The following is a 112,777-nucleotide window of genomic DNA, read 5'->3' as shown; positions in this document are numbered from 1 at the left end:
GCCACCACCACCTCGCCGGCGGGGCCACCCACCGCCACGCACTGCCCGGGTTCCTCCGCGCAGATGCTGTAGCCCGGGTCATCGGCCCAGTCGTCGACCGGAACGCCCGGCGTGCCGTTGTACATATTGCCGTCCGCCCACACCCACGAGACGCGTACGCACTGTCCGGGCTCCTCGCCGCAGATGCTGTAGGTCGGGTCATCGGCCCAATCGGGGGCGGGAGTGCCCGGTTCGCCGCTATACATGTTGCCGGGCGCCCAGTACCAGGCGCCACCGCGCCGCAACTCGGTCTGCTTGAACACGGTGTAGTGCGTGTCGGCAAGCAGGATGCTGCCCGCGTCGAGCCGCGTCAGACGGTTGTCCGCCGCCTGCAGGTCGGCGCCCGCGACGAGGCGCAGGCTCCATGACTGCGAACCTTCCGGCAGCATCTGCGCCAGCGCCCAGTTCCGGGCCTGGTGCCCGGTCGAATCCGCGGGACGCAGATTGACCGACAACGCGCCGTCGGGCAGCGCCACGTTGGTGCCCGAAGCGATCAATGCGCCCACCGGCAGGAGCAGGCTGCCCGATTGCGTCATCGCGACCGGCAGCTTCGCGCCCTTGGGCCAGGTCAGGCGCGCCAGCGTCACGGCCACCGGCAGGCGTGCGCCGGCCAGCAGTTGCGCGCCCGCCGGCAGTGCCAACCCGCCGGTGCCCACCATCCGGCCCGCGGGCAGCAGCACGCTGCCGTCGGCCGCGCGCACATCGGCCGCGAGCACCGTGCCGAAGGGCAGCATCAGTTCGCGGTCCAGCGTGATCGCGCCCGGCAGCACGGTGCCCGCGGGCAGCGTGACGTCCTTCACCGTGATCGCGTAGTTCAGCGTCTTGCCCGCGGGGTAGACCGTGCCCTCGGCCAGGGTCACGCCCGGCACCGGCACCACCACGTCGCCGCCGAAGGCCTGCACGCCCGGCGTCAGGATCCAGCCGCCGTCGTCCGGCGTCTCGGGCGGCGGCGCGAAGCCGTCGTTGATGCTGCCGTAGATCGACAGGTTGCCGCCGGCGCGCAGGGTCAGCATGCCGACCTCGCCCGAGCCGTAGCTGCCGGTGCGCTGCGTGTTCGGATTCAGGCTCGCATAGCGCAAGCCCGACAGGTCCAGGTCGCCCTGCACGACCAGGTCGCCGTCGGGTGTCGCGCTCGCGATCTCGATGGCGGGCCGCAGATGGAAGGCGTCGCGGTAGCTTGCGTTGTTGAGGCCGGCCAGCTTCGTGTTCAGCAGGTTGCCGTTGCCGAGCGCGCCGTCGACGAACTGCGTGGCCTCGCCATGCTTGGCGTTCAGGTAGGCCTGGTCGATCACCTGGTAGGGCCGGCCGCTCGCGGCCGCGTCGGTGCCGAAAGGCGCGTCGCTGTAGCGCTGCTTGCCGTACACGGCGATCGAGCGCGCGCCCTGGATGTTCAGGTTGCCGCGCGCATCGATGGCGATGTCGCCGAAGGTGGCCGCGTCGGCGTCCGTCGTGCCGCCTGCGCTGCCGATGCGCGGTGCGTACAGGTCCAGCGTGCCGCGGTTCCTGCCGTCGCCGCCGCTCGAGCCGGTGCCATGGCGCAGGTCGATGCGCGCGCCCTCGCCCAGCACCAGCGTGCCGCTGCCGGCATCGAGTTCCACCATCGCGCGGTTGGGGCTGTCGATGATCTTGCCGTGGCTGTCCACGCGCAGCACCGTGCCGTGCGCGTCGAGCACGGCGCTGCCTGCCAGCGCGAGGCCCTTGGCGGCCGCGAGGCGGATGCTACCGACCTGCTCGCCGCTCGCATCGATGGTGCCGACCACGTCGAGCCGGCCGTTGTCCACCGACACGTTGATCTGGCGGGCCTTGAGTTCGTTGCCGATGCGCAGGTCGCCCTGCTTGAGCTGGAAGCTGCGCTGGCCGAAGAAGCCGCCGTCGTTGAGCCGTGTGTTGAGGGCCGCGAACTCGTCGCTGAGCGCGCCGCCGCCGCCCAGCTGCTGGGCGCGGATGTCCACGCCGCCCGCGCGGTAGGGCACCAGGGCGCCGCCCGCGTCGTAGTGGCCGCTCGCGCCGGCGCGCAGCGTGCCGCGCAGGTCGACGCGGCCCGCATCTTCGTCGAGCGCGATGGCACTCAGCAGGCCCGCGTTGTTGTTCCGCGCCGAGAGGTCGATGGTCGACCCCGCCGCCTGCGTGATGTTGCCCGCGCTGCTGCGCAGCGTCAGGTCGCCGCCCCACGAGTAGCGGCGCACGTCGAACAGCGCGATCTCGCGCCCGGCCAGGTCGAGCCAGGCGGAGTCACCCAGCACGATGTCGCCCTCGGCCACGATGCCGAGCTTGCCGCTGGGCAGCGCCACCGTGGTGTCGACACGGACCGTGGCGCCCTGGAGCTTCAGTTCCGCGCCGGTCTGCACGCCGGCTTCGAGGCTCGTGGCCGACGCATCGGCGCGGCCGCTCGCGGGTGCCAGCACCTGCAGCGAGCCGCCCGCGGCGATGCGGTTGACCGAGCCTCCGGCACCCGTGATGAGCGGGGCCGTGAGGGTCAGGTTGCCGCCTTCGTAGCGCGGCCCATCGGTGCCTGTCGCCTGCGACTGGTACACCGAGAGCGCGCCCTTCTGGTTGGCGGTGATGCGCTGCGTCGCGTTCAGCTGCACGTCGGCGAAGCCCAGGATGGTGCGGCCGAAGTCGTCGACGCCATTGGGTTGCGATGTCGGGTCATAGCCGAACTCGATCGTGTCGGCGTTGATCGCGAGCCTGCCGCTGCCCGTGCCCCGGCCACCGGTGACCGGCGCCGGGGCAGCGCCCGCGAGACCGGCCCAGGTGAGCTTGGCGGTGGTGATGCGGGCCATGTCGCCGGCGCCGCCCTGGCCGTAGATGGCCGGCGTGGAGAGCACCAGGTTGCTCAGGGACGACCTGCCGGTCGCGGCGTTGGTGGTGTCGAGGCTCACGCTGCCGAAGAAGTTCACCGACTCGGCGGCGGTCAGCACCAGGCGCTCGAGCGCGGGCGCGCCGTAGGCCGTGTCGCCGCGCAGCAGTCGATCGAGCAGGTCCTGGTTCAGGCTGAGCCCGGCGGTCAGCGCGCCGCGCGCCGCGGCGGCCGCGAGGTCTTCGCTGCTGCCGGCATTGACCGTGCCGACCGCCAGCACCAGGTTGCGCGTGCCGTAGCGCACGCGGTCGCTCATGTCGAAGCTCGATCGCGTGGCGGCCAGCAGCGTACCCTCGGAGTACAGCTCGGTCGTGCCCTGGCAGAGCACGGCGGTGCCGCACGCGCCGATGGCGATCGGGCCCGCGCCCATCGGGAGCGTGGGATCGTCCTGCTGCAGCGGCGCCAGCATGTTGAGCCATCCGTTGGATGCCGCCACCACGGACACCGCGCCAGGGCGGTAGACATAGCCGTTGGTCGAGTCGTAGGGCGCCTTGCCCATGCCGATGGTGTTGATCCCCGCACCGGCCTCGATGCTGATGCCGCCGGTGGTGCTGGCCGCGACCAGGAACACCTCGGGGGCCTTGAGGATCGCGCCCTCGCGCAGCACGATGCGGCCGGTCTCCCCGCCGACGTCGACATAGTTGCTGAGGTTGGCCCCGCCCGTCGGCGTGCCGTAGGTCGACTGCAGGTTGCCGCCCACCGTCAGGCGTGCCGCGCCGATGGCATTGAGATCGCGGGCATGGAGCGACAGGCCGTCGAAATCGGGCGTGGCGCGCGCGCCGTCGGCCAGGATCTCGAGGGCGCCGTCCCCGACGTTCGCGCCGGTCGCGACGAGGTTGGCCGTACCGCGGTAGCCGTTCTTGCCGGCATCGAAGTTCGCCTTCGCATTGAAGCTGAAGCGGCTGTCCGGCGACGAGGGCAGCCGGAACTCCAGGTTCCTGGCATCCGATGGCAACGCGGCGCGCGCGGTGTTCGCCAATGCCGCCTGCTGCAGCACGAAGTCGGCGTAGCTGGTCTCGTTGTACTGCGAGTAGCTGCGCAGCACGTCGGCCGAGGTCACGACGAGCTGGCTCGACAGGCTGTCCGCCAGACCGGTGTTGGCGGTGCCCACGATGGCGGCCGTGGTGTAGGAGCCGTTGCGCATCGGCGTGGCGCGGCTGGGCGTGCGTCCCGTGGCGGGGCCGTTGATCTCGACGCGGAAGGCACCGGGCAGCAGCGCATAGTTCGACGGCAGCAGGGTGTAGGTGCCCGCCGGCAGGCCGAGGATGTCGTTGGCCCCGATCGTGACCTGCTGGCCGATGCGTGGATCGACCGCGCCACCGCGATCGGCCGGCGCGTAGGCCGAGGCATAGCCGGGCACGATCGCATAGACCGGGTTGCTGTCGAGGCCGGGCAGCACGAAGCCGTTGCGGCCCACCTGCATCAGCGGATTCATCCGCGCGTCGGTGGAACCGCCGCGCCCCGAGACGAAGCCCGCGCCGCGCAAGTCGCCGCCACCCGACAGGTCGAGCACCGCGCCCTCCTCCGCCGCGATGCTCTGGCCCGACACCAGAATGGAGCCGGCGCTGCCCACACCGGACAACTTCACATGGCTGCCGAGGCGGTCGTAGTTCACCCCGTCGGACGTGCCGCCATAGGGCATCACGAGGCCCGCCGCGGAAATCGACGTGAGACTGCCCGGCGCGAAGCGCACCGAGGCGGTCGACCCGGGCGTGCTCGCGCCGTTCGTGCCCAGCGTGATCGAGCCCAAGGGGGCGCGCAGGACGCCGCCTTGTTCGATGCGGGCAGCGCTGAGCAGCATGGAGCCGAAGACCGAAGAGGGCAGCTGCGGGTCGGCCGCGCTGGTGTCGTAACGCTCGATGACCAGGCGGCGGTCCGGCTTGAACGCCGTGGCGCTGGCCCGGCCCGCTAGCACGCGCGCCGAGATACCGGTGGCGGGGTAGACCTGCGCCGCGCGCAGCGTGAGGTCGCCGGTGGTGTTGAGCTCGGCGCCGTACGACCCATCGCTCAGCATGCGCGTGCCTTCGACGAAGCGCAGATCGCCCTCGCTGATCAGGTTCACGCGGTCGAAACCCGCGCGATCGACCGAGGTGGCGCCCACCGCATCGTTCGCACCGAAGGTCACGACACCCTTGATATCGACCAGCTTGCCCTGGGCGCTCAGCACGGCCGAGGAACTCAGCGTGCTCACGCCGCCCTGGTAGGACGGACGCAGGTAGCCCTCGCCGGATGCGCCGTTGTCGGTGATGCCCGCCAGCAGGACGTAGGGCGCCGACAGCGACACGCTGTGGATCGGATCCATGCCGGCCGCGACCGTCAGCGCGCCCGCGTAGATGCGCAGTTCCTTGTCCATGGCGAGGTTCAGGTCCCCGCCGAAGCTGACGAGGCCGTTGCTGTAGAGGCTCAGCGACGAGAAGCCGCCGTCCTGCACCTGATTCACGGCCAGCGCCGCGTGACCATGCGTCAGGCCCTGCGCATCCGAGGCGCCCGCCGGGCGGTTCTGGACCAGGGTCAGGTCGCGCACCGCCAGCAGCGCGGCGTCCGGAACCACCTCATTGGCGTTCCGGTAGTTGGGCGCTTCCAGGGCCACCACGAGACTGCCGCCGGCGGCACCGGCACCGCCGGCATGCGCGCGCAGGCTTCCGTCCAGATACAGGCCGCTGCTCGAGGCGATCTGGATACGCCCCCCGTCGCTCACGACGGTCTTCACGCCCGCGCCATTCACGTTCAATGGTGCCTGTGCACCGGAGGCATCGATCACCGCGCCTTCGCGAATCACCACGAAGGCATCCGATGCCGTGGCGCGGCTCGTCGATTCCAGCAACTCGCCACCGATGACGATGCTGCCACCGCGGGGCACGAGGCCGAAGGGTTGCCCCTGGATGTCGTACCCCGTGTGGACTTCGGCCGATGCATCGAGGGTGGCCTGTTCGCCCACGAGGATGCGGCGCGCGCTGGCCCTGCCGTCGGCGGCGATGCCGCCATTCGCGATCTTCGATCCCGCGAGCTCGGTCACCGGCCCGAGCAGACTGATGCTTCCTCCCCGTGCCTGCAACAGGCCCTCGACGGTCAGGTCGCCTCGGCTCGACAAGGCGATCGACTGCCCCGGGTCCACGCGCACCGCGGCATCCTTGCCCACGTACAGGTTGCCGGGATCGCCGACTTGCGCTTGCACGCTGCCAAGATCTCCACCGATCCGCCCTCCCTCGACACCGGCGGACAGCGAGATGCTCGCGCCGCGGCGCTGCTGTACTTCCCGCGCTGTGGGGTCGTCCTGGTACAGCGCGGGCTGCCAGAGCTGGAGCAGGCCACCCAGGCCTTCGCTCGCGGGGCGCACGGGTCCGCTCGCACGCAGCACCGGCATCTCGACGTCCAGCGTGACGCCGTCCGGCACGACCAGTCCGTTGTAGGCGCGCACGTCGTAGCGGGAAAAGCCGCCGCGGAACAGATCGGTGGAAAGCGTTGTCGTGCCCGCCACGGCGGTGTCCGCGGGCAGCACCGTCCCGGCCGCCAGGCGCGAACCGGGCGGCAGCTTCACCGTGAGGTCGAAGGGCGCGCGATCGCCGCTCTCAAGCTGCACCGTGCGATCGGCAATCGGCACGCCGTTCGGGAACACATTGGCCGGAACGACATAGTTCGCAAAAGTGTCCGCCAGACCATAGCTGGAAGGGAAACTGACGACCGTGCCGGCGGGAATGTGGTCCAGGATCAGGGGGGGCAATCCGAATCCTTGGCTTATCTCGATTCCTTCTGGGGTTCTGAACGCACCCACACCGTTCAGCACGATGGAGTAACGCATTTTTTGTGGCGACGCGGGCGGAACCCAGTCCGCTGCAAGCGTGATGGAGACGTTCAACTTGATCCCCGTTGGCCCGACCACCTCTCCAGGCTTGGCAACGGACGTGATGTAGCTGTAGCGCCCTGGCAGCACGCCACCCGCCGCCACATTGATCTCGAGTTCGTTCAGCAGGACCAGATCTGCGAGCGCTGCTTCTCCAGCCCGCAGCACCCCATCGATCGGCACCACCTTGCCTCCGATCGCAATCGCGCTCGCCGATTCGATCTGCAGCGTGCCTCCTCCTTGGACGCCATACCCCCGGATGTCTCCGTCGAGCGTCAGCACCGCCGCCCGATTGCCCGCGCCGGTGCTCGCGAGCCCGGAGCCCAACTGCACCGAGCCACCCTTGCCGCCCTGGATGCGTCCGTCCGGCTGCACCACGCCCCCCGAGGACACGTCGATCAGCGAGCCCTTCTCCAGCGTCACGCTCTCGGTCGAGCGGATGCTGACCAGGCCCCCGTCGATGTGCGCAAGGTCCGCCGGCGCGCCGCTGCCCGATCGCAGATCGCCCAGCACACCCGTCGCATCGAGCGTGACGCCCTCGCGCACCCACACGCCGGCTTGCGCGCCCTGCGGCACCTCGATGCCGATATCGAGCGGCGTCGCAGCGTCGCGCACCTGCTTCAGCACGTTGCCGATGCGTATCGCTCCGCCGTGGGCCGTGAGGTTCGCGGCCACGTCCACCGAGGGCGCATACAACACGATCTCTCCGCCATCGCTGACCTGCAACAAGCTTGCAACGGCGATGTTCTTCTTCGCCGCGATCCGCACCGCGCCGAGCGAGGCCGCGGTCAAGGAATCGGCATCGAGCAGCACCATGCCCTGGCGCTCGGCGGTCACGGCATCGGACAACCCTAGCGCGTCGGCGATGCCCGGCACCGGTTCGCCCAGCTCGACGCTGTCGACCACCGGCACGAGTCCACGACGGATCACGCCGCTGGCGGCATCGAAGATCGGGCGGTACTGGCCGACGACCAGTTCGCCGCGCCGCGCCACCGCATTCTGCGACTGGTTGTAGCCATCCAGGTCCGCCTGTGCGGCCTGGGTCTGCTGCGGGCCCTGGTAGGTCTCTCCGACGATCGAGCCCTCGAGCACGGCGCTGTGGGTGGCCGCCACCAGCCGGCCCGCATCGCGCCCGACCGTGTAGCCGTTCTCGAGGCGACGCTGCGGCCCGATCAGCGGGTTGTAGAAGTAGTCGGTGGTGTTCTTGCCCCAGCGCGCGTGCTCGGCCTCGAAGCCGCGGTACAGGCCCTTGTAGAGCAGGTCCCCGGGCGCGCTCGAGACCTCGTACAGCCGCCCGTCGCTGCCCTTGAGCCAGCTCTGGTTGATGAAGCCGCTCGCCACATCCAGGGTGCCGCCCGAGAGATTGACGCTGGAGCCCGCGCGCGTCACCAGGTCGCCGCCCGCCACCGTCACGGTACCGCCCTGCGCCATCCATTCGCCCACCGAGTGGCCGCCGGTCGCGAGGTAGCCGCTGACCTCGAGCAGGCCGCCCTCGGTGTACCAGCGGTCCGTGGGGTAGCCGTTCGTGCCGGCCGGCACGAACACCAGCTTGCGCCGATCCACCCACAGGTTCAGGTTGTTGAGGTTCTTGCTGTCGCGGTTGATCGGCGCATCGCGCTGCTCGTTGCCCTGCGCGTTGATCAGGATGTTGTTGCTCTCCATCGAGACCTTGACGCCCACCGCACCCGAGACATCGAGCTGGGCGCCCTGGCCCACCAGCGTGCGCTTCGGGGCCGCCACCACGATCTCGCCACCGGTCGCGAGGCTCAGCGACGAGCCCTGGAACTCCACCGTGCTGCCGCTCACGATCTCGATGCGCGAGAGATCGCGGCGATCGGCGATCGTGCTCAGGTTGTCGAACACGCCCGTGGCGTTGTTGACCGGCTGGCCGTCGACGAGCCTCAGTGCCGCATCGCGCTGGCTGTCCAGTGCCGTCGCGCTGTTCGTGTCGAGCAGGATGGCGGTGGTGCTGCCCTCCGCCACCGTGACCGTGCCCGTCTCGTCGCTCGCGCGGGTCGACAGGTGGATGGTGCCGCGCTTGGCCACCGTCGTGGTGGCGATCAGCACGCCCGCCTGCGTCACCGTGTGGCCGGTCAAGGTGATGTCGCCGGCGGGCGCGGTGATCAGGCCGGTGTTGACGACCGTTCCCGCGGTGCTGTCCGCATTGCGCGAGGCCGACACCTCATTGCCGGCCGTGGTCGAGCGCAGGTTGCCGTCGGTGCCCACGCCCTTGCGGATGGTGAAGCTGTCGCCCGCGGCGAGCACGGTCTGGCCCGAGGGCGTGTGGATCTGCCCGGCGTTGCGCACCTCGCTGCCCAGCAGCAGCACATAGCCGCCGCCCTGCGTGGCCGATGGCGGCGCCTGCGTGGCGATCTGCGCGCCGGCCTGCACCTCGACCTTGCCGGCCGCGCCCGTGAACGTGGGTGCCGTTCCATTGGCATCCACGTAGATGCCCTTCGTGCGGAACTGGTCGTCGGTGATGGTAGCCGCTGCCGCCACCAGGTTGCGTGTATCGGTCTGGCTGCTGCCGCTGAACACGATACCGTTGCGGTTCGCGATCAGCACCGTGCCGTCGGCCTTGATCCGGCCCTGGATCTGCGAGGGGCGCGCCTGCGGGTCGTTGACCTTGTTGAGCACCGCCCAGCTCGGGTCCTGCTTGAAGTCGACCGTGGTGTTGCGCCCGACGTTGAAGGTCTCCCAATTGAGGATCGCCTTGTCGCCGGTCTGCTGGATCGCGACGTTGGTGCGACCATCGACCTGCGATTGCACCGGCGCATTGGCGTTGAGCCAGCCGGCGGTGAGGCTGTTGGTGTCGACCTTGAGGCCGCCATCGGCCAGGCCATCGGGCACCGAGGGATCGTTGCCCGCGGCCAGCCGTGCGACCGCCTGTGCCGCCTGCTGCGCGGCGATGCCGCGTGCCGCGAGATTGAGGTTGTCGATCGAGCGGCTCAGTTGTTCGTTGGCGCGCTGCTGCTGGACCTGCGGACTGGTGAGCGTGGACGCAGGCAGGCCGTTGGGCAGACGGCCCGTCTGCATCGCATTGCCCTGGTTGAGGTTCTTCTGCGCCATCCAGCCCGTGCTGAAGGCACGCTGCGCCTGCGCGCCGCCGATGACGCTGCCCGCGGCCAGCACCAGCGCGATCGCCCGCGCCACCGGCACCAGCGCGAAGCCCTGGCTTCCTTCTCCCGTCGAATGTCGATTCCTGCTTGCGCGCCCGTGCGTGTTCATGTGGGTTCTGGTCCAAAAGATCGAGATCGACTGGCCGCGCGACTCCGATTCCTCTCGCGCGGCCGTCCGTGAACGTTGCGGCACAGGCGCTTCACGCGAGGCGGAGAGCGCCGGCCGATTCTTCTAGACGAGTGCCGATTCGCGAACCCGCAGCGAATCGATGTAAATCTTCTTCTGACGCCGAAGCTCCGCGCGCGCGGCCATGACCCGCGCTCGCTGTCTCAACTCAACAGCAGGAGCCCCGCGGGCAGCGACCTCGCGCTGAGGTCGAAGCTGCGCTGGATCTGCAGCAGCGCGGTCTCGATGTCCACGATCCGGATGCGGGCCGTGACGGTCTTGTCGCGCACCGCATCGCCGACCAGCACCACGCGCCCCGGCCTGTAGCGATTGATCTCGTCGAGCACGGCGGGCAGCGGCGCCTGCGTGAACACCATCTCGCCGCGCCGCCAGGCCAGCGCGCCGTCGACATCGGCGGCGGCGATCTCGCTGATGCTGCGGCTGTCGTACACCGCGAGCTGGCGGCGCTGGAGCTGGCGCTGGCCCGCGGGGTGTTCGATGAGCACCTGTCCCTGCAGGCAGGTGATGCGCGTGCGTCCGTCGAGGTATCGCACCTCGAACTCGGCCGCCTGCGCGCTCACGCGCCCCACCCCGGCGGTCATGCGGAAGAACTGCTGCGCGCTGGAGACGTCGACCTGTGCCTCCCCTTCCAGCAACTCCAGCCCCGCCGTTTGCGGCGAATCGCCGGTGCGGCGCAGGCTCGTGCGCGTGTTCATCGCGACGGCCACGCGCTCGTCGATCCGGACCTCGCGCTGCTCGCCCACCGCCGTGCGGTAGTCGGCATCCCATTGCGGAGCCGCCGGCCACAGGCCGAACGGCGAGTAGGCCGCGATCCCCGCGGCGGTGGCGCCGCCGATCGCCGTGCCAAGGAATGCGCGCCGGCCGACGCGCGGCCGATGCAGCGCCTTGCGGTGGTATTGGGCCACCGCGGGATTGCTGTGGAGGACGCCGCCGACGGCCGATTCCAGCAGGCGCCATTGGTGCGCCGCTTCCTGGAACGCCGACTGGTGCAGCGGATCGGCATCGCGCCAGCGCCTGAACGCCTCGGCCTCCCATTCGCTGACGCGCCCGGACGTAAGCTTGCGCACCCAGGCCTGCGCGTCCTTGAGCACATCGGGCAGCTTGCTGCAATCGTCGGAGGTGGTCATTGTTTCGTTCTCGCGGCCTTTTCGAGGCACCGGGACGGTCGAACGCGGCATCGATGTTCGCTCCCAACCTATAGACGATTGGCGAGGACCAAACCCGCGAAAAAATCTCGCATCCCTGTCAAGAAACTCTGTTATGGGTCGCGCCGAAGGCGCTCGGCGCAGTGCTCCTGGGCGGCCTTGAGCTCGCTTTCGACGGTCCGCAGCGAGATGCCGAGACGTTGGGCCACCTCGCGCTGCGGCCAATGTTCCCAGCGCACCAGGATCAGAATCTCGCGCCGGCGCGCGGGCATTTCGTCCACCGCGGCCTTCAGCCGCTCCAGCTCGGAGCGTCCTTCCGCGATGCGCGCCGGACCCGGCGCCGGGTCCGGAATCGCGAGCATGAGTTCCTGCACGTCCTCGGCCGACAGCATGCGGCTCTGGCTGCGCCGGATATCGATCGCGAGGTTGACGCCCATGCGCACCAGGTAGGCCTGCGGATTGGCGATCGGCCCCGCGATCTCGCTGTCGCGGTGCAGCCGCAGCCACACCTCGTGCAGCGTGTCGCCCGCCAGCTCCGGACTGCCCAGGTGGATCGAGAGGCTGTTCTTGATCTGGTTGTAGCACTGCACCAGCGCGCCACGAAGCATCGGAAGCACGCTGTCAGTCACGCGCGCCCTCCGTTTCGCAGGGCATGCCCGCCACGCGGTCCCGGGGCAGGATCACCAGCACCAGCGGCTGGCGAAGATCCGCGGGCGGCGCGTGCTCCATGCGCAGTCCGCCCAGCGCGCCGAGCAAGGCAGCGTCGCGCACGACATTGCCGGTCGAACGGACCAGATGCGGAAACAGCTGGCCCTCGCGATCGAGTTGCAGCCGCAACAGGGCGCGGTAGTCGCCGGGAATGGTGCGCGGATCGGCGCACAGCGCCTCGAAGACCCGCGCCTGGACCAGACCGTCGTAGCGGCGATCCAGCGCCGGGGCCTTCGGCGCGTCTTCGACCGGGCTCGCCGGAATCCGGCGCAGCACGAAAGCGCCGTTGAGCTGAGGATCTGAATCGTCGGCGGCCAGCCCGGTGCCGGCCAGCAGGGCTTCGAGCGCCACGCGCGCCGGAAGGCGGCCCCTGATGGCCGCCGATGCACGGCCCGAGACCAGGGCATCGCTGAACAGCACGGTCTGGTCCGCCGTCACGGCATAGCGCTGCAACGCCGTGGCAAGCGGCTGGGCGGCAATGTCGAATTCAAGCAGACGCGACCGAGTCCTCTGGTCTTTATCGCCGGTAGCAGAAGCCAAAGCCGGTACCGAGGACATCCAAGCAGCGAGGGCGCAAATTGCGGCGCCATAGATCAGTGCCCGGACGATGTGGTGCATAACCGCCCACGCGTAACCAACCACTGGCCGGGGGGACTTTGCCAGCCAACTCCAAGACGCAGATCTGGGAGCAAGGAAACATTGGACTGGGTCAGCACGGTAACGAACACCCCATGAAACTGGGTGATCATCTCTTCTCGAAATGGCATTCTTGTGACAACAAGTGCTCAGCCCGCCAGCCGAGACCCGTGATCCAAAGGGGAGGAGCGCGACGAACACGCAAGCGAATTCGCGCGACGCACGTCTCGCCTCAGCTCTACGAGCACAGCCCGCGCGTACTACGACGGATGCAGGGAGGTTCCGCCCACTGCTGATGCCGCAGAGTCAGGGCCGCCCAGGGATGCCGTTGCAATCAGCGGGGTTGCCGAAAGCCAAACCGTTGCCATCTGAGCCTTCGAGGAAGGCCTCCTTAATGGCCGTCCTCCATGGAGTGAACATCAAGACGAAGTTATGGTCGAAGATGGTGCGGCTATATGCTCCAACCACCATCAATTTGGTTAGAAAGTCTTTGATTGCCGCTCCCTTGGTTCCAGGACCGAAACCGCCGGCGTAGCACTGACTGAAGAGCAAATTGGTTGTGCCCCAGATCGGGTAGTAGTTGATGGGTATCGAGTACGCGGGGACCCAGTTAAATGGGCTCTGACGAGCCGCGCCCGAGGGCGGTGAAGGCAGAGACAACCACGTTCCGACGATGGTTGGAAGCAGCCCATCGATCCTGGCGACATGATTATTAGTGACTCCCGTGTACAAGGGGTCGGGACTAATGTATCCCAACCGGTGCATTTGGTTTCCAGCGACCGCCCCCGACATGCCAGCATCGCCGTTGACGCCAACCCAGGCATCCGGAAACCCGTCAAAGTTCTGGTCCTCCTGTGCCGGCAGGGTGGTTGGCAATGCAGTGGCAACCATCGTCTTGAAGACATTAGATACGGTAAAAAACTTGCCAGCTGGCAGGAATGGCCCGCAAGCCGCATTCAGAAAGCGCGACAACAGGTAGGTTGCACCGCTGCCTGTGGGCTCACTGCGATACACGATTTGAATCCTGTTGGTGGAACCCACGCCACCGTCATCCGCAGCGGTCGTGATTTGGTTCCAAGTGCGCGAAGCCGGTGAGAATGAGAAGATACGGCAGACCTCTGCCGTGGTCAAATTCAAGGTCGTTATGCCAACTTCCTTATACGGTAGAACGACCGAGGTTGCTATCGCTGGGACCTGAATTAAGGGCCCCCAGGTTCCAGATTGCGAATACGTTGCCAGATCCGCGCTAGTTAGAGCTGTCTCACTACCAGAGAAACTTACCGTACTGCCAGTCAGAAAGGCAGCATGCTCCGAGCCACCGAGCGCTGGACCGTAACTCCAGCTGCCAACGATTGGATCGTTTGTAATCATATCTTGATACAGCAGCAACGGAAATGTTGATCCGGTTCCGTTCACCGTCTGCGCCAGCGCGGTGCTTGCGCTGCCGAAGAGCAAGGGCAACACCAGAAACGATAGCGCTTTGCATTTCTTAAATATCTTCTTCATTTATATTCTCCATCTTTTAGTGATAGGCAAGATCACAAAGTCATCCACCATGAGATCGACTCATCCATTTTTTAACAGATTGAAACTACTGAAAAAATTGAATTGGCCACGCCTAGTCCTGTCAAATAAGGAAAAAAGGCGAAATACGAAAACAGTTGGTCATGGCTCACGCCAATGAACTTACGGCCGACCTGCAATGCCGCTGCAATCAGCAGCGTTGCCGAGAGCCAGGCCGTTCCCATCGCTGCCGGTCAGAAAGGCATCGGTGATCGCCGTCTTCCACGTGGACGGCAACGGGACAAGGTTGTGGGCCGCGAGGGCAAGGTCGAACCCACCGCTGCTGAAGCCCGACAGATAGCTCTTGAACGACGCTCCCCTCGTTCCGGCGCCGAAACCGCCGAGGTAGCACTGACCGAGCAGCAGGTTGGTGGTACCCCAGATGGGATAGGCGCCGGCGGGTATCACGTAGCCGGGAACCCAGTTCAGCGGATTCAGGCGGTTCGAGCCCGAAGGAGGCGCCGGCAGCATCGCCTGGATCGCCGGGGCCGTCGGCATGAACCCGTTGACCCTGGCAACGTGGTCGTTGGTCGCGCTCGTGTAGGCCGGATCGGGGCTGATGTAACCCAGCCGGTGAAGCTGGCTGCTCGCGAGCGACATGCCCGCATCGCCCTGCACGCCGACCCAGGCATCGGGCAACCCATCGCCGTTGGCATCCTGGGTCGGGGTCAACGTGGGCAGCGCGGTCGCCACCATCGCCTGGAACCCGCTCGATACGGTGAAGAACTTGTTGACGGGCAGGTACGGGCCGCAGGCCGCGTTCAGGAAACGCGACAGCAGGTAAGTCGTGCCGCTGCCTGCAACTTCGTTGCGGTAGACCACCTGGATCGCGCTCGCGGGCCCGGCCGCGCCATCGTCGGCGGCGGTCGCGATCTGGTTCCAGTTGCGAGCCGCCGGGCTGAACGAGAAGATGCGGCAGAGCTCGGCGGTGGTGAGGTTGAGGGTCGTGACGCCGTTTTCCTTGTACGGCAGCAGCACCGCGCCTGCCGCCACGGGCACCTGGATCACGGAGCCCCAGATGGGAGCGTTCGTGTACGTCGCGAGAATCGATGAAGTCAATGGAGACTCACCGGCCGCGAGGCTCACGGAGGCATCCGTCAGGAACGCGGCATTTTCCGACGTGCCGACGGCCGGACTGTAGGTCCAGCCTGCCGGCATGAGGTCCATGTGCAGTGGCGCCGGAAACGTGGAGCCGCGCACGGTTGCCGCTTGCGCCGAGGCGCTGCCCATGGCCCCCAGAAACACGGACATGACCAGGGAAAGCATTGCGCTTTTCACGAGAAGATTCGTCATGGGATTTCCAGTCTTTTTCATCGAGGAACCGGAACTCGGCGTCGTCTCCCGACGCATCGGTTCACCCAGGCCCGAAAAGCAGGAGATCAAAAGCAGGAGGGCGAGACGAGTGCGTTTCAGCCCCCGTCTCGCCCCACTCCGTCACGGTGGATGAGTCACCGGCCATGCAAGGGCCAATGGCTCATCCAGGTCGTTGGCTCAAACCAACTTACGGGCGGCCAGCGATGCCGGCGCAGTCGGCGGCGTTGCCGAAGGCCAGGCCGTTGCCGTCCGAACCGGTCAGGAATGCCTCGGCGATGGCCGTGTTCCACGCGGCGGGCAGCTTCACGAAGCTGTGGCCGGTAGGGCTGGTGGGACGAGGACCGGAGATGTAGCTGTCGTAGGTGCCGTCGTTGAAGTTCTGCAGGAAGTTCTTGACCGCAGCGCCGCGGGTGCCTGCGGCGAAGCCGCCGGCGTAGCACTGAGCCAGCAGCAGTTGGGTGGTGCCGTAGATCGGATAGGCACCGGTCGGAACCGCGTAGGCGGGAACCCAGTTCAGGGGGTTGGTACGAGCCGCGCCCGACGGGGGAGCCGGCAGAGCCGCTTGGATGGAAGCGGCGGTCGGCAGCAGGCTGTTGATGCGCGACACCACGGCGTTGCTGTTGCCCGTGTACGTCGGATCGGGGCTCAGGTAGCCGAGACGGTGGTTGACGGCCACGGCGGACGACATGCCCGCGCTGTTCGTCACGGGAACCCACACGTCGGGGATGCCATCGCCGTTGGCGTCTTGCGCGGCGGTCGGCGTCGTGATGGCGCTGGCCACCACAGTGCGGAACTTGTTCGACACGGTGAAGGACTTGCCGGCGGGCAGGAACGGGCCGCAGGCCGCGTTCAGGAAACGCGACAGCAGTTCGGTCGTGCCGCTGCCAGCAGCTTCGTCGCGGAACACCACCTGGATCGCATTGGTGGTGCCTGCAACGCCTTCATCGGCGACGGTGGCGACCTGATTCCAGGTGCGTGCGGCGGGGCTGAACGAGAAGATGCGGCAGATATCGGCAGTGGTCAGGTTCAGGGTCGAGACCGTCGTGGCGGCCGTGCCGTTGTTTTCCTTGTAGGGCAGCAGCACGGGGGTGGCCACGGCCGGAACCTGGATGATCGGGCCCCAGGTCGCACCGTTCGTGTACGTGGCGATGTCAGCGCTGGTGAGAGCGGAGTCGCTGCCGGCGTAGTTGAAAGTGCTGCCGGTCAGGAAGTTCGTCTTGCCCGTACCGCTGCTGCTCGAGGTGTAGGTCCAGCTACCGAGGATCGGGCCATGGCCGGCGGCCGGATCCATGATGTCCTGGTACATCACCGCCGGCAGCGAAGCGCCACCACCGGTCACGGTCTGTGCCGAAGCGGCACCGGCCGCCATTGCCACTGCGGCCACCGCAGTCAGCGCCACAAGTTTGAAGTTCACGGATTTCATGTCGTTGCTCCTAAGCAAACAGAAAAATTGAAAAACCAAATCGAACGAATAAAACTTCTCGCGTCATTCGCCAACGACCAGGGCAACCGATCTAAGGGATCCGCGCATTGGTCTCTTGGCGACAAATGAATTCTGAAAAGAGACGGTGACGCGGCATTGAAGAAAGTCCGGAACACGGGCGAGAAAGCACCCCGGTGTTCCGATGGCCGGGTCGGACACGGATCGCGAAAGATCGGTGCGCCGACGCTCGAAGCGAGCGCCCGGGACACGCGCAAGCCGTTGATTTCGCGCGCGATTCCCGGCCTGAACGACACCTTCGTAACTGCATGGCACCTGGCTTGCGATAGGCCTGCTGCCCTCGCCGGGAGCGCGGTGTTCCCGAACATTCGCGAAGCGCACCCGAGTTCGGTCCGATGCGGTGCGATATCGGCGATCGCTCCTGCGCGAATTGGAGGGGACGGAAGCAATTCCGACATTGCAATGCAGCGCCCATCGACTCGAAGGAATCCTCGAATCGACGCTCACTGCACCATCTGATTGATCTCCATGATCGGCAGCAACACCGCCAGCACGATCAGCATCACCACGCCGCCCATGCCGAGGATCATCAGGGGCTCGAGCAAGGCGGTCAGGCGCGTGGCGCGACGCTCGAGGTCGCGCGAAAGATTGGCCGCGGCGCGATCGAGCATCGGCGCCAGCGCGCCGGTCTTCTCGCCGCTGGCGACCAGGTGGATCAGGTTCGAAGGGAAGACCTTCTGCACCTTGAGCGCGGCGGCGAGCGGCGCCCCTTCCCTCACGCGCGCGGTGGTGTCGGCCGCGCAGGCCTTGAGCCGCTCGTTGCCCATGGTCTGCCGCGCGGCATCGAGCGAACGCAGCAAGGGCACGCCCGCATCCATCAGGATGGCCAAGGTGGAAGCGAAGCGCGCCGTGTTGACGCCCAGTACGTACTTGCCGAGCATGGGGGTGCGCAGCAGCACGTCATGCCAGCGCAGCCGGAACGCATCGTCGCGCAGGCGCCAGCGAAAGAATCCGACCGCGCCCCCCACCGCGAGGCCGGTGAGCACACCCCATTCGCGCACGAAGGCGCTGGCGCCCAGCATCACCTGCGTGAGCATCGGCAGTTCCTGCCGCGCCTGCGAGAAGGCGCTGACCACCTGCGGCACCACGTAGCCGAGCAGGAAGATCACGATGCACACCGAGACGAAGGCCACGACCGCCGGATAGATGAAGGCCGTGAGCATCTTGCTCTGCAGGTTGTCGCGGCTCTCGAGGTAGTCCGCGAGCCGTTCCATCACGCGCGCCAGGTCGCCCGAGTCCTCGCCGGCGCTCACCAGCGCGCGGTAGATCGCGGGAAAGTCGCGCGGCCGCTCGCCCAGCGCATCGGCCAGCCGCATGCCGCCGCGCACGTGGTTGCAGACGACGGTCAGCGACTCGGCCACCACCTTGTGTTCCGCCTGCTCGATGGTGGCCATCAAGGCCGATTCCAGCGGCAGGCGCGCGCTCAGCAGGCTCGCGAGTTCGCGCGTGGCCCAGCAGAGATCGGCCGCGCCGAGTTTCGGGCTGAACCAGGATTGGCCGCTGCCAGACCTCGTCTCCCGGACCTCGAGCGCGGTCAGGCCACGGTCGCGCAACTGGAGCCGGACCGCGCGCACGGACTCAGCATCCATCGCGCCGGATTGAACCTGGCCGGCCTGGTTGGCAGCCTCGAACTGGAAGCGCGGCATCGCCCTGCCCTAACCGTCCTCGCGCGTGACGCGCAGGATCTCGTCGGCGGTGCTGACGCCCGCCGCCACCCAGCGCTGGCCGTCCTCGCGCATGGTGCGCATGCCACTGCGGCGAGCGAGCTCGCGCATCGCATGCTCGTTGCCGCCGTCGTGGATGATCCGGCGCACCTCGTCGTCGATGACGAACAGCTCGTGGATGCCCGTGCGTCCCTTGAAGCCCGATTGATTGCAGTGGGCGCAGCCCACGGGCACCCAGCGCACGCTGCCGTCGGGCTGCGCCTCGGCGCGCTTGCACTGCGGGCACAGGCAGCGGATGAGCCGCTGCGCCAGCACGCCCAGCAGCGACGAGGACAGCAGGAAGGGCTCGATGCCCATGTCGGTCAGGCGCGTGACGGCCGAGATCGCATCGTTGGTATGCAGCGAGGCCAGCACGCCGTGCCCGGTGAGGGAGGACTGCACCGCGATCTGCGCGGTCTCGAGGTCGCGGATCTCGCCGATCATGATGTTGTCGGGGTCCTGGCGCAGCGCGGCGCGCAAGGCTGCCCCGAAGGTCATGCCGATCTTGCTGTGCACCGGAATCTGGTTGACGCCCGGCAGGTCGTACTCGACCGGGTCCTCCACCGAGAGGATGTTGCTCACGCTCTTGTCGAGCTGGCCCAGTGCCGCGTAGAGCGTGGTGGTCTTGCCGCTGCCGGTGGGGCCGGTCACGAGCACGATGCCGTGCGGCTGGCGGATCAGCTTCGTCAGCGTCTCGAGCGTGTCCGGAGCGAGGCCCAGCCGCTGCAATTGCAGGCGGCCCGCATCCTTCTCCAGCAGCCGCAGGACCGCGCGCTCGCCGTGCACGGTCGGCACGGTGGAGACCCGCACGTCGATCGGCCGGCCACCGACACGCAGGGTGATGCGGCCGTCCTGCGGGATACGCTTCTCCGCGATGTCGAGCTGCGACATGATCTTGATGCGAGAGATCAGCGCGACATGCAGCTCCTTGCGCGGCGAGACCACGTCGCGCAAGGTGCCGTCGACGCGGTAGCGCACCACGGAGTGCGTCTCGAAGGCCTCGAAATGCACGTCGCTCGCGCCGTCGCGCGCCGCCTGCGCCAGCAGCGCGTTGATCATCCGGATCACCGGCGCGTCGTCCTGCGCATCGAGCAGGTCGGTGACGGCGGGCATGGACTGCATGAGCCGCTCGAGATCGACTTCCGACTCGGCCGCGCCCACCACGGCCGCGGCACTGCCCGTCTCGGCATAGCCCGCGGACAGCAGCGCGTCGATCTCCTCGTCCGGGACCTCGCGCCGCGCCTCGATGGCCGTCTGCCGCTGCGCCTCGGCCAGCGCCCAGCCCGGCGTGCGAACGCTGAAGACGATCTCCGCCACGTCGCCCTGGCGGCACGCGACGATGCGCTGGGCCCGGGCCCAGGTGTGCGGCAGCAGCGGCGTGGGTTGCGGCACGGCGCTCATCGGCATGTCCTCATGGCGCCACCACGATCTCCGGCCGGTAGCCGAGTTCGCGCAGCACGCCGGTGGCGGTATCGACCGAGCGCGCGTCGCGCGGCAGGTCCACGCGCACCGCGTAGCCGATGCCGCCTGGGCCGACGACGATGTACGCCGGCAGGCCGCTGATGCGCACCCGCCGCGCGACCTGCACGGCATCGTCCTGCCTCGGCACGTCGGCGATCTGCAGCACGCTCTTGTTGCTCTCGGAGCTGGCGTAGAGCACGGACGGGTCGCTGGTCACGCCGACGTTCGACGGGAGCTGGGAGCGCATCTCGGGCTCGTTCGACTCGCCTTGCGCGGGGCGCTGACGGACTTCGCTGCTGCTCTGCGTGGCGGGCGCGGGCAGCTCGCGGGTCTTGTCCCATTGCTCGGGGCGAAGGTCCAGCTTGGGCGACCGCCCGGCCACCGGCAGGTCGCTCGGCGGCAGGATCGAGGCCGCCATGTCGGGCAGCACCAGGTGCTTGCCGGGCTGCACCCGGCTCTGCTGGGTGCGCATGAAGTTGTAGCGGTCCTGGGTGAGGCCGCGCCCGGCGTTGGCGTCGCGGATGACATAGGGCCGCAGGAAGATCATCAGGTTGGTCTTCGCGCGCTGCCGCTTGTCGTAGCGGAACAGGTTGCCGAGGACCGGAATGCCCCCGATGCCCGGCACCGATTCGACCGTGGTGTTGACGCTGTCTTCCAGCAGGCCGCCGAGCACCATGATCTGGCCGTCGTCGAGCAGCACGCTGGTGTCCAGCGCCCGCTTGTTGGTGACCACGCCCGCGATGCCGGAGTTCTGGTCGTCGATGCTCGAGACCTCCTGGTAGATGTCGAGCTTGACCGTGCCGCCCTCGGAGATCTGCGGCCGGATCTTGAGCTGCAGCCCGATGTCCTCGCGCGTCACGGTCTGGAACGGGTTGTCCGAGCCGCCGCCGCCGGGCGTGATGTACTGGCCGCTGACGAAGGGCACGGTCTTGCCCACGATGATCGAGGCCGCCTCGTTGTCGAGCGTCATGATGTTCGGCGTCGAGAGGATGTTGGCGCCGCCCTTGGTCTGCAGCGCGCGCGCCAGCAACTGGAGGTTCAGGATCTCGGCCCCGCCAGGCAGCTTCACGGTGCCGTCGACGATGCCCAGGCTGATGCCCTGCGGCAGCCGGTCGATGGTGTTGGTCGCGCTGTTGTTGAGCGCCGCGCCGCCGCCCAGGTTGGTGCCGCCGAGGAAGCGGCCGTTGTTGCGCATCCACTGGATGCCGAGTTGCGCCGCATCCTGTTCGGTCACCTCCACGATCAGGCTCTCGACCAGCACCTGCGCGCGCCGCTGGTCCAGCGAGTCGATGACGCGCCGGATGCTGCGGTACATGGGCTCGGGCGCGGCAATGATGAGTGCGTTGGTGGTGGCATCGGCCTGCACGGTCACGCCGTTGGCCGAGAACGCGGTGCCGGTGGTGCCGGCGCCCGCGTTGCCCTGCTGCGATCCACCGGCGGCGCCACCGCCGGCCGCGCCGAAGCGGGTGCTGCCGCCGCTGCGGCTCCCACTGCCGCCGGCGCCGGTGCCGCCATTGGTGCCGGAACCGCCGGCGCCCGTGCGGTTCGCCGCGTCCGTGCCGGTCCCGGCACCGCCCACCATGCCGCCCGCGCCGAGCGTGGCGCGCACGTTGTCGCCGCCGCTGCCCAGTGCCGTGCCGCCCGAGTCGCCGGTGAGCAGCCCGCGCAGCACGCCCGAGAGATAGCTCGCGCGCGCATTGCGCAGATACACCACGTGAAGGTTGCCCGGATCGTCCTGCGCGTTGTCGAGCTTGGCGACCAGGTCGCGCGCGAGCGAGGTACGCGCGGGGCTGCTCGAACGGATGATCACGCTGTTGGAGCGCGGGTCGGCCAGCACCACGATGTCGCGCTTTCCCTCGCCGCTGCCGCCCTGCAGCAGCTCGTTGGCCAGCGCCGCGATGTCCACGGCCACGCCGTTGCGGACCTTGACCACGTCGGTGTCGAGCGAGGTCGGCGTGTCGATGCTCTCGACGATGCGCGCGATGCGCTCCAGGTTGTCGACGTAGTCGGTGATGACCAGCGTGTTGTTCGCCGGATAGGCGGTGATGCTGTTCTCGGGCGCGATCATCGGCTTGAGCACGGGGATCAGCGCCTCGGCGTTCTCGTAGGCCAGCCTGAAGGTGCGGGTCGCGATGCCGCCGCCCGGCGCGCTCGCGTTGACGGCGCCGCCCTGCAGCTTGGCGTCGGCGACCGGCACCACGCGGCTCACCTTGCCCACGTCCACGATGGTGAAGCCCCGCATGCGCAGGGCCGAGTTCAGCATGTCGTAGGCGGTGGCGGCCGGAATCTCGCCGTCGGACACCAGGGTGATCTGGCCCTTGACGCGCGGGTCCATGAGGAAATTCCGGCCCAGGAACTTCGACAGGGCCGAGATCACGGACTGGATGTCCGCGTCGACGAAGTTCATCGTCGCCCTGTCGTCGCTGCCGCGCGCGGGCATGACCGGCACCGGTGCGCGCCGCTCGGGGCCGGTCGAACGCGCGGCGCGCCCGGTGTTGGCGGAGGGGGCCGGCGCAACAGGCCTGGCCGATACCGGCGGCGGCGCGGGCGATACCGGTACCGCGCTCGCGGCGGCGGTGCTTGCCGCGCTCGGAACATAGGTGCCCTCGCGGAACAACGATTCGTCGGGCGCGGTCGTCGCGCATCCAGCCGCCGCCAGGCAGCACACCAGCGTGCAGCGCCTCCCGATCCGCCACGCGTGGGCATGCATCATGATCCCTTCCCCGATTGCTGTTGGGGGATCAGCGTCGCCTCGACGCCGAACCCGTTTCCATCGTCCGCCGGCCCCTTGCCGTCGGATCGCTGCAGCGTGACCTGCTGCACCTTCAGTCCCAGCGGCGCCGGCGCACCGAGCAGCCAGTCGGTCGCGCGCGACGAATCGCCGCCCGTGAATACCAGCCGCAGGGTCGCATCGACTTCCCGCAATTCGTAGGCTCCGGCCAGGCCGGCGGCCTCCAGGCTGGCGCGCACGCGCTCGGCCGGTCCCAGCGACGAGTCGCCAGGCACCGCGCTCGCGTTCGTGTCGGCCAGCACCTCCTTCAACGCCGCGGCCTGCGAGCGCAGCTTGGGCAATGCCTCGTCCCAGTGCGCGAGCGTGTCGAGCGCGGGCTTCGTGAACGCCAGCCAGACGAGCGCCGCCAGCACGACGGCCACCATCGCCGCGACCTGCAGGCGTTCGCGCGGCGAGAACCCCTGCCAGAGGCCTTGGGCACGCGCCACGAGCGGCAGCAGCAGGGCCCGGGGTCTTGCGAGCCAGGGGCGCCATGCCGTCCGCACCGCGGTCCAACGCGCGTTCATCTCGATGCCCCCGCCGCGCTGGCGGCGCGCGGCTCGACCGCGCCCGCCTGGATGCGCAGGCCGCCCGGCTCGGCCGCCAGCGCAAGGCCATGTTGCAGCGCCCTGTCCTGCAGCGACTTCATCTCGTCCGCGCTCGGCGCGGCGCCGTCACGCCATCGGACCTCGAGCCGGTCGTCGCGGAATTCCAGGCGCTGCACCTGGCCCTTCGCCTGTGTCAGCAGGCCGGTGGAAGCCGGCATCAGCGCGGCGAAGCTTCCCGCCTCGGGGCTGCCCGCGGCCGCTCCGGCGCGTCGCGCATCGCGCAACTGGCGTGCCTGCTGCAGCGGGTTGAGGATGACCGGCACTTCGGGATAGGCCGCCTTGACCTGGGCCGCCATCTGCCGCGTCAGCGTCTGGCCCTGCGCGGCGATCCGCGCGGCGTAGAGGTTGAGGCCCACGAGCCAGACCGCGAGGGCCGCCGCGGTCCAGCCGGCGAGCGGAAGCAGCCAGGGGCGTCGAGTGCCGGCCTGCGCCGCATGGCCCACGGGCAATGACCAGCGCCATCCGCTGCCGCCCATCGACTGCCCATCTTCCGCGGGCGTATCGGCCGCCAGCAGACGCAGCGGCCGCGCTTCGGGAAGATGCGGCGTCACTCTGGCCTCGATCTGCGCAGCGTCGACGCGGCCCTGCGGAAGCGGACGGGCGATGCCCTCTTCCACGCCCGTGCGCGCGATCACCCAATCGTCGACGATCGTTGCGGCGACCGCGTCGTCGAGCCCGTCCTCGGGGGCTGGCAGGAACGCGGGAGGAGGCAGTACCGCATTCACGACCACGCCATGGTCCTTCAGCGCCTGCACGAGCCGCGCGAGGACATGGGCGCCCATCCAGGCCACCGGCACCCGCCCCTCGGCATTGCGCGCCCCGAAGCCCACCGCGAGATCGCTCGCCGGGCCCAGCGCCAGCAACTCGATGGCCCCGAGCACCGCGATGCGCTGGCGCCTGGGCGCGAGCGGCGGTAGCTCGACCTGCGCCATCGAGACATCGGCCGGATGCAGGCAGGCCTCGACATGCCTGGGCTGGAAGCGGCGGGCCACCGCCGGCAGGCCGTCGAGCAGCTCGGCCTGCCAGGCACCCTCGCCCGATCGCCAGGCGCATCGCAAGGGCGAGGACTCGAGGTCCCGTGCGCGCGGCAGCATCAGCCGAAGGGTATCGACGCGCCTCATCTCATGCCCCTTCCCTCAGCCACACCACGCGCGGGAGGCTCTCCTTGTCGTCGTGCACGAGCGCCTGCATCAGCAACGTGGTGCGCGGCACCCGCAGCGCGCTCGACACGCGGAACCAATAGCTGGAGATGCCCACGCGCAGGCGGCGGCCGGCGAACTCCGGCATCTGCAGCCTGTTCGCGAAGTCCGCGCGGTTGATGAACCACTGGCCCTCGTCGCGCGTGCGCACCAGGGCCCGGGCACGATCGAGCGACAGGCCGGGAACCCAGGCCGCCAGCACCTCGGCCGTGGCCGTGTTGATGTTGATCCAGGTGCGTTGCGGCAGCACCGTGACGTAGGGCTTCAGGCGCGCGACGGTGTCAGCGCTCAGGCCCGGCGTGCCGAGCAGGTCCTCGAGCACGCGCAGGCGCGGCGCCTGTTCCCGCAGGGGCAGGTTCTCGATCCCGAGCCGTTGCGCGAGGCTCTGCGCCGCGGCAGCGTCCTCGGGTGCGTGGTTCGTGGGCGGCTGTGCTTCGACCAGGCTGAAGATCACGCGCCGGGCGACGCGGCCCGCCTGCTCCGGCGACACGCCGGCCAGCGCGCACAACCGCAGGAAAGCCGTGCTCTCGGCGATGTCGATCCGGCCGGCGTCCATGAGATTGCGCAGGTTGAACTTGGCCTGCTCGTCGGCGATCTCGGTGAACACCAGCGCCGGCGCGCCTTCGAGTTCGCCGAGGTCCTCCCCGTTCACCGGCCGGCTCCAGAGGCCGTCGGGCCGCGTGGCGGGATCGCGCTGGGCCTCCATGCGCAGCACGCGTTGCGCGCGGGAGATTTCGCTGCGCAGCAGCCATGACGCCTGCGCGCGGGTCTGCTCCGTCTGCGCGGCCCGGATGACCGCGCTCTGCCTGCCGAGCAGCGCCGCGGCAAGCACCGCGATCACGGCCACCACCAGCAGCACGCTGACGACGGCCATCCCCTTCGCGGGATGGCGCGGTTCGGCGCGGCAAGGTCTCTTCGCGCCCGAAGGGCGCATCGCGGGAGCACGCATGGCCGCGCCTAGAGCTGCCAGGAGCCGATGTCCGCGTTGGCCTTCTCTCCGCCGGGCTCGCCGTCCGCTCCGAGCGAGAACACGTCGATCTCGCCGTTGGTGCCGGGGTTGAGGTACTGGTACGGCTTGCCCCAGGGGTCGTTCGGAAGCCGCTCGAGGTAGTTGCGCCAGTTCGAGGGGATCTTGCCGGCGGTGGGCTTCTTCACCAGCGCGCGCAGCCCCTGGCTGGCGGACGGATATTCGCCGTTGTCGAGCCGGTAGAGCTTGAGCGCCTGCATGATCGAGCCGACGTCCTGCCGGGCCGCCGTGGCCCGCGCCTGGTCCGGGCGCGCCATCAGGTTGGGCACGATCAGCGCGGCCAGCACGCCCATGATGACCAGCACCACCATCAGCTCGATCAGCGTGAACGCCTGCTGCTGCCACGGCCTCGGGTGCTTCTGTGCGAGGTTCCCTGAAGCCATGTTGCTCTCTCCAAAATCAGTGCCGGGTAAGGCTGGAAATGATCGCAAGCCTGCGTGTCAGCTTGATGGTGCAAGTTCGGGAGGATTCGCGTCGGCGCTGGCCGGTGCGCGGCGTTCCGGCGCGCTGCATGCGGAATCCACCCGAGCATCGATCACGAATCTGTCATCTGCCGAAGGCCGTCTCGATCGCCCGCGCGATCCGCTTCAGCCGCTCAGCGTGCGTTCGTCGCGCTCGCGCGGCGCACGCTCCCGCAGGCTGGCCGGCGGCAGCCGCGGCGCGTCGTCGCGGTGCGCCATCAGCGCGTGCAGCAGGCCCCGGTTGATCTTGAATTCCTCCGTGTCCGTGCTCAGCAGGGCATCGCTGGTCAGGCAGCGGTGCACGATGTCGATCACGCGCGGATGCGCGCTTGCGATGTTGATGTCGTGGGCAAAGGCCTGAAGCTCGGGCAGCGGCTCCGAGCGCAGCATGTAGCCCACGAACCAGCGCCACAGCATGTTGTAGCGCAGCCCCTCGCACACGCCCTTCGGATCGGCCAGCGAGTAGGCGATCTGCAGCAGCCATGCGCGCGTGATCATGCGCGCGTCCATGCCGCTTCGGCACTGCAGCGTGATCTCGTTCATCAGCACGCCTTCGTAGGCCAGGATGCTGTCGACCACTTCCTTCAGCGCCACGAGCGGATGGTTCTCGGGAACGAAGGACTTCAGGTAGTCGACCTCCATCCACAGCGGATGCGACACGATCCAGACCCAGGGCACGCCATAGCGGTCGATGGGAACCGGATTCCTCCTGGCGATCTCCACGTGCCTGGAAAGCTCCTTGTCCAGTGTCTGCATCGAGACGCTCTTGACCGAATCAAGCGCGTCGTTGGATCTGGGTTTGTCTTTCTTCATTCATGTCCTCCATCCGCCTCGCACGTGGACGCGCCACGCGCCGCGCGCGCTCCGGCCACGGCACAGGCCACAACCTTCTAGACGAGTTTCGGCCCGCAAACCCGCAGCCGAAGTCTCGAATGCCTTTCGTTCCGTGACGCTCGTGTTCCGTCGAGGCGTGACATGCGCCACAACGCTGCCGCGTCCTCGCGCGAAAGCATCGCGATGCAATGCGAAAGTTCGTGCATCGTCGATGTGCGTGTCTGGCGCGAACGCCGTCCGCGCGCGCTCAAGGCTTTCGAACGATGCCCGGTGGTCCGCGCTCGGGCAGCGTCGGCGCGGCGAAGCGGGACAGCACACCGTCGTGGCTGATCGTGACCGCATCGGATGCGATCGACGCGAGGATCACGTTGCGCAGCAGCGTCTCGCCCGCGACGAAAGCCCGGGGCGGCGCGCCGTTGATCGCGAGCACGGCCACCGCGCGCTCACGCCGGTACATGAGGCCGATCACGTTGACATCGACGCGCACCTGGCCCGGGCCGAGCCAGGCCGCCACGACCTGCGTGGCGGGGTCCGTCGGAAGCACCGTGGCCGCTTTCTCGACCGGTGCGGCGGCGGGACGCAGTTGCTGCAGCCTGTAGCCCCAGAAGCCGGCGGCCGCGACGACCGCGGCCAGTCCTGCCGCGTGCATCGCGCTCGCCGGCGGTACGGGGATCGACCATTTCCATCGTGCGTGCATCCCGCGGCTCCCTTGCGAATTCGTGTGCCGGAAGACCGCGTGCCGCGCGCTCCCGGAAAGAGAGCCAGTGATAACAGAGGCATGTTGGAGATTCATGTCAACGCCACATTCGATGCCTAGGATGGCGCGCTCACCGCAGAGGAGTTGCCGTCTTCCATGCCACGACGGATCGCCCCATGAGTACTTCCTTCCGCCAGCGCGGCCTCTCCCTGATCGAGGTGATGATCGTGATGGTCATCATCGGCATCGCGACGGCCGCGATCTCGCTCAGCGCGGCGCCCGATCCGGCCGAACCGCTGAAGCTCGACGCGCGCGAACTCGCGCTGCGCCTGAGCACGGCGCAGCACGAGGTGCGCGCCGATGGGCGGGTGGTGGCCTGGGAGGCACGCGGCGATGGCTACCAGTTCGTGCGCGGCACCTGGACGAACGCGCCCGGCAGCGTCGTTCCCATGGTCTCGACCGCGGGCGAGCTCGATCGCTTCGCGCGCGACGAGGCACTGCGTCCCCGCCGATGGCGCGCGGGCATGGTCGAGGTGACGCCCGCATCGCCGTTGCTGCTGACCTCCGAATGGGTCGGCGCCCCGCTCTCGCTCAAGCTGCGCAGCGGTGCCTACACGGCGACCATCGTGCGCGACGCCACCGGCGCGTTCCGGGTGCAATGAGGCGCGGCCATGCATCGCGATGACTCCGGTTTCACGCTGATCGAGGTGCTGGTCGCGCTCGCCATCATCAGCATCGCGCTCGCGGCCTTCGTGCGGCTCACGAGCCAGACCGCCACCAACCTCGGCGAGGTCGAGCGGCGCTCGCTCGCGATGCTCTCGGCGCAGAACAGCCTGGCCGAGCTGCAGATCAGCTCGCTCCCTTCGGCCGGGCTGCGGCAGGTGGCCTGCCCGCAAGCCGGCAAGCCCTTCGTCTGCCGCGTGCGGATCGGGCCGCCGCTCGGCGATGGCACGCGTGCCGTCTCGGTCGACGTCTATCCCGGCATCGACAGCGACCGGCGGCTGGCCAGCCTGCAGTCCAGCCTGCCGGAGCGGCGGCGATGAGAAGCAGCAAACGCTCCGCACCGCGGGATGCCGTCGCGGGCTTCACCCTGATCGAGGTCATGATCGCGATCGTGATCATGGCGGTGCTCAGCCTGATCGCCTGGCGAGGCCTCGACAGCATGAGCCGCGCCAACGTGCAACTGCAGGAGCGCAGCGAGGACACGGCGCAGCTGATGCGCACGCTGCAGCAGCTTCAGCGCGACCTCGCGTGGCGCACCACGATCGAGTTGCCGGCTTCCGGCATGGAGGCGCAGGCCCGGGACGGCGCGCCGTCGACGGCGGACGGCAGGCCGCAGGCCGTGGTCCGGCTGCTGCCGCCGGGCATGGAGGCGCGCCGCCCGGACCAGGGATCGCTGCTGATCGAGTTCGTGCGCGCGGCTCCGGCGGCGCCCGGGCGCTGGCAGCGCGTGCAGTGGTGGCTGCAGTCGGGCACGCTGTACCGCGCCGTGGGCGCGGCCGCCGCGGCGTACCCGCTCCCCGGGCCCGAGGCCGCGGACCGCGTCGCGGTGCTCCAGGGCCTGGTCTCGTTCGAGCTGCGGGCCTGGGAGCCCGGGCAGGGATGGCGAGCCCTGCCCGCGGCGGTGCAGGCACGTTCGCCGGCTTCCGGCCTCGAGATCGTGCTGGGCGCGCGGCGCAATGGCGGCCCGGTGCTGCATTACCGGCAGGTGGTCGCGCTCGATTGAGCCCCGCTTCGAGGCCGCGGACCTGGCGCTTCGCCGCCCAGCCGCGGCACCTTCGACAGCGCCGGCACCGCCGCCCGCTGGCTACGATAGCGCGATGGACCTCAGGCAACTCCGCTATTTCGTCGCGCTCGCGACCCAGCAGCACTACGGCAAGGCGGCGGGCATCCTGCACGTGACGCAGCCGGCGCTGAGCCGGCAGATCCGGCTGCTCGAGGAGGAACTGGGCGTCCAGCTGTTCGAGCGCCACGCGCGCGGCGCGGCGCCGACCGACGAGGCACGGCTGCTGCTCGAGAGGGCGCTGTTCCTGCTGCGCTACGTCGACCAGATCAAGTCCGACCTGCTGGCCCGGCAGCGGGAGCCTCGCGGGCCGGTCGCCATCGGACTCTCGCCCGGTCTCGCGCAGCAGCTCACGGTGCTGCTGACCAAGGCGGTGCTCCAGTACCTTCCCGAGGTGAGGCTGCGCTTCATCGAGGGCTTCGCGCCTTCGCTGCAGACCATGCTGGCGCAGGGCGAGGTCGACATCGCGCTGCTGATCGAGCCCGTCGAGCGATCGAACCTCAGCAGCATGCCGCTGCTCAAGGAACAGATCTGCCTGATCGGCCTGCCCGACGACCAGCGCCTGCGCAAGCCGAAAGTCAAGATGCGCGATCTGGCCGGCGTGCCGCTGATCATGACCGGGCTCGTCAAGTCGGGTGTGCGGCTCGAACTCGAGGCAGCCGCCGCGCGCGCCAAGCTCGAACTTCATCGCGTGGTCGAGGTCGAGACCGCCGAGGTGGCGCGCCGCCTCGTGCTCGACGGCGTCGGGCTCACGGCCCACTTCGCGGCGGCGGTCCAGGAGGACCTGGCGGCATCGCGGCTGCGCGCCGTTCCCATCGAGGGCCTGTTCCTGCATCGCGTGCTGGCGCGCGCCGCGGACCGGCCCGCGTCGCGCGCCACCGAAGGCGTGATGGGCGTGCTGCGCATGGTGATCGAGCGGCACGTGCGCGAAGGCAAGTGGCCGCACGCGCAGCTGTCCTGAGGCGGGGCCGACCGATGCCGCTTCGTTATGAGGGCGGTCAGAAAATTCACTTGGACCCGCGCCGCGCGCGTCCCTAATCTTGCGCCGTCCGCTGCCGCCACCGCCCACCGGGTGGCGCGCCGGACTTCACAAGAACGGAGACAAGCAGATGGCATGTGATCGAAGAACATTCCTCGGGGCCGCCGCGGCCGCCACTTTCGCGCCGGCGCTGGTGCGGGCGCAGGAGCAGCCGCTTCGCATCGTGGTTCCCTTCTCGGCGGGCAGCGGCACGGACGTGACCGCGCGTGCGCTGGGCGATGCGATCGTCAAGAGCAGCGGGCGCACCGTCATCGTCGACAACAAACCCGGCGCCGGCACGGTGCTCGGCTCGGTCGACGTGGCGCGCTCGCGCCCCGACGGCAACACCGTGCTCTACACCACGGGCGGCTACACCACCAGCGCGGTGCTGATCAAGAAGCTGCCCTTCGATCCGGTCGCGGACCTGCTGCCCATCACGCGGCTGGCGCTGTCCTCGGGCTTCGCGCTGCTGGTCGGCGAGAAGTCGCCGTACCGCTCGCTCGCGGAGTTCGTGGCGGCCGCCAAGGCCAGGCCGGGCCAGCTGAGCTTCGGCTCCTCGGGCGTGGGCAACACCACGCACGTGATGGGCGTGTTCTTCGGCAAGGGCGTGGGCGTGGACCTGCTGCACGTGCCGTTCAAGGGCTCGCCGACCAACGACCTGCTGGCGGGCACGGTCGACTGCGCCTTCCTCGCGCCGTCGACCGCGGGCTCGCAGATCCGCGCGGGCCGCCTGCGCGCGCTCGGGATCTCGGGCGGCCGGCGCTCGGCGCTGCTGCCCGAGGTCGCGACCTTCGCCGAACAGGGCTTCACGGTCGAGGACATCCCGGCCTGGTCGGGCCTGCTCGGTCCCGGAAAGATGGCGCCCGACGCGGTGCATGCGCTGCACGACACCATCGTCAAGGCGGCACGCACGCCCGCGCTGATCGCCTACATGCGCGACAACGGCGACGAGCCCGACCTGATGCCGCCCGAACCGTTCAGAGCCTATGTCACGGCCGAGATCGGGCGCTACCGCCGGCTGCTGCCGCCACTCGACATCCAGATCGGCTAGGAGCTGCCATGCCCGAATTCGTCGACCTCGGCGACGTCCGCACCGCCTTCGAGGTGGCGGGGGAAGGACCGCCGCTGCTGATGCTGCATGGCGCCGAAGGCAGCCGCCGGCAGTTCGCGCGCATCCTGCCGGCGCTGAGCGACCGCTACACCGTGATCCGCTACGACCAGCGCGACTGCGGCGACACGTCCGGCCCCGAGCGGGCACCGACGCTGATCGATCTCGCCGACGATGCGATGCAACTGCTCGAGGCCCTCGGGCACGCGAGCGCCTTCGTGTTCGGCACCTCGTTCGGCGGCAGGGTCGCGCAGGCCTTCGCGGTGCGCCATGCAAAGGCCGTGCGCCGGCTCGTGCTGGCGAGCACCTGGCCCCTGCCCGTCTCGCTCGCGCAGGCCAACGCCGAGGTGGCGCGCGAGATCGGCGTGCTGCGCGCGCAGTTGCCCGCGAGCGCCGAGCAGCTCGCGGCGCTGTTCTTTCCCGCGCCCTTCCTGGCCGAGCATCCTGTCTTCAGGGCGCATTTCGCTTCGGCACCCGCGCGCTCCGCACGCTCCGATCGCCGCGCCGCCGTGGTCGGCGATCAGCCCGCGCTCGCGCTGTCGCAGATCGATCGGCCCACGCTGCTCGTCGCGGGCGAACTCGATCGCGTGGTGCCGGCCGCGCTCACGCTATCGCTGGCGCAGCACATCCGCGACACGCGCTCGGTGCTGCTGCCCGGCGTGGGCCACCTGGGCACGGCCCAGGCCCCCGAGGCGCTCGCATTGCATCTGCGCGAGTTCCTGGCGTGAACCACGTTTTCTTTTCCATTCCCCTGTTCCGCGCCCCAGGGCGCATGGAGTCTTCGTTCGATGATTGATGTACCGGTCCTCGTCGTCGGTGGCGGTCCCGTGGGCCTCACCGCATCCCTGTATCTGTCGCTGTTCGGCATCGAGTCGCTGCTGGTCGAGCGTCATCCGGGCACCGCGATCCTTCCCAAGGCGCGGGCCCTCAATGCCCGCACCATGGAGATGTATCGCCAGATCGACCTGGAGGACGCCATCCGCGCCGTCGCCATGCCCGATCGCTTCGGCGGCACCATCCTCTGGTCCGAGAGCCTGGCCGGCCGCGAGATCAAGCGGCTGCATCCAGGCCGCGGATCGGCGGCCAACCAGGCCTTGTCGATCGCCGGCAACTGCGGCTGCTCGCAGGACATCCTCGAGCCGGTGCTGCGCCAGCGGGCCGAGGCGGCCGGTCCCGGCAGGCTTCGCTTCGGCACCGCGCTGCGCGAACTGAATTGCGACGCCGACGGCGTGACCGCCACCATCGAGGATGCCGAGGGCCGCGGCGAACAGGTGCGCGCGCGCTACCTGATCGCCGCCGACGGCTCGCAGAGCCGCATCCGGCAGCAGCTCGGGATCGGGCGCCGCGGCGAAGCCGATGTCTACGACAGCATCAACATCCACCTGCGTGCCGACCTCACGCCGTGGATCGCGGAGCGCCCGGCGGCGCTGTACCTGATCGAGCAGCCGGAATTGCGCGGCACCTTCCTGACGATCAACGGCAGCGATCGCTGGGGCTTCCTGGTCACCTCGCTGTCGCACTACGGCTTCACGCCCGAGCAGTTCACGCCCGCGTTCAGCACCGAGATCGTGCGCCGCGCGGTGGATGTAGCCGACCTCGCCGTCGAGGTCCTCGGCGTCAGCGCCTGGAAGGCTTCCGCGATGGTGGCCGAGCGCTACCGCGCGGGGCCGGTGTTCCTGGCCGGCGATGCCGCGCACGAGATGCCGCCGACCGGTGGCTTCGGCCTCAACACCGGCGTGCAGGATGCGCAGAACCTCGCATGGAAGCTGGCTGCGGTGCTGCGCGGCGAGGCCGGCGACGCGCTGCTCGACAGCTACGATGCCGAGCGCCGCCCGGTCGGCGAGGCCGTCACCCACACCAGCCTGCTCAACGCGCTGTCGATGGGGCGCACGGCGCGGCAGACCGAGGCCGTGCTGCCGCGCAAGGAGTTCCTCAACGAGATCGGCCTGGTGTTCGGCGCGCGCTACGCATCGCGCGCGGTCGTGTCGCAGGAAGAGCCCGCGCCGGTCGCGGATGCGATCGAGGCCTATGTGCCGAGCGCCACGCCCGGCTGCCGCGCGCCGCATGTCGCGCTGCGCAAGGCTTCGCGGAAGCTCTCGACCACCGACCTGCTGGGCCGGGGCTTCGTGCTGCTCACCGCGCCCGCGGGCTCGGCCTGGCGGGGCGCCGCGGACCGGCTCGAAGGGCCCCGTGTCGCCAATGCCGTCATCGGCGACGAGATCCGCGAGGAGGATGGTGGCGACTGGCTCGCGGCCTATGGCCTGCGCGAGGACGGCGCGGTCCTCGTGCGGCCCGACGGCCATGTGGCCTGGCGCTCGCCATCGGGCGCCGACGACCCGAAGGCCGCGCTGCAGGAGGTCATGAACGCCATCCTGTGCCGCGGCGCGGCGGCGCCCGGGAGCGCCGCATGAGCATGGAAGTCAGCGCCATCCATCACTTCACGGTCGGCTGCGCGGTCGAAGACCTGCCCGCGCTGCGCGACTTCTACGTGGGCACGCTGGGGCTGAAGGAGGGGCACCGCCCCGCGCTGCGTCATCCGGGCTACTGGCTGTATGCCGACGGGCACGCGATCGTGCATCTCAACGCGCTGCGGACGGTGTCGCCGCCGCGGGAGTGCGGCCCCTTCGATCACGTGGCCCTGAAGGCGCGCGGCCTCGAAGCCACGCGGCAGGCGCTGCGCGCGGCGAAGGTGCCCTTCAGCGAAACGCCGCTGACCGGGACTTCGCTGCACCAGGTCTTCCTCAGCGATCCGCTCGGGCTCAAGGTCGAGTTGAATTTCGATCTGGATCTCGAGGCCGGGTAGCCCGCTCCCGGCCATCGGCCTCCTGCCTGCGGGCGCCGCAGGCAGGGTTCGAACATGGGCTCAGCCCGGCGGCAACTCCAGGTCATGCACGATCTGCCCCGCCCCCATCGTGTTCACCGCCTCCGCCGGCACTTCCATCAGCACACGGCTGCGCTCGCCCGTGAAATGGATGGTGATGTGCTGCACCGGCCGCTTGCGCCGGTCGTGCAGCAGCCGCACCAGGCGCACCAGCGGCGCGCCGAGGTCCACGCGCAGGAGGCCGGCGAGCACGGGGTCGGCCGCGACGGCGGTCACCTCCTGGATCACGCGACCGAACTTGATGCCCTCGGCCATCAGGATCTCGAACAGGGCGCGCTTCTGCAACTCGGTGGCGGTCACGTTGCGCCCCACCTCCTGTGGCACCCAGGCATCGGTGACCATCATCGGCGTACCGTGCGCCGAACGCAGCCGCACCGCATGAACCGCGACGGCACCCGCCTCCAGCTGCAACTGCTGCGCCACCGTCGCCGGCGCCGGCGCGGTCTCGACCTTGAGCACGGTCACTTCGGTCTCGCGCGCCTGCCGGCCCAGCGATTCGATCAGGCCGAACGAGGGCTGCGGGCGCTGCGCGCGCGGCACGGCGCGCACGAAGGTGCCGCGGCCCGGCCGCTTCTCGACCAGCCCCAGGTGCTCCAGGTCCGACACGGCGCGCCGCACGGTGATGCGCGAGACGTCGAACTGGGCGCACAGCGCGTCCTCGGCCGGGATGAGTTCGCCCACGCCGTAGGCGCCCCGGGCGATCTGGTCGCGCAGCACCATGAAGAGCTGCCGGTGCAGCGCGGTGCCGGGTTCGCGGCGCAGTTGGGAAGGATTCGGTGTGTCCATGGAGAGCAGTGCTTCGGCCGCGCGGGCCGCCCGCGCGTTCGGCCGATTGTGCCCGCCCATTCAGGCATACCCTAACAACGTCGAAAGGTTATAGCATTATGATGTCATCACTAAATCACTTCGACGCCCTGTTCCATGACCACCGCCCACGACCTGCGCCAGCTGCTCTCCCGTCCCGAACTCGTCGTCGCCCCCGGCGCCTATGACGGCATGACCGCGAAGATGGTCGAGGCGGCCGGCTTCGCCTGCGTCTACATGACCGGCGCCGGCGCCTCGGCCGCGCGCGGCTTTCCAGACTACGGCCTGCTGTCGATGAACGAGATGGCCGAGGCCGCGGGCGTGCTGGCGCGCTCGGTCGGCGTGCCGGTCATCGCCGATGCCGACACCGGCTACGGCAACGAGCTCAACGTGACGCGCACCGTGCGCGAGTACGAGATGCGCGGGGTGGCCGGGCTGCACATCGAGGACCAGGTCGCGCCCAAGCGCTGCGGCCACCTCGACGGTAAGGAGGTGATTCCGCGCGACCAGTTCGTCGCCAAGATCCGCGCCGCCCTCGCCGCCCGGCACGACCCGGCCTTCCTGGTGATCGCGCGCACCGATGCGCGCGCGATGCTCGGGCTCGACGAGGCGGTGGAACGCGCGCGCGAGGCGCTGGCCGCCGGCGCCGACATGGTGTTCGTCGAGGCCGCGCAGTCGATGGAGGAACTGGCCGCGATCCCGCGGCGGGTCGAGGGCCCGTGCCTGCTCAACATCGTGCGCGGTGGCAAGACGCCCGACCTCGACCTCGCGACGGCGCAGCAGATGGGCTATCGCCTCGCGATCCTGCCGAGCCTGCTGATCGGCGCCGCGGCCTCGGCCTGCGAACAGGCGCTGTCGGCCCTGCGCAGCACGGGCCAGCCGCCGAGCTCGGCGCATGCGCCCGGCGTGGCCGAACGCTTCCGGCGCCTGGGCGCCGCGGAGTGGGATGCGCTGCGCACGCGCTTCCAGGCGGCGGAATGACGGCCATGACGACACCCTCCGCCACCGCGCCGCGCACGCTGTTCGACAAGGTCTGGGACGCGCACGTGGTCCAGCCCCTGCCCGACGGCTGGGACCTGCTGCACATCGACCGCCACCTGCTGCACGACCTCTCGGGCACCGCCGGCCTGCGCGAGCTGGCCGAGCGCGGCCTGCCGGTGCGCAATCCCGAGCTGGCCTTCGCCACGCCCGACCATGCCGTCTCGAGCGCGCCGGGCCGCACCGGCCAGAGCTTCGCGGGCGGCGTGCATCTGTACCAGGGCCTCAAGCTGCTGACGCGCGGCGCCGGCATCCGCCTGTTCGACCTGGGCCAGCCCGGCCAGGGCATCGTGCATGTGATGGGACCGGAACTCGGCATCGTGCAGCCCGGCATGACGCTGATCTGCGGCGACAGCCACACCTGCACCAACGGCGCCCTCGGTGCGATCGCCTTCGGCGTGGGTTCTTCGGAGGTCACGCATGCGCTCGCGAGCCAGACGCTGGTGCTGCGCCGGCCGCGCACCCTGCGCGTGCACTTCGACGGACTGCCGGGTGCCGGCGTGGGCGCCAAGGACCTCGCGCTCGCGATGATCGCCCGGCTCGGCGCCAGCGCGGGCACGGGCTTCGCGGTGGAGTACGCCGGCGAGGCGGTGCGTGCGATGGAGATCGAGCAGCGCATGACGCTGTGCAATCTCTCGATCGAACTGGGCGCGCGCATCGGCATGGTGGCGCCCGACGCGAAGACCGAGGCCTATCTGCGCGGACGCGACTTCGCGCCGCCCGAGGCGCGCTTCGCCGAAGCGGCTGCGTATTGGCGCGGCCTTCCGAGCGACCCCGGTGCGGTCTACGCGCGCGAAGCGCGGGTCGACGCGAGCGCCGTGGCGCCCACGCTGACCTGGGGCACGAGCCCGGAGCATGCGATCGCCATCGACGCGCGCATCCCCGATCCCGCCGATGCCACCGACGCCTCGCAGCGCCAGGCCTGGCAGGGCGCGCTCGACTACATGGGGCTCGCGGCCGGCGCGCCGCTGCAGGGCCAGCGCGTGGACCGCGTGTTCATCGGCTCGTGCACCAACTCCCGGCTGTCGGACCTGCGCGAGGCCGCGGCGCTGCTGCGCGGCCGTCGCGTGGCCTCGCATGTGCGGGCCTGGGTGGTGCCGGGTTCGGAGAACGTCAAGCGCGCGGCCGAGCGCGAAGGCCTGGACCGGCTGTTCCGCGAAGCCGGCTTCGAATGGCGCGAGCCGGGCTGCAGCATGTGCGTGGCCGCCAATGGCGAGCAGGCCGCACCGGGCGAGCGCGTGGTCTCGACCTCGAACCGCAACTTCGTCGGCCGCCAGGGCCCGGGTGCGCGCACCCACCTCGCCAGCCCGGCCAGCGCCGTCGCGGCCGCGCTGGCCGGTGCCATCGCCGATCCACGGAGCCTCTGAACATGCAGCCCTTCACCCTCCTGCGCGGCGCCGCGGCGCCGCTTTCCATCGACAACGTCGACACCGACCTGATCGTGCGCATCGAGCGCCTCACCAGCCTCGCGCGCGGCGAGCTCGGCCCGTGGGCCTTCGAGGCCCTGCGCTTTCGCGCCGACGGCGGCGAAGACCCGGACTTCGTGCTCAACCAGCCGCGCTGGCGCGAGGCACCGATCCTGGTGGCCGGCCGCAACTTCGGCTGCGGATCGTCGCGCGAGGGCGCCGTGTGGGCGCTGCTGGCGCGCGGCATCCGCTGCGTGATCGCCGAGAGCTTCGGCGACATCTTCCACGCCAACTGCTTCCAGAACGGCGTGCTGCCGATCCGCCTCGCGCCCTCCGAACTCGCGCGCGCCCATGCGGCCTGCAGCGCCGAAGGGCCGTGGCAGGTCGACCTGCGCACGCAATGCATCACGCTGCCCGACGGCGCCGAACTGCCCTTCGAGGTCGATCCGCTGCGCCGCGAAGCCCTGCTCGAAGGGCTGGACGACATCGGCCGCACGCTCAAGCTGCGCGGCGCCGTCGATGCCTGGCAGGCGCGCGACCGCGCGGCCCGCCCCTGGGCCTGGCCGGCGGCTGCCGTGCCGCAATCCTGACCACCGGAGACCGCCTCTCATGTTCGACACATCCCTTCGCTCGCTGTCGCGCCGCTGGCTGCCCGCGCTCTGCGCGGCCTGCGGCCTCGGCGCCGCCTCGGCCCAGGCCCAGACCGCCTGGGCGCCGCAACGCCCGGTCACGCTGGTCGTGCCCTACAACCCCGGCGGCGGCACCGACGCCACCGCGCGCGCCGTCGCGAGCCGGCTGTCGGTGCTGTGGAAGCAGCCGGTGCTGGTCGAGAACCTCGGCGGCGCCGACGGCCTGATCGGCACCCGGCGCGTGATCGAGGCCGCGCCCGACGGCTACACGCTGCTGTTCCAGGTGCCCTCGCTGCTGCTGATGAAGTACCAGCGCAGCCTCAAGGCGATCGATCCCGTGACCCGGCTCACGCCCGTGACCGCGGTGGCGACCTCGCCGACCGCGCTGGTGATGACGGCCACCCTGCCCTTCAAGACCCTGCCCGAGCTCATCGCCCATTGCCGCACCAGGCCCTGCAACGCGGGCAGCGGAGAGAACAGCTCCAAGGTGCGGGCACAGAAGTTCGCGGCCGATTACCAGCTGCGCGACCTCGCGGTCGTCAACTACAAGGGCACCTCGCCGATCGTGGGCGACCTGGTCTCGGGCAATCTCACGATGGCCTTCACCGGCATCACGGCCGCGATGCCGCTGCACAAGGCCGGGCGCGTGCGCATCCTCGTGACCAACGGCGAACGGCGCGCGCAGGCGCTGCCCGAGGTGCCGACCAGCCTCGAGGCCGGCTGGCCCGACTCCTATTCGGTGACCTGGTACGGCGTGTTCGCGCCCAAGGGAACGCCGAGCGCGATCGCGCGCGCCATCGCCGATGCCACGCGCGAAGCCGGCAAGGACGCCCATGTGCGCGAGGCGCTGGCGGTCGCGGGGGCGGAGCCGGCCTTCACGAGCCCGGCCGACTTCGAGACCATGATCCGCGAGGACGATGCGCGCCTCGCTGCGCTGGTCAAGCGCTTCCCGCTCGAGGACTGAGGCGATGCAAGTCATGGGCGAACAGGTCGGCGTGGCGTGCACCGTGCTGCGCGGCGGCACCAGCAAGGGCCTCTACTTCAACGCCGCCGACCTGCCGCCCGCGGGCGCGCGGCGCGACCGCCTGCTGATGGCGCTGCTCGGCGCGCACGACCTGCTGCAGATCGACGGCCTCGGCGGCTCGCGGCTGGTCACGGCCAAGCTCGCGATCGTCGGGCCACCCACGCATCCCGAGGCCGACGTGGACTACACCTACGGCATCGTGCCGCCGGGCGAGGGCCGCGTGGTCTTCACGAGCAACTGCGGCAACATCTCGGCGGGCGTGGGGCCGTTCGCGATCGATGCGGGGCTGGTGCCCGCCGAAGGCCCGGTGGCGCGCGTGCGCATCCACAACACGAACACCGGCAAGCTGCTGGTGGCGCATGTGCCCGTGGCCGACGGCCATGCGCGCGTGCACGGCGACTTCGCGATTCCCGGCGTGCCCGGCACCGGCGCACGGATCTTCATGGACTACCGCGCCACCATCGGCGCCAAGACCGGCCGCGGCATGCCCACGGGCCGCGCGCGCGACGAGATCGCGCTCGACGATGGGCGGCGCTTCGAGGTCAGCCTCTGCGACGTCGGCAATCCCTGCGTCTTCGTCGCGGCCGATGCCCTGGGTCTCTCGGGCACCGAGCTGCCGAACGCGATCGATGCCGATGCCGCGCTGCTGTCGACCTTGAAGGCCCTGCGTGCGCGCGCGGCCGCCCTGCTCGGCCTGTGCGACCACTGGCGCGAGGCCGACAGCGTGTCGCCCGCGCTGCCGCTGGTCGTGATCGTCGCGCCGCCCACCGCCTATGCCGATGCGCAGGGCCGCGCCGTGACGGCCGCGCAGGTCGACCTGTGCGCGCGGCTGGTGTTCTACGGCCGCTGCCACGAGAGCATGGCGGGCACCGGCGCGATCTGCACCGCGGCCTGCGCGAGCGTCGAGGGCTCGGTGGTGCATGCGGCGGCACGCTGCGCCAGCGAACGCGTCGTGCCCGACAGCCTGCACATCGGCCATCCGCTCGGCGCGATGCGTGTCGACGTGCAGGGGCGCTGCGAGGCTTCGCGGCCATTGGCCTTCGAGGCGCTGGGCTTCGCACGCACGGCGCGCCGCCTGATGGACGGCACGGCCTGGGTGCCGCGGTCGGTGCTGGACCCGGCCTGAGCCCTCGTCGATTCCCCCAACAACATTCCAAAGGAGACTTCATGCAACCCGATTCCTCCCGCCGCCGCTTCCTCGGGCAGTGCGCGGCCGCGGCCACCGCCGCCTCGCTTGCTCCCTCGTTCGCATGGGCGCAGGGCGACACCTATCCCTCGCGGCCGATCCGCATCGTCGTTGGCTACCCACCCGGACAGACCGTGGACACCGGCGCGCGCGCCCTGTCGATCGCGCTCGCGGACATCCTCGGCAAGCCGGTGTTCGTCGACAACAAGGCAGGTGCCAACGGCATCCTCGGCGCGCAGGACGTGCGCAACGCGGCACCCGACGGCTACACGCTGCTGCTGGGCACCTCGGGCCAGCTGGCGATCAATCCCTCGATCTATGCCAAGCCCGGCTACGACCCGGTCAAGGACTTCGCGCCCGTCATGCTCAACGGCGTGGGCCGGCTCTACGTGGTGGTGCCCGCCGCGTCGCCGTTCAACACGCTGGCCGACCTCGTGGCCTATGCCAAGGCCCATCCGGGCAAGCTCAACTACGGATCGGGCGGGCGCGGCATCACGGCCAACCTCGCGATGGAGATGCTCAAGAAGGCGGCCGGCGCCGATATCGTGCACGTGCCCTACAAGGGCTCGTCGGCCGCGCTCACCGACCTCATCGGCAGCCAGATCGACGTGATGATGGACGCGGGCGGGCTGGTGCTGCCGCAGGTGCGCCAGGGCAAGCTCAAGGTGCTGGGCGTGTCGAGCAAGGGCCGCTACAAGGAGCTGCCGCAGGTTCCCACCATCGCCGAGCAGGGCTATTCAGGCTTCGAGGTCGCGTCGTGGACCGCCGTGCTGGCCCCGGCCGGCACGCCGCCCGCCGTGGTCGAGAAGCTCAACAAGGCGCTGCTCCAGGCGCAGCGCCGCCCCGACGTGATCCGCTCGGCCGAGACCTCGGGCAGCGAGCTCGAGGGCGGGTCGCCCGAGCAGCTCAAGGCCTTCCTGGTGGCCGAGAACCGCAAGTGGGGCGAGGCCGCGCGTGCCGCGGGCGTCACGCCGGAGTGAGCCATGGTGCATGACGACTCGAGCACCTTCGGCGAACAGCATGGCGTGCCCTGCGTGCTGATGCGCGGCGGCACCAGCAAGGCGCTGTTCTTCCACCTGCGCCACGTGCCGCCGCCGGGCCCGGCGCGCGACGCCTTCCTCAAGCGCGCCATGGGCACGCCCGACCCGCTGCAGATCGACGGCATGGGCGGCTCGCGGCTGGTCACGTCCAAGGTGGCGCTGATCGGTCCGTCGACGCGGCCCGATGCCGATGTCGACTACACCTTCGCGCAGTGCGACGTGGAGCGCGACCTGATCGGCTACGACGCCAACTGCGGCAACATCTCCTCGGCCGTGGGGCCGTTCGCGGTCGACGAGGGGCTGGTCGAGGCGGTCGAGCCGCTGACCGTGGTGCGCATCCACAACACGAACACGGGCACCGTGCTGGTCGCACGCGTGCAGGTGCGCGACGGCAAGGCGCGCGTGACGGGCGACTGCGCCATCGCGGGCGTGCCGGGCACCGGGGCCGAGATCCTCATGGACTACACCGACACGCGCGGTGCCAAGACGGGCCGCCTGTTGCCGACGGGCCAGCCGGTCGACGCGATCGCGCTGGAGGACGGACGCGAGGTGCGGGTCTCGATCGTCGATGCGGCCACGCCCTGCGTCTTCATCGCGGCCGAGTCGCTCGGGCTCCACGGCGACGAGCTGCCGCCCGCGATCGGCGGCGACCGCGCGCTGATCGAGACCATCGGCGAGATCCAGGCCAGGGCCGGCGAGCGCATCGGGCTCTACGCGCATTGGCGGGACGTGCATCTGCCGGGCCTGCCGCTGGCCGTGATCGTGGCACCGGCCGGGCACGAGGACAGCGATCTGCGCGCGCGCCTCGTGTTCCTCGGCAAGTGCCACGACAGCATGGCGGGCACGGGGTCGATCTGCACCGCGGCGGCCTCGCGCGTTCCGGGCACGCTGGTCCATGCGGCCGCGGGCGACCGGCTGCGTGGCGAGGTGCTGCGCATCGGTCATCCGCTGGGCGTGATGGCGGTCAAGGTCGTCGCGCAGCCCGGTGCGGCGCTGCCTCAGTTCACGGCGCTGGGCCTTCAGCGCACGGCGCGACGCTTGATGGAGGGCGTGGTCTACGTGCCGGCCGAAACGGCGTGAACGCCGTGCTCAGGCGCCGTCCGGCAGCTGCGCGAGGCCCGCGTGCTCGCGCGCATACCGCGTCGGCGGCAGCCCGACGTGCCGCGCGAACGCGCTGCTGAAGGTGTTCGCGGCGTTGTAGCCCACGCGCTGTGCGATCTCGGCCACGCTGCCCGCGTTGCGTCGCAGCAGGTCCTTCGCGAGCGCCATGCGCCAGGCCAGCAGGTACTCCATCGGTGCCACGCCGACCGTGCGGCCGAAGCGCTCGAAGAAGGTCGAGCGCGAGAGCGCGGCCTCGTGCGCGAGTTCGGCCACCGTCCAGTCCTGCGCCGGGCGTTCGTGCATCGCGCGGATCGCGGCCGCGAGCCGCGGCTCGGCGAGGCCGCGCGCCAGCCCCGACGAGGCATTGGTTCCGCCGGTGGAGCGCAGCGCCTCGATCAGCAGCAGTTCCAGCAGCCGCGCCAGCACGAGCTCGCGCGCGGGCCGCTGCTCGCGCGACTCCTCGCGCACGAACTGCACCAGCATCGCGAGCCGCTCCTCGCCGCGCACGTGCACGAATTGCGGCAGCAGCGACACCAGCAGCGAGGCATCGGGCGAATCGAAGCTGCAGTGGCCCGCGAGCATGCGCAGGTCGATCGCACCCCGTGCATCGCCGACCCTGAATTCGCCGTTGCCCAGCGGCACCGGCGGCGCGGTTTGCACGCCCGGCGGTGGCGGCTCGAGGCTGGAGAGCGCGATGTGCCGGGCGGCGGGCACCAGCACGAAGTCGCCCGATTGCAGCTCGAGCGCCTCGCCCCCGTCGACCGCGAGGCGGCAGCCGCCCTCGAGGATCACGCAGTAGAAGGGTTCGCCCGCATCGGAGCGCTCGATGCGCCAGGGGCTGGCGCCGAACACGCGCTTGGAGAAGCGCGCGCTCGGCCGCAGCAGCATGACCACTTCGGCCAGGGGATCCACCATGTTCGGACGATTCCTGATGAGACTCGGACTCGGGATCGTAGCAAGTCCGGCCCTGGCGACCTATCGTCAGGCATCGATCACTCCCTTTCTCATCAAGGATCTCCATGACCCGGACCGTTCTCATCACCGGCTGCTCCTCGGGCTTCGGCCTCGAAACCGCGCGTTATTTCCTGGACCGCGACTGGCAGGTCGTCGCGACCATGCGCACCCCGCGCACCGACCTGCTGCCCGCATCGCCGCGCCTGCGCGTGCTCGCGCTCGACGTCACCGATCCACGCAGCATCGCGCATGCCGTGGAAGCCGCCGGCCCCATCGACGTGCTCGTCAACAACGCGGGCTTCGGCGCGGCCTCGCCGGCCGAGCTCACGCCGCTGGCCACCGTGCGCCAGCTCTTCGAGACCAACACCTTCGGCACCCTCGCGCTGATGCAGGCGGTGCTGCCCCAGTTCCGGCAGCGCCGCGCGGGCGTGGTGGTCAACGTCACCTCGAGCGTGACGCTGAAGGCGCTGCCGCTGATCGCGGCCTACCGCGCGAGCAAGATGGCGGTCAATGCCTTCACCGAGTCGATGGCGATCGAGCTCGAGCCGCTGGGCGTGCGGCTGCGGCTGGTGCTGCCGGGCCGCTCGCCCGAGACGCGTTTCGGCGACAACGCACGCGCGCACATGGCGGGCTTCGATCACGAGGACTATGCGGAGCTCGCGCGGAAAGTCTTCGCGGAATTCCAGGACACGTCCGCCCCGACCACCCATGCGCTCGACGTCGCCGAGGCCGTGTGGCGCGCGGCCACCGATCCCGCGGCGCCGATGCGCATCCCGGCCGGCGCCGATGCCGTCGCATGGGCGGCCGAGGCGCGCTGAGCCATACCCGTTCGGCGCACAGGCCGATTCGCGAGGCATCGCGCAAGCGGCTGCTATCCTCGGCGCGCTCCATGCATCGTGCATCGAGACTCGCCGAGGACGACTTCGGCGCTGACGCACACCGAGGGACGGCCCTGCAACCTTGTCGAGGTGTTGCCATGGCCGAACTCCTTCGGGTCCTGCGGACCCTGCATCGAACGCTGCACGCGCAGCCGATGCCGCGCCCCCTCCTCTTTCGCTGCATCGCAGTCACGCCCGGCCTAGTGCGGCTCGGCTATCGCCTGCGACCGTCGCGGGCTTGCGCGCATCGGCGAGGTGCCCGGTGATCGGCGCCGGCGGCTGGATGGGGCTGGTGCTCGCGGCGGGCATCGGCTATGCCGCCTGGGCGGCGAAACGCGATGGATGCGAGCAACGCGACGTCAAGGCGTTGCGTATCGGCAGCGGGCTCTGCCTGTTCGCGGCGGCGGTCGTCACCGCGCTGGAACTGCTGCTGGCGGCGGACTGAGACGGGCCGGCCCGCGCTCAATTCGGCGGCGGGGTCTTCAGGAACTGCGGATTGCGCCGTGCCTTCGTGGCCTGTTCGAAGCCGTAGGCGATCGACAGCAGCTTCGGTTCGCTCCAGCGCGTGCCGACGAGATGGATCCAGGTCGGCATGCCGCGGCTGTCCATGCCGGCGGGCACCGAGATGGCGGGGTAGCCCGCCATGGCACCGCTGCGCCCCGGCGTGAGGATGGCATCCACGCCGTTGGCCTGCAGCACGCGGTCGATCTCGGCCGCGACGCGCGCCTTCTGCTCCCGCGCCTTCCGTTCGTAGGTGGCCTCGTCGGCCTTCAGCAACCGGACGGCTTCGTCGATCGATCGCTGCGGATAGGGCTTGCCCCCGGGATCGAGGGGCGCGGTCTTGTTGAAGGCCTGGAGTTCCTCGATGGTCTTGACGGGAATGCCGCGCCGGGTGGCGAGGTAGGCATTCAGTTCACGGCCGAAGTAGTACGACAGCAGTGTCGTTTCCTCGGGCGCGGATTCATCGGGCAGGTCCACCTCCACCACGATGGCGCCCGCATTTCGCATGGCATCGATGGCCTTGGGAAAGTCCGGGAACAGCATCGCGCCGATGCTCGAGAGGAAGACCGAGGGATAGCCGACGCGCCGGCCCTCGAGCCCGCCGGACCGCAGGAACTGCGTGTAGTCCACCGCGTGGGTCCGTGCATCGGCGGTGGCTGCATCCTTCGGATCGCTGGCCGCCATCGCCGAGAGCAGGATCGCCGCGTCGCGCACCGTGCGTGCCATGGGGCCCGCCGTGTCCTGCGTGCTCGCGAGCGGAACGATGCCGGTCCTGCTGACCAGGCCGAGCGTGGGCCGGATCCCGACGATGCCGTTGGTCGCCGCCGGGCAAAGGATCGAGCCCTCGGTTTCGGTGGCGACCGCGAGGGGCGCGAAGCCCGCGGCCACCACCACGGCCGAGCCCGCGCTCGACCCGCAGGGGCTCTGGTCGAGCACATGGGGGTTCGCGGTCTGCCCGCCCCGCCCGCTCCAGCCGGCGTCCAGTGCGCTGTCGCGATAGCCGGCCCATTCGCTGAGGTTCGCCTTGCCCAGGATGACCGCGCCGGCATCGCGCAGCCGGCTGGCGACGAAGGCATCGCGGGTCGCGGGCTGTCCCACCATGGCCAGCGATCCCGCCGAGGTCTGCATCCGGTCGCCGGTGTCGATGTTGTCCTTGAGGAACAGCGGGATGCCGTGCAGCGGACCGCGCGACTTGCCGCTCGCGCGCTCCGCATCGAGTTGCTCGGCGATGGCCAGCGCATCGGGATTGAGCTCGATGACGGCGTTGAGGGTGGGCCCGCGCTTGTCGAGCATGTCGACGCGCTTCAGCAGGTAGGCCACCATGTCCCGCGAAGTGGCGCCCTGCGCCGCCTTCTCGGCGAGGCCCGCGATGTCGGCGTACTCGATGCCTTCGAGCGAGGGTGGGACCACGGCGGGGCCGACCGGTGCGACAGGCACCACGGATTCGACGCCGGTGCCATCGGTCGTCGCAGGCGGCGCCGCGGCGAACGGCGCGATCCTGGCGCCATCCCCACCGCCGCACGCCCAGAGCACGAGGCCGCAGAGCAGCACGCAACCGATCCTCGCGGCCGACACGACGCGGCGCGGACGAACATCATTCTTCACTTTCACTCCTTGTGGATCGTGGGGAAACGAGGCGAGGGTCGCGGCACGCGGCGGCGACCTCAAGGCTTGCAGTTCGCATCGGTAGCTGGCGGGATCACCGGCGCGATGGTTCCGGGCCCGATGGCCGCTGGCAGGATGCGGGTGCTGCCTCCGTCGCCACCGCCGCAGGCGCTGAGCACGAGGCAAAGAAGCAGCGCGCACGCGCGCCGCGCAAGGATCGCGGATTGGATCGGCATGAGGACTCCCTGTGTCTGGAACGAAACGCCAGCCCTCAGGCCGCGGGTTGCCCGGACGCGCAGGGCTGCGGCGCATCCTTGGCCAGCACTTCGAGGAAGACCGCGTCGGGCGGTCCGGCCCTGCCCTTCTGGTTGATGCCCTGCACGTAGAGCAGGTGCTTGCCCGGCATGAAGGCCGAGGTGTCGATCACGCCCGACACCTTGACCCTGGGCCCCGCGCCGAAGGCCGTGTCGGCGGTGGTGCGCAGCGGGATCGCCCGGGCCGCGCCGTCCCAGGGCGGCGTGTTGATGTAGGCGTTGGCGGCCTGGATGGGCTGCGGGTCGTGCCGGGTGACCGGCAGCCTGCTGTCGCCCTCGGCGTAGAGGTAGCGATCGTCGTCGATCGTCGCGGTCAGCGTGACGGACTCGCCCTGCCGCACCGTGGCCGCCGACAGCTGGATGTCGGCGGCGTCCGGCCCCAGCGGAAGCTGGTAGGGCGCCTTCAGCGTGCGGGCCGCATAGCGCAGCGAGGCCACGTTCTTCGGGAAGGTGTTCTGCTCGAATTCCTCGCAGGGCTCGTAGAACGAGGTGCCGAGCTCGATCGTGAACGAAGGCGCCCCGAGCTCGCCATAGAAGGTGTCGGTGGTCGTGCCGTCGGTGTCGTAGTCGATGATCTGCTTGGCGGCGTAGCCGTTGTACCAGGCGAGGCGCTGCGCGAAGGCCGCCATGCCGTCGTCGTTCGCCGTCTTGGAATCGCCGCGCAGCGACTCGCGCCGGATGCCCCATGGCCACAGCACCAGCTGCGAGAAGCTGTGGATGTCGAGGTACAGGCCCTCGTAGTCGCCGGGCGCGCCGGTCGCGAAGTCGTCGGCCGCGGCCGTCCTTCGGTCGCGCAGCAGGCCGCCCGTGAAGTTGCCGTCCTGCTGGCGCGTGCCCGCGACGTACCTGACGATGGCGGCGGTCTCGGGCTCCGACGCGGCGGAAGGGCCCCGGAAAGTCTGTTCGCAGGCATCGCCGCTGGATCCCGCGCCGTTGGTGCTGTTCCAGCCGAACGGGAAATTCCGGTTCAGGTCCACGCCCGATTCGATGGGGTCCGTGAACCGGGACAGGAACGGGTCGTCGGATGTCTTGCAATAGCCCTCCACGAGATTGACGTTCTTGCGCCATCCCGAGCCGAAACTCTGCGGCACGGCCTGCTCCGCGAGCTTCCGACCATCGGGATTCGCATGCAGGATGAAGTGGAACTCGTTGTGATCGAGCAGCCAGGTGGCCGTGGGATCGATGCCATGGTTCTTCACGAGCCATTCGGTGAAGCGAGTGGAGATCTCGGCCGGCGTGTATTCGCGCGCATGGATCGACGAGGTGGTGACCATGCGCGGCACGGTCCTCTCCTGGATGCGATCCTGGTTGCCGATGACGACGGCGCGCAGCGGATTGCCCTTGCTGTCGGGCAGCAGGTCGAAGTCGATCAGGCTGACGACGCTTTGTGGCAGGTACTTGATCAGCACGTTGCGAAACGACAGCAGCTGCGTCTGCACCCAGGTCTGCCCCACGGGCGCGACGCGGACCAGCTTCGGATAGCGCGCGGCCAGCGCGTCGATGTCGAGATTGGCCTGCTCGACCGTGCGGTAGCAGGCGGCATTGCCTTCGAACGGCGGATCGCCGGGCTTGCCCAGCTTCAGCAGTTGCTGCCGCTGCTGCTGGAAGCCGCGGATCCTCTCGGAGCCTTCCACGTCGATCTCGACCGCATAGCCCAGGCTGCGCAGCCGTTCGACGCCGCGCGAGTCGAGTTCCGTCGCGAGGGTCTTGCCGACCTTGTCGACCCGCATGTGATCGATCCAGCGCGACAGGCGCTGGATGTCCTCGCGCGACGCATCGGGCACGCGCACCGACCAGATGCGGCCCTGCTCGAGCTGCGCTGGCGGTGTGGCCGGGGGGTCGACGGTGCCCTGCGCGATCGCGGGTGGCGCGAGCTGTGCGAGCACGATCAGCCCGCAGAGCGCGAGACGAAGACGCGGGCGCCGAGGCGCCGTATGAAGACCGGGTGTCATGTGGGTTGTCCTGTGCTGCATTCCATGAAGTCCACCGACCCGGCCCGCTGTTCGGCAGGCCAGGTCGGCACCGTCGCGAAGGGCATCGGCAACTCGCGTCCACACGGGTCCTCGACGGGACCGTGTATTTGTGATGGATGGCGCATGGACGCGCGGGTGCGTTCCCTCCCTGTTCCGCACCCGAAGCAGGCTCACTGCGTGAGCAATGCCTGCTGGCGAAAAAGAATAAGGGCTCGAGCGTCCGAGCGAAACAGCCGCTCGTCCTTATTCTTTCGAGAAAGTCGGCGCGTCAGTCGCGCAGCCTCGGCAGCAGCGCGAGAAAGGCCTTGAGCAGCGGCGACTCGTCCGACTTGCGCCAGACCACCAGCGTGTCGACATGCGTCTTCTCGCCCTTGAGCGGACGGAACACCACGCCCTCGCGATGCAGCGCCTTCACGCAGGCCGGCACCAGCGCGACGCCCACGCCGCCCGAGACCAGGCTCACGATGGTGTTCATCTGGCGCGCCGGAAACATGCGCGGGCTGAAGCCGCGCCGCATGCAGGTGGCGACGATGGCGTCGAACATCTGCGGCCCGATGTGGCGCTCGAAGCCCAGGAAGCGTTCGCTCGCGAAGCGCTCGAGCGCCACGCTGCCGGGCCGCGCGAGCGCATGCGTCTCGGGCAGCGCGAGGATCAGCGTGTCCTTCTGCACCAGTCGCGAGTCCAGCGTCGGCGGCATCTCGGCCGGCTGCAGGATCAGGCCGATGTCGAGCCGGCCCGACTGCACGTCGGCCAGGATCTGCTCGGTGATGCCCTCGCGCAGCGCGATGCTCGCGTTGGGATGGTTCTCGTTGAAGTCGCGCAGCACCTGCGGCAGGAAGGTGTAGGCCGGCAGGCTGATGAAGCCGACCGCGATCGAGCCCTTGAGGCCGGCCGCCGCGTCCTTCGCATGGCGGCGCAGGCTCTCCATGCCGCCGAGCACGGCGCGCGCGTCGCGCAGGGCCTCCTCGCCCGCGCGCGTGATCGCGATGCGGCGCGAGCTGCGCTCGAACAGCGCGACGCCCAGTTCCTCCTCCAGCTCCTTGATCGCGAGGCTCACCGGCGGTTGCGAGAGATTGAGGCGCTCGGCGGCGCGGCCGAAGTGCAGTTCCTCGGCGACGGCGACCAGGCAGCGCAGGTGGCGGAGTTCCATCGATCTGAATCCTGTATTGATCGATCTGAATTGTAGATTTGTTGCTATGGATCAGCGCTCCTAGACTCCGCGGCCATGCGCCGGCCCTACCCCCTGCCGCGCAGTCAGGAGACAAAGTGAACAAGCAGTCGACGACGGCCCTGCCACGAGCAAGGACCGTGGTCCACCCTGGGCCCAGCGGCCCCGTGAGGATCAACCACATGCGTGCCGACCATGGTCGGCACTTCCGGCTTTCGCTGCCCGCGGGCCGCACCCTGCACGAGGGCCTGGTCGAGGCCCTGGCGCGCGAGGCGGTGCACAGCGCCTCGATGACGCTGCTCGGCGGCGACCTCGAGAGCCTGAGCTTCTGCATGGCCCTGCCCGACCCCTCGGGCCGCGTGCTCGCCACCTACGGCGCGCCGGTGCCGCTGCGCGGCGCGCGGCTGATCTTCGGCAATGCCACGCTGGGCCGCTCGGCGTCGAACGCGCCGCTGGTCCATTGCCATGGCGCCTTCTGCGAGGCGGACGGCGCGGTGCGCGGCGGCCACATCCTCTGCGACCGCAGCGTGGTCGGCCGCGTGCCGGTCACGGTGCTCGTGACCGCGCTCGACAGCTTCGAGCTGCGCGTGGCCTACGACGAGGAAACGCGCATGCCGCTGATGCGCCCCGAGGCGAGGGCCGGTCATGTCTGAAGTCCACCGGATCGAACGCGGCCGCATGGGCCGCGTGGCCTACGCACGCATCGGACCCAACGAAGACCTGATGCAGGGCGTCGAGAAGCTCTGCGTGGCCCAGGGCTTTCGCCATGCCTTCGTGCGCGGCGCGCTCGGCAGCCTGATCGACGCCTGCCTCGAGCGCCCCGACGGCGCCTGCCAGGTGATCCGCGGCCCGGCCATCGAGGTCGTGAGCCTGGCCGGCGAAGTGCGCCGGCAGCCCGACGGCAGCCTGCGCTCGGCCCTCACCGGCGTGGTCGCCGACACCGAGGGCCGGGTCTACGGCGGGCCCTTCGTGGCCGGCGCCAACACCGTGTGCGTCACCTTCGAGGTCACGCTCGAAGAGTGGCTGCCCGCCGACGACGACAACTGATTTCGACAACTGCAGGACTCCCATGACAGACACCTCCTCCTCCCGGCGCGTCGCCGTCGTCACCGGCGGCGCGCGCGGCATCGGCCTCGCGATCGGCCAATGGTTCCTCGCGCACGGCCACCAGGTCGCGCTGCTCGACAACGACCGCGCCACGCTCGAAGCGACCGGCCGCACGCTCGCCCAGCCCGATCGCGTGCTGACCGTGAACTGCGACGTGTCCGATCCCGCGCAGGTCGACGCGGCCGCGCATGCCGTGGTCGCGCGCTTCGGCCGCGTCGATGCGCTGGTCAACAACGCGGGCGTGGCGGTGTTCAAGCGCGTGGCCGAGACCAGCTTCGCCGACTGGCGCACGGTGCTCGGCACCAACCTCGATGGCGCGTTCCTCTGCACCCAGGCCTTCGGCGCACTGATGGTGCAGGCCGGTGGCGGCGCGGTGGTGAACGTGGCCTCGATCTCCGGCCTGCGCGCAAGCACGCTGCGCGTGGCCTACGGCACCAGCAAGGCGGCGCTGATCCACCTGACCAAGCAGTACGCGGTGGAGCTCGGCAATGCCGGCGTGCGCGTGAACGTGATCGCGCCGGGCCCGGTCGAGACCGAGATGGCCAAGCTGGTCCACAGCGTGGCGATCCGCTCCGACTACTACGACGCGATCCCGCTCGGTCGCTACGGCAGCGTGGAGGAGATGGCGAACACGGTGGGCTTCCTGTGCAGCGACGCCGCCAGCTTCATCAACGGCCAGGTGATCGCGGTCGATGGCGGCTTCGACGCCGCGGGCGTCGGCCTGCCGACCCTGCGCCGCGGGCTGCCGTCCGAGCGCGCCGCCGAAGCCGCGCACGCCTGAAGGAGCCGCACGCCATGAACCACGACAACGCCTTCATCGCCGGCTGGGGCCACACGGTCTTCGGCAAGCTCGACGCGGTCGACAGCGAACAGCTGATCCGCGATGCGGTGAATCCCGCGCTGCACACGGCCGGGCTCGAGGCCGCCGACATCGACGGTGTCTTCGTCGGCCACTTCAACGGCGGCTTCATGCCGCAGGACTTCAGCGCCTCGCTGGTCGCGCTCGCGGTGCCGGCGTTGCGCCATGTACCGGCCGTGCGCATGGAGAACGCCTGCGCCACCGGCTCGGCCGCGATCTGGGCCGCGCTCGACGCGGTACAGAGCGGCCGCGTGCGCCACGCGCTGGTGGTGGGCTTCGAGATCATGAACGCCGTGCCCGCCCCGGTGGTCGCGCAGACGCTGCTGCGCTGCTCCTACGTGAAGGAGGAAGGCGACACGCCCGCGGGCTTCGCGGGGGTGTTCGGCCGCATCGCGGGCAGCTACTTCGAGCGCTTCGGCGACCAGGGCGATGCGCTCGCGGCCATCGCGGCCAAGAACCACGCCAACGGCATGCACAACCCCTTCGCCCACATGCGGCGCGACCTGGGCTTCGATTTCTGTCGCCAGGTGTCGGAGCGCAATCCGGTGGTCGCGGGTCCGTTGAAGCGCTCCGATTGCTCGCTGGTCTCCGACGGCGCCGCGGCGCTGGTGATCTCGGCCGCGCCGACGGCATCGGCCCGCGTGCCGGCCGTGCGCTGGCGCTCGCGCACGCAGGTCAACGAATACCTGCCGCTGTCGCGCCGCGATCCCACGCGCTTCGAGGGCGCGGCGCTTGCATGGAGCCGCGGGCTCGAGGCGGCCGGACTCGCGCTGGACGACCTCGGCTTCGTCGAGACGCACGACTGCTTCACCGTCGCCGAACTGCTCGAGTACGAGGCCATGGGCCTGGCGCCGCACGGCCAGGGTGCGCGCGCGATCCTCGACGGCGTGACGCGCAAGGACGGCCGGCTTCCGGTCAATCCCTCGGGCGGCCTCAAGTCGCGCGGCCATCCGATCGGCGCGACCGGCGTGTCGCAGCACGTGATGGCGGCGATGCAGCTCACCGGCCTGGCGGGCGACATGCAGGTGGCCACGGGCCGGCCCGGCGCCGTCTTCAACATGGGTGGCGCTGCGGTCGCCAACTACCTCAGCGTGCTGGAGGCGGTGTGAGCGCGGCACAGGCGGCGAATCTCTCGGTGCTGCTGTCGCAGACCGCGGCACTCTTTCCCGACCGGCCGGGCCTGATCCTCGAGGACCGGACCTGGACCTGGCGCGAGATCGACGCGCGCGTCAACGCGCTGGTCGATGCGCTGCGCGCGCTCGGCATGCAGCCCGGCGACAAGCTGCTCGTGCAGTCGCGCAACAACATCGCGCTGTTCGAGAGCTGCTGGGCCGCGTTCCGCCTGGGCGCGGTCTGGGTGCCGGTGAATGCGCGGCTGACTCCGCCCGAGGTGGCCTACCTCGGCAGCGCGAGCCGAGCTACGGTGATGCTCGCGGAGGACTGCTTCGGCGCGCACGTGGAGGCGGTGCGCGCGGCCTCGGCGCACCTGCGCCATGTGGTGACGATCGGCAAGCCTTCGCAGGGAACGCAGGGCTACGAGGCATTGCTCGCGGCGCACGCTGGCGCGGCCAATGCCACGGCACCGGTCGATGCCGACACGCCGCTGTGGTACTTCTACACCTCGGGCACCACCGGCAAGCCCAAGGCCGCGGTGCTGACCCATGGGCAACTGGCCTTCGTCGTCACGAACCACCTCGCCGACCTGATCCCCGGCACCACCGAGCGCGACTGCTCGATCGCCGTCGCGCCGCTGTCGCACGGCGCGGGCATCCATGCGCTGCTCAATGTGGCGCGCGGCGCCGCGACCGTGCTGCCGGCCTCGGACCGGCTCGACCCGCCCGCCATCTGGGCGCTGGTCGAGCGGCACCGGGTCAGCAACCTCTTCACCGTGCCCACCATCGTCAAGATGCTGGTGGAAGACCCGTCGGTCGATGCCTTCGACCACGACTCGTTGCGCTACCTGGTCTATGCCGGCGCGCCCATGTACCGCGCCGACCAGAAGCGCGCGCTGCGCAAGCTGGGCCCGGTGCTCGTCCAGTACTTCGGCCTCGGCGAGGTCACGGGCTGCATCACGGTGCTGCCGCCCTCGATGCATTCGGCCGACGATGCCGATCCCGCTGCGAACCTCGGCTCCTGCGGTCGGCCGCGCACCGGCATGGAGGTCGCGATCCTCGATGCGCAGATGCAGCGACTGCCGGCCGGTGCCGTCGGCGAGATCTGCTGCCGCGGCCCCGCCGTGTTCGCGGGCTACTTCGACAACCCCGAGGCCACGGCCAAGGCGCTGCGCGGCGGCTGGTTCCACACCGGCGACCTCGGGCGCATGGACGAGCGCGGGCTGCTCTACATCACGGGCCGCGAGTCCGACATGTACATCTCGGGCGGCTCCAACGTCTATCCGCGCGAGGTCGAGGAGATCCTGCTGACCCATCCGGCGGTGCGCGAGGCCGCGGTGCTGGGCTGGCCCGACGCCAAGTGGGGCGAGGTCGGCGTGGCCGTGCTGGTGTGCGAGCGCGACGACGTCGACGCCGAGGAGATCCTGCGCCACCTCGACGGCCGCTGCGCCAAATACCGCTGGCCGCGCCACGTGCTGTTCTGGCCCGCGCTGCCCAAGTCGGGCTACGGCAAGGTCGCGAAGAACGACATCCGCCGGCTGCTGGCCGAGCGCGCGGAGATCGCGGAGGTCGCCATCGCCTGAAGTCCCATCCCCCTCCCCCACAGCGTTCGACAGATCCCGAGAAAACCCACACAACAGGAGACAAGCGCCATGAACATACAACGCCGCACCGTGCTGCGCACCGCCGCCGCCGCATCCACGCTGGCCCTGCCGCTGCGCCACGCCTTCGCGCAGAAGAAGCCCTACAGCTACAAGTACGCGAACAACCTGCCGGTCACGCACCCGATGAACATCCGGGCCAAGGAGATGGCCGACGCGATCCGTGCCGAGACCCAGGGCCAGGTCGACATCCAGATCTTTCCGAACAACCAGCTCGGCTCGGACACCGACATGCTGAGCCAGCTGCGCTCGGGCGGGGTCGAGTTCTTCACGCTGTCGGGCCTGATCCTCGCCACCCTGGTGCCCGCGGCCTCCATCAGCGGCGTGGGCTTCGCGTTCCCCGACTACGCCAGCGTCTGGAAGGCGATGGACGGCGAGCTCGGCGCCCACATCCGCCAGCAGATCGCCAAGGCCAACATCCTCGCGATGGACCGCATCTGGGACAACGGCTTCCGCCAGATCACGTCCTCGAGCAAACCCATCGCGGCGCCGGCCGATCTGAAGGGCTTCAAGGTGCGCGTGCCGGTCTCGCCGCTGTGGACCTCGATGTTCAAGGCGCTCGAGGCCGCGCCGACCTCGATCAACTTCGCCGAGGTGTATTCGGCGCTGCAGACGAAGATCGTCGACGGCCAGGAGAACCCGCTCGCGATCATCTCGACCGCCAAGCTCTACGAAGTGCAGAAGTACTGTTCGATGAGCAACCACATGTGGGACGGCTTCTGGTTCCTCGCCAACAAGCGCGCCTGGGATCGCCTGCCGCCCGAGCTGCAGGCCATCGTGGCGCGGCACGTCAACGCCGCCGCGATGAAGGAGCGCGCCGACGTGGCCGAGCTCAATACCGGGCTGCAGAAGGAACTGGCCGCCAAGGGCATGCAGATCAACCAGCCCGACCCGGCCGCCTTCCGCGACCAGCTGCGCAAGGCCGGCTTCTATGCCGAGTGGAAGGCCAAGTACGGCGACGAGGCCTGGGCGCTGCTCGAGCGCAGCGTGGGCAAGCTGGCATGAGCGCCGCGCTGGGGCATGGCCACGGGGCCGCGCTGGCTTTCGATGCGGCGGGGTCGAACCCGCTCGCGGCGCGCATCGAGCAGGCGCTCGGCGCCGCGGTGAGCGTCGCGGCCGGCGCGCTGGTGCTGGCCGACGTGGCGGTGCTGCTCGCGGGCGTGGTCGCGCGCTTCGTGCTGCACCAGCCGCTGATCTGGTCGGACGAGCTGGCCTCGATGCTCTTCATCTGGCTGGCGATGCTGGGCGCGGTGGTCGCGCTGCGGCGCGGCGAGCACATGCGCATGACGGCGCTGGTGTCGGGCCTCGCGCCCGAACGCCGGCAGCTGGCCGAGGCGCTCGCGCTGTGCGCGGCCCTCGCCTTCCTCGCGATGATCGCGTGGCCGGCCTGGGAATACGCCGCGGAGGAACGCTTCATCACCACGCCCGCGCTCGACATCTCGAACGCCTGGCGCGCCGCCGCCCTGCCCGCGGGCGTGGCGCTGATGGCGCTGTTCGCGGTGCTGCGGCTGTTCCGCGACTTCGACTGGAAGACCACCACCAAGGCCGTCTGCGTGGTCGCGATCCTCGTCGCGGCCTTCGGCTTCGGGCGTGCCGTGTTCGAGGACCTGGGCCGGCTCAACCTGCTGGTCTTCTTCGTCGGCGTGGTGCTGGCCTGCGTGCTCGGCGGCATCCCGATTGCCTTCGCCTTCGGCCTCGGCACCTTCGGCTACCTCGCGCTGACCACCGACACCGCGCTGCCCGTGATCGTCGGGCGCATGGACGAGGGCATGTCGCACCTGATCCTGCTCGCGGTGCCGCTGTTCGTCTTCCTCGGCCTGCTGATCGAGATGACCGGCATGGCCAAGGCGATGGTGGCCTTCCTCGCGAGCCTGCTCGGCCACGTGAAGGGCGGGCTCTCTTACGTGCTGGTGGGTGCGATGTACCTGGTGTCTGGCATCTCGGGATCGAAGGCGGCCGACATGGCGGCGGTCGCACCGGCGCTGTTTCCCGAGATGCAGAAGCGCGGCGCCAGCGACGGCGAACTGGTCGCGCTGCTCGCGGCCACGGGCGCGCAGACCGAGACCGTGCCGCCGAGCCTGGTGCTGATCACCATCGGCTCGGTCACCGGCGTGTCGATCGCGGCGCTGTTCACCGGCGGGCTGCTGCCGGCCGTGATCCTCGGCCTGATGCTGTGCGTGGTGGTGCACTTCCGCAGCCGCCACGAGGACCTGAGCCGGGTCGAGCGCTCGCCCTGGTCCCAGGTGCTGCGGCTCGCGCTGGTGGCGCTGCCCGCGCTCGCCCTGCCCTTCGTGATCCGCGCCGCCGTGGTGGAAGGCGTGGCCACCGCCACCGAGGTCTCGACCCTCGGCATCGTCTACGCGGTGGTGGCCGGGATCGCGATCTACCGGCAGTTCGACTGGCGCCGGCTCGGGCCGATGCTGGTGGCCACCGCCTCGCTGTCGGGTGCGATCCTGCTGATCATCGGCACCGCCACCGCGATGGCCTGGGGCCTCACGCAGTCGGGCTTCTCGCGCTGGCTCGCCGAGCTGATGGCGAACCTGCCGGGCGGCGCCGGGATGTTCCTGGCGGTGTCGCTGGTGATCTTCGTGATCCTGGGCTCGGTGCTCGAGGGCATCCCGGCGATCGTGCTGTTCGGCCCGCTGCTGTTTCCCATCGCGCGCCAGCTCGGCATCCACGAGGTGCACTACGCGATGGTAGTGGTGCTGTCGATGGGCCTGGGCCTGTTCGCGCCGCCGCTCGGCGTGGGCTACTACGCGGCCTGCGCGATCGGGCGCGTGCAGCCCGACGCGGGGATCGGGCCGATCGTGGGGCACATGCTGGCGCTGCTCGCCGGGACGATCATGGTGGCGGCAGTTCCGTGGCTGTCGATCGGCTTCCTCTGAACTAGCTTCGCACCACGCTGCGAAAGGCCACCGACAGCGCCTCGAGCGCCGCGCGCGGCCGCCCTTCGCCCACGCGCGTGTGCAGCAGCACCGGCAGGCGCGGCAACTCGGGCAGCCCGAGCCGCGCGCCCACCTCGACCGCGCCGAAGGGCAGCATGCGCGGCGCCAGCGCGGCCACGCCGAGGCCGGCCATGACCGCGGCCGCGACGGCGGCGACGCCACCGCCGACGAAGACCTCGGTCCAGGGCATGCGCGCCTCGTCGAGCAGTCGCGCGGCCAGCGCGCGCACGCCGCAGGGCTCGGCCATGGTGGCCAGCGGCAGCGGCTCGCCCGCGCGGTGCTGCCAGGTCGGCGCCGCGAACCAGCCGAACCGTTCTTCGGCCAGCAGCTCGCCGTCGTTGCGGCCCGCATGCAGGCGCACGATCACGGTGTCGAGTTCGCGCCGGTCGAAGCTCTGCAGCAGCTCGCCCGAGGAGCCGATGCGGATCTCGATCAGCAGCTGCGGGTCCTGCGCGTTCATGCGCGCGATCAGCGCGGGCAGCTCGGGGCCCGCCACGTGGTCGCTGATGCCGATGGTGAGCCGCTGGCGCGCCTGGGCGAAGGCGCCGAGCGCGCGGTCGTGCACCGCCAGCAGCTCGCGCGCATGTTCGAGAAAGGCCGCGCCCTTGGCCGACAGCTCCACGTGCCGCGGCGTGCGCTCCACCAGCCGGCAGCCGAGCCGCTCCTCGAGCCGCTTGAGCTTGAGACTGATGCCGGCCTGCGTGGTCTGCAGCGCCTCGGCCGCGAGCGTGAAGCTGCCGAGTTCGACGATGCGGATGAAGGCCAGGACGGCATCGAGATCGAGGGGGCGCGCAATCATTTCAAGAAATTGTCGTTGATATAAATATCCATAGCAATTTCGTATGACTAGCATCGTCCGACATCACCACCCCCTTGAAGGAATCACGATGCCCATCAGCCATGTCTTCCTGCGTGCCGGCAAGCCCGAGGCCTATCGAACGGCGATCCTCGACGGCCTCGGCCGCGCGCTCAGCGACGCGCTCGGCGTGTCCGAGGACAACCGCTTCATGACGCTCAGCGAGTACGAGCCCGCGAACTTCCGCCACGGCAATGCCTACGGCGTGACGCGCAGCGACGACGTGGTCTACATCCGGATCACGGTGTTCGACAGCCGCAGCGCCGCGCAGAAGCAGGCGCTGTTCCGGCGGCTCGCGGAACTGCTGGCCGAGAGCCCCGGCCTGCGCGGCGAAGACCTCTTCGTGAACATCGTCGACTCGCCGAAGGAGAATTGGTCGGTGGGCCATGGCCTCGCGCAGTTCGCCTGAGGCCCGGCCGAAGAGATCCACGATGGAGACATCCCATGCTCGATATTGCAGAGGTCGCGCAGCGCGCAGGCCTGGCGCCTTCGGCGCTGCGCTTCTATGAACGGCGCGGACTGATCGAATCCGCGGGCCGCACCGGCCTGCGGCGCGCCTACCGGCCCGAGGTGGTCGCGCGGCTGGCGCTGATCCTCTGCGCGAAGTCGGCCGGCTTCTCGCTCGCGCAGATCGGGCGTTTCCTCGCGTCCACGCCCAAGGACGTCGAGCTGCGTCGCAGCATGGCCAAGCGCGCCACCGAGCTCGACCACGAGATCGAGCGGCTGCAGACCATGCGCGACAGCCTGAAGCACGCGGCCGTGTGCACGCATGCCTCGCTGGTCGAATGCCCGAAGTTCAAGGCCAACTTCCGCGAGCTGGTGCGTTAGCAAGAAAACTTCGAAGAAGCGCTTGACTTGAACCGAAGTTCAAGTCGTAGATTGGCTGTCCCCTTCACCACCGGAAGACAGGACATGCCGCTTCATCCCCAGGCCCAGGCGCATCTGGATCGCCTCGCCGCCACCCGCTTCTCCGACATGCACACGCTCGCGCCCGACGCGATCCGGCAGGGCATGCGCCGCATGCTCGCGGCGCTGCCGCCCGGCGCGCCGGTGGCCTCGGTCGCCGACCGGCGCATCGACAGCGCGGTGGGGCCGCTCGACGTGCGCATCTACCACCCGTCGCCGCAGCAGGTGCTGCCGGTCATCGTGTTCTTCCACGGCGGCGGCTTCGTGCTCGGCGACCTCGACACGCACGACGGCCTCGCGCGCGCGCTCGCCGTGGCGACGCAGGCGGTCGTGGTCTCGGTGGCCTATCCGCTGGCGCCCGAGCACAAGTTCCCGGCCGGTGTCGACGCGGCCTTCGCGGCCACCGCCTGGGTGGCCGAGCATGCGGCGCAGCTCGGTGCCGACGGGCATCGGCTCGCGGTCGCGGGCGACAGCGCCGGCGGCAACCTCGCGGCGGTGGTCGCGCTGAAGGCGCGCGATGCCGCGGGACCGCGGATCGCGCACCAGCTGCTGATCTATCCCGATGTCGATTTCCGCCGCATCAACACCTCGATCCAGGCCTATGCGGGGCAGTACGGCAACATCGGCCGCGAGATGCAGCACTGGTTCATGGATCACTACCTCGACGACGCGGCACTGAAGACCCATGCGCTGGTCTCGCCGCTGCTGGCCGGGGACCTGCGCGGACTGCCGCCGGCCCATATCGTCACGGCCGAGTTCGATGCGCTGCGCGACGAAGGCGAAGCCTATGGCGAGCGCCTGCGCGAGGCCGGCGTGCCGGTCAACGTGAAGCGCTACGACGGCATGATCCACGAGTTCATGCGCTGGCCCTTCGACGCCACGCGCGAGGCGCTGGCCGATGCCGCGCGGGCACTGCGGTCCACGCTGTTCGCTGCATAGCGGCCTTAGCGCGGGGGATGCTGCCAGCTCTTGTGGACGAACTCGAGGCTGTGGCCGTCGGGGTCGAACACATTGGCCGCGTAGTAGCGCGGGTCGTAGTGCAGGCGGGCCCCCGGTGCGCCGTTGTCGCGGGCGCCGGCGGCCATGGCCGCGGCATGGGCCGCGTCGACTTCCGCATGGCTCGCGGCGACGAAGCCCACATGCACCGCCTCGCCGTTCACCGGGCCCTGCCGCAGCCAGAAGAACACGCGCCCCCGGGCGCCGAAGCCCTTCAGGTCGGGATGGCCGGGCGGGCCGTCCTTGCCCACGTAGTCGTGCTGGTGGGCGATGCCCAGCGGTGCGAGCGCGGCGGCATAGAAGTCGATGGAGCGTCGCACGTCGCTGACGGACAGGAAGATGTGGTCGAGCATGGGCGGCGCCGTATCAGATGTTGTAGCCGCCGGCCACCTCGATGGTCTGCGCGTTGATCCAGGCATTGTCGGCGGACAGCAGTCCCGCGATGACGCGGCCGACGTCGTCGGGCCCGCCGATGCGGCCGAGCGCGGTCTGCGCGGCGAGCAGGGTCTCGAACTCGGGGCTCTGGTCGAGCGCCTCGCTGGTCATGTCGGTTCGGATGGCGCCCGGCGACACGGCATTGGCGCGGATGCCGCGCGCGCCGAACTCCTTGGCCATGTAGCGCGTGAGCACCTCCAGCCCGCCCTTGAAGGCCGCATAGGGCGCAACGCCCGGTGTCGCGACACGCGTGGTCGCGCTGGTGAGGTTGACGATGTGGCCGCCGTCGGCCATCAGCGGCAGCAGCGCCTGGGTCAGGAAGAACGGGCCCTTGAGATGCACGTCGAGCAGGCCGTCGAACTCGGCCTCGCTGACCGAGGCGATGGGATTGAAGAGGCCATAGCCCGCGTTGTTGACCAGCGCATCGAAGCTGTTGCGCTGCCATGTCGCTTCGAGCGTTGCCGCAACCCGCTCGCGAAAGCCGGCGAACGATGCGACCTTGCCCACGTCGAGCGCGAGGGCCGCGGCCTTGCCGCCCTCGGCTTCGATCGTGCGCACGAGCGCTTCGGCGCCGGCCGCGTGGCTGTTGTAGGTGAGGATCACGCCCATGCCGCGCCTGGCGGCCTGCAGGGCCGTGCTGCCGCCGAGGCCGCGGCTCGCGCCGGTGATGATGACGATGTTCATGCGTGCTTTCGTTGAATCGGTGATGCATCGACGATAGGTGGCGGCACGCATCGCGGCCTGCCCATTCCTGCCTCGGGCCTGCCCAGAACTGCCGCGCCGGCACGCGGGCACTTGCGGCGCACGGAGCGGTGCGATCTGATGCAGGCCATGGAAGAACAACTGACGGAACTCCGCGACCTGGCCGCCCATGCGCGCAACCGCCTCACGGAGACCGGCATTCCGCGCGTGGCCATGGTGCAGGGGAAGATCCCCGAGCACGAGCTCAACGCGGTCTACGACCCGATGGTCAACCTGGTGCTGCAGGGCGGCAAGTCGATGACCGTGGGCGAGCGCACGCTGGACTACGGCCCGGCCACCTATTTCGTGATGTCCATCGAGCTGCCCGCGGCCGGCACGGTGCGGCCCGCGCCGGGCGGCGAGCCCTATCTCGCGGTGGCCCTGAGCCTGCAGCCGGCGGTGATCGCGGCGCTGATCGCCGACCTGCCGCCGATCGCGCTCGCGCAGAAGCCCGAGGCCGGCTTCTCGGTGGCCGCCGTCACGCCGGACCTGATGGATGCCTGGGTGCGCATGCTGCGGCTGATGCGGCGGCCCGCCGACATCCCGGCGCTGGCCCCGGTCTACGAGCGCGAGATCCTCTATCGCGTGCTGCAGGGGCCGCAGGGCGCGATGCTGCGCGGCATCGCCATGCCCGACAGCGCCCTCTCGCGCGTGAGCCGCGCGATCCAGCGGATCCGGCGCGACTTCGCGCAGCCGCTGCGCGTCGAGGCGCTGGCGCGGCAGGCCTCGATGAGCGCGTCGGCCTTCCATCGGCATTTCAAGGCCGCGACCTCGCTGAGCCCGGTGCAGTACCAGAAGCGCATACGACTGCTGCAGGCGCGCACGCTGCTGGTGGCGCATGGCCGGAGCGTGAGCTCGGCCGCCTTCGAGGTCGGCTATGAGAGCGCCACGCAGTTCAGCCGCGAATATGCGCGCGCCTTCGGGCTGCCGCCGGGGCGCGACGCGGAACGGATACTGGCCGGGAACGCCTGAGCGCGCACCGCGGGCTCACACCTTGTCAGTGGTCGTCCGCGCGCACGAAGGACTCGAGCACCTTGACCATGCGCGCGAGCTGCGGGCCGATGTCCTGCTCGAGCAGCTCGCGGCCGAAGCGGCTGGCCGAGCCGCCGACGTTGAAGGTCACGACGTTGCCGTCGGCCTGCCGGATGGCCGCGCCCACGCCGCTGATGTCGCTCTCCCAGCCGCGCACGACCATCGTGAAGCCGCGTTCGCGCCAGTGCGCGAGCGAGGTCTCGATGGCCTGCTGCGTCTGCGGCCAGCGCTCGCGGTCGGCCAGCCGGATCTCGCCCAGCAGCCGCTCGCGCTCCTTCGCATCGAGCGCGCAGAGGTAGGCATGGCCCATCGCCGAGCGCGCCACGGGCAGCCGTGAGCCGATGTCCAGGCCCAGCGACAGCGGCGCGCTCGAGCGGCAGTTCTCCACGTAGAGCATCGACAGCCCGTTGCGGATGCCGAGCGACACCGAGGCGTCGTAGCGGTCGGCCAGGTCCTGCATGTAGGGCCGCGCGATGCGCCGCAGCTTGAGGTTCGACACCATCGTGATGCCGAGCGCGACCAGGCCGTCGCCATGCGCGTACTTGCCGGTCTCGCGCGAGTGGCGCAGGTAGCCGGCGACGACGAGGGTGTAAGCGAGCCGCGCGATCGTGGGCTTGGGCAGGCCGGTGCGGCGCGCGAGCTCGGTGCTGGTGAGCCATTTCTCGTCGGGGCCCCAGGCGGCCAGGATGTCCAGGCCGCGCGCCAGCGCGGTCACGAAGCGCGGACTGTCGGCGCCCTCCTCGAAGTCGATCTGCTTGGTGCGGCCCATGTTGGCTTTGTAAATTTAATTTCGTTGGACGGAATTATATTTTCAGCGCTTGGAAACGGTTCATGGAATTCCCTATACGAGAGAAGCGCGAGCGGAAAGATACTCGCCGGCGTTCGAAAGAACATTCCATAAATCTAATTCCGCTGAACGAAATTAAAGGATTCACGCGGAACCCATCCAACACGCAGGAGACATCTCGTGAAGTTCCATCGCCATCCGGGCCGCCGCGCCACCGTTCTCTCGCTCATCGCCGCCGCGACGCTGGCCGCATGCGGCGGCGGTGGCGGCTTTTCGTCGGGCGCCAGCGCCACGGCGCTGGCCGCCGCCATCGCCGCGCAACAGGCCGGTGCGGGCGGTGCGGGCGCCGGCAATCCCCCGGCACCACCGCCCCCGGCGGCGCCCCAGCCCGAGGAAACGCGCGCGCAGGACAGCCGCCAGTTCACGGTCGACGAGACCAAGCTGCCGTTCGCCGCACTCTCGGGCGCGCCCGACACCGACCGCTGGTGGGGCGTGCTCGAGGGCGCCGGCTACCGCGTGGAAGTACCGAAGAACTGGAACGGCATGCTCGTGATGTACGCGCACGGCTACGGCGGCACGGGCCCGGTGGTGAGCGTCAGCGATCCCACCATCCGCGCGCACCTGATCGCCCAGGGCTACGCCTGGGCCGCGTCGAGCTACACCAAGAACTACTACGACGTGCGCGCCGGCGTCGAGGACACCAACGCGCTCGCGCTGGCCTTCCAGCGCATCGCCTCGCAGAACGGCCGCACGCTCGATGCACCGCGCAAGACCTACATCGTCGGCCAGTCGCTCGGCGGCCACGTGGCCGCGGCCGCGGTCGACGCCGAGGCGCTGGAGACGGCCAACCACAAGGTGCGCTATGCCGGCGCGGTGCCGATGTGCGGCGTGCTCGGCGACATCGAGCTCTACAACTACTTCGGCGCCTCGCAGATCGCGGCGCAGCAGCTGGCGGGCCTGCCCGTCACCGGTTGGCCTGTGAGCAACTGGAACGACCTGCTGCCCGTGGTGCGCAACGCGCTGTTCACGCGCTTCCCGAGCGCGACGACCGCGCAGGGCGAGAAGTACAAGGCCATCGTCAAGAACCTCACGGGCGGCGAGCGCCCGATGTTCGATGCCGGCTTCGCGGGCAGCATGAACGCCACCGTGTGGGGCACCTTCGGCCGCGACGGCACCATCAACGGCATCCTCAACCGCGACGGCTACGACACCACCGGCATCGTCTACCAGCTCGACAACGACCCGGCGCAGAACGCCGAGGAGATCACCTTCAACCAGGGCGCCTACCGGCTGCATGCCGACCCCGAGTCCAACCGGCTGCGGCGCGACGGCCTGCGCTGGTTCCCCAAGTCCAATGCGCGCATCGACGTGCCGGTGGTCACCATCCACACGCTGGGCGACGTCTACGTGCCGTTCAGCATGGAGCAGATCTACAAGCGCCGCGCCGATGCGCTGGGCACCTCGAAGTGGCTCGTGCAGCGCGCGATCCGCGGCATCAGCCACTGCGACTTCACGACCGAGGAGCAGACCCAGGCCTTCGACGCGATGACGAACTGGGAGCAGAACGGCGTGAAGCCGGCCGGCGACGAGGTGCTCGACGCCGCGACCGTGGCGCGCGCCGACTACGGCTGCAAGTTCTCCTCGGCCAGCCGCGGCGGTTGCCCCGCGCCCTGACGGCGCCGGCGCGGCCCGTCCCTTTCGCGGGGCGGCCGCGCCGCCCTTCCCGTTTTCTTCGTTCGCACGTCCTGCCATGAAACAACCCACCCTCACCCGCCGTGCGCTGCACGCCCTGCTGCTGGCCGCCGGCCTCGCCGCCGCTCCCGCCTTCGCGCAGTCCGATGCCTTTCCGGTGCGGCCGATCCGCGTGCTGATCGGCTTCACCGCCGGCGGCTCGACCGACGTGCCCTTCCGCGTGCTGGCCGAGAACGCTTCGAAGATCCTCGGCCAGCCGGTGATCATCGAGAACAAGCCCGGCGCGGGCGGCGTGCTGCCCGCGCAGACCATGCAGGCCACCGCGCCCGACGGCTACACGCTCGCGCAGGTGCCGCTGCCGGTGTTCCGGCTGCCCTACACCACCAAGCTCAACTGGGACCCGGCCAACGACCTGAGCTACGTGATCGGCCTCGCCGGCTATTCCTTCGGCCTGGTGGTGCCCGCCGATTCGCCGATCAAGTCGATGCGCGAGTACCTCGCCTATGCCAAGGCCAACCCGGGCCGCCTGAGCTACGGCACGCCGGGCGCGCTCACCACGCTGCACCTGACGATGGAAGCGATCGCGATCCAGGCCGGCGTGGAGTTCAATCACGTGCCCTACAAGGGCAACTCCGAATCGCTGCAGGCGGTGCTCGGCGGCCACGTGATGTCGGTGGCCGACACGCCGGGCTGGGGCCCGTACGTCGACCAGGGCAAGCTGCGGCTGCTGTCGACCTGGGGCGAGACTCGCTCGAAGAAATACCCGAACGCGCCCACGCTCAAGGAGTCGGGTATCGACATGGTGCAGGCCTCGCCCTTCGGCCTGGTGCTGCCCAAGGGCGCGAACCCGAAGGTGGTCGCGATCCTGCACGACGCCTTCAAGAAGGCGATGGAGATGCCCAACTACCAGGAGTCGCTCGCCAAGTTCGACATGGAGACCTTCTACATGGACAGCGCCGCCTACAAGCAGTACGCGGTGCGCACCATGAAGACCGAGAAGGCCGTGATCGACAAGCTGGGCCTGGGCACGGCGGGCGCCGCCAAATAGGCGGCCGCTCGCCGGGGCTCAGAACAGGTTGCCGACGTTGAACAGCGTCAGCAGCCCCAGCACGCCGAAGATGACGGCGGCCACGCCGTGCACCAGCCGCATCGAGACCTTGGCCGCGATCTTCTCGCCGAGGAAGACCGCGGGCGCGTCGGCCAGCATCATGCCCAGCGTGGTGCCGATCACGACCTGCACCACGTCGGGATAGCGCGCGGCCAGCGCCACGGTCGCGATCTGCGTCTTGTCGCCCATCTCCGCGAGGAAGAAGGTGACGACCGTGGTGCCGAAGGCGCCGAAGCGGCTCTTCGTCTTCGCGGCATCGTCGTCGATCTTGTCGGGGATCAGCATCCACGCGGCCATGGCCAGGAACGAGGCGCCGATGACCCAGCGCAGGATGTTCGGCCCCATGGCCTGGGCCACCCAGCCGCCGAGCGCGCCCGCTGCGGCATGGTTGACGACAGTGGCGGTGAAGATGCCCGCGACGATCTGCCAGGGTTTGCGAAAGGTCGCGGCCAGGATGATCGCGAGCAGTTGGGTCTTGTCGCCCATTTCCCCGAGCGCGACCACGCCCGTGGATACGAGTAAGGCTTCCATGATGAAAAGAGAACTCCTGGGCCAGCGACGCGAAGACCACGCCACTTCCCGGCCCATACCGAGGTGACGTGGTCAAAGGTCTTGCCAGGCTCTGAAGCTGCTCGCGCCATGGCCGAAAGGCCAAGTGTGTTGACGCGGGCTCCTGCGTTGCGCAGGTCAGCTACTCCCCAATGACTGAGGGCGCGATCTTAGTCGTGGGCAGCGAATCGCCCGCGCCTTTTCGATGAATGTCCCCTTGTCGAGAGCGAGTTGCATTACCGCGACGGTTTCGAGGCGTCATGCGGCACGCGCCTGTTGCTCGCCGGCCAGCGCCAGTTCCCGCAACAGCGCTTGCCGCGTCGCAGCCGCCTTCTCGGCCTGCGCCTCGCGCACATGGCCGTATCCCCGGATCGACTGGGGCAGCGAGGCCAGCTTCGTCACGATGGGCAAGGTCTCGGCACGCAAGTCGGACAGGGCCACGCGCATGTCGTCTTCGTACTGCGCCAACAGCCGGCGGTCGAGTGTGCGTTCCGCCGCGTTGCGGAACGGATCGAGCCAACTTCCCCGGAGGCCGCGCATCCGCGCCATGCATTTCATCGCCAGCAGCACCCAGGGTCCCGCGTCGCCCTTGACGGGCTTGCCGCTGTGGACGTCCTTCCGCGCGAAGGGCCAGACCCCGAGGTGGAAGCGCAGCCGGATCGGGCCCTCGAACTCCTGCGCCAGTGCCGATCGAAAGTCGGGGTGCGTGAACAGGCGGGCGACCTCCCACTCGTCCTTGGTCGCCAGCAGCCGGTGGTAGTTGTGCGCCACGGCCCTGGCCAGGGCATCTCCCGCATGGAGCGCTGCTTCCAACCGACGCGCCTTCTCCACCAACGCCCTGTAGCGCTGCACATGCAGTTCGCCGCTGTGCGCGCGCAGGTGTTCGATGCGATGCGCGACGGTCTGGTCGAGTCCCCGGGTCTGCCGCGGCATGAAGGTGATGACCTGCGTCGGCTGTTCGGCCTTCAGGTGGCGCTCCACCGCCGGTCGGTCGTGGGCGACGCGTCGCCCCCAGAGGAACGCTTCCTTGTTCATGGCCACGGCCACGCCGTTGAGCTCGATGGCCCGCTCGATCGCGGCTCGTCCCAGGGGAACGAAGCCGCGCTGCCAGGCCAGGCCCAGCATGAACATGTTGATGCCGATCGGATCGCCGACCAGCGCGGTGGCCATGCGCTCGCCATCGATCAGCACGAGATCGGCCGTGCCCGCCGCGGCCTCGATGCGCTCGATCAGCATCTTCGGGTCGAGCTGCCAGTCGGGATTGCGCGCGAAGTCGCTGGTCGGCACGAGGCCGGTGCTCACCACCGCGCGGCCGCGACCGGCCGGCAGCCGTGTCAGCGATTCGTCCGAGGCCGCGACGACGAGGTCGCAACCGATCAATGCATCGGCTTCGCCCTCGGCGATGCGCGTGGCATGCAGCATCCCCGGCTCGGGCGCGAACCGCACATGCGAGGTCACGGCGCCGTACTTCTGCGAGAACCCGGTGACATCGAGGTTGGAGCTGTAGCGGCCCTCCAGATGGGCGGCCACGGCCAGGGTCTGGCCGATGGTCACCACGCCCGTGCCGCCGATGCCGGAGATCAGCACGCTACAGGCGCGTTGCAGCGGTGCGATGTCGGGCTCGGGCAGCGCCTGCGTGTACGGGCGCGGCGATGCCGCCTGGGCCTCGACGCGCGCCGCGGCACGGCGCGGCTTTCCGCCCTCGACGCTGACGAAGCTGGGGCAGAAGCCCTCCACGCACGAATAGTCCTTGTTGCAGCTTCCCTGGTTGATGCGGCGCTTGCGGCCGAGCTCGGTCTCCAGCGGCTCGATCGACATGCAGTTCGAAGCCACGCCGCAATCGCCGCAGCCCTCGCACACGGCGGGGTTGATGAACAGGCGCCGGTCGGGATCGGGCAGCTTGCCGCGCTTGCGCAGCCGGCGCCTTTCCGCCGCGCAGGCCTGGTCGTACAGGATCACCGAGACGCCGGGGTATTCGCGGAACTCGCGCTGCACGGCGTCGAGGGCCGTGCGGTCGTGCACGGCCACGCCGTCGGGCAACTTCACCGCGGCGTAGCGCCGCGGCTCGTCCGTGACGACCGCCATCTTGAGGATGCCCTCCGCCGCGAAGCCCGCGAGGATCTGCGGCGGGCTGAGGTTGCCCTCGACCGCCTGCCCTCCGGTCATGGACACGAAGCCGTTGTACAGGACCTTGTAGGTGATCGGCACCTGCGCCGCGACGGCCTGCCGAATCGCCAGGTAGCCCGAGTGCGCCAGCGTGCCGTCGCCGATGTTGGCGAACACATGGCGCTCGGCGGTGAAGGGTTGCTGGCCGAGCCACATCACGCCTTCGGCACCCATGTGCGACCAGGTGGTGGTCTGCTGCGGGTTCACCAGCAGCGCCATGCTGTGGCAGCCGATGCCGGCCAGCGCGCGGCTGCCTTCGGGTACCTTGGTCGAGCGGTTGTGCGGGCAGCCCGAGCAGAAGCCGGGCACGCGGTTCGGCCCCGGCACCTTCGCGGGTGCGCCCGTGCACTGCGCGGGCACGGGCACCTCGCGGCCCAGCACGCGCGCCAGCACTTCCGTCACCCGTATCGGCGAGATCTCGCTGGCATTCGGAAAGGCGACGTCGGCGGGGCCCGATTCGAAGAGCCCGCCTTCGAACAGCTTGCCCACGAGGCGCGGTGCATTCGCACTGCCGTAAAGAATGGTGCGCACCTGGTCTTCGAGGATGGGCCGCTTCTCCTCGACCACGACGATGGTGTGCAACCCTTGCGCGAACTCGCGCACGATCTCCGGATCGAGCGGCCAGACCAGTCCGATCTTCAGCAGCTTGAGGTCGGCGAACCCGCCCACGGTTGCCTCACTCTCGCGCCCCAAAGCCTGCAACACGTCCTGCCAGGCCTTGCCCGCCGCGATGACGCCGACACCCGCCCCGGCAGGGTCCGCGACGATGCGATTGAGGCGGTTCGCCCGGGCATAGGCGAGCACCGCGCCATGCTTGTGGTTGTAGAGCCGGTCCTCCTGCGGAAGCGGCATGTCGAAGCCGCGGATGTTGTAGCCCGCGCCGAACGGGTCCACCGGCCGGCTCGGTGCCTCGGGAACGGTGATGAGAGGAGCATCCGTCCCCACGTAGACCGATCCCCCGCCCTCGACGACGTCGGTCACGACCTTCATGCCCACCCAGCAGCCCGAGAAGCGGCTCATGGCGATGCCGTGCAGGCCGTAGTCCAGCAGCTCCTGCGTGTTGGAGGGATAGAGCACCGGCATGCCGACCGCCATGAGGATCGGATCGGAGAAGTTGGCGACCGAGGAACTCTTCGCGCCGTGGTCATCGCCCGCCAGGCACAGCACGCCGCCCTTGGGCGAGGTGCCGGCCTGGTTGGCATGCCGAAGCACGTCGCCCGAACGGTCCACGCCCGGGCCCTTGCCGTACCAGATGCCGAACACGCCATCCACGCGCGCGCCCGGAAAGGTCCCCACGTACTGCGAGCCCCAGATGGCGGTGGCGGCCAGGTCCTCGTTTAGGCCGGAACGGAACACCACGTTGGCAGCCTTCAGTTGCTTCTCGGCAGCCCACAGCTCCATGTCGTAGCGGCCCAGCGGCGAACCGCGATAGCCCGAGATGTAGCCGCCCGTGTTCCAGCCGGCCGCCGCATCGCGCGCGCGCTGCTGCAGCGGCAGGCGCACCAGCGCCTGGATGCCGGTCATGTAGACCCAGCCGTCATCGACGCCATAGCGGTCTTCGAGCGCCGCGACGTCACGTACCAATGCAATGTTCAAGATCCGTCTCCTGTGGGTTTCAGTGCTGGGCGGCCGGCACGTCGCTGCCGCTGCGGCCCACCAGGAATTGCAGGTCGCAGCCGTCATGGGCCTGGTTGACGGTGTCGACGTACAGCCTGACGTAGCCGCGCGTAGCCATGGCGGCGGGCGGCTTCCACGCGGCCAGCCGCTGCTGCAACTCCTGCTCGGACACGAGCAGCTCGAGCCGCCGGGCCTCGACGTCGAGCTCGATCAGGTCGCCGTCGCGCACGACGGCAAGGGCGCCGCCCACGGCCGCTTCGGGCGACACGTGCAGCACCACGGCACCGAACGAGGTACCGCTCATGCGGGCGTCCGAGATGCGGACCATGTCCGTCACGCCCTGCTTCAGCAGCTTGGCGGGAATGGGCAGCATCCCCAGCTCCGGCATGCCCGGAAAGCCCTTGGGGCCGCAGTTCCGCAGGACCATGACCGAGTCCGCATCGATGTCGAGATCGGGATCGTCGACACGCCGGGCGAGGTCGTCCTGGTTCTCGAACACGACCGCGCGGCCCCTGTGCTTGAGCAGGCGCGGCTCGGCGGCCGAAGGCTTGATGACTGCACCGTTCGGGCACAGGTTGCCGCGCAGGATGGCCACGCCCGAGGTCGCCATGAAGGGCTTCGCCACGCTGTGGATCACCTCCGGGTTCCAGCAGACGGCGCGGGCGTTGTTCTCGGCCAGCGTCCTGCCGGTCACGGTCAGCGCATCGCCGTGCAACAGGCCCGACTCGCACATGTCGCGCAGGATCACGGGCAGCCCCCCGGCCTCATGGAAGTCCTGCATCAGGTAGCGGCCCGAGGGCTGGAGGTTGAGCAGCGTGGGCACGTCGCGTCCGACCCGGTGCCAGTCCTCGATGTCGAGCGGGACTTCCATGCGCCGCGCCACCGCCGTGAGATGGATGACGGCATTGGTCGATCCGCCGATGGCCGCGTTGACCGCGATGGCGTTCTCGAAAGCCTCGCGGGTCAGCACCTTGTCGAGCCGGAGGTCCTCGCGCACCATGTCGACGATGCGGCGGCCCGCCATGCGCGCGAGCACGCGGCGCCTGGCATCCACGGCGGGAATCGATGCGTTGTCGGGCAGCCCCACGCCGAGCGCCTCGACCATCGACGCCATCGTCGACGCCGTTCCCATCACGTTGCACACGCCCACCGAGCGGGTGAGGCAGCCCTCGGCCTCCTCGAAGTCCTCGTTGACGGCGCGGCCGGCGCGCAGGTCCGCCGCCAGGTTCCATGCATCCTTGACGCCGAAGGACTTGCCGCGGAAGCTGCCGTTGAGCATGGGCCCGCCGGACACGCCGATGGTCGGCAGGTTGACGCTGGCGGCGCCCATCAGCAGCGCGGGCGTCGTCTTGTCGCAGCCCATCAGCAGCACCACGCCGTCGAGCGGGTTGGCGCGCAGCGTCTCTTCCACGTCTATGCTGCACAGGTTGCGCAACAGCATGGCCGTGGGCCGCGTCAGCATCTCGCCGGGCGAGATGACCGGGAACTCCATCGGCACGCCGCCCGCTTCGAGGATGCCTTCGCGCACATGCTGCGCCAGGTCGCGGAAGTGCGAGTTGCATGGCGTGAGATCGGACCAGGTGTTGCAGATGCCGATCACGGGCCGCCCGTCGAAGTGATCCATCGGCACGCCGCGGCTGCGAACCCAGCCCCGGTTCGCGAAGTTCCTCGCGCCCCGGCCTTCGAACCAGGCTTGCGACCGCAGCCTGCGCTTTTCTTCATCGGACATACGCTTGTTTTCCTATCGCTATCACAAGGAGTGGTCAGATCGCATCCGCCGCTCCAGCACGGCCAGCACCGGCGCAAGCAGCACCACGATCAGCAACGGTGCCGCGGCGGCGCACATGGCGACCTTCACGCCCATCTGTTGCGCCAGCAGCGCTGCCGCGATCAGCGGCGCGGCGCTGCTGCCGAAGCGCGAGACCGCCCCCTTCCATCCGACCGCGGCGCTGCGCAGCGTGGCCGGATAGACGATGGGCGTGATGATGTTGAGCGACTGGTAGGTGCCGACGACGAAGAAGCCGGCGCTGACGATCACGGCGATGAAGCCCGCGCTGCCGAACGGGAAGACGCCGAGCCCGGCCAGCGACAGCGCGCCCAGCAGCGCATACACGGCGGTCACGGGATAGCGCCCGAAGCGGTCGATCACGAGGCCTGTGGACAGGCCGGCGGCGATGGATGCCAGCCCGGCCATCGATGCGTAGGCCGCATAGCTGGCGACCGGCACGCCCCCGAATTCATGGAAGAAGGCCGCGCCGATGCCGAACAGGTTCACGGCGATCTGCCCGCAGATGCAGGAGAACCAGAGCACCGCGGTGAAGAGCGCGCGGCGGTCGCCGAAGATCTCGACGATCGAGATGCGCGCGCCGGTTCGCCGCTGCGGTCCGCGAAGCCTGGTGCCGGCATCCACGGCGATGCCCAGCTTGCGCAGCGCCTTGAAGATGTCGGTCGGCTGTGCGCCGGTGCGCGCCAGATGCAGCGGCGACTCCGGCATCCACAGCACGATCGGCACGATCATCAGCAGCGGCGCCAATGCGCCGATCAGGTACATGCCCTGCCAGCCGATGCGATCGAGCGCGAGGGCCACGAGCCCGCTGGCGCCCACGGCGCCGATGGCCACGCCGGCATAGACGATGCCCACCATGGTCGAGCGACGCTTGACGGACGAGATGTCGGCCACCAGGCTGGCAGCGGCAGGCAGCAGGCCGCCGCCCAGCATGCCGGCGATGAAGCGCGTTGCCCCGAAGGTGGCGATCGAGCCGGCGAACACGCTCTGCAAGGTGGCGACCGAGAACAGTGCCAGCAGTGCGATCAGCATGCGCTTGCGGCCGAAGTGATCGGCCAGCGGCGACAGCAGCAGGCCACCGATCGCCTGCCCCATGGGCTGCAACGCGAAGGCGCCGGTCAGGCTGGCGGTCGGCACGCCGAGCGTCGATGCGATAGCGGGCAGCATCTGGCCGGTCACCGCCAGGTCGTAGCCGTCGATCAGCAGCACGAGGAACAGCGTGGCCACGGTGAGCACGTGGCCGCGCCGCACGGGCGAGGCGTCCAGCAGGCCGCCGAGGTCGATCCTGTCATTCATGGCGGGGCGCTTCAGATGCCCAGCTGCCGGGCCGCCAGGTCCTTGAGGATTTCCTCGGAGCCGCCGCCGATCATCATCACCTTGGCTTCGCGATAGATGCGTTCGGAGCGGGTGCCGCGCATGTACCCCATGCCGCCGAGGATCTGCACCGCCTGATCGGCGCAGAACTGCATGGCCTGCGTCGAAAGGATCTTCGCCATGCAGGCGCGCGCCACGAGCTGCTCGGGATCGCCATGCCGGTGCTCGAGCCGCCAAGCCAGCTCGTAGACGAGCGCGCGGGCGGCGTCGATCTTCAGCGCCATGTCCACGAGCTTGTGGCGAATGACCTGCCGCTGCGCGAGCGGTTGCCCGAAGGTCACGCGGTCGCGCGCCCAGGCCAGGGCCTCGTCGAGACAGGCCTGCGCGAAGGCGCAGGCGGCGGCCGACATCGACAGCCGCTCGCTGTTGAAGTTGGTCATGAAGACCTTAAAGCCCTGGTGCTCGGTGCCCAGCAGATGGCCGACCGGCACGCGCACGTCGTCGAAATGCAGATGCGCGGTGTCGGAGCACCACCAGCCCATCTTCTTGAGCGGCGTGCGCGTGAGTCCGGTCGAATCGGCATCGACCAGCAGGGCCGACACGCCCGCGGCGCCCTTCGAGCCCGCATCGGTGCGCACGGCCACGGTGATGAAGTCGGCGCGCATGCCGGAGGTGATGAAGGTCTTCTCGCCGTTCAGCACATAGTGCTCGCCCTCGCGCCGCGCGGCGCATTTGAGCGATGCAACGTCGGAACCGCCGCCGGGCTCGGTGACCGCCAGCGCGGCGATCTTGTCGCCGGCGAGCACGGGCGGCACCACGCGCCGCTTGAGTGCTTCGCTGCCATGCGCGGCCACGGGTGGCAGGCCGATGGTGTGCGACAGCAGCGAAGCCTGCACGCCGCCGCAGCCCGCGCGCGCCACCTCCTCGATCGCGACGAGGTAATGGAAGATGTCGGCCGCCGTGCCGCCGAGCGCTTCGTCGTAGCCGATGCCGAGGGCACCCAAGGCACCGAACTTGCGATAGAGCTCGCGAGGAAAGGTTTCGGCCTCGTCCCAGTCGTTCGCGAAAGGGACGATCTCGCGGTCGACGAATTCGCGCAGCGTCGATCGGAAGACTTCATGCTCGGCGCTGAAGTAGTGAGGGAGTGGACGTGTTTCGATCATCGTGCCCCCATCTTCTTGCGGCGCGAGATGGCCGTCTTGCGCGCAGCGGCTGGCGTGTTCGACGTCGGGTCGAAGGCCGATGGCTAGAGCGCCTGCGCGATGATGCGCAGCTTGCGCGAGCCCGCGATGATGTCTCGGGGCTTGAGCCCGTAGACCTGGCGGATCGAATGACTGAAATGCGTCGAATCGGGATAGCCGATGTCGAGCGCGACGTCAACCAGGCTGGCGTCCGTGTGCACATGGTGCAGCAGGCTGCGGGCCCGCTTCCACGCACGCACGTTGCGAAACGGAATGCCCACCTCTTCCTTGAACAGATGCCGGAAGCGCGAGATCGACAGGTTCACGCGCGAAGCGCATTCGTCGGAGGCAACGGCACCGGTCGGATCGGCCTTGATGCGCTCCAGCACGCTCGCGATGCGCTGGTCGAGCGCGCGCGCGGGCAACGCCGCGCCGAAGAAGCTCCGGTCGAAATCGCACGGGTGCAGGTCGAGCGCGCCGCCTTGCGAAGCAAGCCGGCGATGGACCTCGCGCACATGCGTCGCGAAGTCGGGTGCGTGCACCGCGCCGCACAGGCGCAAGAGCGGCGGCAGCCGGCTCGCGTCGACCGTCTCGGGCTCGATCAGCACGATGAGCACGTTGCGGCCCTCGCAGGCGATCTCGTAGGGCACGTAAGGCTGGACGATCGCGACTTCGGTCGCTTGCCATTCGCCCCCGTCGAGCCGCACGCGCAGTCGGCCATCGATCGCGACGTACGCGACGAGGGCCCCTTGCGTGTGCAGGCTTCGGGCGCCGAGAAGGCCGGCATAGAAGAGGCGGTCCTTCGTGATCCACATGACGCGGTCGGCGCTGGTGCAGCGCCCGGGAACGAAGGCGTCGTCGGCATCCGTCATGTCGCGTCCGCGCTCTTGCGATCCAGCGGGCTCAAGCACCCTTGGCGGGAATGATGGGCAACAGGATGAAGGGCTCGTTGCCCTGGTCGAAGTGCAGCGTGTTCTCGCCGCCGAAGACCTCGGGCGGCCGGTCCTGCGGATTCGCGTGGCGGAACGGACCGACGCCCGTCATCGGATAGGGCTGGTCCGAGAAGCCGGCGTCGCCGAGTCCGTGGTCGTAGTCGCAGCCTCGAACGTTGAGGGCCAGCGTGTAGCCCGGCGGAATCACGATGGAGGTCGGCAGGATCTCGATGTCGAGCACGACCGGCTCGCCCGGCACGAGCGGCTGCAGTTCGTCGTGCGTGTGGTACGGGCGGTAGGGCAGCGACTTCGCCGCATCGAGCTTGCGGTGCGAGGCGCGCAGCCATCCCAGTGCGATCGGCACGCGCGGATCGTTGGAGCCGACGAACAACACCTCCTTGCCGTCCGGTGCGTAAAGGCGCAGCGCCAGGAAGAGGTCGGCATCCGCCGTCCTGGAAGACACCACGAGCCGCGCCGCGATCGGGCCGGTGATCTCGATCTCCTCCCTGGCCGGCGGGAGCTTGAACATGAGCCCTTCGCCCATCGCCTGGTAGGCGATGCTGGCGCCGGTGGCCGGCGTGGTGCCCAGGGCGCGGGTGGCGGGCTCGAGGTAGTACTTCGTCCACTGGGTGCGGGCCAGCGGCCATTCCTGCTCGTCGCGGATCGTGAAGTGCTCGCCCGGCCGGCGGATCTGCAACTGCACCGGCGGCTGGCGGTCCCAGCCCGTGTCCTTGCCTTGCAGGAAGTGGGCGAGAAAGCGCTTCTGCAGCGCAAGACCCTCGGCCCGGTAGAAAGGGCTGAAGTGGCTGTTGCCATGCACCTCCAGCCACTTCTGGCTCGAGCCCGCGTCCAGATAGCCCTCGAAATTGCCGCGCGGATGCACGCCCATGCCGCCCCAGTTCGCGGCCGACAGCAGCGGCACCTCGATGCGGCTCACATCGGGCTTGCGCGAGGAATAGAACGCGTCGTCGAGCGGGCGGTTCAGCGACTCGTTGGCCATCTTGGGCGCGCGGTTCGCCGCCAGTTCCTCGTCCGACAGCGTTTGCGGACCGCAGACGAGCTCGCCGTTGTTCGGATTGCGCGCGCCGCGCTCGCCATAGCCGTGCTGGATGCGCAGCACCTGGCGCTCGTACCAGCCTTCGCCGAACTGCGAGTAGATGCCGCCGTGCCGCGCCGCATCGCGATAGCGATCGACGAAGCCTTCCCAGACGCAGATGGCGGCGAGGTGAGGAGGCCGCAGCGCGGCGACGTACCACTGGTTGCTCGCGTAGTAGGAGATGCCGTTCATCCCGATCTTGCCGTTGCTCCACGGCTGTGCCGCCGCCCATTCGATGCATTCGTAGATGTCCTTCGTCTCCTGCTCCGAGGTCGGGTCGAGCACGCCCGGCGAGCGGCCCGCGCCGCGGCTGTCGACGCGGATGCAGACGAAGCCGTCGGGCACCCACTTCTCGGGATCGACGACCTCCCAGTTCATGTACTTGTTCGACGAGCCTTCGGCGATGTCGGGGAAGTCGCGCACCATGCGGTCGTACGCGCTCTTGTAGCCCACCTGCATGGGCACGCCCTTGCCATAGGCGCCGTAGGAGAGCAGTGCCGCATGGCGGCCGGGTTCCGGCGGGAGAAAGACGTCGGCGCGCAGCACGACGCCGTCGCTCATCGGAATGGGCACATCCCAGAGGATGCGCATGCCGTCGGCATGGACGGCCTCGGGCATGTCGTTGGAAAGCGCGCCGTCGGCGCGGTTCGGGTTGGCTTGGTTCATGGTGATCTTTCCTTCTGAAACTCAACTGATCTGGATGCCCAGCGGCGGCAGGATCCTGGCGAAGCGGTCGATCTCCGCATCGACGAAGGCCTTGAAATCGCGCGGTGTCGTCGCCTCGAGCACGCCGCCGCCGTCCTGGATGTACTGCCGGTACTTCGGGTCCTGCCCGAGCTTGGCAAACATGGCGTGCAGCGAATTGGCCGTGGCTTCGTTCATGTTCTTCGGGCCCCAGATGCCCGACCAGGCGGGGATGTCGGGCACGTCCAGCCCGAGTTCGGCGAAGGTGGGCGTGTCGGGAACGATCGGCGAGCGCACGTTGCCCGAGAGGCCGAGCGCGCGCATCTGTTTGCCCTGGATCCAGCCCTGCGCGGAGACCGGCGCGAGGAAGGTGCAATCGACGACGCCCGAGACCAGGTCGTTGCTCGGCGCGCCCTTGTACGGGACATGGACCAGGTCGATGCCGGCGTTCCTGCAGAACAGCGAGGCCATGATGTGGGTGGGATTGCCCAGGCCCGAGTTCGCGATGGTGAGCTTGCCCGGCGATGCCTTCGCGGCATCGATGAACTGCTGCAGGGTCTTGAAGCGGGAGTTCGCTCCGACCAGCAGGGCCCATCCATAGTAGGTGGCCAGCCGCGTGATGGGCGTGAAGTCCGACTTCGAGTCGAAGGGCAGGTTCTTGTAGAGCACCGCGTTGGTCGTGTGGCCCGCGGAGTTCAGCAGCACCGTGTTGCCATCGGGCTTCGATCGCGACACGTCCAGCGATCCGATCACCGCGCCCGCGCCGGGCTTGTTGTCGATGATGACGTTGCGACCGCTCGTGGTCTCGAGGGTGTGTGCCAGCAGCCGTCCGGTGACGTCCATGCCCGATCCCGCGGGGAAGGGCACGACGATGCGCAGCACATCCGACTTGGCCGGCTGGGCCATCGCCGGCAATGCGCTGCCGAGTGCCGCGCTGAGGAGGGTCCTGCGATTGATGTTGCTCATTGCCTTGTCTCCGTACTTGTTTTTCGAGGTGCCACTTCGCGCATCGGCGCCAGGTGTGCCGCTAGCGGGGCGAGAACGAGGTCGGTTTCAGGATCTGCGACTCCTGCTGCCGCAGCGCGCCCAGTTCCTTCGAACGCGCCCTGTATTCCTGCCAGGCCGGATCGGCCTCCATGGCCGAGCGCCGTTGCTCGCGGTCGGCCAGGCTGTCGAATCGCCACAGATGCACGATCTGGTTCAGCGGGCCGATCTCGCTGACGTAGAAGCCGACGAGGCCTCCCAGGTACTTGTTCTGCAACGGCAGCGCCATGCGCTCGTAGAGCTGCAGGAAGTCGGCGACGCGCCCGGGTTCGGCGGTGTAGGTCCTGAGCTCGAAGATCATGGTTGCGCCTCGTTCTCCACGGGGTTCGACAGCACGCCGATGCCTTCGATCTCGATCTCGATGGTGTCGCCGGCCTTCATCCACACGGGCGGCTTGCGCGCATAGCCGACGCCCGCGGGCGTGCCCATCACGATCACGTCGCCCGGCTCGAGCGTGAGCGCCTCGGTGAGCAGGCACAGCGTTTCGGCCACCGGAAACAGCATCCGTGCGGTGTTGCTGCTCTGCATGACCGTGCCGTTGAGGCGCGATTCGATCTTCAGCCCCGCGGCACCGGGCGGCAGGTCTGACGCGGGCACCAGCCAGGGCCCCAGGGCGCCGGTGGCATCGAAGTTCTTGCCGATGGTCCACTGCGCGGTCTTGCGCTGGTAGTCGCGCAGCGTGGCATCGTTGAAACAGGCATAGCCGGCCACGGCCTCGAGCGCGTCGGCTTCGCTCAGGTGGCGCGAGGTTTTGCCGATCACCACGGCCAGCTCGGCCTCGAAGTCGAGCTGGCTCGAAACGCGCGGCTGCCGGATCGCCGCGCCGTGCGCCACGAGCGAGGACGCACCGCGCAGAAAGAAGCTGGGGTAGTCGGGCCGCTGGTTGCCGCCTTCGGCCGCGTGGTCCGCGTAGTTGAGCCCCAGGCAGATGATCTTGCCGGGCCGCGGCACCACGGGCAGCAGCCTCGCGCTGCCGAGCGGGATGCGGGCCGAGGCGGGCGCGGCGGCGGCCTCCTTCGCGGCGGCGGCGAAGCCGGCCGCGCCGCGGGTGCAAAGGGCCTCCATGTCACCGGGCAGTGTGACGATGGCGCCATCGATGACCGCGCCCAGGCGGGGCGTCGGATCGGAGTCGGTACGGAAAGTGACGAAGTTCATGGGCTTGCGAGAGGAAGGAGATCGATCAGGAGGTTTTCAGCCCGGCACCGACCGAACGCATCAGCGCATGCAGCGCGCCGTGGCCCTCGAAGCCGATGCCGGGCCGCTGCGGCGGATGCACGAAGCCGTCCTCGACCCGCGTGTCGTCCGCAAAGCCGCCGAAGGAGCCGAACACGCCGGGATAGGCCTCGCAGCCGCCGAGGCCCAGGCCGGCCACCAGTGCCAGCGACATCTGGTTGCCGCCGTGCGGGAAATGGCTGCCGGGCCCCCACCCCTGCGCCTCGAGCGCCAGCGCCATGCTGGCGAAGGCATGCAGGCCGTACGACTGCGGCGGGTCGACCTGGATCAGGTCCTTCCCGCTGCGCCAGCCGCCGAGGCGCACGAGGTTGGTCACCTCCTGGTTGCCATAGAGGTTCTCGCCGACCGCAAGCGGTGGCGCGTACACCGAGGCCAGCTCGGCCATCAGCGCATAGTCGTTGGGATCGCAGGGCTCCTCGAACCAGCGCAGGTCGTACGGCGCCAGCGCCTTCGCATAGACGAGCGCCTCGTCGCGCTGGAACTTGCAGTTGGCATCGACCGCGAGGTGGCTGCTGTCGGGCAGCACGCCGAGCGCGCAATCGATACGGCGCAGGTCTTCGTCGAGCGATGCTCCGCCCACCTTGATCTTCACGTGGGTGTAGCCGGCGGCCTGGTGGCCGCGGATCTCGTCGGCCACGTCCTGCGGCACGCCGCCCGGGCGATACCAGCCGCCGCCCACATACACGGAGACCTTGCGCTGCATGGTCCCGCCGCGATAGCGCCGCGCCAGCACTTCCGCGGTCGGAAGGTCCTGCGCCTTGCCGATGGCATCCCACAGCGCGGTCTCGATGGTGCCGATGGCGATCGAGCGTTCGGCATGGCCGCCCGGCTTCTCGCCGACGAGCATCGCCGCCACGGCCCTGGCCGGATCGAGCACCCCGTCGCCGTCGAGCAGCGACTCGGGCCGGGCCCGCAACAGCCGGGGGAAGAAGCGCTCGCGCATCGGCTGCCCGCAGGCGTAGCGGCCGGTGGAGTTGAACGCGTAGCCGGTGACCGGCGTCCTGCCGCTGCCCGGGTCCAGCCGTACCGCGACGATCGAGGTCGTCATCTCGGCGAAGGAGAACACGGCGTTGCGCATGGTGCTCTGCACCGGAAAAGCCGCTTCCTGGAGGTCGATGATCCGCATGATGCTTTCTGTGTGTCCTGAATTTTTGTGAGCCGTCTCAGCGCGACGGCTCGATGCCGGCCGCCCGGATGAACTTGCCGTAGCGCGCCTGTTCCTCGTCGATGTGCTTGCGGAAGGCTTCGGGGCTGGCCGGTGCCGCGGGAAGGAAACCCATGGCCAGCAGCCGCTCGCGCGCCTCGGGCTGGCGCAGCACCTCGCCGACATCGGCGTTGATCTTCTGCACGATGGCCGCGGGCGTGGCGGCCGGCGCCACGAACCCCAGCCAGGCGCCATAGCGAAAGCCCGGGAAGCCGGACTCGGCCATGGTCGGGACCCTGGGCAGCACGGCCAGCCTTTCCGAAGTGCCGACGGCCAGCGGCACGAGCCGGCCCGACTGCAGGAACGGCAGCACGGCCGAGACGCCGGCGAACATCACCTGCACCTGGTCGCCCACGACCGCCGTGGCGGCTTCCGCCGCGCCCTTGTAAGGCACGTGCAGCATCCGGATGCCCGCGCTGCGCATCAGGATCTCCATCGGGAGATGCTGGGCGCTGGCGACGCCGCTGGAGCTGAAGTTGATCTCGCCGGGCCTGGCCTTGGCGGCCTCCACCAGCTCCTTGACCGAACGCACCTTCAAGCTGGGCGACGCGACCAGCACGAAAGGGGTTTCGCCGATCAGCGCGATCGGCGCGAAATCCTTGAGGGGGTCGTAGGGCAGCCTGGCATACAGCGCCGGATTGGCCGCCAGCGTGGTGTCGTTGGGCACCAGCAGCGTGTAGCCGTCGGCCGGCGCGCGGGCGACCTGCTGCGCGCCGATGATGCTGTTGGCACCGACCTGGTTGTCGACCACCGTGCCCTGGCCCCAGCGCTGCGCGAGCTTGCCCGCCATGAAGCGCGAGGCCATGTCCGCGCCCGCGCCGGCCGCGAACGGCACGACGATGCGCACGGGCTTCTCGGGATAGTCGGCGTGGGCCGGGGTGCCCAGTGCAAGCACGGACAGCGCCAGGGCTGCGCAACGCAACGCGGTCTTGATCATCCTTGTCTCCATCTTTCTTGTCTGGCTGGCGGGCCCTGCGATCGCGCCCCGTCCGGCAGGCGCAATTCTGGAGGGGTTGATACCAACGCAAAAGAAGAGATTTCAGCTGCCATCCATCTAAAATTTAGCTGGAACGGCTCTGGAGACGAAACATGGATCTGCGGCAGGTGCGCTACTTCCTGACGGTGGCGGAGAAGGGAAGCATCAGTGCCGCCGCGGCGGTATTGCACGTGGCGCAGTCCGCGATCAGCCGACAGATGCGCCTGCTCGAGGAAGACCTGGGCGGCCCCCTCTTCCACCGGAGCATCGCGGGGGTGCAGCTCACCGACAGCGGCCTGATGTTCCTGGAACGCGCGCGCTTCATCCTGCGCGAGGTGGAGAGCACGACCCTGGACGTCTCCAACTTCAACCGCGGCATGCGCGGCTTTCATCGCGACGTGCGCGGCACGGTGCGGATGTCGTCGGCGCCCACGGTCGGGCAGGCGATCCACGGCCGCCTCGCGCTGGACTTCCGCCAGCGCTTTCCGCAGGTCCGGCTGGAGCTGACGGAAAGTCCCACCGACGACGCATTGCATCGGCTGACGGCCGGCACCATCGAACTGGCGATCGTGTCGAATCCCGGCAACCAGGAGCACGTCCATTTCACGCCGCTCGCGCGGCAGGAAATCGCGGTCTTCTGTCTTCCCGGCTCAAAGCTGGCCGCGCGTTCGAGCGTTCACGCACGCGAGCTGCGCAAGCTGCCGATCATCATTTCGCTGGGCCTGCGGCACAGCCTCGAGACCGAACACGGGGTGATGCAGCCGGTCATCCAGATCGACGGCAACGAAGGGGCCGCGCAACTCACTCGGGCGGACCTCGGCGTTGCCGTGCTGCCGAAATCCGTGGTGCGAACCTCGAGCATCTGGCAAGGCCTCGTGGCCGTGCCGGTGCGCGGCTTCTCGGTGGCCCGCATGCTCGCGGTGGCCAAGGGGCGGCCGGTCAGCCTGGCCGCGAAGGTCTTTCGCAGTGCCGTCGAGGAACAGATGGCGCTTTGCGTGGGGGAAGGACTCTTCCTGCCACCGTGACGCGAATCGGCCGCCAGAGGCCGATTCCGCCTGCCGTTCTCAGCCCGCGATCGAAGGCAGCGACGCGCCCTGCGGCGCGATGCGCGGCCCCACCACGATGCGCTGCGGTCGCTCCGCGCGCGGCGTCACGGGCAGCGCCTCCGGCCGGACGGCGGGCATCGTTGCGGGCGTGCCGAGCGCGCCCCACAGCGCAGCAAAGCGCACATCGGCTTCCTTGCGCAGCCGCGCGATCTGCTCGATGTCGGTGGACGCCGGCTTCAGGCGCCCTCCGCGCGTGCGCTGGTGCAGGCAGTGGATGGCCGCCTGGGCCTCGTCCTCCGCTCCCACCCAAGCCGCGAAAGCGGCATCCCGGTCGTCTTGCATGGCTTGGTCCTCAACAGTGAGCGTGATGGTGGGAGAAAGTGATGGCGCGGTCCGATCACGCGCTGGACGACGCTATCGATTCCAGGCGCCGCTTCCTGTAGGCCAGCGCCGCCTCGCCTTGCCGGCCAGGGACCGTCGGCCCTGAATCCTGGTCGCGCCGACGGCGCCGTGTCAGGCCGGGCGACAGCGTGTAGGCATGGACTGATTGCGCGGGCCCCGAAGGCCTGTGACTATTTTTTCGGCACCGGGCTCCCGCGCCCCGCGCGCCACCCGGACCGTTCCGTGCACCCGCCCGGATTCCCTTCATGAAGACCTCGAGGACAAGCATATGACCCAGTTGAGCGTCGACCTCTACCAAAGCAGCACCGACCCGCAGAAATTCCTGGCCCTGCCGGCCGGCACCGACCCCACCGAGGTCACGGGGCCTATGGTCTTCGACCAGGACTATGCGCAGGTCGTGCGCTACCAGCAGGCCTTCGAGTTCGATCCCTCGGAGTCTTATGCGGGCGTCAACGCCGCCAAGATCGCGGCCGACATCCTGACCGTGAAATGGTCGACCTACCATCGCGAGCCCGTGCCGAAGGGGGGTGGGCGGCAAGGCTGAGCCGTCCGTCTCAGGTGCTGCCGATCCGCCGGGCCTCGGCCTCGATCACGAGCCGGTCGATGCGCTCGTCGGGCAGGTTGACCAGCAGCTCCACATGCCGGCGGATCGCATGCATGGTTTGCACGAAGGCGTCGTCGCCGAGCTCGTTGCCCGGCGCGCGCGGATCGGGATGCGACCAGTGCGCCGAGGCGGGCTGGCCCGGCCAGACCGGGCAGGTCTCGCCCGCGGATTCGTCGCACAGCGTGACCACGAGGTCCATGTGCGGGGCCGAGGCCGTGCCGAATTCCTCCCAGCTCTTGCTGCGCAGTCCTTCGGTCGGCAGACCCGCGCCACGCAGCGCCTCGAGCGTGCGCGGATCGGCCTGGCCGTCGGCCGTGGGCGCATGGCCCGCGGAATGCGCGACGAAGCGGCCGTGGCCCAGTTGGTCGAGCAGCGATTCGGCGATCAGGCTGCGCGCGGCGTTGCTGTTGCAGAGGAACAGGACGTGGACGGGATGGCCAGGATTCATGGCGTGACGCGAGGCCGCGCGTCGCGGCCCGGTTTGTTGCGGACCCGGGCATTGACGCCGCTTCCGATGACGCACGCATGACAGCCCCGCGCCGGCGTGTGTAGTGCCGGCGTCACCTTCGCTGCGCACGATGGCGTCTTTCTCCACCTCACCGAAAGCACCGCATGTCCAACGACGCCAAGCTCATCGCCGCCGCCGAACTCGCCGACCACTACATCGAGATCATCCTGTCGGAAGAACCGGCCCTGCTGGTCGAGAAGATCGCCGACCAGGGCGCCAAGGACATCGCCAAGTCGGCCAAGGCACTGGCCGAGTTCCGCCTGCAGCTGGCGAAGGCGCTGGCCGAGCAGCCGATCCCCGAGTACTTCGAGGAATCGGAAGAGGAAGAAGAAGAGGAGTCGGCCGAAGACGGCAAGGACGAGCACGCCGACAAGTAAGCGACCCGCTCCGGCACTCCTCAGCCGCCCACGAGGCTGTCGAGCGCCGATGCGCGCCGCGCGGCGCCTTCGCGCGCGGCCGGCGCGAACTCGATCAGCGCGCCATGCGTCTTCGCGAGATCCGGCGCCTCGGGCGACGCCGTGGCCGCGGTGTGCAGCACCAGCGCATACGGCCCCTCCCCGCGCGCGCTGAGCCGCTGCTCCACCGCGCGGCCGATCGGCGTGGCGGCATCGGTCTTCGCGCTGGCGCGCGGCGACGAGAACACCAGCGCGCTGCCGCCGACCGCGATCACGGCCAGCCGCACGCCGCTGCCCGGCAGCGCCACGGCTTCGCCGATATGCACCGCCACCTCGCCATGCCCGTCGCCGAGCAGCGCGCGGTAGCGCTCGAGCGTGGCATCGAGGTCGTGCACCGCGATCGCGAGGCTCGCGACGCCGAGCGCGCCATTGGGATGCGTGCGCGCGTCGCCCTCGGGCACGCGCAGCGCGCGCGGCGTGAGGTCGCCGCACAGGAAAGGCAGGTCGGCCGTCGCGGGCCGCGCGGTCTGCCAACGCAGGCGTTCGCCGTCGGGGCGCACGCGGCCGCCATCGACCGGCCCCTCGAGCGCCAGGCCGCGCGCCCTGGCCTCCTCGACGGTGACCGCGGTGCTGCGCGGCAGCAGCGCGAAGTCGACGATGCCTTCGCCATGGCGCTGCAGCAATTGCCACCAGCGCTCCTCGGGCGAGGGCGCGCGCCAGGCGATCAGCTCGAAGTAGCTGCCGTCCTGGAACACCACCAGCGCGTTGTGCGTGGTGCGGCCCGGATGGTCGCCGCCGCGCAGCACGTGGAAGCCGAGCGCCGCGTAGTCGGCGATGGCGCTCTCGAGGTCGTGCACCGCGATGACGATGTGGTCGAGTTTCAATGACATGGTCGTGTGTTCTCCCTTGGGGACGTATGAAGTTCAGGAGGCGGTGCGCGCGGCGCCGTCGCCGCCCAGGTAGGCATCGCGGATGCGCGGGTCGTCGAGCAGCGCGGCGGCCGGGCCCGAGAGCACGATGCGCCCGGTCTGCAGCACGTAGCCGTGGTGCGCGATCTGCAGCGCGAGGCTGGCGTTCTGCTCGACCATGAAGACCGAGACGCCCTGGGCATTGATGCGCGCGATCAGCTCGAGCACCTTGTCCACGTACAGAGGCGACAGGCCCATGGTCGGCTCGTCCATGCAGATGAGCTGCGGGCGGCCCATGAGCGCGCGCGCCATCGCCACCATCTGCTGCTCGCCGCCCGAGAGCGTGCCGGCCTGGAAATCGATGCGCTCGGCCACGCGCGGGAACAGCTCGAGCATGCGCTCGAGGTCCTCGGCCACCGCGCGGCGGTCGTTGCGCGCATAGGCACCCATCAGCAGGTTCTCGCGCACGGTCATCGCGGGAAACAGCCGGCGCGCCTCGGGCACCGAGCCGATGCCCTGGCGGATGATCTGCGGCGTGCTCAGGCCCAGCGTCGAGACGCCGTCGAACAGCACCTCGCCCGAACGCGGCTTGAGCAGGCCCAGCACGATCTTCATGGTGGTCGACTTGCCGCTGGCATTGCCGCCGAGCAGGCTCACGATCTGGCCCTTGCGCACCTCGATGTCGAGATCGAAATGGGCCTGCACCGGGCCGTAGAAGCTGTTGACCCTGCGCAGCTGGAGCAGCGGATGAGCGGTGGTGCGGGCCGCGGGGCTCGCGGCTAGCGCGGCATGGTCCTCGTCGCGGCCGTCTCCCCACAACGGCGACGGCGGCAGCCCCGTGCGGGCGACGGTGGCGATCATGCGGGCACCGCCTCGGGCCGTGCCCGACCCACCTGCCCCACCTGCCGGTGGCCGAGATAGGCCTCGATCACCGCGGGGTCGTTGCGCACGTCGCCGGGCCGGCCCTCGGCGATCTTGCAGCCGTCGTCGAGCACGGCCACGCGGTCCGACAGCTGCATCACGAGGTCGAGCTTGTGCTCGATCAGCAGGATGGTCTGGCCGCGCGCCTTCAGGCCGCGGATGATCTCGAGCATCTCGGCGGTCTCGCTCTCGTTCATGCCGGCCGTGGGTTCGTCGAGCAGCAGCAGCCGGGGCTGGAGCGCGAGCGCGCGCGCGATCTCCACGCGGCGGCGGTTGGCGTACGAGAGGCTGTAGGCCGGGTGATCGACGCGCGGCGCCAGCCGTTCGCCGAACAGCGCGACGATCTCGAGCGCCTCCCGGCGCAGCGTCTCCTCCTCGCGCCGCACGGCGGCGGGCTGCACCAGCGCGAGCGCCAGTTCGGCCAGCGCGCCCAGGCCCGGCACGCCGCCCACGCGCGGCTTCACGGCGCGCAGCCGGGTGTGCGCGCCGACCAGCACGTTGTCGAGCACCGAGAGGTTGGCGAACACGCGCCCATGCTGGAAGGTCCGCGCCAGCCCGCGCGCGGCGAGCTGCTGCGCGGGCAGGCCCGTGATGTCCCGCCCCTCGAACAGCACCTGCCCTTCGTCGGGCCGGTCCAGGCCGGTCACGAGGTTGAAGAGCGTGGTCTTGCCGGCCCCGTTGGGCCCGATCACGCTGAGCAATTCGCCCTCGCCCACGTGCAGGTCGATCGCGTTCACGGCCGTGAGGCCGCCGAAGCGGCGCACCAGGCCGCGGATCTCAAGCAGCGACGGCATCGCCCGCTTCCTGCGGCGCGCGGGCGGCCTGCGCCTTCGAGTTCACGAGCTTCACCTCGGCGCGGATGGTCTGCGGGTTGCGCAGCAGGTTGAGGATCGGGCAGTTGCGCTCCACTGCCTCGAACAGCGCGTCGATCTCGGCACGGCTCGCGGGCGAATCGATGTGCACCGTGTAGCCGATCTGGTGCGGCCAGATCGGCGTGCTCTCGTGGCCCGGCTTGCCGCCGCGCGGATCGATGAGGCCCGTGACCTCGACCTCGAGGCTCTCGAGCGGCACCTGGCGCTCGGCCGCCTGGATCAGGAAGATGTGCGTGACGCAGGTGCCGAGCACGCCGAGCTGCAGCTCGGGCGAGCTCGGGCCGAGGTCGTAGCCCGCGAAGTTCGGCGGGCTGTCGCTGATGACCTGGTGGTCGCGGATGCGCAGCCGGCGCACGCCGCTGCGGCCCTCGGCCTTCACGCTGGCCTTCAGTTGCAGCGGCTGCGCGCTGCCCGCGTCGACAGCGGCATTGCGCGCCAGCACGGCGGCGCGCTTCTCGGCGAGGTAGTCGTTGAGATGGCTCATGGTGTGGTTCCTTCTTCAGACGGTGCCCAGCAGGCCTTGCGGGCGGAAACGGATCAGCAGCAGCAGCGCGACGCCGTAGATCAGCATGCGGTACTCGGCGGTGACGCGGAACAGTTCGGGCAGGCTCACGAGCGCGACCGCGCCGAGCAGCGCGCCGCTGATGTTCCCGAGCCCGCCGAGGATCACCATGGTGAGCGCGAGGATCGAGATCTGCGAGCCGAAGGTCTCGTGGTTGATGTACGAGTACATGTGGGCCGTGAAGGCGCCGCTCACGCCGGCCGCGAAGCCGCCGAAGCCGAAGGCCAGCGCCTTGTAGCGGTCGGGGCTCACGCCGTAGGCGCGCGCGGCCACCTCGTCCTCGCGCACCGCGCGGAAGGTGCGGCCCAGGTGCGAGCCCAGCAGCCGCCACTGCAGCAGCGCGAGCAGCACCATGGCGCCGAACGAGGCCCAGTAGATCGCGCCGTTGGACGAGGCATCGCGCCCGAACAGCGACAGCGGCGGAATGCCCGAGACGCCGATCGGCCCGCGCGTGAGGCTCTCCCAGTTGAGGATGGTGAGCGCCACGATCTCGCCGATGCCCAGCGTGGCGATCGACACGTAGTGGCCGCGCAGCCGGAAGGCCGGGAAGATCAGCGCGGTGCCGATCAGCGAGGTGAGGATGCCCGCCAGCACGATGCCCGTGCCCACCGGCAGGTGCAGGTCGAGCACCAGCAGCGAGGAAGCATAGGCGCCGATGGCCAGCAGTCCCGCATGGCCGAGCGAGATCTGGCCGACCGTGCCCGCCACCAGCGTGAGGCTCAGCGCCAGCGCGGCATAGAGCCAGGCATTGGTGAGCGTCTGCAGCAGATAGGGTGAGGGATCGAACAGCGGCAGCAGCACCGCGGCCGCGAACAGCGCCACGAGCAGCCGGCGCGGCACGCGCCAGGGTTTGCTCGGCGCGATGAAGGTGCCGGTCAGCGGCTCGGGCGGCAGCGCGCGCTTGCGGCCGAACAGGCCGTTGGGCTTCCACACCAGGATCGCCAGCAGCAGCGCGAAGGCGAACAGGTTGCGATAGGGCGTGCCCAGCAGCGCCACGCCGTAGCTCTCGATCAGCCCCAGCAGCAGGCTGCCGACGATGGCACCCGGCACGTTGCCCACGCCGCCGACCACCGTGGCCACCACGCCCTTGAGCGTGGCCTGGAAGCTCATCGCGGGACTGATGTTGTTGTAGTACATGCCCACCAGCAGGCCCGACAGCCCGCCGAGCGCGGCCGCGATCGCGAACACGGTCTGATTCACGCGGTCGACGTCGACGCCCATCTGCTGCGCCGCGTCGCGGTCCTGCGCGGTGGCGCGCACCGCCCAGCCGAGCCTGGTGAAGCGCAGGAAGCCGAACAGCACGGCCGCGCTCGCGAGGCCGATGCCCGCGATCAGCAGGTCGAGCGCGCCGATGGTGCCGCTGCCGACCTGCAGCCGCCAGTCGGGCAACGCCGTGGGCAGCGCGCGCGGATCGGGGCTGAAGACCAGCTGCACCAGGATGTCGAGCACGAAGCTGATGCCGATGGTGGCCAGCAGCGGCGCGATGCGTGCCGCGCCCTGCAGCGGGCGCAGCCCCACGCGCTCGATCAGCATGCCGAGCGCGCCCGAGCCCAGCACCACCAGCGCGATCGTCACGGGCAGCGGCGTGTGCAGATAAGTGATCGAGGCCCAGCCGATGTAGGCGCCGACGGTGTAGACCGAGCCGTGCGCGAAGTTGATCAGGTGCGAGACGCCGAAGATCAGCGCCAGCCCGACCGCCAGCAACGCATAGATGTTGCCGATGATCAGGCCGTTGACCATGTAGTCGAAGAAGGAGCCGAAGTTCATCGAAGGACCGCCGTCTGCGCGCGCCAGGGTGCGCGGTGCGCGAGACCGATCATTTGGTCGAGGCCAGCGCCGCCTTCTCGTCGAGCTGCGTCCACTTGCCGTCCTTCACCACCAGGTTCACGCTCTTCACGCCGATCACGCGGCGCGTCTGCGGATCGAAGCTGGCCTTGCCGAAGATCACGCTGGGCACGTCCTTGATCTTGTAGAAGGCATCGCGCACCGCCTTGCGGTCGGCGTTGGGCCCGGCCTGGCGCAACGCGGCGGCCGCGTACACCACGGCGTCGTAGGCATAGGCGTTGAAGGCGTCGGGTTCCTTGTCGTACCTGGTGCGGAAGCTCTTCACGAAGTCGCGCACCTCGGCGCGCGGCTCTTCGGGGAAGAAGGCGGTGTTGGTGTGGATGCCGTTGACCGCGGCGCCGCCGAGCTCGATGAACTTCGGCGAATAGACCGACCCCACCGCCGCGATCGGCTGCTTCAGGCCCACGCTGCGCACCTGGCCCGCGATGAGCGCGCCGTCGGGGTAGTAGGAGATCAGCACCAGGCCATCGGGGTTGGCGTCGCGCACGCGCACGAGCGTCGAGCGGAAGTCCTTCTCGTCGGGCTGGTAGCCCTCGGCGATGGCGAGCTGCGCGCCGCGTTCCTGCGCGGCCTTCACCAGCACGTCCTTGCTGGTGCGGCCCCAGTCGGTGTTGAGATAGAGCACCGCGATGCGCTTGAAGCCCAGCGTCTTGACCGCGAGATCGGCCAACAGCGGCTGCGCGTCGGCCTGGCTGATCGACGGGCTCCAGATGTAGTCGCCGCCCTTGGTGAAGTCGGGATGCGAGTTGGTGAAACCCAGTTGCACCAGGCCCGCGCGCTGGTAGATCGGCGACGCCGCCATCGAGGCCGGGCTCGAGAAGTCGCCGAGCTCGATCAGCACGCGCTTGTCGTTCACCAGCTTCTGCGCGATCGCGACCGACTGGCGCGGGTCGCTCTGGCTGTCCTCGAAGTTGTAGGCCAGCGGCCGGCCATGGATGCCGCCCTGCGCGTTGATGTGCTCGAGCGCGAGGTCGAAGCCCGCCTTCCACTGCGCGCCGTACTGCGCGTTCTGGCCGGTCAGCGGACCGCTGACGCCGAACCAGACGGGCTCGCCGCTGGCCGGCGCGGCCAGGACGGGTGCGGACAGCGCGAAGGCGGCGCCGGCCAGCGACAGCGCGGCGATCCGGCGCAGGAAGCGTTGGCGGGAGATCGGTGTTGGCATGGTGTGGGGGTCCCGGGGCATGAAGATCAGGCCGGCCATTCTTCGCGTTGCCCGGGGCCGCTGGAACGAAAAAAAGCGCTGCGCGATATGCGTTTTCCGAGCAAGGCAAGGCGTGCTCTCGACGCTCTCCGCGCTCTTGCAGGCCGGACATATGCATGACCGAAAACATTCGTTGGATAGGCGCGGACCGCGCTTCCACACTCGCCGCTTCGAATATTCCGGTGGAGAAGCCCTGATGACCGACTCTCTTTCCTCGCGCCTGCCGCCTTCGCGCCGCAGCGTCCTTCAAGCCGGCGCCGCTGCCGCCGTCGTGGGCTCCGCGGCCCTGCTCGGCGCCTCGGCCTGGTCGCAACCGCGCAAGCTGACCTTTGCCTGGAGCCAGGCCGGCTTCTGCTTGGCGCCCGTGCCGGTCGCGCTCGAGCGCGGCTTCTTCGAGAAGAACGGGCTCGATGTCGAGCTGCTGAACTGGGCCGGCTCGTCCGACCAGATGCTCGAGGCACTGGCCACCGGCAAGGCCGATGTCGGCGTGGGCCTGATCCATCGCTGGGTCAAGCCGCTGGAAGCCGGCTTCGACGTGAAGGTGGTCGGCAGCGTGCATGGCGGCTGCCTGCGGCTGGTGGGTGCCAAGGCGGCAGGCGTGACCACCGAGCTCGCGAGCCTCAAGGGCAAGACCATCGGCGTGTCGGACCAGAACAGCCCAGCGCGGCAGTTCTATGCGATCCATCTTGCGAAGAAGGGCATCGACATCGACAAGGACGTCGACTGGCGCGTCTATCCGGCCGACCTGCTCGACATCGCCGTGAAGAAGGGCGAGATCCAGGCCATTGCCGATGGCGACCCGAACGTCTACCTGATCGAGAAGCGCAACCCCGGCGTCTTCACCGAGATCGCCAACAGCGCCAAGGGCGAGTACGCCGAGCGCCTGTGCTGCATCGTCGGCGCGCGCGGCGAGTTCGCGCGCAACGACAAGCCACGCGCCGCCGCCACCGTGCGCGCGCTGGCGCAGGCCTCCGACTACGTGGCCGAGAACCCGAACGAGTCGGCGCGCATCTATGCCAAGTACGCGCCCAAGGTCGCGGTGGAAGACCTGCAGAAGCTGTTCACCGAGCTGACCTACAAGCACCATCCGGCGGGCAAGGCGCTGCGCAACGAGGTGGAGGCGTTTGCGACGGACTTCCGGAATGCGGGGATCCTGAAGAAGAGCACGGACGTGGTTCGGTTTGCGAACCACGTGTCGCTGGACGTGCTGGCTTGAGGGGCTACAGGCCGATCAGGAATTCCCCGGCCGTGGCCGCGCAGTGCTCGAAGTCCGGCGCGTACTCCAATGTCGCGATGGCATCGAACGCGGCGCGCAAGCCGGCATGCGGTTGCCGGATCTGTCCGAGAAAGGCGTCCCGGTGGCGCAGCAGGAACGGTGCCGCCGGCAGAAGGTCTAGAGGCTCGCGTTCGATCACGAGTGCAAGGTCGAACAGGTCGCGCGCCGTGACCCGGTCGCCGCGGTGGTACATCTTCTTGGCGATGATCTCGGCGGCTGTCTCCACCTTCACCTGACGGCCGCCGATGTGCCAGATTTCCCAGGCCTTGTCCGGCAGCAGATTGGGAGCGGCCACGAAGTCGACCTCGCCCTCCTCGAACTGCAGCTTGACGAAGGCGCCCGGCTGCTCGGTGTAGTCCTGCGTCAAGTTCGCCGCCGTGTCGCTCAATCGAGGCGTGACATAGCCGAGGTATTGCGGATCGGGCACGAAGATATCGATGTCCTTGCTCAGCCGATGACGGTAGCGGAACATCAGCACGGTCCCGCCGCCCAGGGTCCAGAACGGATCGGCGATGCCACCGTACCGACCGATGTCGTCGAGCAGCGTCAGCGCCCGCGCGAACAGTGCCTCCCAGGGACCGTTGGGCAGTGGTCTCGGCTTCATGCCCACAGCGCCTGCCGGTGCACGGACAAGGACTCCGCGAGCTTCGCCACGTTGCGCCAGACCTGCCGCGGCGGCAGGCGCGCGCGCGAGGCGGTTTCTTCCACGGCCATCACGACGACGGGAATGGGCGCTTCATCGAGCAGATGGGTCAGGTGCGCGGTGAATGGCGGCGGCACGTCGCCGCTCGCCAGGACCTTCTCCAGCGCTTCGGGGCCGAGCTCGCGTGCGTAGCTGACGCTGGCCGTCTTGGCCGCCATCCACAGGCCACGCTTCTTGCGCCGCGCCAGCGTATCCGGCGCGGGGCTGTCCAGCCCCAGCACCGCCATCACCTGGCCCACGCGGTTGACGCCCAGGTCGCCCAGCGCACCGTTCTCCAGGCCGACCAGGGTCTGCCGCGACAGGCCGCTCAGGTGCGCCAGCTGAGACTGGGACAAGCCCAGCTCAGTGCGCCTGGCGCGTACCGCGTGGCCGATGTCGATCAGGTTCATGGCGAAGATTGAATCCGAAATATGTCAAAAATATTGGACATTCTATTCCGGTTGAATCTGAATGCCAAAGAAAAAGACCTAAGCCCGGCCCGAACCACTCCCCTTCGATTCTTCGCATAAGCACATGCGCAAAGAGCGCATGCAACCCATGCGAACTTTCCTAGCATCGGGCGCAGCATCCATTCCACCCAGCGCTCCCGCGCTCCCACGCCATGTCCTCCGTGCTTGCCGCCGAACGGCCGACCGTTGCCGAACCTTCTTCCGTTGTCCCGTTCAGGATCGCCGCGATCGACGCATCGCTCGGCGCCGAGGTCACAGGTCTCGACGCCACGCGCCCGGTGCCGGCCGCGCAGGTGCGTGCGCTCAAGGAGGCGCTGCTCGAGCGGCATGTGCTGGTGCTCAAGCAGCAGCGGCTCGATGACACGCAGTTCGAGCGCCTCGCGAGCTACTTCGGCGCCGTGTTCCGTCCGCCGTCGAACGTGCCGGTGCTCGGCTCCGATCCCTATGGCGGCAACACGCCCGACATCGTGCGGGTGTCGAACGTCGACGGCGGCGTGCTCGGCCATGACGAGCTCGCGGCGCATGCCGACCACCACTGGACGCCGGTGCCGTCGTCGGGTTCGCTGCTCTACGGCATCGAGGTGCCCTCGGAGGGCGGCGACACCACCTGGTACAACCTAGCGGCCGCCTGGGACGAACTCGATGCCGGCACGCAGCGCGAGATCGAGCACCTGCGGCTCATCACCTACAACCCCTTCCTGCGCAAGCTCAAGCCGCTCACCACCGGCTTCCCGCTCTACCGCACGCCCGACATCGCGCCGCTCGAACCCTTCGAGGTGCATCCGCTGGTGCGCACCCATCCCGACAGCGGCCGCCGCATCCTCTACCTGGGCGCGCGCACCGAGGTCGAGATCGTCGGCGTCGATCCGCAGTACGGCGCCGCGCTGATCGCGCGCCTGCGCCAGCACCTGCTGCAGCCGCGCTTCGCCTACACGCACCGCTGGAGCGTGGGCGACATCGTCTACTGGGACAACCAGGCCACGCTGCACGCGCGCAGCGCTTTCGACAACGGCGAGCGCCGCGTGCTCAAGCGCATCAGCCTCTCGGGCAGCCGCCCGTACTGACACCGCCACCGGCCCTCCCCCAAGCGCACCGCCATGCGCGCCACCGCCCCGCGCGGCGGCGCGCGCGCGAGCCAGCCATGCCCCTTCCCCGCCGTCCCATCCTGCTGAACGCGTTCGACATGAACACGCCCAGCCACCTGACCCACGGCCTGTGGCGGCATCCGCGCGACCGCGCCACCGACTACAAGCGGCTGCCCTACTGGCTCGACCTCGCGCGCACGCTCGAGCGCGGGCTGTTCGACGGCCTGTTCCTCGCCGACGTGACCGGCGTCTACGACGTCTGGGGCGGCAACCCCGAGGCCGCGCTGCGCCACGGCATCCAGGTGCCGATCAACGACCCGGCCGTGCTCGTGAGCGCGATGGCCAGCGTCACGCGCCACCTGGGCTTCGGCATCACGGCCACCATCGCGGCCGAGGCGCCGCATGCCTTCGCGCGCCGCATGTCCACGCTCGACCACCTGAGCGAGGGCCGCATCGGCTGGAACATCGTGACCGGCTTCCTCGACAGCTCGGCGCGCGCGCAGGGCGCGGCCGCCGCCACCGGCCACGACCGGCGCTACGACCTGGCCGACGAGTTCATGACGCTGGTCTACCGGCTCTGGGAAGAGAGCTGGGACGACGACGCGGTGATCGCCGACCGCGCGCGCGGCATCTATGCCGACCCCGCGCGCGTGCGCGCCATCCGCCATGCGGGCGAAGGCTGGCGGCTCGATGCGGTGCATCCCTGCGAGCCTTCGCCGCAGCGCACGCCGCTGCTGTTCCAGGCCGGCGCCTCGGCGCGCGGCACGGCCTTCGCGGCACGCCATGCGGAGGTGGTGTTCGTGCCCAACCAGGGCCTGGCCGCCACCGCGGCCGTGGTGCGCAAGCTGCGCGCGGCGCTGGCCGAGGCCGGGCGCGATGCCGACGCGGTGCGCTTCGTGACCACGCTGCTGGTCGTGACCGGGGCCACCGAAGCCGAGGCCCGTGCGCGCTACGAGGAGTACCGCCGCTATGCGCAACCCGAGGCCGGCCTGGTGCAGTTCAGCAGCGCGATCGGCCACGACCTCTCGCGCCACGGCCTCGACGACGCCATCGGCGGCGGCAGCGCCGATGCGATCCAGAGCTCGGTCGCCTCGCTCAAGCGGCCCGGCGGTGCGCAGCTGACCCCGCGCGCGCTGCTCGCGCAGATGCCGCTGGGCGCGCGCCATGCGCCCGTGGTCGGCACGCCCGCGCAGATCGCCGACACCATCGAGGCCTGGGTCTGCGAGGCAGGCATCGACGGCTTCAACCTCGTGCGCACCGTGAGCCCCGAGGGCCTCGAGCATTTCGTCGACCTCGTGGTGCCCGAACTGCAGCGCCGCGGCCTGCACAAGCGCGCCTATGCCGAAGGCAGCTGGCGCGAAAAGATCTTCGGCCCGGACCGAGCCCGGCTGCCGTCCTCCCACACCGGGGTGCGGCGGCGCACCTCCGCATCGCCATGACAGCTCCCTCCTCCCTCTCCACCGGCCCGGTCCACGTCGTGCGCGACGATGCCGAGGCCCTCGCCATCGCGCACCGCCTCGCGGCCGACTTCGCCACCGGTGCCTCCGAGCGCGACCGGCAGCGCCGCCTGCCCTTCGAGGAGGTCGAGCGCTTCTCGGCCAGCGGCCTCTGGGGCATCACGGTGCCGCGCGCCTTCGGCGGCGCCGCGGTCTCGCATGCCACGCTGGCCGAGGTCACGGCACTGATCTCCGAGGCCGATCCCGCGCTCGGCCAGATTCCGCAGAACCACTACTGCCTGGTCGACGCGGTGCGGCTGATCGGCGACGCGCAGCAGCAGAAGTTCTTCTTCCGCGAGGCGATCGAGGGCCGGCGCTTCGGCAACGCGGTGTCGGAAAGCGGCACCGCCAACGCCAAGGTCGTGACCGCGCGGCTGCGTGCCACGCCCGAGGGCCTGCGGCTCGACGGCCGCAAGTTCTACTGCACCGGTGCGCTGTTCGCGCACTGGGTGCCGGTCGCGGCCAGGGACGAGCAGGACAACCAGGTGCTGGTCTACGTCGCGCGTGAGGCGCCGGGTCTCGAGGTCGTCGACGACTGGAGCGGCTTCGGCCAGCGCACCACCGCGAGCGGCACCGTCACGGCCGACAACGTGGCGGTCGGCGCGCTGCAGGTGCTGCCGCGCGCGCAACTGTTCGAGCCGCCGACCATCCACGGCCCGTTCGCGCAGGTGCTGCACGCCGCCATCGATCTCGGCATCGGCCGCGCCGCCATGGCCGACCTGCACCACTGGGTGCGCGAGCGCGCGCGGCCCTGGCCCGACAGCGGCGTGGCGCGCGCGGCCGACGATCCGCTCACGCTCGCGCGCATCGGCCGGCTGGTGATCCAGCAGCACGCGACCGAGGCGCTGCTCGAACGCTCGGGCCACGCGCTCGACCGTGCGCGCGACGAACCCGGCGCCGACCATGTGACCGAGGCCTCGATCGCGGTCGCCGAAGCCAAGGTGCTGAGCACCGAGTTCGCGCTCGAGGCGGCCACCGCGCTGATCGAGCTCGCGGGCACGCAGTCCACGCTGGCCGAGCACAACCTCGATCGCCACTGGCGCAATGCGCGCACCCACACCGTGCACGACCCGGTGCGCTGGAAGCCGCATGCCGTGGGCAATCACTGGCTCAACGGCGCCAGTCCACAACGTCACGCTTCGATCTGATCCTTCCTCGTCTTTCCGAAAGCCATCACCATGGACCGTCGCCGTTTCATTCAACAAGGCAGCGCAGCCTTCTCTCTCGGCACCGTCGCCGGCACCAGCCTGCCTCTGTCGGCCTGGGCCCAGGCGCGCAAGGACACGCTGCGCGTGCTCTCCGAGGGCGCGCCCAACTCGCAGGACCCGCACGGCGAGGGCGTGAGCCGCGAATCGCTGGGCCTGTTCTTCAACGTCTACGACCGGCTCATCAACTTCGACCGCGCGCAGCTCTCGCCGGGCGTCTTCAAGTACGACTACGGCCGCTTTCGCGGCGAGCTGGCCGAGCGTTTCGAAACCAGCGCCGACGGCCGCACCCTGACCTTCTTCCTGCGCCGCGACGCCACCTTCCACGACGGCAAGCCCGTGACGGCCGCCGACGTGAAGTGGTCGCTCGACCGCGCGGTCTCGCTGCCGGCCAGCAAGCGCCAGCTCGCTACCGGCTCGCTCGAGAATCCCTCGCAGTTCACGGTGGTGGATGCGCACACCTTCCGCATCGCGCTGCCGCGCGCCGACCGCTACACGCTGCCGAACCTCGCGCTGAGCTTCGCCTCGGTGCTCAACAGCGAGCTCGCGAAGTCGCATGCCACCGCGGCCGATCCCTGGGCCACCGAATGGGTCAAGGCGCACGAAGCCGGCGGTGGCGCCTTCCGCATCGAGAGCTTCACGCCGGGCCAGCAGGTGGTCTACACCCGCTTCGATGGTTGGAAGGGCGGCAGCGCGCCCCAGCTGCGCCGCGCCGTGTTCCAGGTCGTGCCCTCGGCCTCCAACCGCGTGTCCGCCTTGCTCAAGGGCGACGCCGACGTGGCGCTGCAGCTGCCGCCCAAGGACCTCGACGCGCTGACCGACACCACGCGCGCCAAGGTGGTGTCGGTGCCGGTCACGACCAGCTTCCGCTTCGTCGCCTTCAACACCCAGGCCAAGCCCTTCGACGACGTGCGCGTGCGCCAGGCCATCGCCTACGCCCTGCCCTACACCACCCTGCTGCGCGGCGCCAACCTGGGCCGCGGCGAGGCGCTGTACGGCGCCAGGCCCGGCAAGCCCGCGAGCAGCCGCTTTCCGCAGCCCTATCCCTACGACACCCAGTTGCTCAAGGCGAAGGAGCTGCTGGCGCAGGCCGGCCATCCGCAGGGCTTCAAGACCAGCTTCAGCTACAACGTCGGCGACGCCACGCTGGCCGAGCCCGCGGCGCTGCTGATCCAGGAAGCGCTGGCGAAGATCGGCATCGCGCTGAGCATCGAGAAGGTGCCCAGCGCCCAGTGGGGCACGCTGCAGACCGAGAAGAAGCTGCCCTTCTTCATCGACAGCTCCTCGGCCTGGTTCAACGACCCCGACTACTTCTTCCGCATCTTCTTCCAGGGAGACTGGCGCTGGAACTTCGGTTCGTTCAAGAACGACGAACTCGCCAAGCTGCTCGAGCAGGCGCGCTGGGAGACCGACCGCGCGAAATACGACCGCGCGATCCAGCGCGCGATCGAGATCGCCTTCGAGCAGGTGCCGCTGGTGCCGCTGTGGCTGCCCACCTTCGAGGCGGCGCTGCAGCCCGACCTGCAGGGCTTCACCTACTACATCCATGGCCAGGTGGACTTCCGGCCATTGACGCGCTCATGAGCTTCGCCCGGCGCGTCGTCTCCAGGCTCGCGGCCACCGTGCCGGTGCTCGCGGGCACTGCCGTCTTCACCTTCGTGCTCACGCACGTGCTGCCGGGCGACCCCGCGGCCTTCCTCGCCTCGGGGCCGAACGCCGGTCCGGAGGAGATCGCGCAGATCCGCGCGCGCATGGGCCTCGACCTGCCCCTACCGACGCAGCTGTGGCACTACCTGCAGGCACTGGCGCACGGCGACTGGGGCCAGTCGCACACGACGGGGCAGCCGGTGCTGACCGACCTGTGGCAGCGCCTGCCGGCCTCGCTAGAGCTCACCTTCGCGGCCTTCGTGCTCACGCTGCTGGTGGCACTGCCGCTGGGCACCGCGGCCGCGCTGCGCCCGCGCTCGTTGTGGGACCGCGCCTGCACCGTGCTCACGGTGGGCGGCAGCTGCGTGCCGAGCTTCGTGATCGCGCTGCTGCTGGTCTACGTCTTCTATTTCCTGCTGGGCTGGGCGCCCGAACCCACGGGCCGCATCGACGCGATGATCGAGCCGCCGCCGGTGCGCAGCGGCTTCATGCTGGTCGATGCCGTCCTCGCGCTGCGCTGGGATGCCTTCGCTTCCGCGGCCGGCCGGCTGCTGCTGCCGAGCGTGGCGATGGCCGCCTTCTCGCTGGCACCGGTGGCGCGGCTCACGCGCGCGTCGCTGCTGGGCGTGCTGCGCAGCGACCCCGTGCGCACCGCGCGCGCGCTCGGCCTGCCGCCGCGCGCGGTGCTGGCCGGCGCGCTGCACCTGGCGCTGCTGCCGGTGGTCACCAGTGCAGGCATGGTGTTCTCGTACATGCTGAGCGCCAACGTGGTGATCGAGAAGGTGTTCGCCTGGCCCGGCATCGGCAGCTATGCGCTCGACGCGCTGATGGCGGCCGACCATGCGCCGCTGCAGGGCTTCGTGCTGCTGGTCGCGCTGATGTTCGTGCTGGTGAATTTCGCGATCGACCTGCTGCACGAGCGCATCGATCCGCGCGTGGGGAGCGCGGCATGAGCGCGGTGCCGGGCAAGTTCGAGGCGGATGCGCGGCCGCGCTGGCGCCCGCGCGGCAACGAGGCGCTGGGCCTGCTGCTGCTCGCGCTGCTGCTGTTCGCCGCCATCGCCGGCCCCGCGCTCGCGCCCTTCGATCCTCTCGCCACCGACGTGCCCGCGCGGCTGCAGCCGCCGAGCGCGCTGCACTGGTTCGGCACCGACGCGCTGGGCCGCGACCTGTTCTCGCGCGTGCTGGTGGCCACGCGGCTCGATCTCTCGATGGCCGCGGGCGCGGTGCTGCTGTCGCTGGCGGCGGGCAGCGCCATCGGTGCGCTGTGCGGCTTCGTCGGGGGCCGGCTCGACCGCTGGGTCGGCCGGCTGGTCGACGTGCTGATGGCCTTCCCGCTGTTCGTGGTGGCGATGGCGCTGGTCGCGGCCTGGGGCAACACGGTGATCAACATCGTCTATGCGACGGCGCTGATCAACCTGCCCTTCTACATCCGGCTCGCGCGCAGCGAGGTCGGCGTGCGGCGCGGCGCCGGCTATGTGCTGGCCGCGCGGCTCAGCGGCCAGGGCCCGGCGCGGCTGCTGTTCGGCGTGCTGCTGCCGCACGTGCTGCCCATGCTCGCGGTGCAGGGCTCGATCAACCTGGGCTGGGCGCTGCTCAATGGCGCGGGCCTGTCCTTCATCGGCCTCGGCGTGAGGCCGCCGACGCCCGAATGGGGCGTGCTGGTGAGCGAAGGCGCACCCTACATCATCACCGGCCAGTGGTGGCTCGCGGGCTTCCCGGGCCTGGCGCTGTTCATGGCCGTGGGCTGCTTCACGCTGCTGGGCGACGCGCTGCGCGACCGGCTCGATCCGCGCGGCGCCGCCGACCGGAGCGGCCCATGAGCGCGCCGCTGCTCGAGGTCGATGCGCTGAGCCTGCGCTTCCATGGCGCGCAGGGCGCGGTCCATGTGCTCGACCGCGTGAGCCTCCAGCTCGCGGCCGGCGAAACCCTGGGCCTGGTCGGCGAGAGCGGATCGGGCAAGTCGGTGACCGCGCTGGCGCTCGCGGGCCTGCTCGATGCGCAGGCCGACGCGGCCGCGCGGCGGCTGCGCTTCCAGGGGCTCGAACTGCTCGACGACAGCGGCCGTCCGGCGCGCGCGGCCTGGGATGCGCTGCGTGGCCGCCGCATCGGCTTCGTGTTCCAGAGTCCGCGCCGCGCGCTGCATCCGCTGCGCACCATCGGCGACCAGCTGCAGCAGGTGCTGCGGCTGCACCGCGGCCTGTCGGCACGCGCCGCGCGCCAGGCCGCACTCGAATGGATCGAACGCGTGGGCCTGCCCGAGCCCGAGCGCCGGCTGCGCGCTTTTGCCCACCAGCTCTCGGGCGGCCAGTGCCAGCGCGCGATGATCGCGCTGGCACTGGCCGGCGAGCCCGAGCTGCTGATCGCCGACGAGCCGACCACCGGCCTCGACGTGGTCACGCAGGCGCGGGTGCTCGACCTGCTGGCCGGCCTCGCGCGCGAGCGTGGCCTGGCGACCCTGCTGATCACCCACGACCTCGCGCTGGCCGCGCAACGCTGCGACCGCATCGCCGTGATGCATGCGGGCCAGGTGGTCGAGACCCTGCCCTCGCGGCACCTGCGCGAGGGCGCGGCCCATCCTTACACGCGCCAGTTGCTGCGCGCCACGCCGCAATCGGCGAACACGCTCGATGCGTTGCGCGGCGTCGATGGCCGGCTGCCCGATCTCGCGCGCGCCGACCTGCCGGCCTGCCGCTTCGCCGAGCGCTGCCCGCAGGCCGAGGCGCGCTGCCGGATGCAGCCGCCGGTGGCGCACTGGCAAGGTACCGCGCACCGCGTGCATTGCTGGCTGCCGCTGGCGCCGGCCACGCGGCCCGGCGCCGAACATCCCGTCCATCCGACACCCGAAGCAGTCCCCGCATGACACAGCCCAAATCCGACACCCTGGCCTCGCTCTTTCGCAGCCGCTACGGCGGCGAGTCGCCGCGGTCCGCGCCGCCGCCGGCCAATCCCGTGCTCGAAACCCTGCTGGCCCACCGCTCGGTGCGTGCCTTCGATGCCGAGCGCGCGCTACCGCCGGGCACGCTCGAATGGCTGATCGCCGCAGCGCAGTCGGCGCCCAGTTCGTCGAACCTGCAGACCTGGAGCGTGGTGGCGGTCGAAGACCCCGAACGCAAGGCGCGCATCGCCGAGTACGCGGGCCGGCAGGCCCAGGTGCGCGAGGCGCCGCTGCTGCTGGTGTGGCTGGCCGACGTCGCGCGCCTGCGCACCCTGGCCGACGACGCGGCCGTGCCCATCGAAGGCGCCGACTTCCTCGACACCTCGCTGATGGCCGTGATCGATGCCGCCTTGGCCGCACAGAACGCCGTGACCGCGGCCGAATCGCTGGGACTGGGCACCGTCTACCTCGGCGCGATCCGCAACCGGCCCGAGGAGGTGGCGGCCGAGCTGGGCCTGCCGCCCGGCGTGTTCGCGGTCGTCGGCCTGTGCATCGGCTGGCCCGATCCGGCACGGCCGGCGGCCGTCAAGCCGCGGCTGCCGCAGCGCGCGGTGCTCTCGCACGAACGCCATGCGGCCGGCGACACCGTCGGCCATGTGAAGCACTACGACGCGACCATGCAGTCCTTCTATGCCTCGCAGGGCATGCCGGCGGTGCGCTGGAGCGACCATTCGCTGGCGCGCCTGCGCGACCCCGCGCAACTGCGCGGCCGCCACCGGCTGGTGGAGGCGCTCGCCGCGCAACGCATCGGACTGCGCTGAGGCCATGGGCGAGTCGCAAGCGCTGCTGCGCGTCGAGGACCTGCACGCACGCCATGCGTTGCCCGCGGTGCCGGCCTGGGGCGGCCTGGTGCATCGCCGCCGCTGGCTGCCGGCCGTGGACGGCGTGAGCTTCGCGCTGGCGCGCGGCGAGGCGCTGGGCCTCATCGGCGAATCGGGCTGCGGCAAGTCGACCCTGGCATCCATGCTCGCGCGGCTGGCCGATCCGCTGTCGGGCCGGCTGCTGTTCGACGGCATCGATCTGGCCAGCGTGCGTGCCGGCCAGGCGGCCGATGCGCCCTGGCGCCATCGCATCCAGATGGTGTTCCAGGACCCGTACGAAAGCCTGGACCCGCGCCGCAGCGCCTTCGAGGCGATCGCCGATCCGCTGCGCCGGCTGGCGGCGCTCGACGACGCCGCGTTGCGCGAACGCGTGCTGCGGACCGCGCGGCGCGTGCAACTCGGCGACGAGCTGCTGGCGCGCCGGCCGCACCAGCTCTCGGGCGGCCAGGCCGCGCGCGTGGGCATCGCGCGCGCGCTGGCGCCCGCGCCCGAGCTGCTGATCCTCGACGAGCCCACCGCGGCGCTCGACGTCTCGGTGCAGGCCGGCCTGCTCGCGCTGCTGGCGGGGCTGCGCCGCGAGCTCGGCCTCGCGATCCTGTTCATCTCGCACGACCTCGGCGTGGTGCGGCTGCTGTGCGAGCGCGTGCTGGTGATGCGCGCGGGGCGCATCGTCGACGAAGGGGCGCCGCAGGCGCTGTTCGAGCGCCCTCGGCATCCCTACACCGCCGAGCTGGCCGCCGCGGTGCCGCGCTTTCCGGCGGCCGCCTGAGCGGCCGGCCGGACGCGGCTTCAGGGCTGGAAGTACAGATCCGCGAAGCTCCCGCGGATGTGCTCGCCGGTCGGCCCCTAGTCGCGCACCTTCTTCGCCAGCACGGTGATCGCCGGATTCGCGCCCAGCTCGATCGAAGGCACGTCGCGGTGCACGATCTGCTGGAAGTCGACGAAGAGCTGGCGCCGCCTGGTCTCGTCCACTTCCACCGCCGCTGCTTCCAGCAGCCGGTCGACCTCGGGATTGACGTAGTGCGCCGCGTTCGAGAACGGCAGGCCAACCTTGAAGTTCTTCGACCAGAACACGCGCTGCACGCCCACCGTGGGATCGAACAGGTTGGTGAGGCTCTCGAGCGTGATGTCGAAGGCGCGCTCGGTGTAGGCCTTGGTCACGTAGGTCGCGAAGTCGTAGCTCTCGACCGCGGCATCGATGCCGATGCGGCCCAGCGACTGGCGCACGAAGTCGGCCGCGCGGCGTTCCTGGAACGGGTTGTAGAGCACCCGCAGCTTGAGCCGCGTGCCGCCCGCGCCGCGCTTGAAGCCGGCCGCGTCGAGCGCGGCCTCTGCCGCCTTCGGGTCGTAGGGATAGGGCTGAATGCTCGCATCGTGGTAGCGCGAGATCCCCTTGCCGATCGGCGAGGCCGAAGGCGTGCCCAGGCCATACCAGACCGTCTTCGCGAAGGCATTCACGTCGATCGCCTGAGCAATGGCACGACGCACCTCCACCTTCTGCAGCGCCGGCGTGTCGAGGTTGAAGTAGATCTGCTGGTGGCTGCCGAGGTAGGGCGAGATGCGCGTATCGATCTCCACGCCGGGCAGCTTGCGGAAGCGCTCCACGTCCGACAGCGGGATGCCGCCGGTGCCGTTGGCCAGGTCGGCCGCGCCCGACTCGAGCGCCGCGGCGCGCGCGGCGGCATCGAGCACGAAGCGCACCACCACGCGGTCGAGATACGGCTTGGGCTTGTCCCAGTAGTTCGGGTTGCGCTCGAGGATGATGTGGCTGCCCTGCACCCACTCCTTGAACACGAAGGGACCGGTGCCGATCGGCTGGCTGTTGTACTTGCTCGCCGAGATGTCCGTGCCTTCGTACAGGTGCTTGGGCACGATCGGCGATTCGGTCGCGGCCAGGGCCGTCAGCAGGAAGGGCGCGGGCTTGCTCAGCACCACCACGGCCGTGTAGGGATCGGGCGTGCGCACCTCCACCACGTTGGCGAAGGTGCCGCGGCCGCGCGGATGCACCTGCTTGAGCGTCAGGATCGAGAAGGCCACGTCGGCCGAGGTGAAGTCCTTGCCGTCGTGCCACTTCACGCCCTTGCGCAAGGTGAAGGTGTATTGCAGGCCATCGGCGCTCAGCGACCAGGCCGTGGCCAGCAGCGGCTTGGGCTTGAGCTCGTAGTCGTAGGTCAGCAGGCCTTCGACGATCTTCGGGCCAATCTCGGCATTGCCGCCGGCCGTGGTCGTCAGCGGAACGATGGAAGCCGGCACGGGATTGACCAGCCAGTTCAGCGTGCCGCCCTGCCGGGGCTGGGCCCAGGCCGCGGGCGCGGCCAGCAGCGCGAGGGCCGAGAGCGCGGCGGCGCCGGCGGCCAGCGTGCGGCGACGCAGCGGGCCGATGCTCTTGTTGCGAGAGGGAGATGTCATGTTCGGATGCGTGTGGCCAACGAAGCTCGCTCAGAACGCCGGGATGACCGCGCCCTTGTACTTGTCCTGGATGAACTTGCGCACCTCGGGCGTGTGCAGCGTCTTCACCAGCTTGGCGATGGCCGGCGACTGCAGGTTGTCCTTGCGCGCCGCGATGAAGTTCGCATAGGGCGAATGGCGGCCGTCCTCGATGAACAGCGCGTCGCGGCCCGGATCGAGCTTGGCCTCGAGCGCGTAGTTGGTGTTGATCAGCGCGAGGTCCACGTCGGGCAGTGCGCGCGGCAGTTGCGCCGATTCGATCTCGCGGATCACCAGCTTCTTCGGGTTCGAGACGATGTCGCGCGCGGTCGACTTGATGTTGCCCGGGTCCTTGAGCTTGAGCAGGCCCTGCTTGGCCAGCAGCGCCAGCGCGCGGCCCGAGTTCGACGGATCGTTGGGGATCGCCACCACCGCGCCCTCGCGCAGGTCGGCCGCCTTCCTGATCTTCTGCGAGTAGGCGCCGAAGGGCTCGATGTGCACGTCGCTGTTCGGCACCTCGACGATGTCGGTCTTGCGGTCCTTGTTGAAGGAATCGAGGTAGGGACGGTTCTGGAAGAAGTTCGCGTCGAGCTGCTTGTCGCCGACCGCGAGGTTGGGCTGCACGTAGTCGTTGAACACCTTGACCTCGAGGTCCACGCCCTGCGCCTTGAGCTGCGGGCGGATGAATTCGAGGATCTCGGCATGCGGCACCGGCGAGGCCGCCACGCGCAGCGTCTCCTGCGCCTGCGCGGACATCGCGCCCAGACCGGCCACCGACAGCACCATCACCGAGAAGGCGCGCTGAAACGAAAACGTCATGGTTGGAATTCCCTCATCGTCAGAAATGAAAAACGCCGGATCGCCCTGTCCTCGCAGGAACGTCCGGCGCTGCGCAGGTTAGCGGCGCGATGCCGCGCTCCCAAGCGATGAATCGGCGCTTGCTTATGCGACCCGCGAGCAAGCGGCGGGCATGATCCTCAGTTCATGCGCTGCAGCAGCACGTCGGTCACCGCCACGCTGCCCGAGGCCTTCGGGAACCGCAGCGTGACCTGCTTGATGTGCGCGAGGTCCACGCCATGCAGCGCGAAGGCCTTCAGCGGAACCGCCACCATGTTCAGCAGCGGCCGCGTGGTGCCGGTGTCGGCATAGATCGCGTCCGCGGGCGCGTCGACCAGCGGGATCGTGCCGTCGGGCTTGCGCGCGATGCCGTAGAGCGCGTCGCTGAAGTCGCTGCCCTTGATCGCCGCCTTGCGATCCTGCGTGTCGGTCAGCGCGATCTCGACCTCCTGGCCGATGGGAGCCACCACGGCGACGCGCAGGCTCAGCGTGTCGAAGCCCTGGGTGGAAAGGTCGCCGGTGTGGATCGTCATCGCGGCGCCGGCCGCGGTCCACTGCAGCTGGGCCTGGTCCGTGATCGACCAGGTCAACAGCGTCTTCGCGTCATAGGTGTAGTCGTACAACGCGCCTTCCTTGAACAGGCGATCGACGCTGGCCTGGCTCGCGGGATCGGTGCATGCCGCGTCGCGATCGGGCTTGAGCGCGAGGAATCGGCATTGCACGGCCTGGGCGAATTTCTCGTAGGCGGTCGAGAGCCCGTTCGGGTTCTTCGCGCTGGCATCGATGGCGCGGAAGTTCTGGAGCAGCTTGCGCTGCGCGGCGGGTTGATGGATCGTCAGGATCACGCGCTCGTCGCAACTGCCCTCGCCCACCGGGCAGCCCGCGGCCGGGATCGGCGCCTGCCCCTTCCAGTACGGCGCGAACTGGAACTCGTCGCCGACGAAATAGCGCATGAACGATTCGATCAGGAACATGCCGTTGCGGCGCTGGTCCTCCTGGCTCAGGCGCAGCGTCTCGGCCTCTGCGGCCTTGCAGTAGAGGGGGGCGCGGATCTGCGAATCGTCGATCTTGGCCCAATAGTCGTTGTAGAAGTTGTGGTTGGCGCCCCGCACCAGGACCTGGTACTTGGGCGCGCTGTCGTCCTCGGCGGTGTAGCGGCTCTCGTCGAAGATCTGCGCGCCTTCCAGCGTGTAGACGTCGCCGTCGCAGCTGGGCAGCAGGGTCATGAACGGCACATGGGTGATGCGCGACAGCTGCTTCTTGTTGATCGCCGCGAGCGAGAAGACCGCGCGGATCCGGTGCGGGTCCCCGGTGCTCGAAGGCAGCAGCACGCCGGATTGGCGCAGGGCCTCCTCGGAGGTGGCCTGCTGCAGCCATTGCTCGCTGTTCGCATTGATTCGCCGCACCACGGTGCCCAGGTCCCGGAGCGCGGCGGTGGCCTTCTCCAGCGCGAGCTCCGCGGCCTGGAGCACGGCCTGTGCGTCCTGCGCCTGGCGCTGCAGTTGCTCCACCTCGCGGGTCAAGGCCTCGATCTCCAGCGCTGGCGCGGGCGGCGTGCGGCCCAGCGCCGCCTGGTGCTTGAACTTCGCGATCAGGAGCTGCACCGAGGCGGCGGTCGAGGCGGATTGCGCCTCGTCGACCCGCTGCCGCGCTTCGTCCAGCGCGGCCTGGAGCGGAACGGTCGCCGCGCGGATGTCGCGTGCCTTCTCGACGTTCTGGTAGCTGATGCCCACGCGTTGCCGGTTCAGCTCCACCGCATAGGCCACCGCTTCCGCGCCGCGCGAGTGCCCGACGAGGCCCACGCGTCCGAGGTCCATCCTGCCCTTGAGCTCGGGCAGCGCCACGCCGTTGAACACGCCCGTGGCGTTGCCCGCGCGCAGCAGGTCGAGCGTGGTCATCAGCAACTGGCCGCGCGCCAGCGCACCGGCATCCGAGGCATTGCCGTTGAGACCGTTGATCTTTCCCGCATCGATGGAGAAGGCCACGTAGCCGTTCTCCGCCAGGCTCTTCTGCAGGTAGTCGTAGCCCTTGGCGTTGTTGAGATCGGAGGAGTCATGCATGCCGTGCAGGAACACCACCACCGGATGGCCGCCGCTGGCCGAGGGCTGGACCCTGGAATCGCCCGGTGTGCCGGCCGGCCCTGTCGGATAGCGCACCGTGCCCCGCAGCGGCACGGTGTAGATCACGTCCTTGTACCGCGCATCCGACACCGCCGCGGTGCCGAAGCCATAGACGATCTGCTCCGAGGACACATGGCCTCCCTTCTCGCCGAACGGCACGGTCGCGGTGAACCGGGTGACGACGGAAGGGTCCTCCGGATTCGGTGGCGTGGTGACCGGGATGGTCGGCGCCGGATCGGCCGTGCCGGTGGTGACGCCGGTCGTGGGCGGAGGCGCCATCAAGGCCAGGGAGCCCGCCCCGCCGTCGCTGCCTCCACCGCATCCGCTCGCGAGGGCGAATCCCAGAAGAACCGCGCACGCTTTCAACAAGCGCATGCAACGCTGTCCATTCATTGATCTTCTCCAAAATATTCTTTCGATGATTGGAGCGATCTGCGATCCAGGCACGACTCGCTCCGAGTGGTGTCCGATTCGCGCCATGCGGATTTATCGATTCATCGGGGCCGACGCTTGTCTCTCGTGATGATGAGCATCTCGCGTTGCGGACCGCGCGGAGAAGCAATTCATATGCCTCTCGAAGATGTCGTTTCTTTATTCCTTGCTGCATCGATTCATCGGCATTAAAGATATTCATTGACCAATTAATCAATGAAAAATTATTCCTTCGAAAAGCAATCTGCAATTTCCGAGAACCCGTCTGGAGATGGCGCCAGAAGATGCGAAGTGCGTCGCCGCGCGCGGATGCCTTGGTGATGCCAGGAGGCATCCGGCAACCGAAGTGCATGCCTCGCGCGCCCGTCGCGACCGGATGGGGACCGGGCCATCCACACGCACGAACGCGGTGCGTGCCGGGCCGAGGCCGCGTCCGTGAATCCGTAGTCGCGAGTCCGTGAAACTCCGCTATCTTCTCGCGCAGGCGCGCGGCGATGCACCGCGCTGCCACCCACGCTCAGGAACACATCGCATGGCGCCCGCCGACATCCCCAGCCCACCGCCCTACTACCACGGCACCAAGGCCGACCTCAACCCCGGCGACCTGATCGAAGCCGGCCGCAGTTCCAACTACGGCCAGCGAAGGAAGGCGGCGTATGTCTATCTAAGCGCCACGCTCGAGGCCGCGACCTGGGGTGCCGAGCTGGCCATCGGCGAGGGCCGCGGCAGGATCTACGTGGTGGAGCCCACCGGGCCGATCGAGGACGATCCCAACCTCACCGACAAGAAATTCCCGGGCAATCCGACCAGGTCCTACCGCACGCGGCAGCCGCTGCGGATCACGGGCGAGGTGAAGGACTGGCAGGGCCATGCGCCCGAGCAACTCCAGGCGATGCGCGAGCACCTGGAGGCGCTCAAGCGCGCGGGCATCGAGGCGATCGAGGACTGACGACCACGCGGACGCGTTGCCCGCTCAGGCCGCTCGCCGCCGCGTCTCGCCCTGCCACAGCGCGCCCGCATAGAGCTCGGGCCCGAAGTCCGGCGCCACCTCGGCGCGCGTGCGCGCCTCGTGCAGCGGCAGGTCGGCCAGCAGCAGGTCTTCGCTGATGCGGCGCACGATGGCCGGCACATAGCCGCGCATGCCGGGCACGTCGCCCAGCGGCAGCCCGGTGCTCGCGAAGCCGCCCGGGTTGTAGACGTGGATGTCGCGCAGCCACGGCGCCGTGCCCGCCGTCTTCTCGACCAGCTCGAGGCCCGTGCCCAAGTAGGGCGCGGCAGCGAGCTCGTCGTCGCGCTCGTGCGCGGGCGCCTCGAAGCGGTCGCGCCAGCGCAGCACCAGGTCGGCGATGCCGGCCAGCTCAGGGCGCTCGCTCAGCTCGTGGCTGTAGCCGGTGCCGGCGATCGCGAAGTCGAAGTGGAAATGCGCGTCGTGCACATGGGCCACGAGCTGGTTGCCGTTCCGCGTGACGCCGCGCCACGGCGCGCCCAGGTGCAGGTGGAAGTTGGGAAAGGCCAGCACGCGCTGCACCGAGTCGGGCGGCGGCGTGGTGCCCAGGCGCCGGTAGCGCGCCGCATGGTGCCAGCGCGTGGCATCGGGCAGCGCGAAGTAGTTGTCGTACAGGCCCGGATAGCCACGCACGCGCGCCACCGGCGTGGCCGCGAGATGGTCGCGGCGCGCGAACAGGTGCACGGCGGCGGCGCCATGCTCGAGCGCCACCGCGGCCGCGTCGAAGGCCGAGGCCGCCGCGCCGATCACGGCCACGCGCTTGCCTTCGAGCCCCGCGAAATCGATCGCATGGCCGGTGTGGGCCGCGAGCCCGCCGGCCACCGCGTTCGCGAGCAGCTCGGGCACGAAGGGCGCGCCGCTGCCGGCCACGCCGTTGGCGAAGATCAGCTTGCGCGCGGTCTCGATACGCTCCTGGCCATCGACCTCGAGCCGCACGCGGAAGTGCGGCACCGCGCCCTGCCCCGCCGCCTCGAAGCCGACCAGACGCGTGCCATAACGCACCCCGGTGGCGGTGATGTGGCGGAACCAGTCGAGGTAGGCGGCCCAGTCGGTGCGCGGAATGCGGTCGAGCGCCGCATAGGCCTCGAGGCCGTGACGCGATTCGTACCAGGCCTGGAAGCCCAGCGCGCTCACCGAGCCTTCGGGACCGACCAGGTTCTTGAGCGTGCGCAGCTTGTGCATGCGCGCGCGCGTGAGCCACACGCCGGCGCGCTGCGCATCGAGCGCGGCATCGATCACGCTGACTTCGGCGATGCCCGCGCGGCGCAGCGCGAAGGAGAGCGCGGCACCGCTCTGGCCGCCGCCGACGACGAGCACGTCGTGGGCGATGCCATCGTGGCGCGGCACCCAGTTGGCGGGCGCGGGGCCGAGCAGGCGCAGCGCCTCGTGGGCGAAGCGGTCGCGTGGGTCCTGAAGGTCGAAGAGGGTGACGTTGCTCATGGGGGGTCCAGAAAAAAACGGGCCCCGAGGGGCCCGTTGAAACTGCATCGCCGAAGAGACCAGGAGACACTCACCCTCGAAGGCAAGAGCCCTCATTCTTCAAGAGAGCGCGGCCTTCGCGAAGCACGTAATCCGCATACGCTGATCCGTTTTTGTTCTTTGCCGCGTTGCCTCGCCGCGCGATAGCCTGCGGGCACGCCCACCGAGTGCGCGCCCGGAAGGCGCATGCCCCCGCCAGAGACAAGCCTCTTCCCGTCGCCATGAACTTCCAGCAACTGCGATCCGTGCGCGAGACCGTGCGCTGCGGCTTCAACCTCAGCGAAGCCGCCGTGGTGCTCGAGGCCTCGCAGTCCGGCGTGAGCCGGCAGATCCGCGACCTCGAGAACGAACTCGGCATCCTGCTGTTCAAGCGCTCGGGCAAGCGGCTCACCGGCCTCACCTCGCCCGGCGACCACCTGCTGCCGATCATCGAGCGCGTGCTCGACGACAGCCTGAACCTGCGCCAGGCCGGCCAGGATTTCCTGGCGCGCGAGGAGGGCCTGCTGTCGATCGCGGCCACGCATTCGCAGGCGCGCTATGCGCTGCCGGCCGCGGTGCAGGAGTTCCGGCTGCGCTTTCCCGGGGTGCGGCTGCACCTGCACCAGGGCACGCCGCGCCAGATCGCGCAGATGCTGCTCGACGGCGAGGTCGACGTGGGCATCGCTACCGAGCTGCCGCGGAACCATCCGCAGCTCGCCGCCATCTCCTGTCGCTGCTGGACGCACCTGGTGGTGGCGCCCGCGGGCCATCCGCTGCTGACCGAGGCGCCGCTCACCATCGAGAAGCTCGCGCGCCATCCGCTCATCACCTACGACAGCGGCCTCACGGGCCGCTCGCGCATCGACGAGGCCTTCGCGCGCCATGGGCTCTCGCCCGACATCGTGCTGGCCGCGATGGATGCCGACGTGATCAAGACCTACGTGGAGCTCGGCGTGGGCGTGGGCATCGTCGCCGACCTGGCCTACGACGCGGTGCGCGACCGGCGCCTGCGCGCGCTGGAAGCCGGCCATCTGTTCGGCGCGAACCGCACCCAGCTCGCGGTGCGCCGCGGCGGGCATCTGCGCGGCTACATCCACGCCTTCATCGATGCCTTCGCGCCCGGCATGGCGCGCGAGGCGATCGCGCGCGCCAGCGCGGAGGCACCGCCCGACGACGGAGGCTGAACGTCAGGGTTGTTGCGGTTCGCCGAGCGAGAGCATCAACCGGTTCGCCCAGTTGAAGAAGGCCGCGCCGTGGATCACGTCGGCGATCGCGAGATCGTCGAGGCCCTGCGCGCGCAATGCCTCGATGTGTTCCGTGCCGAAGTTCGAGGGCGTCGACGACAGCGCCACCGAGGCCGCGACGATCGCATCCCAGCGCTCGCCGAGCGCGGCCGTCGTGCCCTCGTCGAGCAGCCGCTGCACATCGTCCGAACGCTGCGAGAAATGCGTGGCGAAGCGCGCATGCACCGAGGCGCAGTAGATGCAGCCGTTGTGGCGCGAGGCCGCGGC

The 112,777-nt window shown here is 69.7% G+C and carries 99 protein-coding genes and 1 riboswitch (2 of these 100 running past the window's edge); of the genes, 46 read left to right on the top strand and 53 right to left on the bottom strand.

All coding sequences use genetic code 11. From position 1 onward, the window contains the following. From ACEN9J_RS32695 to gspD, 10 genes are all read right to left on the bottom strand, one after another. Positions 1-9,968, bottom strand: partial view of a filamentous haemagglutinin family protein gene (locus ACEN9J_RS32695; RefSeq protein ID WP_413765338.1) — the 5' portion only. Its footprint begins 3,352 nt before the window's first position; the window shows 9,968 of its 13,320 coding nt (coding positions 1-9,968); its start codon is at positions 9,966-9,968; its stop codon lies beyond the left edge, outside the window. Positions 9,969-10,189: 221 nt separating this feature from the next. Then, a complete protein-coding gene (locus ACEN9J_RS32690) occupies positions 10,190-11,173 on the bottom strand; it encodes a FecR family protein (RefSeq protein ID WP_057591904.1) in 984 nt (327 codons plus the stop codon). Positions 11,174-11,304: 131 nt separating this feature from the next. Continuing rightward, complete coding sequence (locus tag ACEN9J_RS32685; RefSeq protein ID WP_172705288.1) at positions 11,305-11,820, bottom strand: RNA polymerase sigma factor; 516 nt, start codon at positions 11,818-11,820, stop codon at positions 11,305-11,307. After that, entirely contained in the window at positions 11,813-12,517 is a 705-nt protein-coding gene (locus tag ACEN9J_RS32680; protein WP_172705289.1) for an STN domain-containing protein, read from the bottom strand. The genes ACEN9J_RS32685 and ACEN9J_RS32680 overlap by 8 nt, the downstream gene beginning before the upstream one ends. A 324-nt stretch (positions 12,518-12,841) precedes the next feature. Then, on the bottom strand, positions 12,842-14,041 hold the full coding sequence (locus tag ACEN9J_RS32675) for a substrate-binding domain-containing protein (protein ID WP_082321727.1): 1,200 nt from the start codon (positions 14,039-14,041) through the stop codon (positions 12,842-12,844). Between the two features lie 180 nt (positions 14,042-14,221). Continuing rightward, complete coding sequence (locus ACEN9J_RS32670; protein WP_296735736.1) at positions 14,222-15,391, bottom strand: substrate-binding domain-containing protein; 1,170 nt, start codon at positions 15,389-15,391, stop codon at positions 14,222-14,224. A gap of 208 nt (positions 15,392-15,599) precedes the next feature. Then, a complete protein-coding gene (locus ACEN9J_RS32665; protein ID WP_057598056.1) occupies positions 15,600-16,835 on the bottom strand; it encodes a substrate-binding domain-containing protein in 1,236 nt (411 codons plus the stop codon). Positions 16,836-17,356: 521 nt separating this feature from the next. Then, positions 17,357-18,559 (bottom strand): type II secretion system inner membrane protein GspF, encoded by a 1,203-nt coding sequence (gene gspF / locus ACEN9J_RS32660; RefSeq protein WP_296735733.1) that lies wholly within the window; start codon positions 18,557-18,559, stop codon positions 17,357-17,359. 9 nt (positions 18,560-18,568) lie between these two features. After that, complete coding sequence (gspE, locus tag ACEN9J_RS32655) at positions 18,569-20,017, bottom strand: type II secretion system ATPase GspE (RefSeq protein WP_413765337.1); 1,449 nt, start codon at positions 20,015-20,017, stop codon at positions 18,569-18,571. A gap of 10 nt (positions 20,018-20,027) precedes the next feature. After that, entirely contained in the window at positions 20,028-22,484 is a 2,457-nt protein-coding gene (gene gspD / locus ACEN9J_RS32650; protein WP_296735729.1) for a type II secretion system secretin GspD, read from the bottom strand. On the opposite strand from gspD, the gene ACEN9J_RS32645 reads away from it, so the two are divergent. Further along, the gene (locus ACEN9J_RS32645) at positions 22,462-22,677 is read left to right on the top strand and encodes a hypothetical protein (RefSeq protein WP_057591898.1); all 216 of its coding nucleotides are present in this window, start codon (positions 22,462-22,464) and stop codon (positions 22,675-22,677) included. The genes gspD and ACEN9J_RS32645 overlap by 23 nt on opposite strands. Positions 22,678-22,786: 109 nt before the next feature. Here ACEN9J_RS32645 and gspM read toward each other — a convergent pair whose 3' ends face one another. The 6 genes from gspM to ACEN9J_RS32615 all read right to left on the bottom strand — a co-directional run bounded on the left by gspM (position 22,787) and on the right by ACEN9J_RS32615 (position 27,673). Further along, on the bottom strand, positions 22,787-23,374 hold the full coding sequence (gene gspM / locus ACEN9J_RS32640; protein ID WP_296735727.1) for a type II secretion system protein GspM: 588 nt from the start codon (positions 23,372-23,374) through the stop codon (positions 22,787-22,789). Beyond that, the gene (gene gspL, locus ACEN9J_RS32635) at positions 23,371-24,576 is read right to left on the bottom strand and encodes a type II secretion system protein GspL (RefSeq protein WP_413765336.1); all 1,206 of its coding nucleotides are present in this window, start codon (positions 24,574-24,576) and stop codon (positions 23,371-23,373) included. The genes gspM and gspL overlap by 4 nt, the downstream gene beginning before the upstream one ends. 1 nt (position 24,577) lies before the next feature. After that, positions 24,578-25,528: a type II secretion system minor pseudopilin GspK gene (gene gspK / locus ACEN9J_RS32630; protein WP_057591895.1), complete on the bottom strand. Its 951-nt coding sequence runs from the start codon at positions 25,526-25,528 to the stop codon at positions 24,578-24,580. An 83-nt stretch (positions 25,529-25,611) separates the two neighbouring features. Beyond that, entirely contained in the window at positions 25,612-26,064 is a 453-nt protein-coding gene (gene gspG, locus ACEN9J_RS32625) for a type II secretion system major pseudopilin GspG (protein WP_413765335.1), read from the bottom strand. Between the two features lie 204 nt (positions 26,065-26,268). Next, the gene (locus ACEN9J_RS32620) at positions 26,269-26,955 is read right to left on the bottom strand and encodes a transposase (protein WP_296735723.1); all 687 of its coding nucleotides are present in this window, start codon (positions 26,953-26,955) and stop codon (positions 26,269-26,271) included. A gap of 268 nt (positions 26,956-27,223) precedes the next feature. Next, positions 27,224-27,673, bottom strand: coding sequence for a hypothetical protein (locus ACEN9J_RS32615; protein WP_296735721.1), 450 nt, complete (start codon positions 27,671-27,673; stop codon positions 27,224-27,226). 176 nt (positions 27,674-27,849) lie between these two features. On the opposite strand from ACEN9J_RS32615, the gene ACEN9J_RS32610 reads away from it, so the two are divergent. The 8 genes from ACEN9J_RS32610 (at position 27,850) to ACEN9J_RS32575 (ending at position 34,385) form a co-directional block, all read left to right on the top strand. Next, a complete protein-coding gene (locus tag ACEN9J_RS32610; RefSeq protein ID WP_296735720.1) occupies positions 27,850-28,335 on the top strand; it encodes a prepilin-type N-terminal cleavage/methylation domain-containing protein in 486 nt (161 codons plus the stop codon). Positions 28,336-28,344: 9 nt separating this feature from the next. Then, the gene (gene gspI, locus ACEN9J_RS32605) at positions 28,345-28,716 is read left to right on the top strand and encodes a type II secretion system minor pseudopilin GspI (protein WP_057591890.1); all 372 of its coding nucleotides are present in this window, start codon (positions 28,345-28,347) and stop codon (positions 28,714-28,716) included. Beyond that, entirely contained in the window at positions 28,713-29,399 is a 687-nt protein-coding gene (locus tag ACEN9J_RS32600) for a type II secretion system protein J (RefSeq protein WP_296735717.1), read from the top strand. The genes gspI and ACEN9J_RS32600 overlap by 4 nt, the downstream gene beginning before the upstream one ends. Before the next feature lie 94 nt (positions 29,400-29,493). Further along, positions 29,494-30,417 (top strand): LysR family transcriptional regulator, encoded by a 924-nt coding sequence (locus ACEN9J_RS32595; protein ID WP_057591888.1) that lies wholly within the window; start codon positions 29,494-29,496, stop codon positions 30,415-30,417. Positions 30,418-30,565: 148 nt separating this feature from the next. Continuing rightward, a complete protein-coding gene (locus ACEN9J_RS32590; RefSeq protein ID WP_413765334.1) occupies positions 30,566-31,525 on the top strand; it encodes a Bug family tripartite tricarboxylate transporter substrate binding protein in 960 nt (319 codons plus the stop codon). 8 nt (positions 31,526-31,533) lie between these two features. Then, complete coding sequence (locus ACEN9J_RS32585; RefSeq protein ID WP_296735714.1) at positions 31,534-32,310, top strand: alpha/beta fold hydrolase; 777 nt, start codon at positions 31,534-31,536, stop codon at positions 32,308-32,310. A 60-nt stretch (positions 32,311-32,370) separates the two neighbouring features. Then, positions 32,371-33,993 (top strand): FAD-dependent monooxygenase, encoded by a 1,623-nt coding sequence (locus tag ACEN9J_RS32580; protein ID WP_296735713.1) that lies wholly within the window; start codon positions 32,371-32,373, stop codon positions 33,991-33,993. Next, a complete protein-coding gene (locus ACEN9J_RS32575; RefSeq protein ID WP_057598058.1) occupies positions 33,990-34,385 on the top strand; it encodes a VOC family protein in 396 nt (131 codons plus the stop codon). Before ACEN9J_RS32580 ends, ACEN9J_RS32575 begins: the two co-directional genes overlap by 4 nt. Positions 34,386-34,445: 60 nt before the next feature. Here the strand turns inward: ACEN9J_RS32575 and ACEN9J_RS32570 are convergent, their stop codons facing one another. After that, a complete protein-coding gene (locus ACEN9J_RS32570; RefSeq protein ID WP_296735709.1) occupies positions 34,446-35,249 on the bottom strand; it encodes a GntR family transcriptional regulator in 804 nt (267 codons plus the stop codon). A 135-nt stretch (positions 35,250-35,384) separates the two neighbouring features. Here ACEN9J_RS32570 and ACEN9J_RS32565 point away from each other — a divergent pair, with 135 nt between their 5' ends. The 7 genes from ACEN9J_RS32565 to ACEN9J_RS32535 are packed head-to-tail and all read left to right on the top strand — an operon-like array spanning position 35,385 to position 42,670. Next, positions 35,385-36,248 carry an isocitrate lyase/PEP mutase family protein gene (locus ACEN9J_RS32565; protein ID WP_261210584.1) on the top strand — a complete coding sequence of 288 codons (864 nt, stop codon included), beginning with the start codon at positions 35,385-35,387 and terminating at the stop codon, positions 36,246-36,248. 5 nt (positions 36,249-36,253) lie between these two features. Further along, positions 36,254-37,672 carry a 3-isopropylmalate dehydratase large subunit gene (locus tag ACEN9J_RS32560; protein WP_296735707.1) on the top strand — a complete coding sequence of 473 codons (1,419 nt, stop codon included), beginning with the start codon at positions 36,254-36,256 and terminating at the stop codon, positions 37,670-37,672. Between the two features lie 2 nt (positions 37,673-37,674). Beyond that, positions 37,675-38,301: a 3-isopropylmalate dehydratase small subunit gene (gene leuD, locus ACEN9J_RS32555; protein WP_296735705.1), complete on the top strand. Its 627-nt coding sequence runs from the start codon at positions 37,675-37,677 to the stop codon at positions 38,299-38,301. 19 nt (positions 38,302-38,320) lie between these two features. Continuing rightward, positions 38,321-39,304, top strand: coding sequence for a Bug family tripartite tricarboxylate transporter substrate binding protein (locus tag ACEN9J_RS32550; protein WP_057591879.1), 984 nt, complete (start codon positions 38,321-38,323; stop codon positions 39,302-39,304). A 4-nt stretch (positions 39,305-39,308) separates the two neighbouring features. Then, the gene (locus ACEN9J_RS32545; protein WP_296735703.1) at positions 39,309-40,490 is read left to right on the top strand and encodes a 2-methylaconitate cis-trans isomerase PrpF family protein; all 1,182 of its coding nucleotides are present in this window, start codon (positions 39,309-39,311) and stop codon (positions 40,488-40,490) included. 41 nt (positions 40,491-40,531) lie between these two features. Then, on the top strand, positions 40,532-41,530 hold the full coding sequence (locus tag ACEN9J_RS32540; protein ID WP_296735701.1) for a Bug family tripartite tricarboxylate transporter substrate binding protein: 999 nt from the start codon (positions 40,532-40,534) through the stop codon (positions 41,528-41,530). 3 nt (positions 41,531-41,533) lie between these two features. Then, on the top strand, positions 41,534-42,670 hold the full coding sequence (locus ACEN9J_RS32535; protein WP_413765333.1) for a 2-methylaconitate cis-trans isomerase PrpF family protein: 1,137 nt from the start codon (positions 41,534-41,536) through the stop codon (positions 42,668-42,670). A gap of 9 nt (positions 42,671-42,679) precedes the next feature. Here ACEN9J_RS32535 and ACEN9J_RS32530 read toward each other — a convergent pair whose 3' ends face one another. Then, positions 42,680-43,606, bottom strand: a complete 927-nt coding sequence (locus tag ACEN9J_RS32530; RefSeq protein WP_261210577.1) for an AraC family transcriptional regulator — start codon at positions 43,604-43,606, stop codon at positions 42,680-42,682. 104 nt (positions 43,607-43,710) lie between these two features. Between ACEN9J_RS32530 and ACEN9J_RS32525 the strand changes: the two genes are divergently transcribed. Next, entirely contained in the window at positions 43,711-44,463 is a 753-nt protein-coding gene (locus ACEN9J_RS32525; protein ID WP_413765332.1) for an SDR family oxidoreductase, read from the top strand. Between the two features lie 322 nt (positions 44,464-44,785). Beyond that, complete coding sequence (locus tag ACEN9J_RS32520) at positions 44,786-44,968, top strand: hypothetical protein (protein WP_057591873.1); 183 nt, start codon at positions 44,786-44,788, stop codon at positions 44,966-44,968. Between the two features lie 17 nt (positions 44,969-44,985). On the opposite strand, the gene ACEN9J_RS32515 is transcribed toward ACEN9J_RS32520, so the two are convergent. The 4 genes from ACEN9J_RS32515 to ACEN9J_RS32500 all read right to left on the bottom strand — a co-directional run bounded on the left by ACEN9J_RS32515 (position 44,986) and on the right by ACEN9J_RS32500 (position 50,066). Next, complete coding sequence (locus tag ACEN9J_RS32515; RefSeq protein ID WP_216087298.1) at positions 44,986-46,629, bottom strand: amidase family protein; 1,644 nt, start codon at positions 46,627-46,629, stop codon at positions 44,986-44,988. Positions 46,630-46,688: 59 nt separating this feature from the next. Continuing rightward, complete coding sequence (locus ACEN9J_RS32510; protein ID WP_172705291.1) at positions 46,689-46,865, bottom strand: hypothetical protein; 177 nt, start codon at positions 46,863-46,865, stop codon at positions 46,689-46,691. A gap of 35 nt (positions 46,866-46,900) precedes the next feature. Beyond that, positions 46,901-48,895: a M14 family zinc carboxypeptidase gene (locus tag ACEN9J_RS32505; protein ID WP_413765331.1), complete on the bottom strand. Its 1,995-nt coding sequence runs from the start codon at positions 48,893-48,895 to the stop codon at positions 46,901-46,903. 289 nt (positions 48,896-49,184) lie between these two features. After that, positions 49,185-50,066 (bottom strand): LysR family transcriptional regulator, encoded by an 882-nt coding sequence (locus ACEN9J_RS32500; protein ID WP_057591871.1) that lies wholly within the window; start codon positions 50,064-50,066, stop codon positions 49,185-49,187. A 200-nt stretch (positions 50,067-50,266) separates the two neighbouring features. Here ACEN9J_RS32500 and ACEN9J_RS32495 point away from each other — a divergent pair, with 200 nt between their 5' ends. From ACEN9J_RS32495 to ACEN9J_RS32465, 7 genes are all read left to right on the top strand, one after another. After that, positions 50,267-50,737 carry a DNA-binding protein gene (locus tag ACEN9J_RS32495; protein ID WP_256222667.1) on the top strand — a complete coding sequence of 157 codons (471 nt, stop codon included), beginning with the start codon at positions 50,267-50,269 and terminating at the stop codon, positions 50,735-50,737. After that, on the top strand, positions 50,730-51,131 hold the full coding sequence (locus ACEN9J_RS32490) for a PPC domain-containing DNA-binding protein (protein ID WP_057591869.1): 402 nt from the start codon (positions 50,730-50,732) through the stop codon (positions 51,129-51,131). The genes ACEN9J_RS32495 and ACEN9J_RS32490 overlap by 8 nt, the downstream gene beginning before the upstream one ends. 22 nt (positions 51,132-51,153) lie before the next feature. Then, a complete protein-coding gene (locus ACEN9J_RS32485) occupies positions 51,154-51,972 on the top strand; it encodes an SDR family NAD(P)-dependent oxidoreductase (protein WP_057591868.1) in 819 nt (272 codons plus the stop codon). A 14-nt stretch (positions 51,973-51,986) separates the two neighbouring features. Further along, positions 51,987-53,159: an acetyl-CoA acetyltransferase gene (locus ACEN9J_RS32480; protein ID WP_057591867.1), complete on the top strand. Its 1,173-nt coding sequence runs from the start codon at positions 51,987-51,989 to the stop codon at positions 53,157-53,159. Beyond that, on the top strand, positions 53,156-54,745 hold the full coding sequence (locus tag ACEN9J_RS32475) for an acyl-CoA synthetase (protein ID WP_413765330.1): 1,590 nt from the start codon (positions 53,156-53,158) through the stop codon (positions 54,743-54,745). The genes ACEN9J_RS32480 and ACEN9J_RS32475 overlap by 4 nt, the downstream gene beginning before the upstream one ends. A 69-nt stretch (positions 54,746-54,814) precedes the next feature. After that, complete coding sequence (locus ACEN9J_RS32470; protein ID WP_261210570.1) at positions 54,815-55,828, top strand: TRAP transporter substrate-binding protein; 1,014 nt, start codon at positions 54,815-54,817, stop codon at positions 55,826-55,828. After that, positions 55,825-57,708: a TRAP transporter large permease subunit gene (locus ACEN9J_RS32465; RefSeq protein WP_413765329.1), complete on the top strand. Its 1,884-nt coding sequence runs from the start codon at positions 55,825-55,827 to the stop codon at positions 57,706-57,708. The genes ACEN9J_RS32470 and ACEN9J_RS32465 overlap by 4 nt, the downstream gene beginning before the upstream one ends. Position 57,709: 1 nt before the next feature. Here the strand turns inward: ACEN9J_RS32465 and ACEN9J_RS32460 are convergent, their stop codons facing one another. Next, a complete protein-coding gene (locus ACEN9J_RS32460; protein ID WP_261210568.1) occupies positions 57,710-58,567 on the bottom strand; it encodes a LysR family transcriptional regulator in 858 nt (285 codons plus the stop codon). An 88-nt stretch (positions 58,568-58,655) separates the two neighbouring features. On the opposite strand from ACEN9J_RS32460, the gene ACEN9J_RS32455 reads away from it, so the two are divergent. The 3 genes from ACEN9J_RS32455 (at position 58,656) to ACEN9J_RS32445 (ending at position 60,469) form a co-directional block, all read left to right on the top strand. Beyond that, positions 58,656-59,033: a tautomerase family protein gene (locus ACEN9J_RS32455; protein WP_413765328.1), complete on the top strand. Its 378-nt coding sequence runs from the start codon at positions 58,656-58,658 to the stop codon at positions 59,031-59,033. Positions 59,034-59,068: 35 nt separating this feature from the next. Then, on the top strand, positions 59,069-59,452 hold the full coding sequence (locus tag ACEN9J_RS32450; RefSeq protein ID WP_413765327.1) for a MerR family transcriptional regulator: 384 nt from the start codon (positions 59,069-59,071) through the stop codon (positions 59,450-59,452). A gap of 84 nt (positions 59,453-59,536) precedes the next feature. Further along, positions 59,537-60,469: an alpha/beta hydrolase gene (locus tag ACEN9J_RS32445; protein ID WP_413765326.1), complete on the top strand. Its 933-nt coding sequence runs from the start codon at positions 59,537-59,539 to the stop codon at positions 60,467-60,469. Between the two features lie 5 nt (positions 60,470-60,474). Here the strand turns inward: ACEN9J_RS32445 and ACEN9J_RS32440 are convergent, their stop codons facing one another. Together ACEN9J_RS32440 and ACEN9J_RS32435 are read right to left on the bottom strand one after the other, a co-directional pair. Beyond that, positions 60,475-60,879, bottom strand: coding sequence for a VOC family protein (locus tag ACEN9J_RS32440; protein WP_296729510.1), 405 nt, complete (start codon positions 60,877-60,879; stop codon positions 60,475-60,477). Between the two features lie 13 nt (positions 60,880-60,892). Then, the gene (locus ACEN9J_RS32435) at positions 60,893-61,645 is read right to left on the bottom strand and encodes an SDR family NAD(P)-dependent oxidoreductase (protein ID WP_413765325.1); all 753 of its coding nucleotides are present in this window, start codon (positions 61,643-61,645) and stop codon (positions 60,893-60,895) included. A 147-nt stretch (positions 61,646-61,792) separates the two neighbouring features. Here ACEN9J_RS32435 and ACEN9J_RS32430 point away from each other — a divergent pair, with 147 nt between their 5' ends. Beyond that, on the top strand, positions 61,793-62,674 hold the full coding sequence (locus ACEN9J_RS32430) for an AraC family transcriptional regulator N-terminal domain-containing protein (protein WP_413765324.1): 882 nt from the start codon (positions 61,793-61,795) through the stop codon (positions 62,672-62,674). A gap of 25 nt (positions 62,675-62,699) precedes the next feature. Here the strand turns inward: ACEN9J_RS32430 and ACEN9J_RS32425 are convergent, their stop codons facing one another. Then, on the bottom strand, positions 62,700-63,503 hold the full coding sequence (locus ACEN9J_RS32425; protein WP_057592647.1) for an IclR family transcriptional regulator: 804 nt from the start codon (positions 63,501-63,503) through the stop codon (positions 62,700-62,702). A gap of 198 nt (positions 63,504-63,701) precedes the next feature. Between ACEN9J_RS32425 and ACEN9J_RS32420 the strand changes: the two genes are divergently transcribed. Further along, positions 63,702-65,195 carry an alpha/beta hydrolase gene (locus tag ACEN9J_RS32420; RefSeq protein WP_413765323.1) on the top strand — a complete coding sequence of 498 codons (1,494 nt, stop codon included), beginning with the start codon at positions 63,702-63,704 and terminating at the stop codon, positions 65,193-65,195. Between the two features lie 76 nt (positions 65,196-65,271). Beyond that, positions 65,272-66,261: a tripartite tricarboxylate transporter substrate-binding protein gene (locus ACEN9J_RS32415; protein ID WP_057592659.1), complete on the top strand. Its 990-nt coding sequence runs from the start codon at positions 65,272-65,274 to the stop codon at positions 66,259-66,261. Positions 66,262-66,279: 18 nt separating this feature from the next. Here the strand turns inward: ACEN9J_RS32415 and ACEN9J_RS32410 are convergent, their stop codons facing one another. From ACEN9J_RS32410 to ACEN9J_RS32355, 12 genes are all read right to left on the bottom strand, one after another. Continuing rightward, positions 66,280-66,852 carry a TMEM165/GDT1 family protein gene (locus ACEN9J_RS32410; protein WP_057592646.1) on the bottom strand — a complete coding sequence of 191 codons (573 nt, stop codon included), beginning with the start codon at positions 66,850-66,852 and terminating at the stop codon, positions 66,280-66,282. 11 nt (positions 66,853-66,863) lie between these two features. Beyond that, a riboswitch (yybP-ykoY riboswitch) is annotated at positions 66,864-67,033 on the bottom strand. A gap of 95 nt (positions 67,034-67,128) precedes the next feature. Then, positions 67,129-70,632: an indolepyruvate ferredoxin oxidoreductase family protein gene (locus ACEN9J_RS32405; RefSeq protein ID WP_296729500.1), complete on the bottom strand. Its 3,504-nt coding sequence runs from the start codon at positions 70,630-70,632 to the stop codon at positions 67,129-67,131. A gap of 19 nt (positions 70,633-70,651) precedes the next feature. Continuing rightward, entirely contained in the window at positions 70,652-72,382 is a 1,731-nt protein-coding gene (locus tag ACEN9J_RS32400) for an IlvD/Edd family dehydratase (protein WP_296729498.1), read from the bottom strand. A 21-nt stretch (positions 72,383-72,403) separates the two neighbouring features. Then, complete coding sequence (locus tag ACEN9J_RS32395; protein ID WP_296729496.1) at positions 72,404-73,735, bottom strand: MFS transporter; 1,332 nt, start codon at positions 73,733-73,735, stop codon at positions 72,404-72,406. An 11-nt stretch (positions 73,736-73,746) separates the two neighbouring features. Next, on the bottom strand, positions 73,747-74,916 hold the full coding sequence (locus ACEN9J_RS32390; RefSeq protein WP_057592642.1) for an acyl-CoA dehydrogenase family protein: 1,170 nt from the start codon (positions 74,914-74,916) through the stop codon (positions 73,747-73,749). 83 nt (positions 74,917-74,999) lie between these two features. Then, positions 75,000-75,806 (bottom strand): helix-turn-helix transcriptional regulator, encoded by an 807-nt coding sequence (locus ACEN9J_RS32385; RefSeq protein WP_296729492.1) that lies wholly within the window; start codon positions 75,804-75,806, stop codon positions 75,000-75,002. A 31-nt stretch (positions 75,807-75,837) separates the two neighbouring features. Then, on the bottom strand, positions 75,838-77,628 hold the full coding sequence (locus tag ACEN9J_RS32380; protein WP_296729490.1) for a CocE/NonD family hydrolase: 1,791 nt from the start codon (positions 77,626-77,628) through the stop codon (positions 75,838-75,840). A gap of 21 nt (positions 77,629-77,649) precedes the next feature. Next, the gene (locus tag ACEN9J_RS32375; RefSeq protein ID WP_296729488.1) at positions 77,650-78,612 is read right to left on the bottom strand and encodes a Bug family tripartite tricarboxylate transporter substrate binding protein; all 963 of its coding nucleotides are present in this window, start codon (positions 78,610-78,612) and stop codon (positions 77,650-77,652) included. Positions 78,613-78,673: 61 nt separating this feature from the next. Beyond that, a complete protein-coding gene (locus ACEN9J_RS32370; protein WP_296729486.1) occupies positions 78,674-78,991 on the bottom strand; it encodes an NIPSNAP family protein in 318 nt (105 codons plus the stop codon). Further along, positions 78,988-79,845, bottom strand: coding sequence for a fumarylacetoacetate hydrolase family protein (locus ACEN9J_RS32365; protein ID WP_413765322.1), 858 nt, complete (start codon positions 79,843-79,845; stop codon positions 78,988-78,990). The genes ACEN9J_RS32370 and ACEN9J_RS32365 overlap by 4 nt, the downstream gene beginning before the upstream one ends. A gap of 25 nt (positions 79,846-79,870) precedes the next feature. Continuing rightward, positions 79,871-81,049, bottom strand: a complete 1,179-nt coding sequence (locus ACEN9J_RS32360; protein WP_413765321.1) for an enolase C-terminal domain-like protein — start codon at positions 81,047-81,049, stop codon at positions 79,871-79,873. A 37-nt stretch (positions 81,050-81,086) separates the two neighbouring features. Continuing rightward, positions 81,087-82,064: a Bug family tripartite tricarboxylate transporter substrate binding protein gene (locus tag ACEN9J_RS32355; protein WP_413765320.1), complete on the bottom strand. Its 978-nt coding sequence runs from the start codon at positions 82,062-82,064 to the stop codon at positions 81,087-81,089. A gap of 152 nt (positions 82,065-82,216) precedes the next feature. On the opposite strand from ACEN9J_RS32355, the gene ACEN9J_RS32350 reads away from it, so the two are divergent. Next, a complete protein-coding gene (locus ACEN9J_RS32350) occupies positions 82,217-83,128 on the top strand; it encodes a LysR family transcriptional regulator (RefSeq protein ID WP_057592635.1) in 912 nt (303 codons plus the stop codon). A gap of 39 nt (positions 83,129-83,167) precedes the next feature. Here the strand turns inward: ACEN9J_RS32350 and ACEN9J_RS32345 are convergent, their stop codons facing one another. Further along, positions 83,168-83,491, bottom strand: a complete 324-nt coding sequence (locus tag ACEN9J_RS32345) for a hypothetical protein (protein WP_057592634.1) — start codon at positions 83,489-83,491, stop codon at positions 83,168-83,170. 328 nt (positions 83,492-83,819) lie between these two features. Here ACEN9J_RS32345 and ACEN9J_RS32340 point away from each other — a divergent pair, with 328 nt between their 5' ends. Beyond that, on the top strand, positions 83,820-84,095 hold the full coding sequence (locus ACEN9J_RS32340) for a hypothetical protein (RefSeq protein WP_057592633.1): 276 nt from the start codon (positions 83,820-83,822) through the stop codon (positions 84,093-84,095). Positions 84,096-84,105: 10 nt separating this feature from the next. Here the strand turns inward: ACEN9J_RS32340 and ACEN9J_RS32335 are convergent, their stop codons facing one another. Beyond that, entirely contained in the window at positions 84,106-84,603 is a 498-nt protein-coding gene (locus ACEN9J_RS32335; protein ID WP_296729476.1) for an arsenate reductase ArsC, read from the bottom strand. Positions 84,604-84,767: 164 nt separating this feature from the next. Between ACEN9J_RS32335 and ACEN9J_RS32330 the strand changes: the two genes are divergently transcribed. Then, complete coding sequence (locus ACEN9J_RS32330; protein WP_413765319.1) at positions 84,768-85,040, top strand: hypothetical protein; 273 nt, start codon at positions 84,768-84,770, stop codon at positions 85,038-85,040. 20 nt (positions 85,041-85,060) lie between these two features. On the opposite strand, the gene ACEN9J_RS32325 is transcribed toward ACEN9J_RS32330, so the two are convergent. From ACEN9J_RS32325 to ACEN9J_RS32300, 6 genes are read right to left on the bottom strand one after another with little or no spacing between them, the layout of a single operon-like run. Beyond that, the gene (locus ACEN9J_RS32325; RefSeq protein WP_413765318.1) at positions 85,061-85,948 is read right to left on the bottom strand and encodes a VOC family protein; all 888 of its coding nucleotides are present in this window, start codon (positions 85,946-85,948) and stop codon (positions 85,061-85,063) included. Positions 85,949-85,981: 33 nt separating this feature from the next. Further along, positions 85,982-86,827: an ABC transporter ATP-binding protein gene (locus ACEN9J_RS32320; RefSeq protein WP_413765317.1), complete on the bottom strand. Its 846-nt coding sequence runs from the start codon at positions 86,825-86,827 to the stop codon at positions 85,982-85,984. After that, positions 86,824-87,681, bottom strand: a complete 858-nt coding sequence (locus ACEN9J_RS32315; protein WP_413765316.1) for an ABC transporter ATP-binding protein — start codon at positions 87,679-87,681, stop codon at positions 86,824-86,826. The genes ACEN9J_RS32320 and ACEN9J_RS32315 overlap by 4 nt, the downstream gene beginning before the upstream one ends. Continuing rightward, positions 87,665-88,243: an OsmC family protein gene (locus tag ACEN9J_RS32310; RefSeq protein ID WP_057592629.1), complete on the bottom strand. Its 579-nt coding sequence runs from the start codon at positions 88,241-88,243 to the stop codon at positions 87,665-87,667. The genes ACEN9J_RS32315 and ACEN9J_RS32310 overlap by 17 nt, the downstream gene beginning before the upstream one ends. A 15-nt stretch (positions 88,244-88,258) precedes the next feature. Further along, complete coding sequence (locus ACEN9J_RS32305; RefSeq protein WP_413765315.1) at positions 88,259-90,088, bottom strand: ABC transporter permease; 1,830 nt, start codon at positions 90,086-90,088, stop codon at positions 88,259-88,261. Positions 90,089-90,137: 49 nt separating this feature from the next. Continuing rightward, positions 90,138-91,328, bottom strand: coding sequence for an ABC transporter substrate-binding protein (locus ACEN9J_RS32300; RefSeq protein WP_296729460.1), 1,191 nt, complete (start codon positions 91,326-91,328; stop codon positions 90,138-90,140). Between the two features lie 235 nt (positions 91,329-91,563). Here ACEN9J_RS32300 and ACEN9J_RS32295 point away from each other — a divergent pair, with 235 nt between their 5' ends. After that, positions 91,564-92,583, top strand: coding sequence for an ABC transporter substrate-binding protein (locus ACEN9J_RS32295; RefSeq protein WP_093345876.1), 1,020 nt, complete (start codon positions 91,564-91,566; stop codon positions 92,581-92,583). A 4-nt stretch (positions 92,584-92,587) separates the two neighbouring features. Here ACEN9J_RS32295 and ACEN9J_RS32290 read toward each other — a convergent pair whose 3' ends face one another. Together ACEN9J_RS32290 and ACEN9J_RS32285 are read right to left on the bottom strand one after the other, a co-directional pair. After that, the gene (locus tag ACEN9J_RS32290) at positions 92,588-93,247 is read right to left on the bottom strand and encodes a nucleotidyl transferase AbiEii/AbiGii toxin family protein (RefSeq protein ID WP_296729455.1); all 660 of its coding nucleotides are present in this window, start codon (positions 93,245-93,247) and stop codon (positions 92,588-92,590) included. Further along, on the bottom strand, positions 93,244-93,735 hold the full coding sequence (locus ACEN9J_RS32285) for a helix-turn-helix domain-containing protein (protein ID WP_296729453.1): 492 nt from the start codon (positions 93,733-93,735) through the stop codon (positions 93,244-93,246). The genes ACEN9J_RS32290 and ACEN9J_RS32285 overlap by 4 nt, the downstream gene beginning before the upstream one ends. 212 nt (positions 93,736-93,947) lie before the next feature. Here ACEN9J_RS32285 and ACEN9J_RS32280 point away from each other — a divergent pair, with 212 nt between their 5' ends. The 9 genes from ACEN9J_RS32280 (at position 93,948) to ACEN9J_RS32240 (ending at position 103,755) form a co-directional block, all read left to right on the top strand. Beyond that, positions 93,948-94,859 carry a TauD/TfdA dioxygenase family protein gene (locus ACEN9J_RS32280; protein ID WP_413765314.1) on the top strand — a complete coding sequence of 304 codons (912 nt, stop codon included), beginning with the start codon at positions 93,948-93,950 and terminating at the stop codon, positions 94,857-94,859. Between the two features lie 77 nt (positions 94,860-94,936). Further along, on the top strand, positions 94,937-96,319 hold the full coding sequence (locus ACEN9J_RS32275) for an LLM class flavin-dependent oxidoreductase (protein ID WP_413765313.1): 1,383 nt from the start codon (positions 94,937-94,939) through the stop codon (positions 96,317-96,319). Further along, positions 96,316-97,524 (top strand): SfnB family sulfur acquisition oxidoreductase, encoded by a 1,209-nt coding sequence (locus ACEN9J_RS32270; RefSeq protein ID WP_296729446.1) that lies wholly within the window; start codon positions 96,316-96,318, stop codon positions 97,522-97,524. Before ACEN9J_RS32275 ends, ACEN9J_RS32270 begins: the two co-directional genes overlap by 4 nt. 30 nt (positions 97,525-97,554) lie before the next feature. After that, positions 97,555-99,165 carry an ABC transporter substrate-binding protein gene (locus ACEN9J_RS32265; protein ID WP_413765312.1) on the top strand — a complete coding sequence of 537 codons (1,611 nt, stop codon included), beginning with the start codon at positions 97,555-97,557 and terminating at the stop codon, positions 99,163-99,165. Beyond that, positions 99,162-100,181 (top strand): ABC transporter permease, encoded by a 1,020-nt coding sequence (locus ACEN9J_RS32260; protein WP_413765311.1) that lies wholly within the window; start codon positions 99,162-99,164, stop codon positions 100,179-100,181. The genes ACEN9J_RS32265 and ACEN9J_RS32260 overlap by 4 nt, the downstream gene beginning before the upstream one ends. Next, the gene (locus tag ACEN9J_RS32255) at positions 100,178-101,050 is read left to right on the top strand and encodes an ABC transporter permease (protein ID WP_296729439.1); all 873 of its coding nucleotides are present in this window, start codon (positions 100,178-100,180) and stop codon (positions 101,048-101,050) included. The genes ACEN9J_RS32260 and ACEN9J_RS32255 overlap by 4 nt, the downstream gene beginning before the upstream one ends. Beyond that, entirely contained in the window at positions 101,047-102,090 is a 1,044-nt protein-coding gene (locus tag ACEN9J_RS32250; RefSeq protein WP_413765310.1) for an ABC transporter ATP-binding protein, read from the top strand. The genes ACEN9J_RS32255 and ACEN9J_RS32250 overlap by 4 nt, the downstream gene beginning before the upstream one ends. Next, positions 102,087-102,926: an NADPH-dependent oxidoreductase gene (locus ACEN9J_RS32245; RefSeq protein ID WP_296729436.1), complete on the top strand. Its 840-nt coding sequence runs from the start codon at positions 102,087-102,089 to the stop codon at positions 102,924-102,926. The genes ACEN9J_RS32250 and ACEN9J_RS32245 overlap by 4 nt, the downstream gene beginning before the upstream one ends. 4 nt (positions 102,927-102,930) lie before the next feature. Next, entirely contained in the window at positions 102,931-103,755 is an 825-nt protein-coding gene (locus ACEN9J_RS32240; RefSeq protein WP_413765309.1) for an ABC transporter ATP-binding protein, read from the top strand. A 77-nt stretch (positions 103,756-103,832) separates the two neighbouring features. Here ACEN9J_RS32240 and ACEN9J_RS32235 read toward each other — a convergent pair whose 3' ends face one another. From ACEN9J_RS32235 to ACEN9J_RS32225, 3 genes are all read right to left on the bottom strand, one after another. Continuing rightward, positions 103,833-105,395, bottom strand: coding sequence for an ABC transporter substrate-binding protein (locus ACEN9J_RS32235; RefSeq protein ID WP_296729432.1), 1,563 nt, complete (start codon positions 105,393-105,395; stop codon positions 103,833-103,835). 30 nt (positions 105,396-105,425) lie between these two features. Next, positions 105,426-106,232, bottom strand: coding sequence for a MetQ/NlpA family ABC transporter substrate-binding protein (locus ACEN9J_RS32230; RefSeq protein WP_413765308.1), 807 nt, complete (start codon positions 106,230-106,232; stop codon positions 105,426-105,428). A gap of 158 nt (positions 106,233-106,390) precedes the next feature. Further along, positions 106,391-108,649 (bottom strand): hypothetical protein, encoded by a 2,259-nt coding sequence (locus tag ACEN9J_RS32225; protein WP_296729430.1) that lies wholly within the window; start codon positions 108,647-108,649, stop codon positions 106,391-106,393. A gap of 685 nt (positions 108,650-109,334) precedes the next feature. Between ACEN9J_RS32225 and arr the strand changes: the two genes are divergently transcribed. Continuing rightward, entirely contained in the window at positions 109,335-109,751 is a 417-nt protein-coding gene (gene arr / locus ACEN9J_RS32220; RefSeq protein ID WP_296729428.1) for an NAD(+)--rifampin ADP-ribosyltransferase, read from the top strand. A 24-nt stretch (positions 109,752-109,775) separates the two neighbouring features. Here arr and ACEN9J_RS32215 read toward each other — a convergent pair whose 3' ends face one another. Further along, positions 109,776-111,248, bottom strand: a complete 1,473-nt coding sequence (locus ACEN9J_RS32215; RefSeq protein WP_296729427.1) for a SidA/IucD/PvdA family monooxygenase — start codon at positions 111,246-111,248, stop codon at positions 109,776-109,778. 260 nt (positions 111,249-111,508) lie between these two features. Here ACEN9J_RS32215 and ACEN9J_RS32210 point away from each other — a divergent pair, with 260 nt between their 5' ends. Beyond that, on the top strand, positions 111,509-112,450 hold the full coding sequence (locus ACEN9J_RS32210; RefSeq protein WP_296729425.1) for a CysB family HTH-type transcriptional regulator: 942 nt from the start codon (positions 111,509-111,511) through the stop codon (positions 112,448-112,450). 3 nt (positions 112,451-112,453) lie between these two features. Here ACEN9J_RS32210 and ACEN9J_RS32205 read toward each other — a convergent pair whose 3' ends face one another. Continuing rightward, on the bottom strand, positions 112,454-112,777 hold the 3' portion of the coding sequence (locus ACEN9J_RS32205; protein WP_413765307.1) for an alkylhydroperoxidase domain protein. Its footprint extends 279 nt past the window's final position; the window shows 324 of its 603 coding nt (coding positions 280-603); its start codon lies beyond the right edge, outside the window; it ends in the stop codon at positions 112,454-112,456.

Source organism: Variovorax sp. Varisp41, assembly GCF_047325085.1.
In the GTDB taxonomy this organism is placed as follows: domain Bacteria; phylum Pseudomonadota; class Gammaproteobacteria; order Burkholderiales; family Burkholderiaceae_C; genus Variovorax.
This window is presented reverse-complemented; position numbering and strand designations above follow the sequence as displayed.

Bases quoted from the DNA above. Each gene is read 5' to 3' on its own strand.
- ACEN9J_RS32690 (WP_057591904.1), bottom strand. From the start codon at position 11,173: ATGACCACCTCCGACGATTGCAGCAAGCTGCCCGATGTGCTCAAGGAC.
- ACEN9J_RS32680 (WP_172705289.1), bottom strand. From the start codon at position 12,517: ATGCACCACATCGTCCGGGCACTGATCTATGGCGCCGCAATTTGCGCC.
- ACEN9J_RS32675 (WP_082321727.1), bottom strand. From the start codon at position 14,041: ATGAAGAAGATATTTAAGAAATGCAAAGCGCTATCGTTTCTGGTGTTG.
- ACEN9J_RS32670 (WP_296735736.1), bottom strand. From the start codon at position 15,391: ATGACGAATCTTCTCGTGAAAAGCGCAATGCTTTCCCTGGTCATGTCC.
- ACEN9J_RS32665 (WP_057598056.1), bottom strand. From the start codon at position 16,835: ATGAAATCCGTGAACTTCAAACTTGTGGCGCTGACTGCGGTGGCCGCA.
- gspF (WP_296735733.1), bottom strand. From the start codon at position 18,559: ATGCCGCGCTTCCAGTTCGAGGCTGCCAACCAGGCCGGCCAGGTTCAA.
- gspE (WP_413765337.1), bottom strand. From the start codon at position 20,017: ATGAGCGCCGTGCCGCAACCCACGCCGCTGCTGCCGCACACCTGGGCC.
- ACEN9J_RS32645 (WP_057591898.1), top strand. From the start codon at position 22,462: ATGTCCGCGTCGACGAAGTTCATCGTCGCCCTGTCGTCGCTGCCGCGC.
- gspD (WP_296735729.1), bottom strand. From the start codon at position 22,484: ATGAACTTCGTCGACGCGGACATCCAGTCCGTGATCTCGGCCCTGTCG.
- gspM (WP_296735727.1), bottom strand. From the start codon at position 23,374: ATGAACGCGCGTTGGACCGCGGTGCGGACGGCATGGCGCCCCTGGCTC.
- gspL (WP_413765336.1), bottom strand. From the start codon at position 24,576: ATGAGGCGCGTCGATACCCTTCGGCTGATGCTGCCGCGCGCACGGGAC.
- gspK (WP_057591895.1), bottom strand. From the start codon at position 25,528: ATGGCCGTCGTCAGCGTGCTGCTGGTGGTGGCCGTGATCGCGGTGCTT.
- gspG (WP_413765335.1), bottom strand. From the start codon at position 26,064: ATGGCTTCAGGGAACCTCGCACAGAAGCACCCGAGGCCGTGGCAGCAG.
- ACEN9J_RS32620 (WP_296735723.1), bottom strand. From the start codon at position 26,955: ATGAAGAAAGACAAACCCAGATCCAACGACGCGCTTGATTCGGTCAAG.
- ACEN9J_RS32615 (WP_296735721.1), bottom strand. From the start codon at position 27,673: ATGCACGCACGATGGAAATGGTCGATCCCCGTACCGCCGGCGAGCGCG.
- ACEN9J_RS32610 (WP_296735720.1), top strand. From the start codon at position 27,850: ATGAGTACTTCCTTCCGCCAGCGCGGCCTCTCCCTGATCGAGGTGATG.
- gspI (WP_057591890.1), top strand. From the start codon at position 28,345: ATGCATCGCGATGACTCCGGTTTCACGCTGATCGAGGTGCTGGTCGCG.
- ACEN9J_RS32600 (WP_296735717.1), top strand. From the start codon at position 28,713: ATGAGAAGCAGCAAACGCTCCGCACCGCGGGATGCCGTCGCGGGCTTC.
- ACEN9J_RS32595 (WP_057591888.1), top strand. From the start codon at position 29,494: ATGGACCTCAGGCAACTCCGCTATTTCGTCGCGCTCGCGACCCAGCAG.
- ACEN9J_RS32590 (WP_413765334.1), top strand. From the start codon at position 30,566: ATGGCATGTGATCGAAGAACATTCCTCGGGGCCGCCGCGGCCGCCACT.
- ACEN9J_RS32585 (WP_296735714.1), top strand. From the start codon at position 31,534: ATGCCCGAATTCGTCGACCTCGGCGACGTCCGCACCGCCTTCGAGGTG.
- ACEN9J_RS32580 (WP_296735713.1), top strand. From the start codon at position 32,371: ATGATTGATGTACCGGTCCTCGTCGTCGGTGGCGGTCCCGTGGGCCTC.
- ACEN9J_RS32575 (WP_057598058.1), top strand. From the start codon at position 33,990: ATGAGCATGGAAGTCAGCGCCATCCATCACTTCACGGTCGGCTGCGCG.
- ACEN9J_RS32570 (WP_296735709.1), bottom strand. From the start codon at position 35,249: ATGGACACACCGAATCCTTCCCAACTGCGCCGCGAACCCGGCACCGCG.
- ACEN9J_RS32565 (WP_261210584.1), top strand. From the start codon at position 35,385: ATGACCACCGCCCACGACCTGCGCCAGCTGCTCTCCCGTCCCGAACTC.
- ACEN9J_RS32560 (WP_296735707.1), top strand. From the start codon at position 36,254: ATGACGACACCCTCCGCCACCGCGCCGCGCACGCTGTTCGACAAGGTC.
- leuD (WP_296735705.1), top strand. From the start codon at position 37,675: ATGCAGCCCTTCACCCTCCTGCGCGGCGCCGCGGCGCCGCTTTCCATC.
- ACEN9J_RS32550 (WP_057591879.1), top strand. From the start codon at position 38,321: ATGTTCGACACATCCCTTCGCTCGCTGTCGCGCCGCTGGCTGCCCGCG.
- ACEN9J_RS32545 (WP_296735703.1), top strand. From the start codon at position 39,309: ATGCAAGTCATGGGCGAACAGGTCGGCGTGGCGTGCACCGTGCTGCGC.
- ACEN9J_RS32540 (WP_296735701.1), top strand. From the start codon at position 40,532: ATGCAACCCGATTCCTCCCGCCGCCGCTTCCTCGGGCAGTGCGCGGCC.
- ACEN9J_RS32535 (WP_413765333.1), top strand. From the start codon at position 41,534: ATGGTGCATGACGACTCGAGCACCTTCGGCGAACAGCATGGCGTGCCC.
- ACEN9J_RS32530 (WP_261210577.1), bottom strand. From the start codon at position 43,606: ATGGTGGATCCCCTGGCCGAAGTGGTCATGCTGCTGCGGCCGAGCGCG.
- ACEN9J_RS32525 (WP_413765332.1), top strand. From the start codon at position 43,711: ATGACCCGGACCGTTCTCATCACCGGCTGCTCCTCGGGCTTCGGCCTC.
- ACEN9J_RS32510 (WP_172705291.1), bottom strand. From the start codon at position 46,865: ATGCCGATCCAATCCGCGATCCTTGCGCGGCGCGCGTGCGCGCTGCTT.
- ACEN9J_RS32505 (WP_413765331.1), bottom strand. From the start codon at position 48,895: ATGACACCCGGTCTTCATACGGCGCCTCGGCGCCCGCGTCTTCGTCTC.
- ACEN9J_RS32500 (WP_057591871.1), bottom strand. From the start codon at position 50,066: ATGGAACTCCGCCACCTGCGCTGCCTGGTCGCCGTCGCCGAGGAACTG.
- ACEN9J_RS32495 (WP_256222667.1), top strand. From the start codon at position 50,267: ATGCGTGCCGACCATGGTCGGCACTTCCGGCTTTCGCTGCCCGCGGGC.
- ACEN9J_RS32490 (WP_057591869.1), top strand. From the start codon at position 50,730: ATGTCTGAAGTCCACCGGATCGAACGCGGCCGCATGGGCCGCGTGGCC.
- ACEN9J_RS32485 (WP_057591868.1), top strand. From the start codon at position 51,154: ATGACAGACACCTCCTCCTCCCGGCGCGTCGCCGTCGTCACCGGCGGC.
- ACEN9J_RS32480 (WP_057591867.1), top strand. From the start codon at position 51,987: ATGAACCACGACAACGCCTTCATCGCCGGCTGGGGCCACACGGTCTTC.
- ACEN9J_RS32470 (WP_261210570.1), top strand. From the start codon at position 54,815: ATGAACATACAACGCCGCACCGTGCTGCGCACCGCCGCCGCCGCATCC.
- ACEN9J_RS32465 (WP_413765329.1), top strand. From the start codon at position 55,825: ATGAGCGCCGCGCTGGGGCATGGCCACGGGGCCGCGCTGGCTTTCGAT.
- ACEN9J_RS32460 (WP_261210568.1), bottom strand. From the start codon at position 58,567: ATGATTGCGCGCCCCCTCGATCTCGATGCCGTCCTGGCCTTCATCCGC.
- ACEN9J_RS32455 (WP_413765328.1), top strand. From the start codon at position 58,656: ATGCCCATCAGCCATGTCTTCCTGCGTGCCGGCAAGCCCGAGGCCTAT.
- ACEN9J_RS32450 (WP_413765327.1), top strand. From the start codon at position 59,069: ATGCTCGATATTGCAGAGGTCGCGCAGCGCGCAGGCCTGGCGCCTTCG.
- ACEN9J_RS32445 (WP_413765326.1), top strand. From the start codon at position 59,537: ATGCCGCTTCATCCCCAGGCCCAGGCGCATCTGGATCGCCTCGCCGCC.
- ACEN9J_RS32440 (WP_296729510.1), bottom strand. From the start codon at position 60,879: ATGCTCGACCACATCTTCCTGTCCGTCAGCGACGTGCGACGCTCCATC.
- ACEN9J_RS32435 (WP_413765325.1), bottom strand. From the start codon at position 61,645: ATGAACATCGTCATCATCACCGGCGCGAGCCGCGGCCTCGGCGGCAGC.
- ACEN9J_RS32430 (WP_413765324.1), top strand. From the start codon at position 61,793: ATGGAAGAACAACTGACGGAACTCCGCGACCTGGCCGCCCATGCGCGC.
- ACEN9J_RS32425 (WP_057592647.1), bottom strand. From the start codon at position 63,503: ATGGGCCGCACCAAGCAGATCGACTTCGAGGAGGGCGCCGACAGTCCG.
- ACEN9J_RS32415 (WP_057592659.1), top strand. From the start codon at position 65,272: ATGAAACAACCCACCCTCACCCGCCGTGCGCTGCACGCCCTGCTGCTG.
- ACEN9J_RS32410 (WP_057592646.1), bottom strand. From the start codon at position 66,852: ATGGAAGCCTTACTCGTATCCACGGGCGTGGTCGCGCTCGGGGAAATG.
- ACEN9J_RS32400 (WP_296729498.1), bottom strand. From the start codon at position 72,382: ATGTCCGATGAAGAAAAGCGCAGGCTGCGGTCGCAAGCCTGGTTCGAA.
- ACEN9J_RS32395 (WP_296729496.1), bottom strand. From the start codon at position 73,735: ATGAATGACAGGATCGACCTCGGCGGCCTGCTGGACGCCTCGCCCGTG.
- ACEN9J_RS32390 (WP_057592642.1), bottom strand. From the start codon at position 74,916: ATGATCGAAACACGTCCACTCCCTCACTACTTCAGCGCCGAGCATGAA.
- ACEN9J_RS32385 (WP_296729492.1), bottom strand. From the start codon at position 75,806: ATGACGGATGCCGACGACGCCTTCGTTCCCGGGCGCTGCACCAGCGCC.
- ACEN9J_RS32380 (WP_296729490.1), bottom strand. From the start codon at position 77,628: ATGAACCAAGCCAACCCGAACCGCGCCGACGGCGCGCTTTCCAACGAC.
- ACEN9J_RS32375 (WP_296729488.1), bottom strand. From the start codon at position 78,612: ATGAGCAACATCAATCGCAGGACCCTCCTCAGCGCGGCACTCGGCAGC.
- ACEN9J_RS32370 (WP_296729486.1), bottom strand. From the start codon at position 78,991: ATGATCTTCGAGCTCAGGACCTACACCGCCGAACCCGGGCGCGTCGCC.
- ACEN9J_RS32365 (WP_413765322.1), bottom strand. From the start codon at position 79,845: ATGAACTTCGTCACTTTCCGTACCGACTCCGATCCGACGCCCCGCCTG.
- ACEN9J_RS32360 (WP_413765321.1), bottom strand. From the start codon at position 81,049: ATGCGGATCATCGACCTCCAGGAAGCGGCTTTTCCGGTGCAGAGCACC.
- ACEN9J_RS32355 (WP_413765320.1), bottom strand. From the start codon at position 82,064: ATGATCAAGACCGCGTTGCGTTGCGCAGCCCTGGCGCTGTCCGTGCTT.
- ACEN9J_RS32350 (WP_057592635.1), top strand. From the start codon at position 82,217: ATGGATCTGCGGCAGGTGCGCTACTTCCTGACGGTGGCGGAGAAGGGA.
- ACEN9J_RS32345 (WP_057592634.1), bottom strand. From the start codon at position 83,491: ATGCAAGACGACCGGGATGCCGCTTTCGCGGCTTGGGTGGGAGCGGAG.
- ACEN9J_RS32340 (WP_057592633.1), top strand. From the start codon at position 83,820: ATGACCCAGTTGAGCGTCGACCTCTACCAAAGCAGCACCGACCCGCAG.
- ACEN9J_RS32335 (WP_296729476.1), bottom strand. From the start codon at position 84,603: ATGAATCCTGGCCATCCCGTCCACGTCCTGTTCCTCTGCAACAGCAAC.
- ACEN9J_RS32330 (WP_413765319.1), top strand. From the start codon at position 84,768: ATGTCCAACGACGCCAAGCTCATCGCCGCCGCCGAACTCGCCGACCAC.
- ACEN9J_RS32325 (WP_413765318.1), bottom strand. From the start codon at position 85,948: ATGTCATTGAAACTCGACCACATCGTCATCGCGGTGCACGACCTCGAG.
- ACEN9J_RS32320 (WP_413765317.1), bottom strand. From the start codon at position 86,827: ATGATCGCCACCGTCGCCCGCACGGGGCTGCCGCCGTCGCCGTTGTGG.
- ACEN9J_RS32315 (WP_413765316.1), bottom strand. From the start codon at position 87,681: ATGCCGTCGCTGCTTGAGATCCGCGGCCTGGTGCGCCGCTTCGGCGGC.
- ACEN9J_RS32310 (WP_057592629.1), bottom strand. From the start codon at position 88,243: ATGAGCCATCTCAACGACTACCTCGCCGAGAAGCGCGCCGCCGTGCTG.
- ACEN9J_RS32305 (WP_413765315.1), bottom strand. From the start codon at position 90,088: ATGAACTTCGGCTCCTTCTTCGACTACATGGTCAACGGCCTGATCATC.
- ACEN9J_RS32300 (WP_296729460.1), bottom strand. From the start codon at position 91,328: ATGCCAACACCGATCTCCCGCCAACGCTTCCTGCGCCGGATCGCCGCG.
- ACEN9J_RS32295 (WP_093345876.1), top strand. From the start codon at position 91,564: ATGACCGACTCTCTTTCCTCGCGCCTGCCGCCTTCGCGCCGCAGCGTC.
- ACEN9J_RS32290 (WP_296729455.1), bottom strand. From the start codon at position 93,247: ATGAAGCCGAGACCACTGCCCAACGGTCCCTGGGAGGCACTGTTCGCG.
- ACEN9J_RS32285 (WP_296729453.1), bottom strand. From the start codon at position 93,735: ATGAACCTGATCGACATCGGCCACGCGGTACGCGCCAGGCGCACTGAG.
- ACEN9J_RS32280 (WP_413765314.1), top strand. From the start codon at position 93,948: ATGTCCTCCGTGCTTGCCGCCGAACGGCCGACCGTTGCCGAACCTTCT.
- ACEN9J_RS32275 (WP_413765313.1), top strand. From the start codon at position 94,937: ATGCCCCTTCCCCGCCGTCCCATCCTGCTGAACGCGTTCGACATGAAC.
- ACEN9J_RS32270 (WP_296729446.1), top strand. From the start codon at position 96,316: ATGACAGCTCCCTCCTCCCTCTCCACCGGCCCGGTCCACGTCGTGCGC.
- ACEN9J_RS32265 (WP_413765312.1), top strand. From the start codon at position 97,555: ATGGACCGTCGCCGTTTCATTCAACAAGGCAGCGCAGCCTTCTCTCTC.
- ACEN9J_RS32260 (WP_413765311.1), top strand. From the start codon at position 99,162: ATGAGCTTCGCCCGGCGCGTCGTCTCCAGGCTCGCGGCCACCGTGCCG.
- ACEN9J_RS32255 (WP_296729439.1), top strand. From the start codon at position 100,178: ATGAGCGCGGTGCCGGGCAAGTTCGAGGCGGATGCGCGGCCGCGCTGG.
- ACEN9J_RS32250 (WP_413765310.1), top strand. From the start codon at position 101,047: ATGAGCGCGCCGCTGCTCGAGGTCGATGCGCTGAGCCTGCGCTTCCAT.
- ACEN9J_RS32245 (WP_296729436.1), top strand. From the start codon at position 102,087: ATGACACAGCCCAAATCCGACACCCTGGCCTCGCTCTTTCGCAGCCGC.
- ACEN9J_RS32240 (WP_413765309.1), top strand. From the start codon at position 102,931: ATGGGCGAGTCGCAAGCGCTGCTGCGCGTCGAGGACCTGCACGCACGC.
- ACEN9J_RS32235 (WP_296729432.1), bottom strand. From the start codon at position 105,395: ATGACATCTCCCTCTCGCAACAAGAGCATCGGCCCGCTGCGTCGCCGC.
- ACEN9J_RS32230 (WP_413765308.1), bottom strand. From the start codon at position 106,232: ATGACGTTTTCGTTTCAGCGCGCCTTCTCGGTGATGGTGCTGTCGGTG.
- ACEN9J_RS32225 (WP_296729430.1), bottom strand. From the start codon at position 108,649: ATGGCGCCTCCGCCCACGACCGGCGTCACCACCGGCACGGCCGATCCG.
- arr (WP_296729428.1), top strand. From the start codon at position 109,335: ATGGCGCCCGCCGACATCCCCAGCCCACCGCCCTACTACCACGGCACC.
- ACEN9J_RS32215 (WP_296729427.1), bottom strand. From the start codon at position 111,248: ATGAGCAACGTCACCCTCTTCGACCTTCAGGACCCACGCGACCGCTTC.
- ACEN9J_RS32210 (WP_296729425.1), top strand. From the start codon at position 111,509: ATGAACTTCCAGCAACTGCGATCCGTGCGCGAGACCGTGCGCTGCGGC.